This is a genomic window from Hyphobacterium sp. (assembly GCF_965228115.1).
Classification (GTDB): Bacteria; Pseudomonadota; Alphaproteobacteria; order Caulobacterales; family Maricaulaceae; genus Hyphobacterium.
On sequence record NZ_OZ245794.1, the window covers coordinates 1,923,574 to 2,035,106 of the forward strand.

Annotated in this window: 109 protein-coding genes, 3 tRNA genes and 1 pseudogene (2 of these 113 only partly in view); 58 read left to right on the forward strand and 55 right to left on the reverse strand. The window is 59.7% G+C overall.

What is annotated here, in order from left to right:
* On the reverse strand, positions 1–258 hold the 5' end (the start) of the coding sequence (gene rlmN / locus ACO079_RS10015) for a 23S rRNA (adenine(2503)-C(2))-methyltransferase RlmN (RefSeq protein WP_421789661.1). The gene continues 894 nt to the left of window position 1, outside the view; the window shows 258 of its 1,152 coding nt (coding positions 1–258); its start codon is at positions 256–258; the stop codon falls past the left edge of the window.
* Positions 259–362: 104 nt separating this feature from the next.
* Between rlmN and ACO079_RS10020 the strand changes: the two genes are divergently transcribed.
* Complete coding sequence (locus ACO079_RS10020; RefSeq protein WP_421789663.1) at positions 363–1,583, forward strand: hypothetical protein; 1,221 nt, start codon at positions 363–365, stop codon at positions 1,581–1,583.
* A 10-nt stretch (positions 1,584–1,593) separates the two neighbouring features.
* Positions 1,594–1,854, forward strand: a complete 261-nt coding sequence (locus ACO079_RS10025) for a DUF6065 family protein (protein WP_421789665.1) — start codon at positions 1,594–1,596, stop codon at positions 1,852–1,854.
* Between the two features lie 47 nt (positions 1,855–1,901).
* Here ACO079_RS10025 and ACO079_RS10030 read toward each other — a convergent pair whose 3' ends face one another.
* Positions 1,902–2,399, reverse strand: coding sequence for an invasion associated locus B family protein (locus tag ACO079_RS10030; RefSeq protein WP_421789667.1), 498 nt, complete (start codon positions 2,397–2,399; stop codon positions 1,902–1,904).
* A 133-nt stretch (positions 2,400–2,532) separates the two neighbouring features.
* On the opposite strand from ACO079_RS10030, the gene ACO079_RS10035 reads away from it, so the two are divergent.
* Together ACO079_RS10035 and ACO079_RS10040 are read left to right on the forward strand one after the other, a co-directional pair.
* On the forward strand, positions 2,533–3,120 hold the full coding sequence (locus tag ACO079_RS10035; protein WP_421789668.1) for a sigma-70 family RNA polymerase sigma factor: 588 nt from the start codon (positions 2,533–2,535) through the stop codon (positions 3,118–3,120).
* Between the two features lie 74 nt (positions 3,121–3,194).
* Positions 3,195–3,878, forward strand: a complete 684-nt coding sequence (locus tag ACO079_RS10040; RefSeq protein ID WP_421789670.1) for a ChrR family anti-sigma-E factor — start codon at positions 3,195–3,197, stop codon at positions 3,876–3,878.
* Here the strand turns inward: ACO079_RS10040 and ACO079_RS10045 are convergent.
* Positions 3,875–4,393 carry an RNA methyltransferase gene (locus ACO079_RS10045; RefSeq protein ID WP_421792943.1) on the reverse strand — a complete coding sequence of 173 codons (519 nt, stop codon included), beginning with the start codon at positions 4,391–4,393 and terminating at the stop codon, positions 3,875–3,877. The genes ACO079_RS10040 and ACO079_RS10045 overlap by 4 nt on opposite strands.
* 17 nt (positions 4,394–4,410) lie before the next feature.
* Complete coding sequence (locus ACO079_RS10050) at positions 4,411–5,286, reverse strand: isoaspartyl peptidase/L-asparaginase family protein (protein WP_421789672.1); 876 nt, start codon at positions 5,284–5,286, stop codon at positions 4,411–4,413.
* A 139-nt stretch (positions 5,287–5,425) separates the two neighbouring features.
* On the opposite strand from ACO079_RS10050, the gene ACO079_RS10055 reads away from it, so the two are divergent.
* The gene (locus tag ACO079_RS10055) at positions 5,426–6,205 is read left to right on the forward strand and encodes an SDR family NAD(P)-dependent oxidoreductase (RefSeq protein WP_421789674.1); all 780 of its coding nucleotides are present in this window, start codon (positions 5,426–5,428) and stop codon (positions 6,203–6,205) included.
* A gap of 56 nt (positions 6,206–6,261) precedes the next feature.
* Here the strand turns inward: ACO079_RS10055 and egtB are convergent, their stop codons facing one another.
* Positions 6,262–7,545, reverse strand: a complete 1,284-nt coding sequence (egtB, locus tag ACO079_RS10060) for an ergothioneine biosynthesis protein EgtB (RefSeq protein ID WP_421789676.1) — start codon at positions 7,543–7,545, stop codon at positions 6,262–6,264.
* Positions 7,546–7,667: 122 nt separating this feature from the next.
* Between egtB and ACO079_RS10065 the strand changes: the two genes are divergently transcribed.
* Positions 7,668–7,874: a hypothetical protein gene (locus ACO079_RS10065; protein ID WP_421789678.1), complete on the forward strand. Its 207-nt coding sequence runs from the start codon at positions 7,668–7,670 to the stop codon at positions 7,872–7,874.
* 69 nt (positions 7,875–7,943) lie between these two features.
* Here ACO079_RS10065 and ACO079_RS10070 read toward each other — a convergent pair whose 3' ends face one another.
* Positions 7,944–9,839 (reverse strand): cytochrome-c peroxidase, encoded by a 1,896-nt coding sequence (locus ACO079_RS10070; RefSeq protein ID WP_421789680.1) that lies wholly within the window; start codon positions 9,837–9,839, stop codon positions 7,944–7,946.
* 355 nt (positions 9,840–10,194) lie between these two features.
* On the opposite strand from ACO079_RS10070, the gene ACO079_RS10075 reads away from it, so the two are divergent.
* Positions 10,195–10,683, forward strand: a complete 489-nt coding sequence (locus tag ACO079_RS10075; RefSeq protein ID WP_421789682.1) for a DJ-1/PfpI family protein — start codon at positions 10,195–10,197, stop codon at positions 10,681–10,683.
* A 525-nt stretch (positions 10,684–11,208) separates the two neighbouring features.
* Positions 11,209–16,128: an NAD-glutamate dehydrogenase gene (locus ACO079_RS10080; RefSeq protein WP_421789683.1), complete on the forward strand. Its 4,920-nt coding sequence runs from the start codon at positions 11,209–11,211 to the stop codon at positions 16,126–16,128.
* Here ACO079_RS10080 and ACO079_RS10085 read toward each other — a convergent pair.
* The 6 genes from ACO079_RS10085 to ACO079_RS10110 all read right to left on the reverse strand — a co-directional run bounded on the left by ACO079_RS10085 (position 16,110) and on the right by ACO079_RS10110 (position 23,259).
* Positions 16,110–16,985 (reverse strand): dienelactone hydrolase family protein, encoded by an 876-nt coding sequence (locus ACO079_RS10085; RefSeq protein ID WP_421789685.1) that lies wholly within the window; start codon positions 16,983–16,985, stop codon positions 16,110–16,112. The two genes, ACO079_RS10080 and ACO079_RS10085, sit on opposite strands and share 19 nt — an antisense overlap.
* Positions 16,986–17,021: 36 nt before the next feature.
* Positions 17,022–17,879 carry a dienelactone hydrolase family protein gene (locus tag ACO079_RS10090; RefSeq protein ID WP_421789687.1) on the reverse strand — a complete coding sequence of 286 codons (858 nt, stop codon included), beginning with the start codon at positions 17,877–17,879 and terminating at the stop codon, positions 17,022–17,024.
* A gap of 3 nt (positions 17,880–17,882) precedes the next feature.
* Positions 17,883–19,472 carry a bifunctional phosphoribosylaminoimidazolecarboxamide formyltransferase/IMP cyclohydrolase gene (gene purH / locus ACO079_RS10095; protein ID WP_421789689.1) on the reverse strand — a complete coding sequence of 530 codons (1,590 nt, stop codon included), beginning with the start codon at positions 19,470–19,472 and terminating at the stop codon, positions 17,883–17,885.
* 67 nt (positions 19,473–19,539) lie between these two features.
* Positions 19,540–21,216 (reverse strand): heparinase II/III family protein, encoded by a 1,677-nt coding sequence (locus tag ACO079_RS10100; protein ID WP_421789691.1) that lies wholly within the window; start codon positions 21,214–21,216, stop codon positions 19,540–19,542.
* Positions 21,217–21,248: 32 nt separating this feature from the next.
* The gene (gene rpe / locus ACO079_RS10105) at positions 21,249–21,911 is read right to left on the reverse strand and encodes a ribulose-phosphate 3-epimerase (protein ID WP_421789693.1); all 663 of its coding nucleotides are present in this window, start codon (positions 21,909–21,911) and stop codon (positions 21,249–21,251) included.
* A gap of 43 nt (positions 21,912–21,954) precedes the next feature.
* The gene (locus ACO079_RS10110) at positions 21,955–23,259 is read right to left on the reverse strand and encodes an RsmB/NOP family class I SAM-dependent RNA methyltransferase (RefSeq protein WP_421789694.1); all 1,305 of its coding nucleotides are present in this window, start codon (positions 23,257–23,259) and stop codon (positions 21,955–21,957) included.
* 46 nt (positions 23,260–23,305) lie between these two features.
* On the opposite strand from ACO079_RS10110, the gene ACO079_RS10115 reads away from it, so the two are divergent.
* Positions 23,306–23,515 carry a DUF1674 domain-containing protein gene (locus tag ACO079_RS10115; protein ID WP_421789696.1) on the forward strand — a complete coding sequence of 70 codons (210 nt, stop codon included), beginning with the start codon at positions 23,306–23,308 and terminating at the stop codon, positions 23,513–23,515.
* Positions 23,516–23,577: 62 nt separating this feature from the next.
* Complete coding sequence (locus ACO079_RS10120; RefSeq protein WP_421789698.1) at positions 23,578–24,810, forward strand: hypothetical protein; 1,233 nt, start codon at positions 23,578–23,580, stop codon at positions 24,808–24,810.
* Here ACO079_RS10120 and pyrF read toward each other — a convergent pair.
* The 3 genes from pyrF to ACO079_RS10135 form a co-directional block, all read right to left on the reverse strand.
* Positions 24,807–25,514, reverse strand: a complete 708-nt coding sequence (gene pyrF / locus ACO079_RS10125; RefSeq protein ID WP_421789700.1) for an orotidine-5'-phosphate decarboxylase — start codon at positions 25,512–25,514, stop codon at positions 24,807–24,809. The genes ACO079_RS10120 and pyrF overlap by 4 nt on opposite strands.
* Entirely contained in the window at positions 25,511–26,350 is an 840-nt protein-coding gene (locus ACO079_RS10130; protein WP_421789702.1) for an SDR family NAD(P)-dependent oxidoreductase, read from the reverse strand. The genes pyrF and ACO079_RS10130 overlap by 4 nt, the downstream gene beginning before the upstream one ends.
* Positions 26,351–26,549: 199 nt before the next feature.
* Entirely contained in the window at positions 26,550–27,917 is a 1,368-nt protein-coding gene (locus ACO079_RS10135; RefSeq protein ID WP_421789704.1) for a serine aminopeptidase domain-containing protein, read from the reverse strand.
* Positions 27,918–27,988: 71 nt separating this feature from the next.
* On the opposite strand from ACO079_RS10135, the gene ACO079_RS10140 reads away from it, so the two are divergent.
* The 5 genes from ACO079_RS10140 to ACO079_RS10160 all read left to right on the forward strand — a co-directional run bounded on the left by ACO079_RS10140 (position 27,989) and on the right by ACO079_RS10160 (position 32,025).
* Complete coding sequence (locus ACO079_RS10140; RefSeq protein ID WP_421789706.1) at positions 27,989–28,258, forward strand: metalloregulator ArsR/SmtB family transcription factor; 270 nt, start codon at positions 27,989–27,991, stop codon at positions 28,256–28,258.
* The gene (locus tag ACO079_RS10145) at positions 28,259–28,954 is read left to right on the forward strand and encodes an SdpI family protein (protein WP_421789707.1); all 696 of its coding nucleotides are present in this window, start codon (positions 28,259–28,261) and stop codon (positions 28,952–28,954) included.
* A 71-nt stretch (positions 28,955–29,025) separates the two neighbouring features.
* Positions 29,026–30,258, forward strand: a complete 1,233-nt coding sequence (locus ACO079_RS10150) for an argininosuccinate synthase (protein ID WP_421789709.1) — start codon at positions 29,026–29,028, stop codon at positions 30,256–30,258.
* A 74-nt stretch (positions 30,259–30,332) separates the two neighbouring features.
* On the forward strand, positions 30,333–31,625 hold the full coding sequence (locus ACO079_RS10155) for a hypothetical protein (RefSeq protein ID WP_421789711.1): 1,293 nt from the start codon (positions 30,333–30,335) through the stop codon (positions 31,623–31,625).
* A 127-nt stretch (positions 31,626–31,752) separates the two neighbouring features.
* The gene (locus ACO079_RS10160) at positions 31,753–32,025 is read left to right on the forward strand and encodes an usg protein (protein ID WP_421789713.1); all 273 of its coding nucleotides are present in this window, start codon (positions 31,753–31,755) and stop codon (positions 32,023–32,025) included.
* A 12-nt stretch (positions 32,026–32,037) separates the two neighbouring features.
* Here ACO079_RS10160 and ACO079_RS10165 read toward each other — a convergent pair whose 3' ends face one another.
* Positions 32,038–32,382 carry a hypothetical protein gene (locus ACO079_RS10165; RefSeq protein WP_421789715.1) on the reverse strand — a complete coding sequence of 115 codons (345 nt, stop codon included), beginning with the start codon at positions 32,380–32,382 and terminating at the stop codon, positions 32,038–32,040.
* 135 nt (positions 32,383–32,517) lie between these two features.
* Between ACO079_RS10165 and ACO079_RS10170 the strand changes: the two genes are divergently transcribed.
* On the forward strand, positions 32,518–33,051 hold the full coding sequence (locus ACO079_RS10170; protein ID WP_421789717.1) for a CC0125/CC1285 family lipoprotein: 534 nt from the start codon (positions 32,518–32,520) through the stop codon (positions 33,049–33,051).
* Position 33,052: 1 nt separating this feature from the next.
* Here the strand turns inward: ACO079_RS10170 and ACO079_RS10175 are convergent, their stop codons facing one another.
* Complete coding sequence (locus tag ACO079_RS10175) at positions 33,053–33,754, reverse strand: sulfite exporter TauE/SafE family protein (protein ID WP_421789718.1); 702 nt, start codon at positions 33,752–33,754, stop codon at positions 33,053–33,055.
* A 122-nt stretch (positions 33,755–33,876) separates the two neighbouring features.
* On the opposite strand from ACO079_RS10175, the gene ACO079_RS10180 reads away from it, so the two are divergent.
* Entirely contained in the window at positions 33,877–34,650 is a 774-nt protein-coding gene (locus tag ACO079_RS10180) for a DUF2189 domain-containing protein (RefSeq protein ID WP_421789720.1), read from the forward strand.
* A gap of 29 nt (positions 34,651–34,679) precedes the next feature.
* Here ACO079_RS10180 and ccoS read toward each other — a convergent pair.
* The 8 genes and pseudogenes from ccoS to ccoN form a co-directional block, all read right to left on the reverse strand.
* Positions 34,680–34,829, reverse strand: a pseudogene (gene ccoS, locus ACO079_RS10185) (cbb3-type cytochrome oxidase assembly protein CcoS); the annotation flags it as partial.
* Positions 34,829–36,991, reverse strand: coding sequence for a heavy metal translocating P-type ATPase (locus tag ACO079_RS10190; protein ID WP_421789722.1), 2,163 nt, complete (start codon positions 36,989–36,991; stop codon positions 34,829–34,831). The pseudogene ccoS and the gene ACO079_RS10190, both read right to left, overlap by 1 nt.
* Complete coding sequence (locus ACO079_RS10195; protein WP_421789724.1) at positions 36,979–37,437, reverse strand: FixH family protein; 459 nt, start codon at positions 37,435–37,437, stop codon at positions 36,979–36,981. Before ACO079_RS10195 ends, ACO079_RS10190 begins: the two co-directional genes overlap by 13 nt.
* Positions 37,434–38,933 (reverse strand): cytochrome c oxidase accessory protein CcoG, encoded by a 1,500-nt coding sequence (gene ccoG, locus ACO079_RS10200; protein WP_421789726.1) that lies wholly within the window; start codon positions 38,931–38,933, stop codon positions 37,434–37,436. Before ccoG ends, ACO079_RS10195 begins: the two co-directional genes overlap by 4 nt.
* Before the next feature lie 42 nt (positions 38,934–38,975).
* Positions 38,976–39,890 (reverse strand): cytochrome-c oxidase, cbb3-type subunit III, encoded by a 915-nt coding sequence (ccoP, locus tag ACO079_RS10205; RefSeq protein WP_421789728.1) that lies wholly within the window; start codon positions 39,888–39,890, stop codon positions 38,976–38,978.
* A 1-nt stretch (position 39,891) separates the two neighbouring features.
* Positions 39,892–40,071 carry a cbb3-type cytochrome c oxidase subunit 3 gene (locus ACO079_RS10210; RefSeq protein WP_421789730.1) on the reverse strand — a complete coding sequence of 60 codons (180 nt, stop codon included), beginning with the start codon at positions 40,069–40,071 and terminating at the stop codon, positions 39,892–39,894.
* 11 nt (positions 40,072–40,082) lie between these two features.
* Positions 40,083–40,856, reverse strand: coding sequence for a cytochrome-c oxidase, cbb3-type subunit II (ccoO, locus tag ACO079_RS10215; protein WP_421789732.1), 774 nt, complete (start codon positions 40,854–40,856; stop codon positions 40,083–40,085).
* Positions 40,857–40,867: 11 nt separating this feature from the next.
* The gene (gene ccoN / locus ACO079_RS10220) at positions 40,868–42,523 is read right to left on the reverse strand and encodes a cytochrome-c oxidase, cbb3-type subunit I (protein WP_421789734.1); all 1,656 of its coding nucleotides are present in this window, start codon (positions 42,521–42,523) and stop codon (positions 40,868–40,870) included.
* A 229-nt stretch (positions 42,524–42,752) separates the two neighbouring features.
* Between ccoN and ACO079_RS10225 the strand changes: the two genes are divergently transcribed.
* The 4 genes from ACO079_RS10225 (at position 42,753) to ACO079_RS10240 (ending at position 49,398) form a co-directional block, all read left to right on the forward strand.
* Complete coding sequence (locus ACO079_RS10225) at positions 42,753–45,014, forward strand: M3 family metallopeptidase (protein ID WP_421789736.1); 2,262 nt, start codon at positions 42,753–42,755, stop codon at positions 45,012–45,014.
* An 85-nt stretch (positions 45,015–45,099) separates the two neighbouring features.
* On the forward strand, positions 45,100–47,763 hold the full coding sequence (locus ACO079_RS10230) for a M14 metallopeptidase family protein (RefSeq protein WP_421789738.1): 2,664 nt from the start codon (positions 45,100–45,102) through the stop codon (positions 47,761–47,763).
* Positions 47,764–47,910: 147 nt separating this feature from the next.
* The gene (locus ACO079_RS10235; RefSeq protein WP_421789740.1) at positions 47,911–48,246 is read left to right on the forward strand and encodes a UrcA family protein; all 336 of its coding nucleotides are present in this window, start codon (positions 47,911–47,913) and stop codon (positions 48,244–48,246) included.
* A 93-nt stretch (positions 48,247–48,339) separates the two neighbouring features.
* Complete coding sequence (locus ACO079_RS10240) at positions 48,340–49,398, forward strand: helix-turn-helix domain-containing protein (RefSeq protein WP_421789742.1); 1,059 nt, start codon at positions 48,340–48,342, stop codon at positions 49,396–49,398.
* Here the strand turns inward: ACO079_RS10240 and ACO079_RS10245 are convergent.
* From ACO079_RS10245 to ACO079_RS10255, 3 genes are read right to left on the reverse strand one after another with little or no spacing between them, the layout of a single operon-like run.
* On the reverse strand, positions 49,395–49,760 hold the full coding sequence (locus tag ACO079_RS10245; RefSeq protein WP_421789743.1) for a nuclear transport factor 2 family protein: 366 nt from the start codon (positions 49,758–49,760) through the stop codon (positions 49,395–49,397). The two genes, ACO079_RS10240 and ACO079_RS10245, sit on opposite strands and share 4 nt — an antisense overlap.
* A 4-nt stretch (positions 49,761–49,764) precedes the next feature.
* Positions 49,765–50,988, reverse strand: a complete 1,224-nt coding sequence (locus ACO079_RS10250) for a saccharopine dehydrogenase family protein (RefSeq protein WP_421789745.1) — start codon at positions 50,986–50,988, stop codon at positions 49,765–49,767.
* A 56-nt stretch (positions 50,989–51,044) separates the two neighbouring features.
* Positions 51,045–51,845 carry a DUF3108 domain-containing protein gene (locus ACO079_RS10255; RefSeq protein WP_421789747.1) on the reverse strand — a complete coding sequence of 267 codons (801 nt, stop codon included), beginning with the start codon at positions 51,843–51,845 and terminating at the stop codon, positions 51,045–51,047.
* A 125-nt stretch (positions 51,846–51,970) separates the two neighbouring features.
* Here ACO079_RS10255 and ACO079_RS10260 point away from each other — a divergent pair, with 125 nt between their 5' ends.
* The 3 genes from ACO079_RS10260 to ACO079_RS10270 all read left to right on the forward strand — a co-directional run bounded on the left by ACO079_RS10260 (position 51,971) and on the right by ACO079_RS10270 (position 56,915).
* Positions 51,971–53,968, forward strand: coding sequence for a TonB-dependent receptor (locus ACO079_RS10260; RefSeq protein ID WP_421789749.1), 1,998 nt, complete (start codon positions 51,971–51,973; stop codon positions 53,966–53,968).
* Positions 53,969–54,085: 117 nt separating this feature from the next.
* Complete coding sequence (locus tag ACO079_RS10265; RefSeq protein WP_421789750.1) at positions 54,086–56,149, forward strand: M13 family metallopeptidase; 2,064 nt, start codon at positions 54,086–54,088, stop codon at positions 56,147–56,149.
* 103 nt (positions 56,150–56,252) lie between these two features.
* Complete coding sequence (locus ACO079_RS10270) at positions 56,253–56,915, forward strand: peroxiredoxin (RefSeq protein ID WP_421789752.1); 663 nt, start codon at positions 56,253–56,255, stop codon at positions 56,913–56,915.
* On the opposite strand, the gene ACO079_RS10275 is transcribed toward ACO079_RS10270, so the two are convergent.
* The 5 genes from ACO079_RS10275 to ACO079_RS10295 form a co-directional block, all read right to left on the reverse strand.
* Positions 56,912–58,744 (reverse strand): ABC transporter ATP-binding protein, encoded by a 1,833-nt coding sequence (locus ACO079_RS10275; RefSeq protein WP_421789753.1) that lies wholly within the window; start codon positions 58,742–58,744, stop codon positions 56,912–56,914. The two genes, ACO079_RS10270 and ACO079_RS10275, sit on opposite strands and share 4 nt — an antisense overlap.
* Positions 58,745–58,756: 12 nt before the next feature.
* Complete coding sequence (locus ACO079_RS10280; protein WP_421789755.1) at positions 58,757–60,184, reverse strand: sulfotransferase family protein; 1,428 nt, start codon at positions 60,182–60,184, stop codon at positions 58,757–58,759.
* Positions 60,185–60,188: 4 nt separating this feature from the next.
* A complete protein-coding gene (locus ACO079_RS10285; protein ID WP_421789757.1) occupies positions 60,189–61,034 on the reverse strand; it encodes a sulfotransferase in 846 nt (281 codons plus the stop codon).
* 168 nt (positions 61,035–61,202) lie between these two features.
* Complete coding sequence (locus ACO079_RS10290) at positions 61,203–62,117, reverse strand: hypothetical protein (RefSeq protein ID WP_421789758.1); 915 nt, start codon at positions 62,115–62,117, stop codon at positions 61,203–61,205.
* Positions 62,118–62,223: 106 nt separating this feature from the next.
* The gene (locus ACO079_RS10295; protein ID WP_421789760.1) at positions 62,224–63,483 is read right to left on the reverse strand and encodes a S8 family serine peptidase; all 1,260 of its coding nucleotides are present in this window, start codon (positions 63,481–63,483) and stop codon (positions 62,224–62,226) included.
* Positions 63,484–63,574: 91 nt separating this feature from the next.
* Here ACO079_RS10295 and ACO079_RS10300 point away from each other — a divergent pair, with 91 nt between their 5' ends.
* Genes ACO079_RS10300 through ACO079_RS10310 form a run of 3 tightly spaced genes read left to right on the forward strand, consistent with a single transcriptional unit; the run spans position 63,575 to position 65,361 of the window.
* Positions 63,575–64,087, forward strand: coding sequence for an RNA polymerase sigma factor (locus ACO079_RS10300; protein WP_421789762.1), 513 nt, complete (start codon positions 63,575–63,577; stop codon positions 64,085–64,087).
* On the forward strand, positions 64,084–64,785 hold the full coding sequence (locus tag ACO079_RS10305; protein WP_421789764.1) for a hypothetical protein: 702 nt from the start codon (positions 64,084–64,086) through the stop codon (positions 64,783–64,785). The genes ACO079_RS10300 and ACO079_RS10305 overlap by 4 nt, the downstream gene beginning before the upstream one ends.
* Before the next feature lie 57 nt (positions 64,786–64,842).
* On the forward strand, positions 64,843–65,361 hold the full coding sequence (locus tag ACO079_RS10310; RefSeq protein ID WP_421789766.1) for an RT0821/Lpp0805 family surface protein: 519 nt from the start codon (positions 64,843–64,845) through the stop codon (positions 65,359–65,361).
* Positions 65,362–65,450: 89 nt separating this feature from the next.
* Here ACO079_RS10310 and ACO079_RS10315 read toward each other — a convergent pair.
* Positions 65,451–65,525: transfer RNA gene (locus ACO079_RS10315), tRNA-Gly, on the reverse strand.
* Between the two features lie 80 nt (positions 65,526–65,605).
* A complete protein-coding gene (locus ACO079_RS10320; protein ID WP_421789768.1) occupies positions 65,606–66,172 on the reverse strand; it encodes a DsbA family protein in 567 nt (188 codons plus the stop codon).
* A gap of 79 nt (positions 66,173–66,251) precedes the next feature.
* On the opposite strand from ACO079_RS10320, the gene ACO079_RS10325 reads away from it, so the two are divergent.
* From ACO079_RS10325 to ACO079_RS10355, 7 genes are all read left to right on the forward strand, one after another.
* Positions 66,252–66,761, forward strand: coding sequence for a prolyl-tRNA synthetase associated domain-containing protein (locus ACO079_RS10325; protein WP_421789770.1), 510 nt, complete (start codon positions 66,252–66,254; stop codon positions 66,759–66,761).
* A 67-nt stretch (positions 66,762–66,828) separates the two neighbouring features.
* Positions 66,829–67,767: a thioredoxin gene (gene trxA / locus ACO079_RS10330; RefSeq protein ID WP_421789772.1), complete on the forward strand. Its 939-nt coding sequence runs from the start codon at positions 66,829–66,831 to the stop codon at positions 67,765–67,767.
* A gap of 45 nt (positions 67,768–67,812) precedes the next feature.
* Positions 67,813–68,442 (forward strand): LON peptidase substrate-binding domain-containing protein, encoded by a 630-nt coding sequence (locus ACO079_RS10335; protein WP_421789774.1) that lies wholly within the window; start codon positions 67,813–67,815, stop codon positions 68,440–68,442.
* 72 nt (positions 68,443–68,514) lie between these two features.
* Positions 68,515–68,964, forward strand: a complete 450-nt coding sequence (locus ACO079_RS10340; RefSeq protein WP_421789776.1) for a hypothetical protein — start codon at positions 68,515–68,517, stop codon at positions 68,962–68,964.
* Positions 68,964–69,197 carry a helix-turn-helix domain-containing protein gene (locus ACO079_RS10345; RefSeq protein WP_421789778.1) on the forward strand — a complete coding sequence of 78 codons (234 nt, stop codon included), beginning with the start codon at positions 68,964–68,966 and terminating at the stop codon, positions 69,195–69,197. The genes ACO079_RS10340 and ACO079_RS10345 overlap by 1 nt, the downstream gene beginning before the upstream one ends.
* 32 nt (positions 69,198–69,229) lie before the next feature.
* Positions 69,230–69,442 carry a Trm112 family protein gene (locus tag ACO079_RS10350; protein ID WP_421789780.1) on the forward strand — a complete coding sequence of 71 codons (213 nt, stop codon included), beginning with the start codon at positions 69,230–69,232 and terminating at the stop codon, positions 69,440–69,442.
* A complete protein-coding gene (locus ACO079_RS10355) occupies positions 69,439–69,738 on the forward strand; it encodes a gamma-butyrobetaine hydroxylase-like domain-containing protein (RefSeq protein ID WP_421789782.1) in 300 nt (99 codons plus the stop codon). Before ACO079_RS10350 ends, ACO079_RS10355 begins: the two co-directional genes overlap by 4 nt.
* A gap of 4 nt (positions 69,739–69,742) precedes the next feature.
* On the opposite strand, the gene bioB is transcribed toward ACO079_RS10355, so the two are convergent.
* Positions 69,743–70,753: a biotin synthase BioB gene (bioB, locus tag ACO079_RS10360; protein WP_421789784.1), complete on the reverse strand. Its 1,011-nt coding sequence runs from the start codon at positions 70,751–70,753 to the stop codon at positions 69,743–69,745.
* A 13-nt stretch (positions 70,754–70,766) separates the two neighbouring features.
* Between bioB and ACO079_RS10365 the strand changes: the two genes are divergently transcribed.
* Both ACO079_RS10365 and ACO079_RS10370 read left to right on the forward strand, forming a co-directional pair.
* Positions 70,767–71,144 (forward strand): teicoplanin resistance protein VanZ, encoded by a 378-nt coding sequence (locus ACO079_RS10365; protein ID WP_421789786.1) that lies wholly within the window; start codon positions 70,767–70,769, stop codon positions 71,142–71,144.
* Positions 71,141–71,965, forward strand: coding sequence for a heme-dependent oxidative N-demethylase subunit alpha family protein (locus ACO079_RS10370; RefSeq protein ID WP_421789788.1), 825 nt, complete (start codon positions 71,141–71,143; stop codon positions 71,963–71,965). The genes ACO079_RS10365 and ACO079_RS10370 overlap by 4 nt, the downstream gene beginning before the upstream one ends.
* Positions 71,966–72,016: 51 nt before the next feature.
* On the opposite strand, the gene ACO079_RS10375 is transcribed toward ACO079_RS10370, so the two are convergent.
* The 5 genes from ACO079_RS10375 to ACO079_RS10395 all read right to left on the reverse strand — a co-directional run bounded on the left by ACO079_RS10375 (position 72,017) and on the right by ACO079_RS10395 (position 74,907).
* Positions 72,017–73,540 (reverse strand): alanine/glycine:cation symporter family protein, encoded by a 1,524-nt coding sequence (locus ACO079_RS10375; RefSeq protein WP_421789789.1) that lies wholly within the window; start codon positions 73,538–73,540, stop codon positions 72,017–72,019.
* 100 nt (positions 73,541–73,640) lie between these two features.
* Positions 73,641–74,186 (reverse strand): molybdopterin-dependent oxidoreductase, encoded by a 546-nt coding sequence (locus tag ACO079_RS10380; protein ID WP_421789791.1) that lies wholly within the window; start codon positions 74,184–74,186, stop codon positions 73,641–73,643.
* Positions 74,187–74,291: 105 nt separating this feature from the next.
* Entirely contained in the window at positions 74,292–74,489 is a 198-nt protein-coding gene (locus tag ACO079_RS10385; protein WP_421789793.1) for an RHS repeat-associated core domain-containing protein, read from the reverse strand.
* 103 nt (positions 74,490–74,592) lie between these two features.
* Positions 74,593–74,805, reverse strand: a complete 213-nt coding sequence (locus ACO079_RS10390) for a hypothetical protein (protein WP_421789795.1) — start codon at positions 74,803–74,805, stop codon at positions 74,593–74,595.
* 26 nt (positions 74,806–74,831) lie between these two features.
* Positions 74,832–74,907 (reverse strand) — tRNA-Ala (locus ACO079_RS10395).
* A gap of 160 nt (positions 74,908–75,067) precedes the next feature.
* Between ACO079_RS10395 and ACO079_RS10400 the strand changes: the two genes are divergently transcribed.
* The 4 genes from ACO079_RS10400 (at position 75,068) to ACO079_RS10415 (ending at position 77,768) form a co-directional block, all read left to right on the forward strand.
* Positions 75,068–75,367 carry a YggT family protein gene (locus ACO079_RS10400; protein WP_421789796.1) on the forward strand — a complete coding sequence of 100 codons (300 nt, stop codon included), beginning with the start codon at positions 75,068–75,070 and terminating at the stop codon, positions 75,365–75,367.
* Positions 75,368–75,381: 14 nt separating this feature from the next.
* On the forward strand, positions 75,382–76,278 hold the full coding sequence (gene folD, locus ACO079_RS10405; protein WP_421789798.1) for a bifunctional methylenetetrahydrofolate dehydrogenase/methenyltetrahydrofolate cyclohydrolase FolD: 897 nt from the start codon (positions 75,382–75,384) through the stop codon (positions 76,276–76,278).
* 87 nt (positions 76,279–76,365) lie between these two features.
* A complete protein-coding gene (locus ACO079_RS10410) occupies positions 76,366–76,773 on the forward strand; it encodes a response regulator (protein ID WP_421789800.1) in 408 nt (135 codons plus the stop codon).
* A 77-nt stretch (positions 76,774–76,850) separates the two neighbouring features.
* Positions 76,851–77,768, forward strand: a complete 918-nt coding sequence (locus ACO079_RS10415; RefSeq protein ID WP_421789802.1) for a glycosyltransferase family 2 protein — start codon at positions 76,851–76,853, stop codon at positions 77,766–77,768.
* On the opposite strand, the gene ACO079_RS10420 is transcribed toward ACO079_RS10415, so the two are convergent.
* Positions 77,765–79,459: a hypothetical protein gene (locus tag ACO079_RS10420; RefSeq protein ID WP_421789804.1), complete on the reverse strand. Its 1,695-nt coding sequence runs from the start codon at positions 79,457–79,459 to the stop codon at positions 77,765–77,767. The two genes, ACO079_RS10415 and ACO079_RS10420, sit on opposite strands and share 4 nt — an antisense overlap.
* Before the next feature lie 132 nt (positions 79,460–79,591).
* On the opposite strand from ACO079_RS10420, the gene ACO079_RS10425 reads away from it, so the two are divergent.
* The 4 genes from ACO079_RS10425 to ACO079_RS10440 all read left to right on the forward strand — a co-directional run bounded on the left by ACO079_RS10425 (position 79,592) and on the right by ACO079_RS10440 (position 82,637).
* Complete coding sequence (locus ACO079_RS10425) at positions 79,592–80,296, forward strand: response regulator transcription factor (RefSeq protein ID WP_421789806.1); 705 nt, start codon at positions 79,592–79,594, stop codon at positions 80,294–80,296.
* Positions 80,265–81,890 carry a stimulus-sensing domain-containing protein gene (locus ACO079_RS10430; RefSeq protein WP_421789808.1) on the forward strand — a complete coding sequence of 542 codons (1,626 nt, stop codon included), beginning with the start codon at positions 80,265–80,267 and terminating at the stop codon, positions 81,888–81,890. The genes ACO079_RS10425 and ACO079_RS10430 overlap by 32 nt, the downstream gene beginning before the upstream one ends.
* A gap of 70 nt (positions 81,891–81,960) precedes the next feature.
* Positions 81,961–82,365, forward strand: coding sequence for a PTS sugar transporter subunit IIA (locus ACO079_RS10435; RefSeq protein ID WP_421789810.1), 405 nt, complete (start codon positions 81,961–81,963; stop codon positions 82,363–82,365).
* A complete protein-coding gene (locus ACO079_RS10440) occupies positions 82,362–82,637 on the forward strand; it encodes an HPr family phosphocarrier protein (protein ID WP_421792944.1) in 276 nt (91 codons plus the stop codon). The genes ACO079_RS10435 and ACO079_RS10440 overlap by 4 nt, the downstream gene beginning before the upstream one ends.
* On the opposite strand, the gene ACO079_RS10445 is transcribed toward ACO079_RS10440, so the two are convergent.
* Positions 82,634–84,226 carry a hypothetical protein gene (locus ACO079_RS10445; RefSeq protein ID WP_421789812.1) on the reverse strand — a complete coding sequence of 531 codons (1,593 nt, stop codon included), beginning with the start codon at positions 84,224–84,226 and terminating at the stop codon, positions 82,634–82,636. The two genes, ACO079_RS10440 and ACO079_RS10445, sit on opposite strands and share 4 nt — an antisense overlap.
* Before the next feature lie 264 nt (positions 84,227–84,490).
* Here ACO079_RS10445 and ahcY point away from each other — a divergent pair, with 264 nt between their 5' ends.
* The 5 genes from ahcY to xth all read left to right on the forward strand — a co-directional run bounded on the left by ahcY (position 84,491) and on the right by xth (position 88,496).
* On the forward strand, positions 84,491–85,882 hold the full coding sequence (ahcY, locus tag ACO079_RS10450) for an adenosylhomocysteinase (protein ID WP_421789814.1): 1,392 nt from the start codon (positions 84,491–84,493) through the stop codon (positions 85,880–85,882).
* A gap of 83 nt (positions 85,883–85,965) precedes the next feature.
* Entirely contained in the window at positions 85,966–86,418 is a 453-nt protein-coding gene (locus tag ACO079_RS10455) for an energy transducer TonB (protein WP_421789815.1), read from the forward strand.
* A 4-nt stretch (positions 86,419–86,422) separates the two neighbouring features.
* Complete coding sequence (locus tag ACO079_RS10460; protein ID WP_421789817.1) at positions 86,423–87,013, forward strand: hypothetical protein; 591 nt, start codon at positions 86,423–86,425, stop codon at positions 87,011–87,013.
* Between the two features lie 59 nt (positions 87,014–87,072).
* Positions 87,073–87,684, forward strand: a complete 612-nt coding sequence (locus tag ACO079_RS10465; protein ID WP_421789819.1) for a phosphoribosylanthranilate isomerase — start codon at positions 87,073–87,075, stop codon at positions 87,682–87,684.
* The gene (xth, locus tag ACO079_RS10470) at positions 87,681–88,496 is read left to right on the forward strand and encodes an exodeoxyribonuclease III (protein ID WP_421789821.1); all 816 of its coding nucleotides are present in this window, start codon (positions 87,681–87,683) and stop codon (positions 88,494–88,496) included. Before ACO079_RS10465 ends, xth begins: the two co-directional genes overlap by 4 nt.
* Here the strand turns inward: xth and ACO079_RS10475 are convergent.
* The 4 genes from ACO079_RS10475 to ACO079_RS10490 form a co-directional block, all read right to left on the reverse strand.
* A complete protein-coding gene (locus ACO079_RS10475) occupies positions 88,493–89,059 on the reverse strand; it encodes a DUF922 domain-containing protein (RefSeq protein ID WP_421789823.1) in 567 nt (188 codons plus the stop codon). The two genes, xth and ACO079_RS10475, sit on opposite strands and share 4 nt — an antisense overlap.
* Positions 89,060–89,133: 74 nt before the next feature.
* Entirely contained in the window at positions 89,134–89,370 is a 237-nt protein-coding gene (locus ACO079_RS10480; RefSeq protein WP_421792946.1) for a DUF922 domain-containing protein, read from the reverse strand.
* 62 nt (positions 89,371–89,432) lie between these two features.
* On the reverse strand, positions 89,433–89,690 hold the full coding sequence (locus tag ACO079_RS10485) for a hypothetical protein (protein ID WP_421789824.1): 258 nt from the start codon (positions 89,688–89,690) through the stop codon (positions 89,433–89,435).
* Positions 89,690–90,376: a response regulator transcription factor gene (locus ACO079_RS10490; protein WP_421789825.1), complete on the reverse strand. Its 687-nt coding sequence runs from the start codon at positions 90,374–90,376 to the stop codon at positions 89,690–89,692. Before ACO079_RS10490 ends, ACO079_RS10485 begins: the two co-directional genes overlap by 1 nt.
* Positions 90,377–90,681: 305 nt before the next feature.
* On the opposite strand from ACO079_RS10490, the gene ACO079_RS10495 reads away from it, so the two are divergent.
* Positions 90,682–91,188, forward strand: coding sequence for a L,D-transpeptidase family protein (locus ACO079_RS10495; RefSeq protein WP_421789827.1), 507 nt, complete (start codon positions 90,682–90,684; stop codon positions 91,186–91,188).
* On the opposite strand, the gene ACO079_RS10500 is transcribed toward ACO079_RS10495, so the two are convergent.
* On the reverse strand, positions 91,178–91,861 hold the full coding sequence (locus ACO079_RS10500) for a YggS family pyridoxal phosphate-dependent enzyme (RefSeq protein ID WP_421789828.1): 684 nt from the start codon (positions 91,859–91,861) through the stop codon (positions 91,178–91,180). The genes ACO079_RS10495 and ACO079_RS10500 overlap by 11 nt on opposite strands.
* On the opposite strand from ACO079_RS10500, the gene ACO079_RS10505 reads away from it, so the two are divergent.
* A complete protein-coding gene (locus ACO079_RS10505) occupies positions 91,860–92,477 on the forward strand; it encodes a thiamine phosphate synthase (protein ID WP_421789830.1) in 618 nt (205 codons plus the stop codon). The genes ACO079_RS10500 and ACO079_RS10505 overlap by 2 nt on opposite strands.
* Here the strand turns inward: ACO079_RS10505 and ACO079_RS10510 are convergent.
* The 3 genes from ACO079_RS10510 to ACO079_RS10520 all read right to left on the reverse strand — a co-directional run bounded on the left by ACO079_RS10510 (position 92,474) and on the right by ACO079_RS10520 (position 94,368).
* Positions 92,474–92,893: an NtrZ family periplasmic regulatory protein gene (locus tag ACO079_RS10510; protein WP_421789832.1), complete on the reverse strand. Its 420-nt coding sequence runs from the start codon at positions 92,891–92,893 to the stop codon at positions 92,474–92,476. The two genes, ACO079_RS10505 and ACO079_RS10510, sit on opposite strands and share 4 nt — an antisense overlap.
* Positions 92,894–92,996: 103 nt before the next feature.
* On the reverse strand, positions 92,997–94,181 hold the full coding sequence (locus ACO079_RS10515; RefSeq protein ID WP_421789833.1) for a porin: 1,185 nt from the start codon (positions 94,179–94,181) through the stop codon (positions 92,997–92,999).
* A gap of 49 nt (positions 94,182–94,230) precedes the next feature.
* Entirely contained in the window at positions 94,231–94,368 is a 138-nt protein-coding gene (locus ACO079_RS10520; protein WP_421789835.1) for a hypothetical protein, read from the reverse strand.
* Positions 94,369–94,449: 81 nt separating this feature from the next.
* Here ACO079_RS10520 and ACO079_RS10525 point away from each other — a divergent pair, with 81 nt between their 5' ends.
* The 7 genes from ACO079_RS10525 to ACO079_RS10555 all read left to right on the forward strand — a co-directional run bounded on the left by ACO079_RS10525 (position 94,450) and on the right by ACO079_RS10555 (position 108,386).
* A complete protein-coding gene (locus ACO079_RS10525; protein ID WP_421789837.1) occupies positions 94,450–94,929 on the forward strand; it encodes a DUF3576 domain-containing protein in 480 nt (159 codons plus the stop codon).
* A 39-nt stretch (positions 94,930–94,968) separates the two neighbouring features.
* Entirely contained in the window at positions 94,969–97,563 is a 2,595-nt protein-coding gene (gene leuS, locus ACO079_RS10530) for a leucine--tRNA ligase (protein WP_421789838.1), read from the forward strand.
* A 3-nt stretch (positions 97,564–97,566) separates the two neighbouring features.
* On the forward strand, positions 97,567–98,058 hold the full coding sequence (gene lptE, locus ACO079_RS10535) for an LPS assembly lipoprotein LptE (RefSeq protein ID WP_421789840.1): 492 nt from the start codon (positions 97,567–97,569) through the stop codon (positions 98,056–98,058).
* Complete coding sequence (holA, locus tag ACO079_RS10540) at positions 98,000–99,121, forward strand: DNA polymerase III subunit delta (protein ID WP_421789842.1); 1,122 nt, start codon at positions 98,000–98,002, stop codon at positions 99,119–99,121. The genes lptE and holA overlap by 59 nt, the downstream gene beginning before the upstream one ends.
* Before the next feature lie 45 nt (positions 99,122–99,166).
* A tRNA-Arg gene (locus ACO079_RS10545) sits at positions 99,167–99,243 on the forward strand.
* A gap of 305 nt (positions 99,244–99,548) precedes the next feature.
* A complete protein-coding gene (locus tag ACO079_RS10550) occupies positions 99,549–107,390 on the forward strand; it encodes an Ig-like domain-containing protein (RefSeq protein ID WP_421789843.1) in 7,842 nt (2,613 codons plus the stop codon).
* A gap of 60 nt (positions 107,391–107,450) precedes the next feature.
* Positions 107,451–108,386: a DUF5996 family protein gene (locus tag ACO079_RS10555; protein ID WP_421789845.1), complete on the forward strand. Its 936-nt coding sequence runs from the start codon at positions 107,451–107,453 to the stop codon at positions 108,384–108,386.
* Here ACO079_RS10555 and ptsN read toward each other — a convergent pair.
* From ptsN to lptB, 4 genes are all read right to left on the reverse strand, one after another.
* On the reverse strand, positions 108,383–108,847 hold the full coding sequence (gene ptsN, locus ACO079_RS10560; RefSeq protein ID WP_421792948.1) for a PTS IIA-like nitrogen regulatory protein PtsN: 465 nt from the start codon (positions 108,845–108,847) through the stop codon (positions 108,383–108,385). The two genes, ACO079_RS10555 and ptsN, sit on opposite strands and share 4 nt — an antisense overlap.
* Before the next feature lie 72 nt (positions 108,848–108,919).
* Positions 108,920–109,504, reverse strand: a complete 585-nt coding sequence (gene hpf / locus ACO079_RS10565; RefSeq protein WP_421789847.1) for a ribosome hibernation-promoting factor, HPF/YfiA family — start codon at positions 109,502–109,504, stop codon at positions 108,920–108,922.
* Positions 109,505–109,618: 114 nt separating this feature from the next.
* Complete coding sequence (gene rpoN / locus ACO079_RS10570) at positions 109,619–111,112, reverse strand: RNA polymerase factor sigma-54 (protein ID WP_421789849.1); 1,494 nt, start codon at positions 111,110–111,112, stop codon at positions 109,619–109,621.
* 39 nt (positions 111,113–111,151) lie between these two features.
* A protein-coding gene (gene lptB, locus ACO079_RS10575; protein ID WP_421792950.1) for an LPS export ABC transporter ATP-binding protein crosses the window boundary here: on the reverse strand, positions 111,152–111,533 show its 3' portion. Its footprint extends 374 nt past the window's final position; only the last 382 of its 756 coding nucleotides appear in the window; its start codon lies beyond the right edge, outside the window; it ends in the stop codon at positions 111,152–111,154.

The following is a 111,533-nucleotide window of genomic DNA, read 5'->3' on the forward strand; positions in this document are numbered from 1 at the left end:
TTCCGGGCGGTCCAGCGTGAATTGCTCGGCCAGAACGCTGCGTTGGTCCTTGGCGATATTCGTCATCATGTCGAAATCGCGCGCGCCATGATGATAGATCCAGCGCCAGGCCTGTTCGGCGCGCATTTTGGCTTTGCGATCCTCCACGCCAGCCGAGATCATCGCGTCACGCATTTGCGCACGCGTCAGCCCGGCCAGGGATGATGGTCCGGCCTCCGCCTTGGCAGACGGATCATAGATATTCAGCGCAGTGCTCATGGGCGCGCGGACATATAACATCCCGGACCAAAAAGCGAGAGGGGCAACCGGCACAAGGTTTGCGAGGGCCGTTAGGACTTTGCTAACTCGTGGAGCCTTGGCCCATGTCGGGAATTCTCTTGATTGACCATAATCGCTGCAGCCTGGCCGTCGCCCGCGCGTTATCCGGACGCGGCCGCGACGTATTTGCCGGGATCAATGGCCCCTGCGACTACGTCAACCTGTCCCGCTTTGTAACGGAGTCCATCGCCATGGCGGACCTGGTGGACACACCGGTTCAAGCGTTAAACGATCTGGATCGAATCTTCCGCGCCTTTCCGGAGATCACCGGCCTCTTCCCGGTCGATGAAACAGGCGTCCGCTTTTTAACGGAGCACGGCAACAAGCTTCCCGATCACGTCACGCAATATGTGGTCGCGGAAGAAACCGTGCGCCGGGTGACCGATAAATCCCTGGCGGCCAAGCTTGCGGCGGATTGTGATATTCCGGTCGCGCCGCGCATCACAGTCGACAATTATGCCGACCTTAAATCCGCGGCCGCCGAGATCGGCTATCCGCTCGTCGTGCGCGCGGTCGAATGCAATCACGACGTCTATGGTGTAAAAGTCTTGATTTGCCATACACAAGCGGATTTCGACCGTACCTGCATCGATTGGCCGACCGAGGGTCATCAGCAATTGATGGTCCAGCGCTATAATGCCGGAGGTCGCCACAATCTTTATTGGACCGCCGAAAACGGCCGTCTTTATGCGGGTGTGAACGTAAAGGTTGGCCTCACCACGGCCGGCGATGCTTCCGGCTATGGCACGTTTGCCGAAACCATCGAACCCATCCCTGAGCTCGCCGATTATGCCACGCGTCTGGTTGAGGCCCTCGGTTATCACGGCACCGGTTCCGCGCAATTCCTCTTGGATGACCGAACCGGCGAGATCACCTTCCTGGAAATCAATCCGCGTCTGGGTGCAAACTCCAAACTGGTGGAATCCGTTCTGCCCTATGTCAGCTGGTTTGTGGATCTGGTCGAAGGCACGCCGCTGCCGGAGCGCGCCAATCCGTGGGCGTATAAGCGTGGTCAGCGCTTTGTTTGGCTGAAAGGCGAGAACCAGACCTATAAAAAACTAATCCGCGAAAAGCGCTACAGCAATCTGGCCTCCCGCTTTGGTCAATCCATGTGGAATTCTATCGGGGCGGTGCATGGCGTGTTCAGCCCGGATGATCCGCTGCCGGCCCTGGCTTGTCATCTTAATCCGCTGATCAAGCATTTGCCGGATCGCTTCATGCCGCGCCTGCCGCAATCGGTTCCGGAGCCCTCTACGGCGCGTTAGAACGCGCCCTATGAAGCTGACAATCTATCCGCTGACAAAAAGCTGCCTGTCCTTCCGGTCCGCCGCAATCTTTTTTGACCAGGCCGAGCCCGTCTTTGACGACCCTGCCAGCAACCCGCAGACCGAAAACGACTTTTTGGCTTGGCGCGAAAGCCGGGCAGATTTCGTCCAAAGGTTAGCGGCTTTAGAAAAGACAGCGGTCAAAGAAAAGTGGCAGAAAACCTATTATTGTGGGCTTCGACCGGATGGCTCTGACGGCGGGAAAGATTAAAAAAATGAAGCTGCGCGTGAAACCGTTCACCCCGGCCGGAAAATAATTCAGCAAAGATCGCCCACGCGTTGCAGAGCCGCTGTCACGCCTTGCAGCGAAAACAGGTAAGCCGTGGCGGTCCCGCGCTGGCTGGTGGCTTCAATCCGCATTTCAGCGCCACGCCGCATATCGCGCACCAGATCGCCTTCATCTTCCAGATCTTCGACAAACCCGTCTTGCCCGGCGGCAAACATCTGGAATCGGCTGGATCCGACCCGGACCCGCGGCGGTGTTTCCGGACGCAATGAATAGCCGGCGACAAAACGCGGTTGTTCCTCAGCGGCCCCATTGGCCCAGGTGGAAATCACAAAAAACACCTCACCATGATCGACATTGGACGGAGTCATCTCGATCGGCCGGCTGGCCGCGTAGCAGACCTGTCCGTTTTCGGTTTCAACCGTGAAAGCGATCCAGTCGCCATAAGCGCCCCGGTTCTGCGCTTCCTGCGCCAGGCTTGGCGCTGTCAGGGTGAACAAAAGGCCGGCAAGCAGAGGGATAAAACGCATGGTGGAACTCTGGTTTCTTGACGAAGCGTCCAACTGATCCCTGCATTATGGCGCTTTATGGGCCGTTAATGGCGGAAACCCTTTTCATTGTCCGGTTTTATCTGATAGGCCCAACCCTAGATCAGCAGGAATTATGAGCGTGCCGGATTCACAAGGTCAGGACAAAACAGGCCCGACGCGGGAGCAATTGGACGCGTGGGTGGAAGGTTGTGCGCAGAAGAACCGCACCGCCTTCAAGGCCATGTTTGAATACTATGCGCCGCGTGTGAAAGGCTATCTAAAACGCCTGGCGACAGATGATGCTGCGGCCGAAGAGCTCACCCAGGAGGTGATGCTGACGGTCTGGCGCAAGGCGGGCCAATTCGACAGCCGGCAAGCCTCTGCCTCAACCTGGATTTTCCGCATTGCCCGGAACCGCCGGATTGATATGGCCCGCCGCCATGCCAAGCCGGACCTTGATGCTGAAGAGCCGCTATTGCAGCCGAATGAAACAGAAGCGCCGGACGATGCCGCTCATGCCCGCGACCGGGAAGACCGGGTGCGTGCCGCTCTTGCATCGCTGCCAGACGATCAGGTCCAGCTGCTTCGCCTTGCTTTTTTTGATGGCCTGTCCCATTCGGAAATCGCCGAGAAGGAGGGCGTGCCACTGGGCACGGTCAAGTCCCGGATCCGCCTCGCCTTTGGGAAGTTAAGGGGTCAATTAGACCCGGGTGATATTTAATTGCCGGGCAAGGCTTGACGCTTCCGGCATTCGGGTCATATCGAAAAAAACTAGAAGACTTATAGACGTTACCAATGACACGCATTTCCATTAACGAAGAGTTGCTGATCGCGCGGGCTGCAGGCAGCCTGAGCGCGCCTATGCGCATGCTCGTCGACACGCACGCCGCTATGAATATCCAAATAGCCGAAGCGGTTAGAACGGCAGAGGCTTCCGCGGCGGCTCTTCTTAAGGAAGAGCCACCCGCCGAGATGGCAGAAAATGCGTTGGATATTGCCCTGGCGGCGATCGAGGCCATCGAAACAGGTGCCGGAGAGGCAGCCGGATTGAAACCGGTTGCAGCCCGGGCTGCAGTTAAAGCAGTGGATGCGGCTTTCGCAGAGCTGATGGATCTGCCAGAGCCTGTTCGGGAACGCGCGCTTGAAGCCGGGGCGGGTTGGCGTTTCGCAGCACCAGGTGTTCGCAGGATCGAGCTGATCAGCGAAGGCGATGCGAAGGCTGAATTGTTGCGTATCGAACCTGGCCATGGCTCACCGAGCCACACTCATGAAGGCAATGAATTTACCCTCGTGCTCGCCGGGGCGTTTTCGGACGGTATTGGCCGCTACGCCAAAGGTGATCTGTGCGCTGTTGATGGTGATACCACGCACCGTCCAATCGCCGAGCCGGGTGAAACCTGCTTCGCCTTGGCGGTCACCGATGGATCGTTGAAATTCACCGGTCCGCTCGGTGCGGTACAGCGCCTTTTTGGCGGCTAACGCGACCCCGCTCTATCCCACGCTTCAATTTCATCGAGACCGGGCCCGCCTGGCATTAAGGGGCGTTCCGGATACCCGCCCATGGCCAGCGTCCGGTCATACAGTGTAATCGCCGCTGCCACCGAGACATTGACGCAAAACTTGGTCGGTATCTTCACGATGTGATCGCAAAGGTTCTGCATCTCGCCGGAAAGGGATCCCCGCTCGCGTCCCAGCACATAAGCCGCAGCCCGCGGATGACGGAAACTGGGCAGATCGACCGCCTCATCGGTCAATTCGATTCCGACAAGCGAGCACCCCGTTGGCAGCCGCATGTCGGCAAGCGATTCCCAACCATAATAGGGCACATTCTTCTGCGATCTTGACGTGTCGGACTCAAACACATCGCGGGCGCGGTGATGGGCATTCACGGTAAAAGCAAAACTCGCTCCGAAGGCATGGGCGGTGCGCAGGATTGCGCCGAGATTCATTGGTTTGGAAATTTCCTCCGCCCCGATCCCGAAATATCCTTTCAATGGCCGGACGGGTTTGATCATGAGTGATCCTGCACACCCGCCGTAATCCGGCCATCGGGATATAGCACGGCGCATTTCATGCCTTCGGAATTATACGGAAAAGCGATCTGTCCGCCGCGGCCCACAGCAATAATACCGCCATCGCCGCCCAGGCGTTTCACGTCCTTTAACGCCCAACGGCAGGCCTCGTCGGGCGTTTCATGCAGATAGCGGATGCGCGCAGCTGCGGTGCCCGCCGCCAGCGAGCGGATGAAATACTCACCTTGCCCGGTACAGGAGATGGCGACCTCTGTATCGGCCCAGGTTCCCGACCCGATCAGCGGGCAATCGCCGACACGGCCCGGCGTCTTCTTCAATGTGCCGCCCGTCGATGTCGCCGCCGCCAGGCGCCCCTTGTCGTCCAAAGCGACACAGCCCACGGTACCGGTCGCGATAGGGCGGTTATCGGGGACTGCGGCCGGTTTGTAATAGCTTGCCGGGTTGTCCACCTTCTCGAGCCTGTACTTGTCGGCCAGCTTGTTGGCACCCCAGCCCGCCAGCATGACGTGCGGCGTTTCTTCCATTACTTTACGGGCGGCATGGATCGGGGAGACATACCCCTCCATGGCGGCCACTGCCCCGGCTTCCCGGGTTGTGCCGTCCATGATCGCGGCGTCCAGCTCGTAGCGATTATCTGTATTGGGCGACGACCCTTTCCCCGCCACGTAAAGTCCGCTGATTTCCAGTTCGTAGACGATCGATTCTACGACATCGAGCGCCGCTTGACCTTTCTCCAGCATGACTTTGGCTTGCCCGGCCAATTCATGCATGTGCGCGACCTCTGGATCGTATGACCGGTTTGCCAGAACACCGGCGCCGCCATGCAACACCATCGCAATCGGGTTATCGGCCATGCTTGCAATCCTGATCAGTTAAATGGTCTCTCTGCTCTATCACCGCATTGAAGATCAGGAAAACCGTTGAACACCGTTCACTTCGCTTGTCCGGCGCGCTATGTCGGCTGCAGCACAAGTTCGACCAACGGGGAGTTTCATGAAAATCACCAATGATACAGCCGCAATAGTCACGGGTGGCGCGTCAGGTCTCGGCGAAGGCACGGCCCGCCGGCTGGCCGCCGAAGGCGCAAAGGTTGCTCTGTTTGACCTGAATGCCGAGCGTGGAGAGGCGGTTGCTGCCGAGATCGGTGGCGTCTTCTGTCAAGTCAATGTCGCCGATGTGGCCAGCGTTGAGGCTGGCTTCGCCAAGGCGCGAGACGCTCATGGTCAGGAACGCATCCTGATCAATTGCGCCGGCATTGGTTGGGCGGAAAAAACAGCCCGCCGGTCTTCCAAAGGCGACATTGTCCGCCACCAGCTCGACAAGTTCGCTCTTGTGGTGAACATCAACCTCATTGGATCGTTCAACTGTGCGGCGATTGCTGCAGAAGGCATGCTTCACGGTGATCCGGATGATGGCGGCGAACGTGGCATTATCGTCAATACAGCGTCAGTTGCCGCACAGGATGGCCAGATCGGCCAGGTTGCCTATTCCGCCTCGAAGGGCGGTATTTACGGCATGACCCTGCCCATGGCGCGCGATTTGGCACGCGAGGGTGTCCGGGTGAACACTATCCTCCCGGGCTTCTTTGAAACCCCGATCTATCAGCAAATGCCACCGGAAGTGAAAACCAATCTGGCCTCGCATCTTCAATTCCCGCAACGCTTCGGCACGCCGGAAGAATACGCCGATCTGGTCGCCTTCATGGTCATGAACGGTTATATCAATGCCGAGTGTGTTCGGCTGGACGCGGGCGCCCGTATGCCGCCGAAATAATTGGCAAGCTATTTTCATTGGAAAGGCCGTGCCTGTCGGGTGCGGCCTTTTTTCGTTCAGCGCTTTGCGAGCCGGATTCCGGAAAACTGCCATTGCGCGTTTGCCGGGAAGAAGTTCCGGTAGGTCGGACGGATATGGTCGCGGCCTGTCGCGCAGGATCCGCCCCGGAGCACTTGCTGGCCTGACATGAATTTTCCGTTGTATTCGCCAACGGCACCGTCCGGCGCGCGATACCCCGGATAGGCTTCATAGCCGCTGGACGACCATTCCCAGACCCCGCCGATGACGGCTTCCGGCTTTCCGGTTCCGATCAAGCGTCCGGGATGATAGCGCTCATTGGCCCCGAGCAACTGGCCCTCTGCCGGATGGTGGATCGCAAGCTGCTCCAGCTCGGGCTCGGTTGGCAGGCGCCCGCCCGCCCATTCGGCGAAGGCAGCAGCTTCATAGGCGCTGATATGGCAAACCGGATGGCCCGGTTGCAAGGGCGCCAGTCCATGCAATGTATACTCCTGCCAACCGGTTTGCGTTTTCCGCCAGTATAGCGGGTGCTGGACGTCATTCTCTTTCAACCAGGCCCAGCCATCCGACAGCCAGAGCCTGAAATTCTGATAGCCCCCATCGTCCAGAAACTGCAGATACTCGGCGTTGGAAACCGGGCGAGCGGAAATTTCAAACGCGTCCAGCCAACGCCGGTGACGCGGCAATTCATTGTCAAAGACGAACCCGTCCGGGCTCGCCCCCATTTCGATCAGCGATTCGCCGAAAGTCAAATATGCCAATTCACCGCCGGCATCCGGTGCTGATTCGATTTTCCCGAACGGCGCATGGGGATCGGGCGCTTGCGACAGGACGTGCTTGATATCGGTCAGCAGCAATTCCTGATGCTGGCGTTCATGGTGACATCCCAGCTCCACCAGCGGAGCAATGAGCGCCCAGTCTGACCCGCTTGCCGTGTCGATCAGCGTGCCAATCGCATTTTCGACATGGTGCCGGTAATTCAGAATTTCCGCATGCAGAGGGCGCGATAACAGACCTCTGTCCGATCGCGACCATTGCGCACCGACCTGCTCGTAATAAGAATTGAAAAGATAACCGAACCGCGGGTCAAACTCTTGATAATTATCAAGATACGGTTTTGCGATGAAGGTTTCGAAAAACCAGGTCACATGTGCCAGATGCCATTTGGTCGGGCTGACGTCCGGCATGGTCTGGATTTGCATGTCTTCCGGTGCAAGACCGTCGGTAAGCGAAAGCGTTTGGGCGCGAACGCCATTGAATCGTGCCCGGCAGGTTGCACGGTCGTCCATATGGGGGCGGTAGGCCAGTGCCGGATGGGCCATGAAGAGCAAACTCCCGTTTGGATGTAAGTCTATCAGACCCGACTCCGGTGGCCAGCCGCCAGCCCTTGACGAATAAAACTAACATGTTTGTAATGTTTCTGCCGTCTGGGGAGGGGGCAAACATGAAAGCATTTATCGGTGCGGGGTTCGCTGCCCTCGTCATCACTCTGGCGGCTGTGTGCCCGGATCACGTCCGCGAGCAGGCGCAAGCAGCTGCGGATTTGCCAGAAGATGTTCATCATGAGTTTTCGCGGCAGTTCGAGTATGCGACTGCGATCATGTCCGGCGACCATGAAAGACCGGACCTGGACGAGCGTCCAACACCCTGACGGCAAAAGTCAGGTTGGCGCAGCCAGTGCCCGCTCGCCCGAATGGGCAGGCGGGCTTTTTGGCGGACGCTAATCCTCAAACGGGTCCGAAAAACGCGGATCAGTCAGAAAATCATTGTCGGTCAGCGTGTGCAGGAAGGCCTCCAGCGCGGCCGCTTCTTCCGAAGTGAGATTCAATCGTAGCGGTTGGCCGCGGCCAGCGCGAAGACGTGGGTCCAAATTGGGGCTGCCGATGACACCCGAATTGTAATGCTCGATAACCTCAGCCAGCGTTGAGAATCGGCCATCATGCATGAAATGCGTACGCACGCCGATATTGCGCAATGAAGGGGCCTTGAATTCACCCAATCCGTTTCCGGGATCGGCGTCCGGATCATTGCCCGCATTCAACCCGATATTGTGAACATCATCGCTGATATGGGCGAGCGTGCCGTGACACGCGGCGCATCCCAGATCGTTGATCTGCGATCCGGGCACCGGCATGAAAAGCTGAAGCCCCAGATATTGTTCGTCTGTCAGCTCGGCCTGAAACGCCCCTGACCCGACGGGTCCTGCCGCCAGCGCCTGATCAAAGGGGGAATTAAAGCTGACCATGGATCGCATGAATTGCGCCATCGCCCGGGCCATTCTGTCCGTTGTGATCTCCGGGTCTCCGAAGGCGTCCGTGAACAGGTCGCCATAAAAACCTTCCGCAGCTATGCGCGATACGGCCTGTTCGAGCGTCAGGCCCATTTCAACCGGGCTGACGATCGGTGCAAGCGTCTGGTCTTCCAGCGTTTCCGCCCGCTCGTCCCAGAAAAAATGTCCATTGGCATAGTAGCGCGCATTGGTCAGCCCCGGTGAATGGCGGGTTGTAAACTCACCGTCAAATCCGCGCGAAAGCGCTAATGTATCGGAAAACCCTACAGACTGGATGTGACAGGTGGCGCACGACACAGTGTTATTGAGTGACAACCGACGGTCATAGAACAGCACCCGGCCAAGAGCGGCGCCAGGATTCGTGATATGATTATCAATCGGCGTATTGTCGGCACCCGCAACAGGCCCATTCCGGTAATAGTTCGGCAGATCAACATCTGCATCGGCATAGAGAAACGGAATGGCCGGCAAGACAGGCTCGCTCATCAGGGTGCGAACCGCCACCGAGGTCGAGCCCCGCAATTCACCCGATTGTTCGAAAACGACAGAGATCCGGTTATTCGCCGGATCAAACGCGACCGGCAATCCATCGAGAACAAAGATTGCAAAACTCGCCGTGCCATTCGCGTCGATGGAGAAGTCAACGCTGGCCGCCGCCGGGGCAAGGCAGGCCCCCGTCGTTGGGTTGGTCTCGCAAATCCGGGGCGTAACAGATAGCCCAATATCACTGAGCACAGGCCGTGCTGTCAGGGTGGCGCCTGCTCCGACATTGCTGATCGCTACGACAAAGGCGCCATTTTGTTGCCGGTCGGTGGTTTCCACAACACCTGGCAGACTATTGAGGCCGACGTCCGACCCGGTATTGGCAATGGCGATAATATCCGGACCGGCCGTGTTGGAGGCACTGAGCCAGAACGAGTTGACGCCTGCTGTTACCGGTGCCGGGTTCCGATTGTCGCACAGGAAAGAAAGCGGAAGATCACCACCGTTATAGGGAGCGGTGGGCGTAAAGCCGAAGACAAAGCTCTGCGCCGTCCCAGCGGCAATATCGACCGGTGTGTTGGGCGTGCCGGACAGAGAATTGTCTGGGTTCGTTGTCTGGTAGGTGAAAGCACCTGCGGGTGCTTCACCGCCTAGCGCGATGCGGCAATTTTCAGCCTCGCTGCCGATACTATTGATAAGGGTAGCAAACGCCGTTGCCGTGTCGCCAACTTCGATCGCACGGCTTCCGGGCAAGACGGCCGCAACCAGACCCGACTGGGCTTCTGCAACCGGAACGGAAAAAAGGGATGCGGCCGTCAGGGCCGCTGTCGGAAGAAATTTCATACGCGCCTGTCCTCGCTTTTGTTGTCCAAAAGCGCCGTCCCCAACCAATTAACGGACGAAAGTTTATATTCCGTCGCCATCGAGCAGCTACGGGCTGCTTTAAAACCGAGTGTATTCTATAAATCTATGATAAATACATGATAATGATACCACTCATATCAAATAAGCATAATAGTTATAATTGAGTATATTAACAGTCGACATAAATAATAACTAAATATTCATGGCCTTTATTATATGATAAGTTTGTATCGGGTGGGCTTGAAACGTCCGCGCCTGGCCTTATTTATATCCGCTCTACTCTCATTTTTAGCCATGCATCGGTTTTTTTGACCCGAATGCGAAAGGAGTTTTTGTGAATCGATTCAAGCGTCGCCCCAAAACCATTCTTGGCCGTATCGCGGCCGTAACCGCGCCCGAGTTCAGCGCCGAGGGAATGGCCGAGGCCACCCAACCGCTGGAGCACAAAGGCTTCGCCATTGCTGTCGTCTCCAGCAAGGCGGGTATGCTTACCGGGAGGACCGAGAAGGGTCAGGATGTTAATCTGGTGCCCGCATCCACGGTCGGCGATATGGAGTTCGGCGATTATTGCGCGTTAATTCTTCCAGGCAGCTCGCATCGGATTGAAGACAGCGCCAGAGCCGCGCTTGATAAATTCGTTGCGGAAGGCAAGCCGGTCATTGCGGTCGCTGAGGATGTCAACCTGCTTGCTGAATCGCTTGAGACGAATGACATCTCGGGAGCCTCTGCTGTTCTGGTGATCAATGGCCGGGTGTTCGCTGCTACATCCGGCGAGACGGCCGGAGAGGCAATAGAAGTGTTCGCAGAGGCGCTGGCCGCCTGAACGCTCACCAGAAAAGAAAAATAATGATCAGCGCCCGGCATTTTAGCCGGGCGTTTTGTTTCCATCCGGGAAACAGAGATTTTCACGCCGTTGTGAAGATCCACCCGATGACGCAGCACGTATCTATCCCCATATCGCGCTTGAACGAATGAGGGAGTGCCCCCATGTACCGCGCAGCAGCATTGGGATTGGCCGTGACGTTTCTGATAGGCGTCGTGCTGGTTTGGGCCAGCAGCGGAAGATCCGGACTTTACATAGTTTAGGAGCCAAAAAAGCGCTTCTGACGAAAAACAGGCCTCTTTTGTGCGTCCCCCCAGCCTGCCTTGGAGGCCTGCAGGCACCGCCGGGCACTCCCCTGTCCCCGCCCGGCGGTGCCGAATCTTCTGACATTAATCGGCAACGCAACGCCATTACGGCTTGATTAACCCTTCCGATTGCATGACTAACGGTTAAGCGCTGGGTGACCTGGCGGCTCGGCCGCCTGGACGGTTGGCGCATCCTTTTGTGCGCAAGAAGAGCCGTTCCATGACCGCTGTTGTCGCCACCGCGCAAGCCTACACTTCCGGAACCTTCACCAAAGCTGCGAACAAGGTTTGGGAGGCCCGATTCGGGGCCCGGCCAGACGATGCGGCGCAAACCTTCTTGAAAGAGATTCTCGGCGATGCGCTGGCAGAAGATCTGGAAGGAATTTCCGCCGAACGCCTTGCCGAACAGGCGGCAGAATTCTGGGCCTGGGCTTCCGGCATTAAATCCGGCGATGTCAGCGTCAGGACCCGGTCTTCGGAATCAGGTGACGCCAAGTCGATTGACAGGGACATCATAGAAGTCGTCGGCCCCGACCGGCCCTTCCTGGTGGATTCTGTGATGGGGGAGATTGGCGCCCAGGGACTGGACGTGTTGGCCATGTTCCATCCAATTGTCGCGCTGGAACAGCCGGGGGAACCGGTACTGACCGAAATGGGCGGCCGCTGGCCCGTCAGCTTGATCCAGGTACATGTCGAAGCGCTGGATGATTTGACACGGGATGCGCTTGCCAACGCTGTTCGTGGCGCCCTCGATGATGTCAGTGTCGCCACCGACGACTTTAAAAGCATGCGGGCTGCCATGAATATGGCGATTGCCCACGTTGAAGATGCCAACACCACAGCGGGCCCTGAAGAGAAAGCTGAAGCGCTCGAATTCCTGCGTTGGCTGCGCGATGATCACTTCGCCTTTCTCGGTAGCCGCGTCTATCAATTCGACGTCGATCCGGACGGCAAGATGCTCAACCATGAACCCACGGTTCAACCGAACTCCGGCCTCGGCATTTTGAGGGATCCGGATCGGCAGGTTCTTCGGAAAGGAAATGAACCGGCTCTACTGACCCCAGCGATTGAATCTTTCCTCAATGAACCCACGCCGATCATCGTTGCTAAAGCGAATATTCAGTCGCGCGTACATCGCCGCGTTTACATGGATTATATCGGCGTCAAACGCTATCGGGCGGATGGTGCGGTTGTCGGCGAGGCGCGTTTCGTCGGCCTGTTCACCGCTGAGGCCTATCACCGCATGGCGCGGGAGGTGCCGCTCATCCGGCGCAAGGTCCGCAGGGTGATCGAACGCGCCGGGAAGATTCCCGGAACCCACTCAGAAAAAAAGCTCCGCAGCATTGTCGAGACTTTCCCCCGCGATGAGCTATTCCAGACCGAGGAAGATGATCTCCTGCAGATCAGCCTGGGCATCCTGCACCTTCAGGATCGTCCGCGAACCAAGCTTCTGGTCCGGCGTGACCGGTTTGACCGGTTTGTTTCCTGCCTGCTTTTCGTACCGCGCGACCGGTATAATTCCCGTATTCGCGAGCAGGCCGGAGAGATGATCCGTGAGGCCTTCGATGGGCGGATGTCGGCTTTTTATCCGCATTTTGGAGACGGGCCGCTCGCCCGCGTTCACTACATTATCGGGCTTAATCCTAACGACCATCCAGAGCCCGACCTTCAGGAACTGGAGCGCCGGATCATTTTCCTGGCGCGAACCTGGGAAGATGAATTCGTTGCTGAAGGCCGCCGCTCCTTGCCGGTCAATGTCCGCTATCGTCTCAACGCTTACGATGATGCGTTCTCTGCCGGTTATCGCGAGCAATTTCCGCCCTCCGAAGGTATTGCGGACATGCAGCGCATCGAAGCGCTGGATGACGATGTTCTCGCTGGCGCGCGCCTGTATCGCGCAGAAGGCGATGTGGGCCCCGTTCTGCGGCTCAAAATCTATCGCTGTCACGAACCCACGCCATTGTCGGACATCATGCCGATGCTGGAGAATATGGGCCTCGACGTAATTCAGGAGTCCGCATTTGAGGTTCAGCGCAAGTCCGACAACGGGTCTGAAGTCGTTGTCCACATCCATGATTTCGAAATGCACGCGGAATCATTGGCGGACCGGGAGCTGAGCGAGTTTCGCGGCGCTTTTGAAGAAGCGCTGCTCGCGATCATGGACAATCGCGCCGAGAATGACGGCTTCAACAAGCTTATCCTGAAACTGGGCGTCAGCTGGCGTGAAGCGGCCGTGTTGCGGGCGTTGTCCCGCTATCGTCAGCAAACCGGGCTCGACCCGTCCCAGGCCATCCAGGAAGAGGCGCTTGCAGACAACCCGGAAATCACGCGCAACCTGCTCGACCTGTTTGATCTCCGGTTCAATCCGAAAGGCGACCAGGACATGGAAGCCCGGAAAGAAGCGTCGGCCAATCTGGCAAGAGCCACCCGCACCCTTCTGGAGAGCGTTGCGAGTATCGATCATGACCGCGTTCTGCGGCGCTTGCTCCGTCTGCTCGAGGCGATACTTCGCACCAATTACTTTCAAACCGGCGACAATGATCTGCCGAAAGCCCATATTTCGTTCAAGATTGCCAGCGGCAAGCTCGAGCACCTGCCCCTGCCCAAACCGTATCGCGAAATATTTGTCTGGGGCCCGAATGTTGAAGGCATACATCTGCGCTTCGGTCCGGTCGCCCGGGGCGGGCTGCGCTGGTCGGACCGGCGGGATGATTTCCGGACCGAAGTGCTTGGCTTGGTCAAGGCCCAGCAGGTCAAGAATGCGGTGATCGTGCCTGTTGGCTCAAAAGGCGGTTTCTATCCCAAACAACTGCCGCGTTCAGGCTCTCGAGATGAATGGTTGGCCGAAGGTCAAAACGCCTATCGCACCTTCATTCGCGGTCTGCTCGATATTACCGACAATATTGAAGACGACCGCGTCGTCGGCCCGGAAAATGTTGTGAGCTGGGATGATGAAGACCCCTATCTGGTGGTCGCCGCCGATAAGGGTACGGCTACGTTTTCGGATATCGCCAATAGCGTTGCCACCGATGAGTATGATTTCTGGCTTGGCGATGCTTTCGCATCGGGCGGTTCGGCTGGCTATGATCACAAGAAAATGGGAATTACAGCGCGGGGCGCCTGGGAATCGGTCAAGCGTCACTTTCGTGAGCTTGGCAAGGATATCCAGAACGAGCCCTTCACTGTGGCGGGCGTGGGAGACATGTCCGGCGATGTTTTCGGCAATGGCATGTTGCTATCACGCAAGACAAAGCTGGTTGCCGCCTTCGATCATCGGGACATATTCATTGATCCGGATCCAGTGGATTGCGAGGCGGCTTGGGAGGAACGCAAGCGCCTGTTCGACCTGCCTCGGTCCAGCTGGCAGGACTATGATAAGTCCCTCATTTCCAAGGGCGGCGGTGTCTTCTCCCGTTCAGAAAAATCCATCAAGCTTTCTAAAGAAGTACGTAAAGTACTGAACATTGAAGAGGCTGCGCTGTCACCTCAGGAACTGATGACGGCAATCCTGAAAGCGCCGGTCGAGCTGCTTTGGTTTGGTGGTATCGGCACCTATGTGAAGGCCGCCAGTGAGCAGCAATGGCAAGTCGGCGACAAAGCCAATGATGCTATCCGGATCAACGCGGCAGACGTAGGTGCTAAAGTCATCGGTGAGGGTGCCAATCTTGGCTTTACACAATCGGCACGGATCGAGTTCGATCGTGCTGGTGGCAGAGTGAATGCGGACTTTGTCGACAATTCAGCTGGCGTCGACACGTCGGACCATGAGGTCAATATCAAGATCCTCCTGAGCCCGATGCTGCGCGCTGAAGAAATGACACGTGCAGATCGCGACAAACTACTGGGTGGCATGACCGATGACGTCGCTGATCACGTCCTGAAGCACAATTATGACCAAACGCTGGCGCTCACCCTGGCCGAGCACGATGCGTCTGCCGATGTAGATGCGCATGAACGGTTTATGGTTGCGTTAGAACGCAAAGGCCGGCTGGACCGTGCTGTTGAAAATTTGCCTTCGGGCGACGCCATGCGCGCCATCAAGGAGCAGGGCCTTGCTCTGACGCGTCCGGAACTCGCTGTCCTCATTTCCTATGCGAAAATCACAACCTTCGACAGCCTGGTTGCCTCGAACGTACCGGATGACCCGCATTTTGAAGCGACGCTGAAGAGCTATTTCCCGGATGATCTTGCCAAATTCGAAGACCGGATGGCTGGCCACCGGCTACGCCGCGAGATTATTGCGACCATTCTCGCAAATGACATGATCAATCTTGGGGGTCCGACTTTTGTACACCGGGCGATTGAATCGACCGGCGCTGAAGCCCAACAGATTGCCCGCGCGTTTGAGGCAGGGCGGCGTATCTTCCGATTTTCCGAGCTGACTGATCGCATCAACAAGCTCGATAACCGGGCCCCGGCTGGCGTCCAGATCACCCTGCACCGGGAGATCATCCGGCTCTTGAGGCGCCAGACCTATTGGCTGGCGCGGCGTGCCCGGGCGCAGGAGGCAGGAACGGCGACGCCGATCCGCGAATTGATCGATGCCTACCGCCCCGGAGTGGACCGGCTTAGGGAAAACGCAATCGACTTCATCTCTACGCATGAGCGGGAACATGTGGAGCGCCGTACGGCCGCCTATGTTGAGGCCGGTGCTCCAAAGGATTTGGCCGCCGAAATCGCCGTTCTGCGCCCGCTGACATCCTCTTCGGATGTTGTTGATCTTGCGCTGCGGGAAGATTGGCCGCTGGAATCTGCGGGCTATGCATACCACGCTGCTGGCGCGCGCTTCTCGGTTGACAAGCTGCGCGGTCTGGGCTCGGAGGTCTCGTCGGATTTGCACTGGGATCGCCTGGCCGTCCGGCGCTTGATCGAAGACCTCTACGCCAGCCAGCAGACCATAGCCGCGTCCATGATGCGGTTCGCCAAATCAGCCGGTGGAACCCTTCAGGCGGGTGTGGAATCACCCGGCCGGGAGTGGGCGGACGATTTGCTGGGTGCGTGGTGTGTACAGAATGATGTCGAAGCCGGCCGGTTTGACGGCGCGCTGGAGGAGTTATCCTCGTCTGGTGGCTGGACCTTGTCCAAGCTGGCCATCGCGTCCACACAGCTACGCGAACTGGCTCAATCTGCAGAGCCTTGATTTTCAAGCAGGTGCCGCGTCAGAAAATCACGGAATGCGGCATAGGCCAACTCGGCCCGCTCGGGATCGAACATCAGCGTTGAGGTGGGGTGGTGATCCGGCTCATCAAAGGCGTGTGTTGCATTCTCGATGAAGCGCCATTTCACATCCGCGCCCCATTCAATCTGCCTGTTGAAGACGTCCACGGAATCGGTTTCGCTACAAATCGTATCGCCATGCACAAGCAGACTTTCCACCGGCACATCGTTACCCCAGGGCATACGGCGCGATCGGGCCGGAAACCCGTTATAGGGATACATGGCGAATATCGCTTTCACGCCTTCAAGACCGTGCTTGGGCAAGGCGGTGAGTGAAGCCGGGGGACGGCCGGCCTTTTCCAGCGCAAGCGCTTCAAGCGCGGTCCATGCTCCATGGCTCCAGCCCGCAAGTGCGATGCGGCTCGCGTCCGCTCGGGGGTCCTGCCGTATCATTTCCAGCAGTGCATGCAGGTCGCCCGTCCGCTCATGTGCCCGTAGCTTGGCCCCGGTGCAAACCGTTTCCAGCGCCTCTTCATAACCAATGTCCCGCATTGCGTTGGAATCCGGCACCAACGCGAGAACGCCCAAGTCTGCAGCAATCCGCCCATAGGTCGCCATATTCGGCCTGACACCGCCGCACCCATGCAACAGAACTACTACAGGGAAAGGCCCGGTGCCTTTCGGTTCGTAGGCTGTCGTGAAGGGTCTGATCGCGTCCATCATCTCCGCCAACGGCTTATGCGGAACCGGGGTCAGCAATCCACGCCGATAAAGACGAAACAGCACGAAACCGCCAGTGGCGATCGCAATCAAAAGCGCGAATAAGGAAAACCAGCCCATCCTGCCTTGATGGGCGAGGAATGAGCTGCGGTAAAGTCAGCCTTGCGTCTCTTGCAGAATTTCGATCAATCGGGACTGTAATCGCCCTGCGGCATCGGCATCATAGGACATGCGCGGATCAAGGACGGGAGTGTCGGGATCGTCAAAAGCATGCGTCAGGCCCTCCCAAACTTCATCGTGGAAGACCGCACCGGCGTTTCTTGCATTCGCCGCGAGGCGTTGACAAGCGCCGACAGGGGCGACCCGGTCCCGCCCGGACAGGATCATGACAACGGCCGGCAAGCCCGGCCCGATCCGCCCCGAAGCTCGAGACGGGAAGCTGCAATAGGGATAGATCGGTACGATGGTCTGAACCCCGTCAAAAGACAGAGCTCCGTCGGTCAGGGCCACCGGTCGCGTCTCTTCGCTGACGAATCGCATCGCTTCCAGCAGCGTCCAACCACCATGACTCCATCCCGCCAAAACCAATCGGTCCGGGTCGATGCCATCTGTCTGGCGGGCAATCTCCAGGGCTGCAAAGACATCCGCAGACCGTTCCTGCCCGAGCAATCGCAGCGCAGCGCAAACTTGCGTCATTGCGGCAAACCGGCCAATGCCACGAGGTTCAAAAGAATCGACGATAATAACCGCATAGCCGGCACTGGTGATCAACTCGGCATAGGAGGTGTGCATGGGGCGCTCTCCGCCGCACCCATGAAACAAGAGTATTGCCGGAACGGGACCATCCGCGTCAGAGGGCAAATGGATCGCTATTCCCGGCTGGATCAGCGCGATCTGCTCTTCAAGGGAGCGCTGTGGCACAAAAGCGTGGGTCAGATTCTGCGCCGCCGCCGCGCCATAAAGCAGCAACCCCGTTACCAGGGCGATCCCCAGGCGAAAGAGCCAGCGCCGCATAGCTTAATGCCTGAAATGCCGCATGCCAGTGAAAACCATGGCGATGCCAGCTTCATTTGCCGCTGCAATAACATCCTCATCCCGCACGGACCCACCCGGCTGGATGACACTGGTCGCTCCGGCTTCGATGGCCGCCAACAAACCGTCAGCGAAGGGAAAGAAGGCGTCTGATGCGCAAGCGGCCCCGTGCGTAGCCGGTTCGTCCCATCCGTTTTCCTGTGCGGTTTCCCGGGCTTTGCGAGCGGCCAAACGAGCCGCCTCTACGCGGCTTGTCTGACCCATGCCAATTCCTGCTGTCATGCCATTCTTGGCATAGACAATCGCATTGGATTTTACATGCTTGCAGACCGTCCAGGCAAACAGGAGGTCACGTATCTGGTCTTCGCTTGCAGAATTTTCCGTTACGGCCTTCAAGTCTTCTGCGCGGGTTCTTCCCTTGTCCCGTTCCTGAACGAGTAGCCCGCCCGAAACGGTTTTGGCGGTCCAGTTATTCTGCGACGGATCGGGCATGGCGCCGGTCAGCATCACGCGAAGATTTTGCTTCTGGGAAAGAATATCGAGCGCCGCTTCATCTGCGTCCGGCGCAATAATGACCTCAAGAAATAGATTGGTGAGCTGGTCAGCCGTTTCAGCGTCGATCGGCCGGTTAAATGCGACTATCCCGCCAAAGGCGGAAACCGGATCGGCCATGAGAGCCCGGTCCCAGGCATCAGCAATCGATTTCCCGAGAGCGACGCCGCAGGGATTGGCGTGTTTGACGATGACGCAGACCGGCTCGTCGGCAAACTCTGCTGCCAGCTCAAAGGCCGCATCAGCATCCGCCAGATTGTTGTAGGACAGCGCCTTGCCCTGAACGACCCTCGCGGTGGCAACGCCCGGTCGCGCTTCGCTCGTTGAATAAAAAGCTGCCGATTGATGCGGGTTCTCGCCATAGCGCAAGGTGGACAGCCTGTGTCCGCCAAAGGCTCTGAATCCCGGCGCGGAGTCGCCGATTTCGTTCGCAAACCAGCTGGACACGGCGGCGTCATAGGCCGCGGTACGTGCATAGGCCTTGGCCGCCAAAGTCTTGCGCAGGTCTAGCGGCGTAGAGCCGCCGTTTTCATCCATCACGTCCAGAACGGCGTCTGCATCAACATTATCAACGCAAACCGCCACAAAAGGGTGATTCTTGGCCGCCGCGCGCAACATGGCCGGCCCGCCAATGTCGATATTTTCGATGCAGGTATCAAAATCTTCGCCAGCCGAGACCGTGGATTCGAACGGGTAGAGATTGACGAAAAGCAAGTCGATTTCAGGAATGTCATGCGTGCGCATGGAGGCCCGGTCATTGTCGAGATTGCGCCGGCCCAGCAATCCGCCATGAACGCGTGGATGCAGCGTTTTCAGCCGTCCATCCATCATTTCCGGAAACCCGGTCATTTCGGCCACATCCTGCGCCGGAATACCAGCGGCTTTCAACGCCCTCAGCGTGCCGCCTGTTGAAAGGATTTCCACGCCATGCGCAATCAGCCGGCGCGCTCGTTCCTCAAGACCGGATTTGTCAGAAAGCGAAATCAGTGCTCTGCGGATCAGCATCAGATCGGTTTGGCTCATTATGTCAGCTCATTGCTCGTCCGGCGTCGCTTATCATGAGGATTTGCATAGGCAAAGACGTGAACGCTCACGTCCCGCCTACGCGCCCCAGCCGCTGAAAAGCCCAGCGGATCCGGTTAGGCGGGCGCTCCCCCGCCCCGAACGGCTCCGCATCGCCCTGGATGACGATTTGCGAAGTGCGCTTCGGGCTCTCTCCGACTGCCAGATAGACGGATGGTTCGATCCGCACCGGGCCACCATCCGACCGGAAACGCCACCCGTCTCCATTGGCCAGGACGAGCAGAGCGCTCATTCCATCTCGCGCCAGCGAGGCCCGGATCGAGGGGTGTAGATGGAACCGGATCGCAAATCGCCAGCGCCGGTCAACATCATCCGGTGGACCATAATCTACAGGACGGAACAGGCCATCTTCGCCACGCAGATCTCCTCCATCTGCGGCCAGAAAGAGGCGCCGGCGATGGTGAAGACCGAACTGGCCGGCATAACCATCATGGCCAGCCTCGACCCATGTGCCGATATCTTCTTCATTCCGCCGGGCAAAAACGTGTTCCGCAATTTCCTCGAAACGGGAACCAAGGAGACGCCGCTTCCAGCCTTCCGCCAGAAGTCGCGCCGAAGAGGTTTCTTCAATCGTCAGGGTCGAATGTGCGGCGGTCGCCCGCACAGCTTCGCGCCAGTTATCGGGCTGTTTGTCGGTCCAGCCGCAATTGACGACAAGCCTTTGACCGCCTGCCGACATCTCCATCGCCAGAGCGCTGGCGTGGGCGCTGGAACTGGCCGCGGGTTTGCCGACATCCATGACGATAACAGCTCCGCCAGCTTCGATGCGCTGATAGCCGCTGTTTGGCGCAAAGCCGAAGGACTTCGTTCCGGTATCGCGTGCGCCCAGCAGGTGATCGATGGCACGTATGTCGCCCTCGCCCCCGCCATGGAACTCAACCAGGCCCCCATCGCCAAGACGGAAAAATCGCAAAATCGGTGTGATCCGGTCGATGGCACGGGAGATGACATCCGGTGTGTCTCGATTGTGATGCGCCTCGGCAATGTCGATCAGGATCAACAAGCCCAGAATTTCTGATGCGGCAGAGGGCGTCCGGCTGTAATGTCCGCCATCGGTCCAAACCTGGCGGGGAAGCGTCCGTTGTAGAATGGCAAGTCCGGCGTCGCGCAATTTCGAGTCATCAAAGAGCGCGCCGCTGAGCATCAAAGCCGTGCCGCAACGGATTTCATCCAGTCCAGGTCGGGCATGCCGGGCGGAAGACTTCAGGTGGCGCGCCTGTTGCAGAAAGGCAGATTGGCGGTTCAGATCGGCTCGGAAAAGGCCGGGGGCCAACGCCCAGTTTATCAGGCGCTTTGCCGCAAGCTCGGGGGCCCAGGCAAAACTGCTCCATTTGCTAAAGCTTGCCCACCATGAATCCACCAGCTGTCCGGCTCGCGCCTCGGCCGATTCATCGCGGCAAGCCAGAAGATCACGTAGCCAGTCAAAACCATGAAGGGTTTCTGCGAAGCGAAGCGAAGGCGCAGGTTCTGGAAACGGGTTTTCGGATTCCAGCAACTGCCCGGCGAAAAGATAGCGGCCATCCAGTATGCTGGCACCTTTTGCGGCATCGGCCGACCGGAAGTCTTTCAGCGGGTGTTCGAATCCGGTTTCGGGGACAGTCCCGGCCGACAGGAGCCGGGCTCGGCCTAGCGAGTTGAGCGTATCGAAAACCTCACGCCGCGCAATCCGGCCGGCAGCGGTCATATAATCTGCAAGGCGAACCGCCTTTGGCATGTTCAGAGCCCGCGCAGGGCGCGGATATTTCCGGCATAGGATTCGGGTCCGCCCCTAAATACCGCGGTTCCGGCGACCAGCGCTGAGGCTCCGGCGGAGATACATTGCTTGGCGGTCTTCTCACTCACGCCGCCATCAACCTCAAGGATTACATCCAGGCCACGCTGGAGGATTGTCTCTGCCAGCCTTTCTATTTTGCGAAGCTGGGAAGAAATAAAGCTCTGTCCGCCAAATCCCGGATTTACACTCATAACCAGAACCAGATCGAGTTCCTCAAGAACATAGTCGATCGCGCTTTCCGGCGTGTATGGATTGAGCGCCGCCCCGGCTTTGCAGCCTGTGGCTTTAATCGCCTGAACTGTGCGGTGAAAATGTGGTCCTGCTTCGGGGTGGGCCGTTATGATATCCGCCCCCGCTTGGGCAAAGCCTTCGATATAGGCGTCCACTGGTGTCACCATTAAATGGCAATCAAATGTTTTTTCGGAGTGCGGACGGAGATTCTTCACCACGCCCGGACCAATCGTCAGATTTGGGACGAAATGACCATCCATGACATCGACATGAATCCAGTCGGCGCCGGCAGCATCAATCGCCCGGACTTCTTCTCCCAAACGGGAAAAATCCGCAGAAAGAATCGAAGGCGCGATGATCACCGGTTTAGCCATGAAACCCGCTTAACAGCGCCTTCCGCAGCGTGCAAGCGCAGGGTTAACCGTGGCTGGATTTCCGCAGTCGAGCAATAAAAAATCCGTCAATTCCGCCGCGATCGGCCCACAGGGCGGGTGTCAGTCGAACAGTCCCATCCGGGCGCAACGCCGCTTCAAGGGCGGGCAGCTCTTCCGGCAGCACTGGATCAAGGGTCAGGTCTTCGTGTTGCGGCAGGTTTCGCGCCAGCCAGCCTTCGCCCTCTTCTGGCTGAAGCGAACATGTGCAGATTACCAGCCTGCCGCCCGGATTTAACAGTCGAACCGCATTGGCGAACAACGCGTCCTGAATCGGCATCAGGGATTGTACATCCTCTGTAGCCTTCATCCAGGCGGCATCCGGCCGCCGCCGCAGCGTGCCCGTCGCCGAACAGGGCGCATCCAGCAAGATGGCATCAAAGCTGGCGTCTTCTCCCCATTCGCGTCCATCAGCGGCGGCAAGCTTGGCAGCGAGTCCGGTGCGTGCCAAATTCGCCTCAACCCGGCGAAGGCGCTTGGGCGAAGCGTCAAGCGCTGTTACTCGCGCGCCGCTTGCTGCCAGCTGCATGGTCTTTCCTCCGGGAGCAGCGCAGAGGTCCAACACTTCCATTCCCGTTGCCGCGCTCAGCAGTTTTGCAGGCAAGGCTGCACCGGCATCCTGTGCCCACCAGCCTCCATCCGCGAAGCCTGGCAAAGCTGTGATGTCCCCGATGCTGTCTTTGCGAAGCGTCCCCGTAGGCAAAACTTTTGCGCCAAGGGTTGCGGCCCAGCTTTCCTTTTCATCTGCTGACTGCACGCTCAAATCCAGGGGCGGGCTTGCAGCAAAGGCCGTCGCGATTTGCTCGGTTATGGCGGTGCCGTAAGCCTCGATCCAGCTTTCCCGAAGCCAGAGCGGAAGATTGAGCGACAGCGGCGTGTTCGCGGCGATATCTGTCCCTTCGCGGGTGACACGCCGCAAGATCGCATTGATCATGGCCGCATAACGGACGGTTGCGGTATCTGCCTTAGCAAGGTCGACGGCAGCCGACACCGCTGCATGCGGTTTCACCTCGAGAAACAGGAGCTGGGCCACACCGGTTTCGAGGATCAGACGGGCATCCAGCGCACTATCCGGGAGATCATGCTTCAGGAAGGTTGACAGGACGGCATCAATCTGGCCCCTGCGGCGCAGCGTTGTGGCGGCGAGGAGTCTCGAAAAGGCACGATCGCGCGGCTCCATACCGGCAAAGCCCGGAGACTGTGCCAGGGCGGTATCCAGAGCGGTGCGGCTTTTCAGGACAAAATTCAGCGCGCGAATGGCTGCGCGACGGGCAGGAAGACCAGATGACATGCGCGCGCCCTAGCATAGCAGTCACGTCCGCGCTATCTCCCTTTCCATGAGCAAAAAGAACAGATCTCCAAAGGGCGCTGCGCCCGGAAAACCTTTATCCGATGCGGCTCGGCGTGCGCTTGAAGAAGCAGCGGCCCGGCGCGAGGCTGCCGCGAAAACCCAGGCTGATGCCGCCAAAGAAATAAACGGGCCGAAGGGTCCGGAGCCCACACGCTATGGGGATTGGGAGCGTAAAGGCGTGATCTCGGACTTTTAGGCGTTCGCCCGCCAAGTGAATCTGCTATCAACTGGCACGGCTTTGGCATTAGCGTTTCGTTAATGAACAAGCTCTTTGCCATATCGCTCACAGTTTTGTTGGCCAGCCCTGCGCTGGGGCAAGGCTATGACCAGTTGCTTGGCGGCCGGAATCTTCCAACTGACGCGCAGATTCGGTTTGCCGAATGCCCACCCGGTACAAGCCGCCAGACACCCGAACCAGGAGCCGACCCGATTTGTGTCGTCGACGGTTCAGAGGCATTTCATGGCTCCGGCAGCAGCCAGTATTCTGGCAGCTATTCAGGCGGGTCTGTGATTCAGCGGCGCAGCGCCAGCGGTGTGGAATTCACCGTAGGTAATCGCTATTCAAACGTCCCGGACGCCCATTTCGTCAATACGGGTGGGTCATACCGAGGATCATATTCTGGCGGATCGGTGTCGCATCCAACCACCTATTCAACAGGCGGCGGCGGTGAAATTACGCATGGTGAGACGGGCCGCAGAGTGCCTGGACACCCTTGCGTCATCCTTGACCCGGTGCCGACCGAGGCTGAATGGAACGCTAGAGGCGGGCCGTGCCGATTGGTCGATATTCCACACCGGCCACCGCACTATGAGCCTCCGCGATACCAACCGCCTCATTATCAACCGCCCCGGCATGATCCGCCACCGCGTTATGTTGAATATGAGGATCGCTCCTATCGCCGGGAGACTGAATACACGCGCACGCGCTATGCGCGCGAATGGTACGGTCAGGATGGCCGCTATTGGCGGGAAGGTGGCAGCTATTCCGGTGGCGGTTATCATGATGGCTGCAGTTGCGGGCACGGGCATTACCATCATCAGGGATGTGGACACGACCGGCGCTATGCCAGTTATGACGGCGTGATCTTTCCCGGTGTTGGCGGGCGTTCGCCCATCATTTTCTCTGGCGGCGGCGGAGGGGGCACCATCATCGTTGGCGGCGGACGCGGCGGCGGATTTGGGGGCGGCTTCGGCGGTGGCGGCGGGGGCGGCAATGCCAACTCGTCTTCATCAGCAACTGCAACAGCGACCAGCAACGTCAACTTCAACAGCAATGTAAACGTCAATACCGGCGTCAACTTCAACTTCCGCGGGGGCGGTGGTGGAGGCCGTGGCGGGGGTGGTCACGGTGGCGGAGGTCATGGCGGAGGCGGTCATTACGGTGGCGGTGGCCACGGTTATGGAGGCGGCGGCTATGGCGGAGGCGGCTATGGCGGCAATCGTGGAGGTGCCGGTTACGGTGGCGGAGGCTATCGCGGCGGGGGGTACTAGGCCGAGGCCATTTCTTCCAGAATAGCCACAGCGGCTTTCTCAGGGTCTTCAGCGGCGTTGACCGGCCGGCCCACGACCAGATGCGTGGCCCCATCCCGCAAAGCATCTGCCGGTGTGGCAACCCGTTTTTGATCCCCGGCATCAGACCCGGCCGGGCGGATGCCGGGCGTGACGATCAGAAAGCCTTGCCCAAACCGCTCGCGGATTTCCCGCGCTTCCAGCGCGCTGGCCACGATGCCATCCATGCCGCATTCCAGCGCCTGATCGACGCGGCGCAGAACCAGGTCGCGCGCACCATAGGCATAGCCCATTTCCGCCAGCATTTCATCATCATAGGATGTCAAAACTGTCACGCCGAGCAGCTTCAGGTCCGGATCATCGCCGCGCCCGGCAACCGCGGCTTTCATGACCGGCGGTTCGGCGTGAACGGTCAGCATGTCGCCGCCTTGGCTGACGATGGAACGGGTCGCTTTTTCAACCGTGGCTGGAATGTCGTGCAGTTTGAAATCCAGGAAGACTTTTCGCCCCTGTTGACGCAAGGCCCCGCTCAGCGTCATGCCACTAACCGGCAAAAGTTGAAGGCCGATTTTATAAAAAGACACCGCATCACCGCAGTTGGAGGTGACCGTCTCGGCCAGCTCGATATTCGGATAATCCAGCGCGACAATCAGCTGATCCCGCACGCGATCGATCTCAGCGTTCATTCTGCAGCAGCTTTATTGGCCTGGGCCTGCTTCATGGCGCGTTTGGACTGGCGGGAGATCAGCCAGTCTCCCGCCGGATCGGGCAAAACCCGCATCAAGCCGACCAGGAATTTATACCAGGCCCCGGGCACGCAAACCGCCTTGTTGCGCTCCACGGCGTCATAGGCCGAGAGGGCGACGTCTTCGGCGGTCAGCATCCAGTAGTCCGGCAATTGCGAGATGGATTGACGAGCGCCGTTCACATCGTGGAATTCCGACCAGGTATAGCCGGGGCAAACGGCGGTGGCGTGCACATTCTTGCCGGTCATTTCCGCTTTTAAGGATTGCGAAACCTTGATCAAAAGGCCTTTCGCGCCGGGATAAATCGTCCCGGAAAACCGTGTGTGGCCGGTCGCAATTGGCAGAAGCGCGGAGACAGATGATACATTGATAATGCGGCCAAAACGGCGTTCTTCCATGCCCGGCAAAACAAGGTGGATCAGCTTGAGATAGCTGGTGACCATGAGTTCCAGGAAACGCGCCTGATCGTCCCATTCCGTTTCAGTGAAATAGCCAGGCTGGCCGGCCCCAGCATTATTGACCAAGCCGTCGATTTGCCGTCCGGCTTTTTCGATTTCAGAGACAATGCGCTCGGGCTCGCCGGGTTTGGAAAGGTCGGCGGGGATAATCAGACTGTCGACGCCGTTTTGCGCCTTCATTTCTTCGGCCAAGGCTATCAGCCGGTCTTCGCGGCGGGCGGCCAGCGCCAGATCCCAGCCCTTTTGGGCGAGCTGGCGGGCCATGGCCTCGCCAATGCCGGAGGAGGCGCCAGTTATAAGAACAAGTTTGCGGGCCATTTTGGCTCCTTTGGTGGGGAGAGTGTGGATAAACTCTCCTACGATTTTTAATTTCGTCTCCTACTACTACGACTACGATTGGACATTCAATCGCGCCCGCAGAGGGCCAGTATAGGCGCAACCCCGTCAGCGCGGACAAGCAATCAGCAATGAAGCGGACTCAAGCTTGAAGGTTCCTCGCCGGATGTCCCCGCCCGCCCTACTCACACGCCTGAGCGATCAGGGCCTCTGCCGCATCGGCAATGGCGTCCAGCGCTTGCGGGGCCATGGCGTGAGGCGCAGTGGCATATTCCTGTATCAGGCCGGTTTCCGCTTCCTGGAAGAGGTGGTTGAGCCCGTCCAGCACGGTGATTTCGGTGGGTTGACCGCCGCGCGCCTCTAACAGGCGTTCTGATTGCGGTCCGGCCAGAACCTGTAGGTCTAGCCCGCCGAAAAAGGCATGCACCGGCCCGTCATAGGCGGCCATTTGCTGTCGCGAATCCAGATCCAGGGAGGCAATCGAATAAGGCTGACCCCAGATCGCGGCCTGTTGTTCGGCGGCCTGACGTGGGAAGCCGCGCGCGGTCAGCGCTTCGATCAGGGCGGCGGCGTAATCTTCGACGCTCTCGTCGCGCATCACCTCAAACATGGCGGTTTGCAGGGCGCGGTTCTGATCGACGGCGGCCTGCCCGGCCCCGGAGGCCATAAACAACGCTTCTGATTGATCATAGAGTGTTTCGGCCATGGTCATATGCATGCCGGCCAGTGGGATGAGGAACGACGGGTTGGCTTCCTCGGCGGCGAGGAAGGCGATCAACCCGCCCTCCGAATGACCCAGAATCCCGGTGCAGCTGGCCAGAACCCCGCCTGCTTCCCGCAAGGCGGCGAGGGCCGCGGTGGCATCCGAGGCCAGATCGAAAGGAGAGGCGGGCGCGACGGTATCCGAGCCGCCCACACCGCGATCATCAAGGCGCAGCGTGGCAATCCCGCGCGCCGCCAGGGCATCTGCCAGCACCGCAAAAACCGGCTGGCCCATCACCGTGGCATCCCGGTCTTGCGGTCCGGATCCGTTGAGCATCAGGATGGCCGGGGCCGGCCCTTCCGTATCCGGCAATTGCAGCGTGCCGGCCAGCTGGACATCTCCTGACAATACCAGAAAATCATCATTCGGCGGCAATTCCGCGCTTCCCTCGCGCGTGCCCCGCGTCAAGGTAAGCGGCAACGTGCCGCCGCCTTGCGAAAACGTGCCTGCCAGTGTGTCAGGGGTTGTCAAATCCAGTCCTAGTGCGGCTCCCACGGCGGCAATCGTGCCGGCAAACCCGGCCTCATCGCGCTGGGTCACCTCAATCGGCAGGCGCGCCCCGCCCTGATCCACACTGATCAACACCGCGTCTTCTCCCCGCACTTCCAGCGTCAGGGTCAGTTGCGGTCCGCCCGTATCCAGCACGCCCGTCCAATCGCCTTCATAGCGATCCAAAACGGCCTCTTGCGATACCTCTGTCATCTCAACAGATGTAGTTTCGCCGGCCCCGCCACAGGCAGACGCAAGCAAACAAAACGGAGCCAGAAACAGGGCGGCATGGCGCATGGAGCTCTCCATAATTAGCAATTTTGCTAATTAGCCTTGACGCTAAATAAGGTCCGTGTCAATCAGTTTCCATGAGCGATGTGTTCAAGGCGCTGGCCCATCCGGTGCGGCGTCAGGTGCTGAAGAAATTGCGGGACGGTCCGATGACGGCCGGCGACCTGGCGGATGCCTTTCCGGTGTCCAAACCCACCATGTCCGGTCATTTCACCGCGCTGAAAGAGGCCGGGCTGATCCTGGCGGAACGTCATGGCACCACAATCCGCTACCGGCTGAATGCCGGCGCCGCCGAAGAAGCTATCGCCTTGTTAATGAGCCTGATGGGCAAGAAGGAGTTAGAGTAAATGATCCGCCTTGGTCTTGCGATCTCATTCGTCTGTTTCCTGATCACCGTCACCTTCTCGGCGATCGGGTGGTATTCCGTTCCAGAGGGACAACTGGTTGTTACGCAGGTTGGACCAAACGGCCAGCCGACAAACTATGGCTCGAAAGCCGAAGCCTTTCTCTTCCTCCCCGCCATTCTTGCGGGCATCACTTTCTTACTATCCATTGCGCCAGCCATAGACCCTCGCGGGCAGAATATTCGCCGCTCACGCTCGCTTTACATGGCCGCCTGGGTCATTGGTATGGTGGCCATCATGGCCGGACAAGGCATGGTGACCTGGTTGGCCCTGGGCAATGACATTCCCGAAGCTGCTTTCTCACGTGGGCTTTCGTTGTTTCTGCCCGTTCTGATGATAGTGCTGGGCCTGTTTATCGCCAAGGCGCGCCCGAATTTCTTTGCAGGCTTCCGTACGCCCTGGACCCTGTCCTCTGATCTCAGCTGGGATAAAACCCATCGCTGGGCCAGCCGGTTGTTTCTGATCGTGGGCTTGTCAGGTCTGATCGCGGCTTTTCTGGTACCCGGCCAGATAATGATGATTGCCATGTTCGCTGCGCTGATGACGGTCACGCTGGGCCTCGTGATCTATTCTTGGTGGGTCTGGAAAAATGATCCGGCGCGCGAAACGCTGACTCCTGAGGATGCCGACACGGACTGAACTGACAGCGCGCTTGCGCCTTTAGGCGCAACGGCTAACGTCCGCCGCAACTGAAGTGCGGGAGGCGCATCATGGCGCGCGAGATCAATCGGGTCGTGCTGGCCTATTCTGGCGGACTGGACACATCCATTGCGGTCAAATGGCTGCAGGAAGCCTATGACGCCGAAGTGGTCACCTTCACCGCCGATCTCGGCCAGGGTGAGGAGATCGAACCGGCGCGGGAAAAAGCGCTCGCGGCGGGTGTGAAACCCGAACACGTCTTCATCGAAGATCTGCGCGAGGAATTTGCCCGCGACTACATCTATCCCATGGTCCGGGCCAATGCGATCTATGAAGGGCTGTACCTGCTCGGAACGTCTATTGCCCGGCCTTTGATTTCTAAACGCCTGGTCGAGATCGCCCACGAAACCGGTGCCGATGCCGTGGCCCATGGAGCGACCGGCAAGGGCAATGATCAGGTCCGGTTCGAGCTGGCCTTCGCCGCGCTCGATCCGTCCCTCCATGTCATCGCGCCCTGGCGGGAATGGGACCTAACCTCCCGGACCAAGCTGATCGCCTATGCCGAAAGCCGGGGTCTGGACATTCCCAAGGACAAGCGGGGCGAAGCGCCGTTTTCGGTGGATGCCAATCTCTGGCACACCTCGTCCGAGGGCAAAAACCTGGAAGACCCGTCCGCGGAAGCCTTCGAGGACACGTTCCAGCGCACGCTGGCGCCGCAACTGGCCCCGGACGAGGCCGAATACCTCGTCATTACATTCGAAAAAGGCGATGCGGTCGCGATCAATGGCGAGGCGATGTCGCCCGCCGCCCTGATCGAGAAGCTGAACCAGATCGGTCATGGTCATGGCATTGGCCGGTTGGATCTGGTCGAGAACCGCTTTGTCGGCATGAAATCGCGCGGCATTTATGAAACGCCGGGCGGGGCGATCCTGATGGCGGCCCATCGCGGCATTGAACAGGTCACGCTGGATCGCGGGGCGATGCATCTGAAAGATGAGCTGATGCCGAAATACGCCAAAATCCTCTATGAAGGATTCTGGTTCTCGCCTGAGCGCGAAATGCTTCAGGCGGCGATTGATCTTTCCCAGAAATATGTCTCCGGCGATGTGCGCCTGCGCCTCTTTAAAGGTTCGGTCAATGTGGTGGGCCGCCATTCACCCGCGTCACTTTACAGCCTTGAGCACGTCACATTTGAAGAAGACGATGTCTATGATCAAAAAGACGCGCAGGGCTTTATCCGGTTAAATGCACTGCGTTTACAGCTGATGGCGGCGCGCAAGAAACGCTTGGGCGAAAACGATTAGACCTCACGGCAATGTCAATCGTCTTAGTAGGGCAGCCCGCTAGGCTGGGCCCGGCGGTATAAGGGGAGAGTTTCATGTTCAAAGCTTTGGCCATCACAGCCTGCATCATGGCGTTTGTAGGAACCAGCTTCGCACAGGATGAAGCTGCGGCCCTTGCGCCGTTCGACACAGTCCGCGAGTTGCGGCTGGAAGCTCAACGCGCCGCTGAGGCCGAGGATTATGAAACCGCGCGCCGGGCGCTGGAAGCGGCCAGTGGATTGCAACCCGGCAGTCCCACCGCGCTGCTGGGTCTGGCACAACTGGGCCTTCAGGCTGGTGATGCCGAGCTGGTTTTCTCCGCGCTGGAGCGCGCCGCCGCCGCCGGCATTGCGTTTGATCTGGCCCGCCTGGGCGTCGCCGATGCCCAATTGCGGGAGAGCTATCCCGACCGCTATGCCGCGCTGGATGCTGAGCTGACCCGCAACAGCGGCTCTCATGGTCAGGCCGAGCGTCTGGCCCGCGTTTCCATCCCGGACAGCCTGATCGAAGGCGTCGCCAAGGAAATCGAGACCGACCGGATCTTCCTCTCGGACGTTGTTGGGCGGCAGGTCTTGGTGGTTGAAGCGTTTGACCGTTCCAGCTTCGAGGTTTTCGCCGATGCCGAAGACGGGCTGCAATCGCCCTTCGGGATTGTGTCCGATGATGTGAACCGGGTTATCTGGGTGGCCTCGGGCGCCGTTCCGCAAACGCCTTTGGAAGAGGGCGAGGAAGCCTCCACGGCCCTGATCGCGCTGGATCTGGTGACGGGAGATCTCTATCGCCGCTATGAGGCCGAGGGCGCGGAACGCTTTGCCGATCTCGTCACCCGCGATGGCATGGTCTACGCCATCGATAGCGGGGCTAACCGCATCTACCAACTCACCTCGCTGTCAGGCTCGCTGCGGCTCCTGTCCGATGACAATCGTTTTGCCAGCCTGCAAGGCGCAGCCTTGGCCGATGGCGCGCTCTATGTCGCCGATTATGCGCTGGGCCTGTGGCGGGTTGATCTCGCCGATGGTGAAGCCCAGCTGGTCCGCCCCGGCGAGGAAAGCCTGCTCGGCATTGATGGCCTGTCCGCCACGCGCGAAGGCCGGCTGATTGCGGTACGCAATGGCGTGATGCCCCATGCGGTGATCGCGATTGATCTGGCGCGCGATGGGCTCAGCGTTGAGAGCACGGAAATCCTGTTGCGCGGCCATGCCGACTTTGGCGAACCGACCCTGGTGGATGTGCAGGATGACCGGGTGTTTTTTATTGCCAATGCGCCCTGGGCGTTGTGGCCGGAAGAGGGCGGCGGCCCGACTTCACCCGTCCCGCCGGTGACAGTTTTGGAGATCGATCTCGACTAGGCTGGCCCGCTCTGGCAGCGCCCGTCTCCGAGTGCTGACAGCCTATCTTTCAGAAATCATTCAGACTTTATCACGCACAGTTTGACCTTCGCAGCAAACGGAGAGCCGTTTCGACAAGGAGGCCAACATGAAAAGCGATGACGGGTTTATCCAGCAACTGGCCGGCGCGCGGCTGACCACGGCGGAGATTTACTATCACATGCCGGATCATCCCGGCCTGCTTCAAAGCTTTCTATGGCAGACGCTGGATGTCGCGCCGGACTATCCGCGCCTCATCAAATTCCTGGACTTCTGGAAGCGCGAGATCGAAGCCGTCATCCACTCCGTGCGAGTGGCCCATGCGGGCCTGATCACCCCGGCCGACTGGCGCGGCGTCGATCTCGATCTGCGGCTTCAATAGGCGAAAAACCGCCTACTGATCGGCTTCAATTCCGCAGGTTTCGCGCATTTCCGGCTCGGCAGCGGCCATTTTCTGACCAATCTCGACCATGCCGGCCATGTCCAGCCCGTGCTCGGCGGCCAGCGTCATCATCGCATTCGGATCCTGCTGGGCACTGTCACTGTCCATCACGGCCATCATGAAGCTGACTTCATTGTCTTCCAGCGTTTCGACCATGAAATCGGCCGCACATTCGCATTGCGCGCGCTCATTGCCCTGCTCCACACAGCGATCGGCGATCTCTTCGGCCGGTGTCAGCGCCAGGCTCGCGCCCGCCATTACAACGGCCACAGCGCCGCCGGTCACAAATTTCAACATGGAATACCCCTGATTTTCGAATTGGGCGGCCACCCTGACACGTTTGGGATGAACCTCAAATGAGCCGCACTGGAATTCTGCAGGTGATCGGCCCATACTCTGAAGCGCGAGGACGCCCAATACGGGAGCAACATCATGCGGACCACCGCAATTCTGCTGGCTTCGGCCTTTGTGCTGGGGGCTTGCGCGACCGCGACCCCCTATCAGGCCTCGGGAACGGGCGCCGGTAATTATGGCTATTCGGAACAGGCGATCGAGCGCGACCGCTATCGCATCACCTTTTCCGGCAATTCGCTGACCGATCGCGAAACCGTCGAGACCTATCTGCTCTACCGCGCCGCCGAGCTCACCCAACAGCGCGGCTATCAGCATTTCACTGTTGTACAGCGCGCCACGGATGAAGACACCCGCACCTTTGGCAGCTATGTGGGCGATCCCTTCTATTCCAGCTTTTACGTGAACTACCGCTATTACCATCCGCGCTGGGGCTGGTATGGCTGGCGGGACCCGTTCTGGGATGATGTGCGCTATCGCGAGACCACACGCTATGAAGCCAGCGCCGAGATCGTCATGGGCCGCCGGGGCTCAGGCAATGGCGCAGACGACTTCACCGCGTCAGAAGTCCTGCGCAATCTGGGCCCGAATATCGTCCGGCCAACGGAGAGCTAGGCTAAACCGGCACCCTGCAGAGCGCGGCGATCACCTCGACCGGAACCAGCAGCATGGCCAGTCCCAGCAAGGCGATGACACCTCCTGCAATGAGGCGGAGAGGGGCTTTTCGCCCCGCATGTTCCAGTGCGCCAATGCCCATCGCGGTTCCGGTCACGGTCGGCAAAGTGCCAAGGCCGAAGCCCAGCATCACCAACGCGCCTTGCAGGGCGCTGCCCGCCAGCATGGCATATAGGAGGGCGGCATAAACCATCGCACAGGGCAGAGCGCCCCAGGCGACGCCCGCCAGCCAGGGCGAGGCGGACCCAGCCGCCATGACCGGGCGCATCACAAAGCGGGTGACTGGCGCCAGAACGCGATCCAGCACCAAAGGCGCCGGCAATTGCCCGGTCAATGATAGCCCGATCCAGACCAGCATCATCGCTGCGCCCCAGCGGAAGAACGCATGGGCGGCTGAGAGGTCGATCATGGAATAAAGCCCGGTCCCGGCGACGCCGACGGCGGCACCTGCCACGACATAGGACAACATCCGCCCGGTCTGCGCCGTCATCAACGTGCCCAGCCGGGCGGTCCCGCTTTGATCGGGGGACAGGGAAAACATCAGCCCGGAGGCAATGCCGCCGCACATGCCTGCGCAATGCAGGCTGCTGGCAAGGCCCGCAATCAGACCCCCCAGAAAGCTGACTTGGGCCAAGGCTTCCATGCCCTGCAGAATGCCCGCAATTTTGTTGGGGTTGAACCGGCCAGGGGCGCGGCGTAACGCCGCTAGGCAAGGCAAATAAAAAGGCCATATAGTCAGTGTGGTTTTGCGGGGAGGGCGAGCTCATGCCATCAGTAAAAATCAACACCATCCGGCCCGGCGCGCCGATGCGCTGGCTGAAAGCCGGCGCGAATGATTTGCGCCGCGCGCCCATGGTCTCTATTGGATATGGCTTGATTTTTGTGGCGATCGGCGTCGCGCTGACAGGCGGGCTCTGGAAGATCGGGGCGGCTGCCTGGATCCCGGTCGCGCTGTCCAGCTTTGCGCTGGTGGCGCCCCTGTTCGCGGTCGGTTTTTATCAGGTGTCCAAGCACCTGGATGAGGGCAAATCGGTGACGTTCGGGGATGTCTGGCTGATCTCCGGCGAGAAAATCAGCCAGGTGGCCTTCCTTGGCCTGCTTTTGATCATTCTGCTGCTTGGCTGGGCCCGCATCGCGCAATTCCTCTACGCCTATTTTGCGACGCAGAATTATGCCTCGATCGCCGAGTTCACCTCCTGGGTGCTGGGTGATCCGGCCGGTCTGATGATGGCGGTCGTGGGCACAATCATTGGCGCGGGCCTCGCGCTCGCCGCCTTTGCGATTTCGGCGATTTCCTTCCCCATGCTGATTGACCGTGAGATCGATGCCGCAACGGCGATGATCGCCTCGGTCAAGGCGGTGCGCCGCAACCCGTTTGCCATGCTGACCTGGGCCTGGCTGATCGCCTTCTGGACGATACTCGGGACTGGCTTGCTGATTGTCGGGCTTGCTGTGGTCTTCCCCTGGCTGGGCCATGCCAGCTGGCGCGCCTACCGGGAATTGGCGGGAGAGTCCGAACCGTCAGCCGTCCCGGCCTGATCTGTCCGATTTTTCTCCGGGTTATCCATTAGCGGTGCATCCTCGTCATCAATGAGGATGCGCTGGGCGGCCCCGTCCAGATCTTCATACTGGCCGGATTTGAGCGACCAGAGAAACGCCCCCAGCCCTGCCAGACCCAGGCCGAGCGCGATCGGGATGAGGAAGACCAGCATCTCCATCAGCGGGCCAGTCGAAGCGCGTTGAGCATCACCACGACAGAGCTGATCGACATGCAAAGCGCCGCCACCAGCGGCGTGACAAAGCCGAACACCGCCAGCGGTACGGCCACGACGTTGTAAATGTTCGCCAGCGCGAAATTCTCCATCACGCGGGATTTCGCTTGCCGGGCGACCGAATAGGCGCGCGGCAGGGCGGAGAGTTTATCACCCTGAATCACCAGATCAGCCGCCGAGCGGGAGATTTCTGCCGCTGACCCCATCGAGACCGAGACATGCGCTGCGGCCAAGGCAGGCGCGTCATTAATCCCGTCCCCGACCATCAGCGGATATGCGCCATCGGCTTTAAGCGCTTCAATCCGGGCGATCTTGTCCTGCGGTTTCAGGGCCGCGCGCCAGCGATCCAGTCCGAGGGCTTGGGCAGCCGCTTTTACCGGCCCTTTCCGGTCGCCGGACAAAAGCTCGGCCTCAAAGCCGAGGGCTTTGAGATCCGAGACGGCGTCAGCCGCATCATTGCGCAGCGTATCGGCGAAGATAAAGCGCACCGGCGTTTCACCTTCGACAACCAGCCAGGCTTCCTGTGCCGCATCGCCTGCGCTGGGCGGCAGGCCCAACCAGTCCGCAGACCCATAGCGAACCGGCTTGCCTTTCACAACACCGGAGAGCCCGCCTCCGGCATGATCTTCGAAATCCTCACACACCGGGCCATCGCCAGCGGCCTCTGCCACCGCGCGCGACAGCGGGTGACGCGAAAGCCGGGCCAGCTGGGCGGCGGTTTCCAGCGAGGCTTCGGATATGTCATCGGCGTTGAGCAACTTTGCCCGGCGTTTGGTCAGCGTCCCGGTCTTATCGAAAACAGCCGTCCGGGCGGTGGCGAGACGTTCCAGCGCATCGCCGGACTTCACCAGCACGCCATCTTTAAAGAGACGCCCGGTTGCGACGACCTGAACCGCCGGAACCACCAGCGCCATCGCGCAGGGGCAGGTGATAATCAACACGGCAATCGCATTCATCATGGAATCATGAAAGGTCGCGCCCACGGCCAGCCATCCGGCCAGCGTCACCGCCGTCATGGCAAACACCGCCGGGACATAGGCACGCGCTGCGCGGTCCGCATAGCGCACATAGCGCGAGCGCGATTGCTCGCCGGCTTCCACCAGACGCGCAATTTCGGCCAGCAGGGAATCCTGGCTGGCGGCGGTAGCGGTCATCGTCAACGGCCGGTCCAGATTGACCATGCCGGACCAGGCCTCATCCCCGGCTTTCAGGGCTTGCGGCACAGTTTCCCCGGTCACCAGAGAGGCATCCACCTCGCCCTCTCCGTCAATGATCTGACCATCCACCGGCACGCGCTCGCCCGGCGGGATGATGATCGTATCGCCCGGCGCAATATCCGCTGCCGGGGCGGCTTTCATCGTGCCGTCTGGCAACAGGCGGTGGGCAATCGTCGCCTGCAGCGCCGCCAGATCGCGTGCGGCTTGCCCCGCTCGCGCCCGCAAGCGGCTATCAAGGAACCGGCCGATCAAGAGAAAGAAGAGCAGCATGATGGCGGCATCAAAATAGGCCGCGCCATGACCCAGCACGGTCTCATAGATGGAGAGCCCGCACGCCAGCAGCACGGCCAGCGAAATCGGCACATCCATATTGACGTTGCGCGCTTTCAGACTCTTCCAGCCACTGATGAAAAACGGCCGCCCGGAATACGCCACGGCTGGCAAAGCGATCAGTGCCGAGAGCCAGTGAAAGAAGGCGACATTTTCCGCGCTCATATCCGTGCCAGCCCAGACCGAAACGGAGAACAACATCACATTGGCGGTCGCAAATCCGGCCACGGCCAGCGCCCGCAGGAGTTGTTTTTCTTCCTGATCAACCGCCTGCGCGCCGCTTTCCGGCCGATAGGGCGTGGCAGGAAAGCCAATTTCCTCCAGCCGGTCCACCATGTCGCGCGATTGCCCTGTGGGGCCGTCCCAGGCGAGGGCCAGACGTCCTGTCGACAGGTTCAGCCGGGCAAGGGAAACGCCGGGAAAGTCGCGCATGGCGGTCTCGATTTTCTGGATGCAGATGGCGCAATGCGCGCCCTGAACCAGAAGATCTATTTCCTGATGGCCTTTGCGTTCACGAACAAAAGCTTCCGGGTCGATAATGTTGGCGTCTATTGCAGCCATACATCCTGCTCCAGTTCGAAGGGCGGACCCTCCGCAGTGCCCACGGCCAGCGTCCAGCGGCCTTGCGGGATAGCAGTCACCGCGCGGTAAATCCCCGCATCGGTTTCGGTCAGCGACAATTCGATATCCAGATTGGAGTCCGCCGGGTGACGCAAGCGCGCCTCCATGACAAGGCCGGAAACCGGCTGGCCGCCGGCCTGATCAATATCCAGCGTGACCCCGTCAGAACGCACCTCGCTGGTGGCGGTCCAGCCCAGCTCGGCCTGCGCCGCCCGCCGGTCCAGCACGGCGTTATAATTATTGCCCTGCATGTAGGAGCGGCGCTCATCTTCCCCGCGGAAAGTGGTCAAGGCCTGGGTCAGGAAGACGGCATTCACGGCAATGATCACGCCGAAAAAGATCAAAAGGCCGATCAGCACGTGATAGCCCTTGATTTCCTTGATCATTGCGAGCCTCCCGTCAGGAACACCGAATGGGCCGAGCGCGTCTCATCGGACCCCTCCGGCGATATCGTAAAGCGTACCGGAAGGTTGGCTTGCGCCAAAGCCTCAGGCGGCAAGGTCAGATAGATGCGGAAATCCTGCGTCCGGCTGGCCGGGACATTCACGACCAGCCCCTGCGCTTCGCTTTGCCCCAGAATGCGCCATTGCAGCGCCTCGGGCCCGTCAATCTCGATCGTGTAATCACTGTCGGTATGCGTGCGGTTGATGACTTTGAGCGTATAGCCATTGCGCACCGACCCATCGGACAGGGCCACAAAATTTGGATTGCGGTCACGCGTGACATTTACATCCAGCGTGGCGCGCGTCGTCTGTGCAAACAGCATGATTGCCGCGACAATCGCAAAGGACACCGCATAGACCAGAACGCGCGGGCGCAAGAAGCGGTAGACCGGCTGCAGCCCCTCCTGCCGCCGGTCGATATTCACATCCGTATCATAGGCAATCAGCCCGGTGGGCCGGTCGACCTTCTTCATGATGTCATCGCAAGCATCAATGCACAGCGCACAATGGATACATTCCAGTTGCGAGCCTTCGCGGATATCAATTCCCATCGGGCAGGCCGCGATACAGGCCTTGCAATCAATGCAATCGCCGCGCCCGTCCCAGCTTTCATTCTTCTTGTGCGCGCCGCGCGGTTCGCCCCGATCGACCCGGTAGGCCACATTCAGGGCATCGCGATCCGTCATCGCCGCCTGAATGCGCGGCCAGGGGCACATATAGGTGCAGACCTGCTCGCGCATCGTGCCGGCCAATGAATAGGTGGTGAAGGTGAGAATCCCGAAGAAAATATAGGAGGAAATGGCGGCCTGACCGGTGAAGAAATTCCCGATCGTCTCATACGCATCATGGAAATAAAGGATCCACGCCCCGCCCGTGGCCGCCGCGATGATCAGCCAGACGGCGTGCTTGCCGGTTTTCCGCCAGGCCTTGTTGAACGACCAGGGGGCTTTATCCAGCCGGATGCGCTTGTTCCGATCGCCCTCAAACAGGCGCTCAACCGCAATGAACAGGTCGGTCCACACGGTTTGCGGGCAGGCATAGCCACACCAGACCCGGCCAAACAGGGCCGACACCAGAAACAGTGCCAGCGCCGCGAGGATTAAAAGCCCGGAGACGTAATAAATCTCCTGCGGCCAGATCTCGATAAAGAAGAAATAGAACCGCCGGCCTTCAAAATCGACCAGAACGGCCTGATCCGGCGCAGAGGGGCCCCGGTCCCAGCGTAAAAACGGGATGAAGTAATAAATCCCCAGCGCGACGGCCATGAACACCCATTTGGCCAGGCGGAACTTGCCTTGTACCAGCTTGGGATAGATCTGCTCGCGCTTTTTATAGAGCTTTCTTTGCTGGGCATCATTGACCGCCGTCACATCATGCCGATGGGCGCCGGGCGCAGATTGCCCCGGACTGGTTGGCGTGGATGTATTGGCCGCACTCATAATGCCGACAATGCCTTCTCTGACCGGCGTCCGCGATGCGGCTTATTCGCCAGCAGCCCCATCCGTCTGCACCGGGGGCTGTCCGCCGCCCAGTGAATAGACATAGGTCGCCAGCGCGGTGATCGTGGGATCATCCAGACGCCCTTCCCAGGCCGGCATCACCCCGTAAGGCCCGCGCCAGATCGTCGCGGCAATCTGTTCGGCAGAACCGCCATAGAGCCAGATATTGTCCGTCAGGTTCGGAGCTCCCTGTGAGGGATCGCCGCGCCCATCCAGCATATGGCAGGAGGCGCATTGCTGACCAAACAGCTCCGCGCCGCGCGATGCCGCCGCACTGTCAAATCCTTCACCGCCCGAGATCCGCAACAGGAAGTCTGTAACGTCCTCGATCTGCTCGTTCGAGAGCAATCCGTCGCGGCCATAGGCCGGCATGATGGAAAGGCGGGTGTCCGGATGGTCCGCGCGGATCCCGACCACCAGCGTATGCCGAATGTCGTCAAACGAACCACCCCAGAGCCAGTCATCATCATTGAGATTGGGATAGCCGACAAAGCCTTGCGCGCCTGCGCCATGGCAGGTGGAACAGAAATTTCCGAAGGCGGAATCGCCCGCAGCGAGCGCAAACCGGAACAGCGCCGGATCCGCTTCAATCGCTTCATAGCTTCCCGCACTTTCCAGACGCGCATAGAAGTCCGAGCGCGAGGCCTGCAGGGTTTCCATGTCACGCGCCACATTCACCCGTTCGGAATTATTGGTGAGGCCGGTCGTATAGCCTTCAACCCCGGGCGGCGCCGGCCAGGCCGGCATCAACACCATGTAGACAATCGACCAGACGATCGTGGCGTAGAAAATCCACAGCCACCAGCGCGGCAACGGATTATCCAACTCCTTGATTCCGTCCCATTCATGACCCGTGGTCTCAATGCCGGAAAGTTCGTCAATATCTTTGTCCGCCATATCAGTCGTCCCTCTTGCCGCCTTTAATGACGGCGTCTTCATCATTCAGCGGCATGCGGGAGGCCGCATCGAACTTGGCGCGGTTCTTCGGCCAGAGCGCATAGATGAGGACGCCGATAAAGACGGCGAAAAAGAACAAGAGCCCCCAGGTCTGCGCGAAACTGGCCAATGCCTCATACATGCTACGCCCTCCTAACGCTGGTTTCCGTCGGCTTCGGGTTCATAGGTGGAAAAATCCACCATGGTCCCGAGCACCTGTAAGTAAGCGATCAGGGCATCCATCTCGGTGATGACATCCGGATTGCCGTCGAAATTGCGCACCTGCGCGCCCGGATAGCGGGCGATCAGATCGCCATAGCCGGAGGAAAACTCATCGACCTGTGCTTCCAGATCCGCGGCCGCGTTTTCTACCGCTTCGTCCGAATAGGGCACGCCGAGGAATTGATTGACCCGCAAATGCGCCTGGATGTTGGAATAATCCAGCACGGCATCCTGCAGGAAAGCATAGGGCGGCATGATCGATTCCGGCACAACCGATTGCGGATTGATCAGATGGTCGCGGTGCCATTCATCTGAATAGCGTCCACCCACCCGCGCCAGATCCGGACCTGTGCGTTTCGACCCCCACTGAAAGGGCCGGTCATACATGCTTTCGGCGGCCAGCGAATAATGCCCGTAGCGTTCCACCTCATCGCGCAGCGGGCGGATCATCTGCGAGTGGCAATTATAGCAGCCCTCGCGCAGATAGATTTGCCGGCCGGCCAGCTCGAGCGGGGAGTAAGGCCGCACCCCGTCCACCTCTTCAATGGTGGAGTTGAGGTAGAAAAGCGGCGCGATTTCAATCAGTCCGCCAATCGAGATCGTCAGGATAATCCCCACGGTCAGAAGCAGGGAGTTTTTCTCCATGAATTTCTTGTGGAAGCCCTCTTTCGGCTCTTCCTGCGGGCGTTGCGTGATATCAGCCATCGTCCGCGCTCCTATTCTGCCGGGATCGCGCGCGGCTGCGGCGTGACCACATCTTCGGTCTCTGCCACATCGCCCGTGATCGTCTTGTACATGTTGAAGGCCATCAGGATCGCGCCGAGCAGGTAAAGCAATCCGCCTGCGGCCCGGATGACATAGTAGGGGTGCATCGCCTCGACGGTTTCAATGAAGGAATACTCCAGGAAACCCAGATCATTATAGGCGCGCCACATCAGGCCTTGCGTAATGCCCGACGGCCACATCGCTGCGATGTAAAGAAGGATACCCAGCGTCGCGAGCCAGAAATGCCACTCGATCAGCGCCCGGCTCCACATGCCTTTGCGCTTCCACAGCCAGGGAATGAGGCAATAGACGGCCCCGAAGGAGATCATGCCCACCCAGCCCAGCGCACCGGAATGCACATGGCCAATCGTCCAGTCGGTATAGTGCGACAGCGCGTTGACCGCCCGCACACTCATCAGCGGGCCTTCAAAGGTCGACATGCCGTAAAACGCGACCGAGACAACCATCATCCTGACCACCGGGTCAGTGCGCAGCTTGTCCCAGGCACCGGACAGGGTCATCAGACCATTGATCATCCCGCCCCAGGACGGCATCCACAGCATCACCGAGAACGTCATGCCCAGCGTCTGCGCCCATTCCGGCAGCGCGGTATAATGCAGGTGGTGTGGACCCGCCCAGATATAGATGAAGATCAGCGTCCAGAAGTGCACGATGGACAAGCGGTAGGAATAGACCGGCCGCTCCACCCTTTTCGGGATGAAATAATACATGATCCCGAGGAAGCCGGCTGTCAGGAAGAAGCCCACCGCATTATGGCCATACCACCATTGCGTCAGCGCGTTTTGCACCCCGGCAAAAACCGAATAACTGAACGAGCCGAACGGATCGACCGGGATGGCAAGATTATTGACGAGATGAAGGACCGCGATGGTCACAATCATCGCCAGGAAGAACCAGTTGGCCACATAGATGTGCGGCTCCTTGCGCTTCCACAGCGTGCCCATAAAGACCAGAAGATAGGCCACCCAGACGATGGTCAGCCAGATATCAGCATACCATTCCGGCTCGGCATATTCCTGACCTTGTGTGACGCCCATCAGATAGCCGGTCGCGGCGATCACGATGAAGAATTGATAGCCCCAGAACACGAACCAGGGCCACAAGCCGCCTGCCAGACGCGCCCGGCAGGTGCGCTGTACCACATAGAAAGACGTACAGATCAGTGCATTCCCGCCAAAGGCAAAAACGACGGCGGATGTATGCAAGGGACGCAAGCGGCCGAAATTGAGAAAACCGAAGGCCTCGAAATTGAAAATTGTTGGCCAGGCCAGTTGCAGGGCCAGGATCAGCCCGACCAGTAGCCCGGCGATCGACCAGAAAACGGTCGCAATCGCGCCAGCCTTGATGACATTGTCATGATAAAGGCCCGTTTCCTCGATCCGGCCATTGCCGGCATAGGCATTGATCAGCACGAACAGGCCAATGACAAAGCCGGCCAACATGAGCCAGCCATGAGCCACCATTTGCGGGTCTACGCCCTTGGCCGCAGCGAGCAGGCTCCAGAGGGCTCCGCAAATCAGAATCGCGCCAATGATGAGGCCATCAAGGCCTTTTGATCTAACTGGCAGCGCATTGGCGTCAGACATGGATTGCCCCCCGACTTTCGAACGATCTGTCCCCGCGCACGAAGACCGCACGCAAATTGAGGTTATCCATGTGATACCCACAAAAAGAATGTGGCGTTCTGCCACACGGCAGAGAGTCGCAGCCAACCAAAAATTAACTCTCTGCAATTTCTGCCCCTCTGCCATTTGCGGCTCTGCCCGGTAGGGCTAGGGTCCCCGCCAGTTTGTAATCAAATGGGGGAGATGCCCGATGAAACGTGTTCTGATCACGACGACCAGCCTCATCGCACTTGCACTGGGTGGGTGCGCCGAGCCCGGTGGCGATGACGACATGTCTGACACCACAGAAACCGAAGCCGCCGCCTCAGAAATGGACGGCATGGAGACAACATCGGATACCGCGGCCGACCAGGCGGAAGAAGAGATGGCGGAGGCTTCGCCTGATTGGCAGGCCGAGCTGGAAACCAATCCGCTATTGGCCGAACTGTCCGGGCCTTATGGAGGGGTTCCGCAGTTTGATGATGTCAGCCTTGATCAGCTGGCCTCAGCGGCGCGTGCAGGCATGGCAGCGCACCTTGTCGAGATCGACGCGATTGCCAGCAATCCCGAGCCTCCGACCTTCGAGAATACCATCGTTGAAATGGAACGGTCAGGCGATGCGCTCGGGCGCGTGTTCAACTATTGGGGTATCTGGGCCTCCAATATGTCGAGCCCGGAGTTCCGGGCACTGCAGCGTGAATTATCGCCCGAATTGTCCCAATACAGCTCTCAGATCACGCAGAACCGCGCCCTCTTCGACCGCATCCGGACGGTTCATGACGAACAGATGGATACATTGCGCCCGGATCAGCAGCGCCTGGTCACGATCGTCTATGAAGGCTTTTCACTGAATGGCGCCGAACTCGAGGGCGAGGAGGCCACCCGCTATGCCGAGATCAATGCGCGCCTGGCTGAATTGCATACCCAGTTCGCCAATAATGTGCTGCATGACGAGGAAAACTATCCGACCTTCTTCACCGAAGAACAGCTCTCCGGCCTGCCGGAAAGCTATGTCGCCTCGGCGGCAGCCGCCGCGGAAGCTCTGGACCGTCCCGGTGAATACGCTGTTACCAATACGCGTTCGTCCATGGATCCATTCCTGACCTTCGCTGACGAGCGCGATCTGCGTGAGACGGTTTGGCGGACCTACTATAATCGCGGCAATAATGGCGATGAGTACGATAACAACGCCATTATCGCGGAAATTCTGGAGTTGCGGGATGAGCGGGTCGGCCTGCTGGGCTACGACAATTACGCTCAATGGCGGCTGCAGAACCGTATGGCGGGCACGCCGGAACGGGCGCTGGAGCTGATGGAAGCTGTCTGGCCCGCCGCCGTTGCACGGGTCGAGGAAGAAGTCGCGGACATGCAGGCCCTGGCGGATCAGCGCGGCGATGGCATTACGATCGAACCCTGGGATTACCGTTATTATATGGAGAAGATCCGTCAGGACCGCTACCAGCTGGATTCAACGGAGGTCCGCCAGTATCTGCAACTGGATAACCTCCTGGACGCCATGTTCTATGTGGCGGGTGAGCTTTTCCATTACGAGTTCACGCAGATTACCGATGGCTCGGTTCCGGTCTGGCAGGAAGATGTCACCGTGTATGAGGTCACCGACCGCGAGAGCGGCGGGCATGTCGGCCTCTGGTATCTTGACCCCTTCGCACGTCAGGGCAAACGCTCGGGCGCCTGGGCGTCGTCCTTCCGCGGGCACACCACGTTTGACGGGCAGGAACGGCCGCTGTCGACAAACAATTCGAATTTTGTCGAGCCCGGGCCGGGCGAACCGGTGCTGATTTCCTGGGATGATGCCAACACCTTCTTCCATGAGTTCGGCCACGCCTTGCACACCCTGTCGTCCAATGTCGTTTACCCGACGCTCAATGGCGGTGTCCGCGATTACACCGAATTCCAGTCGCAATTGCTGGAGCGCTGGCTGTTCACCGAACCGGTCGTGGAAAACTATTTCGTCCATGTCGAAACCGGCGAGCCGATGCCGGACGCACTGGTCGAACGCATCCAGGCCGCCGCGACCTTCAACCAGGGCTTCGCGACGACCGAATATCTCGCCTCGGGACTGGTCGACATGTACTTCCACACCCAGTACGAGGCCGGGACACCGGTACAACAGTTCGAGGCCGAAACACTTGAACGGCTGGGCATGCCGGACGAGCTGCCGATGCGGCACCGGTCCACGCATTTCGGTCATATCTTTTCAGGCGAAGGGTATTCCGCCCAATACTATGGCTATATGTGGGCAGATGTCCTGACGTCCGATGCGGCGGAAGCCTTCGCGGAAGCGCCGGGCGGTTTCTATGATCAGGACCTTGCGGCCCGCATGGTCGAACATCTGTTTGCGCCCCGCAATTCGGTCGACCCGGCTCAGGCCTATCGCGATTTCCGGGGCCGCGATGCCGATATCGCCCCCTTGATGCGCGACCGGGGCTTTCCGGTGCCCGGCGAGGACTGAGTTTTCGCTATCAATCCTGCGGCCCGGAGCGTAAATCTCCGGGCCGTTTATTTTTCAAGGCTGTTTTTGTGTCTGGAGCCTCATCATGCTGATACGTCTCTTTTCCGCCTTTTGTGTCTCCGCCGGCCTTTCCTTTGCGGCCGTCGCGCAAACCGCGCAAACGCCGCTTGAGGCCCGCTACGATCCCGCGATTCCGGATCTGACAACCGCGCTGGGTCATGATTTCGGCGAAGAAGTCACCCCGCCGGAAGACGCGGTTTCCTATATCCGGCTGTTGGCGGAAACGGCACCGCAGCGCATGCGGGTCTATGACTACGCTACCAGCTGGCAGGGGCGGGAGCTGGTCTATGCCGTGATCGGCAATGAAGAAGTAATGAGCCGTCTGGAAGACGTCCAGGCCGACCTTCAGGCACTGGCCGATCCCCGAAATCTCAGCACGGCAGACCGGAACGTGCTGATTGACCGGGTGCCGGTTGTCGTCTGGCTGGCGCATGGCGTTCATGGCGACGAAATTTCCCCGGTCGATGCCGCCTTGAGAACCGCCTATCACCTTCTGGCGGCGCAGAATGACCCGGTTGCCGATACCATTCTGGAAAACGCACTGGTCATTATTGATCCCACGCAGAACCCGGATGGCCGCAACCGCTTTGTAAACTCGTTCGAGAACACCCGCGGCATCGAGCCCGATGGTTATCGCTGGTCAGCTGAGCATGACCAGCCCTGGCCCGGAGGGCGCGTCAATCATTACCTGTTCGACTTGAATCGCGACTGGTTCATTCAGGCCCATCCCGAAACGCGGGGCCGCACGGCGGCGATGCGCCAATGGAGCCCAATGGTTGCGGTCGATTTGCACGAAATGGGCGGCGATCTGCCCTTCTTCTTCCCGCCGGTCGCCGACCCGGTCAATCCGGTTCTGACCGAGCGCCAGCTGGAAGGTCAGGATGTTATTGGCCTGAATAATGCGCGCTGGTTCGACATTATCGGCGAGGATTATTTCACCCGGGAAATCTTCGATGCCTTTTATCCCGGCTATGGCGATATGTGGCCCATGCTGCAGGGCGGAGTCGCCTTCACCTATGAGCAAGGCTCGGCGCGGGGTCTGGCCTGGACCCGCCGCGATGGGTCCGACCTGACCTATGCCGATGGCGTGCGGAATAACTTCATCGCCAGCCTGTCGACCGCGGAAGCTGCCGCGCTAAATCGCGAACGCTTCGTCCGGGCTTTTGTCGAGAACCGCGCGGATGCCTCTGGCAATAATGACGGTCCGGCCGCCATTGTTCTGTCGCGCGGAAATAATCGCTGGGGCGCGGAATATCTCGCCCGCGTCATCGCCCGCAACGGAATTGAAATTTCCCGTCTGGATGCCGGGGTGTCCCTTTGCGGGACGACGCTCGATGACGGTGGCTTCCTGGTCCAGCTGAACCAGCCGGCAGGCTTGCTGGCCCGCACGCTGTTAGAAACCGAAACGCCCCTGCCGGAAGACTTCCTGGCCGAACAGGAAGCGCGGCGCGATCGCGGCCTCGGTCATGAGCTTTACGATGTCACGGCCTGGTCCCTGCCCATCATGTTCAACGTCTACGCCACGGAATGTAATTCCCGCCCCAATGTCACAGGTGAGTCGGTCGGCGCGGATGATCCCATTCCGTCGCAAGTCGGCAATTCGGCGGCCTTTGGTTATGTCATTCCCTGGACGGATGCCGGGCAGGCACAATTTGTGGCGCGTCTCGCGGAAGAAGGCGTGCCCCTGCGCACGGCGGGATCGGCCTTCACGATTGAGGGTACGACCTATCCGGCCGGTTCGGTGGTCATTCCGCGCCGCCGCGCTCCGGCCAATCTGGACAGCCTGATGCGGCTTCACGCGCGCACGATTGGGGCGGTCTATGCCGGGCTGGAAACCAGCTGGACAGACAGCGGGCCTAACTGGGGCTCGTCCCAGTTTGCCACTATCGTCGCGCCGCGCATTGCCATGGCCTGGGGCGAGGGCACAGACGCGAATTCAGCTGGCGGGGTCCGCTATGTGCTGGAACAGCGCTATGGTCTGCCGGTTTCGGTGATCCGGGCCTCCCGCCTGTCTTTTGCCGATCTCTCCCAGTTTGACGTTCTGATCCTGCCTGAACAACGCGGCAGGGGTTATTCCCGCGAAATCGGCGAAAGCGGCGCGCAGAACCTGTCCCGCTTCGCCCAAGGCGGCGGTACGCTGATCGCGCTGGGCGATGCCACGCGCTTTGTCGCGGACAGCGATATCAACCTTCTGCCGGTCCGCCGGGAAATGGCGGCGGGGACGCCGACAGGCGGTTCGGGCGAAGGCGACAGCGTTGCCGGCTCGGTGATCGGGGATGAAGACGCGCTGGCGCAAGCACTGGAACCGCGCAATGCCCGCCCGGATTCCTCGCCGGGGGCCCTGTTGAATGTCACAGCGAATGCCGACAGCTTTCTGTCAGCGGGCTATACAGATGGCGCGGCCGCCATGGTGACGGGCTCGGACATCTATACCGCTGTTCCGCTGGATGAAGCCGACACGGTGTTGCGCTTTGCCGGACCGGACGAGCTGGTCGCTTCGGGTCATCTCTGGGAGGAAAATCAGGCGCAAATCGCCTTTAAACCCTTCCTCGTTTCGCGCCGCAGCGGGGCGGGCTTTGTCATCGCCTTTACGCAAGATCCCACCGCCCGCGCCTATCAGGCGGGTCTGGATCTGGCGCTCTTGAATGCGGTGATTCTGGCACCGGCGCGGTCAACACGGCTGCGCTAGAGGCAAATCCTGATCGTTTTTGAAAAACGCCGCTTATTTCTGAAAATGATCGCGCGTTTTTCAAAATCGCAAAGCAGGGAGACGGGCGCCTCGCCATAGTCAATCTCGTCAGCCGCACATCGCGGCCAAAAACTAACGAGGTTGATCATGTTGAACGCTCTTCTCCCCGCTCTTGTCCTTGGCGCTCAGGCCCTTTCCGGTGCTCCCGCCAGCGCAGAGCTTACCTTCTCCCCGGCCGAACTGACCACACAGGACGGCGCACAATCGGTCTATAACCGCGTGGTCGATACCGCCCAGCGCGTCTGCGAAGCGGAAAACCGCCACAGCGCCATGTCGGCGACTGCCACCCGCCTGTGTGTTCAGGATACGGTCGCCCGCACGGTCGAGCAGATCGCCGCGCCGCAACTCACCGAAATCCACGCCTCCCGGAGCATCTCCCCAGATGGCGGGTCCCGCGTGGTGCTGGCTGCCAATGGCAGCTAGCCGCCCCTGCCAGCCGGCCTGCCGCGATGTCCGCACCCAAACGTGATCGCGCGCAGGCTGGCGGCTTTTTCAACTTGAGGGCATACTGATGATATGAGTGACGTCGCCCTGATCGAGATTATCGCCCGTATGTCGGCGGCCGTGCTGTGTCTTTTGACCTGCACGATCTTGCTTGTGAATGCGCGGCAATCCCTGGCCGCGCGGCTGGGCGCGTTGTTCGGATTTGGCGCCTTTGCCTACATGATCTGCACCTCGCCTGCCCTGGTGGAGCTGTTCGGCGTCTGGCAAATCCCGCTGGTCCCGTTTTCCTGGCTCGACGGCGTGTTTTTCTGGTGGTTCTGCCTGGCGCTTTTCTGCGACCGGTATCAATTCCGCGTTTTCCATATCTGGCCAGCGATTCCGATCATCATACTCACACCATTGCGCTTTATGGTCGGAGAGGGCGTGACGCTTGATGTGATAACCGCGATCAAACAACTCATTTCGATCCTTCTCTTCATGCATGCCACCTACTTCGCCCTGCTCAGCCTGAAAGACGATCTGGTCAATAGCCGCCGCTATTTCCGGGTTGGTATCGCCGTCTCGGTGGGCGCCTCGGCGATCATCCTGATGGGGTTGGACATGATGGATTTCGGCCCGCGCGGCGAAGAGATCTACCAGGTCTCCTCGGCGATCTGGCTGCTGGTTCTGTCTTTTGCCTTTGCCATGTGGGCGCTTCGCGCCAGCCCAAACATGTTCATCGAGCGGCCGGCGCGGGAATATCGCCACGACCCGGTTGCCACAGAACAGCGCATCGAACCGGCAGACAAGCCGCTCTTGGCGCGTTTGAACACGGCGATGGAGGAGGGCCTCTATCGCGAAACGGGTCTGACGGTCGGCAAGCTGGCCGATCAGTTGGGCGCGCCGGAACACCGCTTGCGCAAGTTGATCAATCAGGGTCTCGGCTATCGGAATTTCTCGAGCTATATCAATGCACACCGGGTCGAGGACGCCAAGGAAATCCTCGCCGACCCGGAACAGGCGCGCTTGCAGATCCTGCAGGTCGCGCTTGATCTCGGCTATGGCTCGATTGCCAGCTTCAACCGTGCCTTCCGCGAGGCCACGGGCGAGGCTCCGACCAGCTTCCGCCGCAAGGCGCTGATGGCGGATTAATCCAGAGCCGGGATCGGACCAAAAAATCCGTCGACCCGCACGACTTTTCCGTCCGCATTCAATTCCGTCACATCCATGCCGGGCATTAAGGGCGTGTCGCCCGAGGACACCAGCCATTCATAGCGGTAGCGGCGATTCTGCTCATTGAACCCGGTGGTACGTTTCGCTCTGGCATCGGGAATCCGCTTGCGGAAGGCATGAACCATCGCCTCGAACTCATCGATCCCGACGATGTAATTATCTGGATCCGCAAACACGACTTCGGGTGCCAGCGCCTTGTCCAGATGACCACGCACCTTGTCTGGATCCGTTTCATTCCAGGCGGCCATCATGTGATCAAGCGCTGCAGGGATATCGGTCATGCGATCACTCTTCTATTTTAAACGTCAGCCCGGCTTTTGCTTGCAGGCGCTCGATCAACCGGTCGCCCATCGCGGCCCCTGGCGTCCACACGCCGCCGCCGGTGGTTTGGCGGTCGATATCCTGAACCAAAGCTGCGGCGCATTCTGAAATCAGTTTCGAGGTTGAGCCATAGCCGGGGTCTTTGTCGCCCTGCACAGAGGCGCGCATCTCATTACCGGCATCATCCGAACCGATAAAAAGTACATCATAGAAGCCGGTCTCGCGCGCTTCCTTGTCCGGGCCTTCGCCGGGCTTGGGCAGGACAAATTGCTTTAAAAGCCAGCGCGTTGGCGCGATGGCCAGCATTACATTCTGCATCTTCTCGCGGCTGGCCGCCGACTTGGCGCGCTTTTCACCCTTGGGGCCATCGCCTGTCATCATGCGCTCATCATAAAGGAAGGCTTCGCCATAAGGATGGCCAGCCAGCGCATTGGTGCGGTGGACGTTCTTGGTGTTGATCGGGGCCATCACGAAAGGCGCGGTCCAGGATTGGGCCTTCTCATCATATTCAGCTTTAACCGAATGGGGCTGTTTGGGCCCCCGAGAACCCGGCACCAGCGAGAACGGGTTGGTCAGCAATTTGATAACGGACTTGTCCTTGCCCGCCGCTTCCAATGTCGCGGTCAGGCTGGCAGCGGTCCCGCCGGAAAATTCGCCCTTCATGCGCCTTACCCGGCCGCGTACGCGGGGCAGGGAATGACCCAGCCGGGCATTCGCTTCGCGTTGCAAATACCAGACGCCCAGATCAAAGGGCACGGAATCAAACCCGCAGGAAAACACCAGGCGCGCGCCGGATTTTTCAGCCTGATCCTGATATTTGACGATCATCTGCGCCATCCAGGCGGGCTCTCCGCACAGATCGACATAATCGGTGCCGGCTTCGGCACAGGCCGCCAGCAAGGGCTCGCCATAAAGCTGGTAGGGCCCCACCGTGGTCAGAATGACTTTGGCGCTTTCCGCCATCGCTTTCAGCGTTTCCGGCTTGCCGGCATCGGCGACCACAAATGGCACCTCGGCAGGAATGCCCATTTCATCGCGCACAGATGCCAGCTTGCTTTCCGAGCGCCCGGCCATGGCCCAGCTCAACTCCCCGCCCACGCCATAGGTCGTGTTCAGATATTCCGCGACCAGACGACCGGTGAATCCGGTCGCGCCATAAACCACGATGTCATAGGTGCGATCACTCATGAAAACCCCCTCGCTTTGATCTCATAGATCGCGCGGGCGTCGGCAGGGTCAAGCGATCAATTCAGGGAAAGTGATCTTAACTCCACCGTCACGCCGCCAAATCCGGCACGCGTATAAAGCCGCACAGGCAGGAAGGCCGTGCCCTCGGCGATCGGTGCAATCCACATCCGCAAGGGATGACGGGTCTCGCCCGGTTCCGGCCAGTCTTCCGGATCATAGCCGGAGATGGGTTCATAATAGGCGTCACAGACCTGCGCGTCGCCGCGCCAGCCGCGCGTGCGGATCGTCTCTGTGCCCCGGGAGGTGAGGTTGAGGTTATAGCGCTGCTTGCCATCAAAGACGGGAATTGAGCCCTCACAAGGCGCGCCCCCGGTCGCCGAGATCATTTCCGACAACAGCAAGGTTGCCGTCATCGGATCGACAACGCCCGTGCGGTCAAGCTCACTGGCCGGCGGATCACCCCAGGTGGAAAACTCCGGCGTGGCCGTTGAATGCGCGATCCCGCTTTCGAATGCGACATCAATGATCCGCGTTTTGTCTCCCGTGCGCTCGACATGGCCGTAAGTGGCCGGCGCGGGACCTGTCTCGGTGAACCGGCCGGCAACTTCAGACTCAATGGTGAAATCTGTAAAGAGCGCCGCCAGCCCGGCCGCCCTCACATGGGCGTCTGCGCGATAGTCCAACTCACCAATCTCGGCATTCAGCGCCACCCGGCCGACCCGGAAGACCAGAACCGAGGCGGAATAATCGGCTTCTATCGTGAGGCGTTCCGGCGGGTCCACGCGCGTATCTTGCGCTATGGCTGGCGCAAAGCTGCCTGACATCAGACTCAACGCGAACCAAAATATCCGGAACATAAGTTTTCGATCCTGATCAGCGAGGTGCAAATCTATCACCGGCTGATCGTCCGTCGAGTCATCGCGCTGGCGGTTTCAGCAGCCCGCCGATTGTCTGGGGCGAGCTGGCACCTAACTTGGCGCTCATGCGCACCATTCTTTTGTTTCTTCTTATTTGCCTTTCCGCCCCCGCCTTCGCCGAAGACGTGATCACCGTCACCGGCGACCGGAGCGGAGAGACGCTGAACGAAACCGCCCTACCGGTGACCGTGTTCGATGCGACCGAGCTGGTGGAAACCGGCGCCCAGCACCCGGCTGAACTGATCAATCAGGCGCCGGGCGCTTTTCTGCATCGCGGCAATGGCGCCGAACATCTGACCGCGATCCGCTCCCCGGTTCTAACGGGCGGGGCAGGCGCGGGCTCGTTTCTCTATCTCGAAGATGGCATTGCCCTGCGCGCGGCCGGATTTTCCAATGTCAACGGCCTGTTTGAGGCCCTTTCGGGGCTGGCAGGCGGGGTGGAAGTGGTGCGCGGGCCGGGACCGGCGCTTTACGGCTCCAACGCCCTGCATGGCCTCATCCATTTCCGCACGCCGGATCCGGGAAGTGCACCGGACTATCTGGAACTGGAAGCCGGCTTCTTTGGCCGGGTGCGCAGCAGCGCGATGGGCGTTATTCGCGGCCAACAGGCCGACACGCTGATCGGCCTCGCCGGTCAGCATGAAGACGGCTGGCGCGCTGACGCCGGGCTGGACCGGCTGGAAGGTCTGATCCGCGCCGATGGCCGTGCGGGAGAGATCGACTGGCGATTCACCCTGGCCGCCATCTCGCTCAATCAGGAAACCGCCAGCTTTATTCGCGGGGCCAATGCGTTCGAAGATCTGGCGGTCGCCCGCAGCAATCCCGATCCGGAAGCTTTCCGCGATGCCTATGCCGTGCGCGGGTCTCTGCGCCTGGAAGGCGCGCTGGACGCCCCGTGGCGCTGGACGCTGACGCCCTATGCGCGGGCCAATGCGATGGATTTCCGGATGCATTTCGTCCCGTCCGAAGCGCTGGAAGAAAGCGGTCATGCCAGCATTGGCGTGCAATCAGCTTTGGTTCGCGAAACGGCTGCGGGCCGGATCACGCTGGGCGCGGATATCGAGCGGACGCAAGGCTATCTTATCGAGACCCAGGAACGCCCGACCATTTTCTCCTTCGTGCAGGGCGATCACTATGATTATGAGGTCACCGCCACGGTCGCGGCGCTTTATGCCCAGACCCGCCAGACCCTGTCAGACCGGCTGACGCTGCAAGCAGGGGCGCGGCTGGAAACCACACGGTTTGAGTATGACAATTTCCTGCCCGCCAACACGGTGGGGCGGTTTTTGCGCCTGCCCGACCGCAGCGATGACTTCACCGTGCTGACGCCGCATATCGGTCTGGTTTGGCAGGTCGATGAAAACGCCGTTCTCTTCGGCCGTCTCGCCCGCGGCAGCCGTGCGCCGCAAACCGCCGAGCTTTACCGCCTGCAGGCCGGGCAGATCATTGATGAGATCGAGCCGGAAGTCCTCGACAGTGCCGAGCTGGGCTATCGGCGTCAGTTTGCCGGCGGCGGACGGATCGAGCTGGTCGGTTTTGTGATGCGCAAAACCAACGTCTTCTTCCGTGATGCGGATGGGATCAATGTCACTAATGGCGCGACCCGGCATCACGGGATTGAGTTCGACCTCGCCTGGCCGCTGACCGACCGGCTGGATGTGCAGCTGACCGGCACCTGGGCGGAGCATGAATATGATTTCACCCGCAATGTCGGCAATGCCAGCGAGGTGATCACCGAAGGCAACCGCATCGATACCGCACCGGAATGGCTCTGGAATGCGCGGCTGCGCTGGCAGGCCACCGATACCCTCTCGGGCGCGCTGGAATGGGTGCATGTCGGAGACTACTTCACCAATGCTGCCAATACGCGAAACTATGGCGGACATGATCTGTTGAATCTGCGTGCGCGCTGGGCCGTCACGCATCAGGTCGAGTTCTTTGGCACGATCCGCAATGTCACCGATGAACGCTATGCGGAACGGGCTGATTTTGCCTTTGGCAGCGACCGCTACTTCCCCGGTGAAGAACGCGCGGTCAGCGTCGGTGTGCGGGTGGTGCGCTAGGCAACCTTGCCAGAATTTAAGTCGAAAAGCGCTGTTATCTGATCAAAGCTTGCTCTGGGCGATCCGGAATTGTGGCTCTGACCGCATCCGGTGAAGGGGCAGGAACGGGGATCAGGAATGACATCCGCAACATCAACACTCCGCCTGTGCATTCTGGGCGGCCTCTTGACAGTCACGAATCCGGCAGCCTGGACCGCACAGTCCGGGGACGCCGGCCCGGAACACGGCGATTGGGGGGTGGAAATCCGCCATATCAGCGACACCATCGATCCCGGTGATGATTTCTACGCCTATGTGAATGACGGCTGGATCAACACGACCGAATTGCCGCCCGGCTTTTCATCTTTCAGCGAACCCTGGGTCAATCAGCTCGATATTCTCGATCGGGTGAACACGCTGATCCGCGATCTTGCCGACAATCCCGGAGACGATGCAGCGGGCCATCGGGTTTCCGACGTTTATCGCAGCTATCTCGACCGGGAGCGCATCGAAAACCTCGGCCTCGAACCTATTCAGGCGGATCTGGTGGACATCGAAGCGATCGAGACATATGAGGACATTGCCCGCTGGATGGCCGATCCACGCTCCAGCTCGATCTTTCATCTCCTGATCCAGCCACCCGTGGATATGCAGGGCGGATATGTTCTGGCGCTGGCGCAATACCGCGTCACCGGGCTGGGTTTGCCGGGTCAGGTGTATTTTGAAAGTGATGAGGACCGCTATCCGCAAATCCGGTCGAACTACCGGGATTATATCGCCGCGACGCTGACCCGCGCCGGGCTGGCAGATGCCGAAGGCCGGGCCGATGCGGTGCTGGCAATGGAGACGGAGCTAGCCCATCTGATGTGGGATTTTGCCCAGCTCCGCGATGCCGGGGCGGCCTTTAATCTGATCCCGATGGAGACGCTCGCCGACTATGCGCCCGGCTTTCCCTGGGAAACCTATATGCAGGCCCGCGGCCTTGACGGGGTGGAGACGCTGAATATCAGCGTGGGCGCGATTATCGAAACCGCAGCTGCGTTTGAGCGCTTCCCCGTCGACACCTGGCGGGCCTGGCTGGCCTTTCACTGGATTGACAACCACGCCGCCTTGCTGCCCGAGGCGTTTGATGCGGCAGAATTCGCTTTTTATCGCGGCAATCTCTATGGCGTGACAGAGCGGCCCTCGCTGGAAGAGCGCGCGATTGAATTCGTTCAATACCGCCTCGATGACGATGTAGGCGCGCTTTATGTGGACCGGCACTTTCCGCCGTCAAACCGGGCCTCGATCCAGCAAATCGAACACTATGTCCGTCTCGCCTTTCAAGAGAGGCTGCTGGCTACCGAGTGGATGGATGATGCCACAAGGGCCGAGGCCATGGAGAAGCTGGATGCCATCATCTTCGAGGTCGGCGAACCGGAAACCGGTATCAACTGGTCCGGCCTGGAGACGGATCCCGGCGATCTGATCGGCAATGTGCGGCGCATTGCCGAATACGAATGGGCGGCCCAACGCGCCCGCATCGGTCAGCCCATCTCCCGATATGGGGACTGGAATATGGGGCCACACCGGGTCGGGTTGGGATACCACCAGCAATACAACAAGATTTTCATCACGGCAGGCGGGCTGGAGCCGCCCTTCTTCGACCCCCATGCCGACGCAGCCGTCAATTTCGGGTCTATCGGAGCCACCATTGGACACGAATTCGGCCACGCGCTGGACGATCAGGGATCGCGGTTTGATTCCGATGGCGCCTTGCGCAACTGGTGGTCGGACTGGTCCCGCGAAGCCTATGAGGCGCGCACCAGCCGTTTGATCGAACAGTTCGGCGCTTTCGAGGTCCTGCCGGGGGCCAGCCTCGCTTCCCGCCAGATGATCGGCGAAATTGTCGGCGACCTGGTTGGCGCCTCAATCGGGTATCGGGCCTATGAATTATATGCCGAAGACCATTATGGCGGCGAACCGCCCGTACTGGATGGTTTCACCGGCGCGCAACGCTTTTTCCTGTCCGCCGCGCAGATTTCGCGAACCATTTCCAACGAACAGGCGTTGAGAAGCGAAGCCTTGCACGCGTCTCACCCGCCTGCGCGTTTCCGCATTAACGGCATCATGCAGAATCTCGATGAGTGGTATCAGGCTTTCGAGGTCACCGAAGACGATGCGCTTTACCTGCCTCCGGAAGACCGCGTCCGGCTCTGGTAAGCGAGCGCGCCAGGAGATCACGAAAATTCCAAGAGCGGATACCTTCTATATCGGCACTTGGCCTCCATATGGGAGAGGAAAGACAAATCCTGAGGAGTCCCCCATGACGCTGCGCATCAATGATCTTGCCCCCGATTTTCAAGCCGAAACCACGCACGGCCCGATCTCTTTCCATGACTGGATTGGAGAGGGCTGGGCGGTATTGTTCTCTCATCCCAAGGATTTTACCCCGGTCTGCACCACCGAACTGGGCTATGTCGCGGGTCTCTTAAGCGAGTTCGCCAAGCGCAATACGAAGGTCATCGGCATTTCGGTGGATACCGTCGAGGATCACAATCGCTGGAAGTCCGACATTCAGGATGTGACCGGCCATCCGGTGGATTATCCGCTGATTGGGGATCCGGATCTGGCCGTCGCCAAGCTTTACGACATGCTGCCAGCGGATATTTCCGGCGGTGCTTCTGGCCGGACGGCCGTTGACAATGCCACGGTACGCTCGGTCTTCGTGATCGGGCCGGACAAGCGCATCAAGCTGTCACTGACCTATCCGATGACGACGGGCCGGAATTTCGATGAAATCCTCCGCGTCATTGATTCCATGCAGCTGACCGCTGAGCACAAAGTTGCCACGCCCGCCCAATGGGCGCCGGGCGAGAAAGTCATCGTGGTGCCGGCGGTTTCCGACGAGGATGCGCAAGCAGCGTTTGGTCAGTTTGACCGCGTGAAACCCTATCTGCGCTATGTCGATCAACCCAAAAAGGGCTAATCGCGCGTCCGATAGAAATCGGATTGTTCTTTAAAGAGTGAACGGTAGACTCCCTCCGCGCCGGCCAGCGCGGACGGGCTGCCCTGCTGAACGATCTCGCCTTTTTCCAGCACCACAATCTCATCGCACAGGCGCAGCGTGGACAGCCGGTGGCTGATCACGATCAGCGTCACATCCTTGTCGGCCAGGGATTGCACGAATTCCGCTTCGGCAGCGGGATCGAGTGCGGCAGTGGGTTCATCCAGGATAAGAATGTCCGCCCCGGTGCGTAGCATGGCACGCGCCAGAGCCAGCCTTTGCCATTGCCCGCCAGACAGCTCGCGTCCATCAACGAAGAGCTTTGAAAGCTTGGTGTCCAGCCCGTCGGGCAGATCCTCCAGCACGGGCTCGGCGAGACCAGCCCTTGCAGCCGCCAGCCATTTAGCGCGATCCGTTTCGCGCAGACCCTCGCCCATGGCGATGTTTTCGCCAGCGGTCAGGCTATAACGCTGCGAGGGCTGGAAAACGGCAGAGGTTCGCGCGAGCCAAGCTTCGGGCGACCACTCTGAGGCGTCCAGGCCGTCCAGCGCCACCCGCCCGACCTGCGGCGCATAAAGCCCGGTCAAAAGCTTCACCAAAGTCGTCTTTCCGGACCCGTTCGCCCCGACAATCCCGAGCCGCGCGCCTGCCGGAATATTCAGCGAGACATTCTGCAAGGCCGCCCGTTTTGAACCCGGATAAGTGTAGGTGACGGCTTCCAGCTCGAAGCCCTTGCCCGGTTCTGGTCCGGCCTTGGCGATGCCCCTTCTGTGAGCGTCTTCGGTTTCCAGCAGGGCGTAGAGATTGGAGACGTAGAGCAAATCCTCGAACCCGCCGCTGAGCGTGGCGAGCAGATTGGTGACCGAGTTCTGGCCCTGCTTCAGAGCCGCGGCATACATGGTCATCTGGCCCAGCGTGATCGTGCCCAACACCGTCACCCAGGCCACCCAGGCCTTGCCGCCCAGGAAGAAGGTCGAGGAAATTACCAGCAACGCCACACCAATGCCGGTCTGGCGCGCTTGCAGTTTACGATCCTCGCCAAATAGCCAGTCATACAGCGCAGAATGCCGCTCGCGGATGGCCGGTTCCGCATCGGCGTGCAGGCGCTCTACCGCGGGTTTTTCCGCAGTCACCAACGATTCCCAATAATTGCGCTGGCGCATTTCCGGCGTGCGCCCGGTGTAAAAGCGGAAGGCCGATTCTGAAAAGCGCAGCTCGGCAACGAACAGCGGCAAACCGCCCGCCAGAATGATCAGGACCGCGAGTGGCGAGAAGGTGAAGAGGATCACGGCGAGCGACAGCAAGGTGACGAGATGCTGGCCGCTTTCGATCAGCCGATTGGCCAGATTATAGGGCCGTGCGCTGGCATGCTGGCGCGCCAGCAGAACCTGTTGCTGGATATCCGCGCGCTCAATGGTTTCCAGATCAAATCCGGCAGCCTTGTCCAGAATTTGCGTCGTTACGGCAAAACCCAACCGCGCATGCAGCATGCGTTTGAGAAAAACCAGCACGCGACGGATGGCCATTCCTGCGCCCAGCACGCCGGCTTCGGCCGCCACCCAGATCAAGGCTTGCTGACGGTCGGCGGCGGATTGCGTTTCGATGGCCAACACCACCGCATCGACCAACAGCTTAGCAATATAGGCCGCTGCCGCCGGCACCAATGCGAGCGCTATGGTCAAAGCCGCGATCAGCGCGGTCAAGCCGGGCGTGGTTCTCCAGACCATCGCCAATGTCCGCGCGGCATAGCCCAGCGCTTCGCGAAAGCCGGGGGCTTCCACATGCGCAAGGGACGGGTCGGCCTGGGTCATGAGTTTGGGCGCTTACTCCGCTACCTGCTTGGCGGCGCGGGCCGCTTCCACGCGCTGGGACATGATATTGCCCTTGTGCGGGAAAGGTTCGGCGGGCGCAGGCACGCCCATGAAAGGCGCCAGCTTTTCAAAGCCTTCGCCATTACAGACATTCAGGATCAACAGATCGTCCGGCCGGTCCTTGAAGTATTCTTTCACCTCAGCGACGTGTTTTTCATAAACCCAGACAAAGCGCTCCGGCTGGAAATTGTAACAGCCATAGACGGCTGATCTGAGCAGCTGCCGCATCAACAAATGGGTCTCCTCATCTGGATCATCGGTCTGTTTGAAGGCCGGCCGGTTAAACCAGTGATTCTGACAGGAGCGAAGCCAGCCGTCCCGATCGCGCACCGTCAGTATGAATTTCGAGCCCGGATATTGCTTGTCGAACTGCTGATAATAGGGCGCGGTCGTGATATCGGTCAGCCCGTCATAATATTTCAGCAGCGTCAGATCATACTGGCCATAGGCCAGCTCGGTGTAGGTGTCCTCGTCGATGGGATAGTGCGAAGTATCCCAGCCCAGCATCTGCAAACCAGCGGTTAGTGAACGCGTGCCGGTGCGCGACAGGCCCAGACCAAACACCATCGGCTTGTCCTGGGTCGCGCCATAGACATGGCGTTGATCATTCTCGGCCAGCCACTGGTCGAGATCCGCCATTGTGAAATCCGACTTTTCGTCCACGCCCAGCCGCGCCAGCTCGCGCTCGGCGATCTCCGGCAGGGCTTCAATGAAGGCGTGGGTTTCAGCCGGTGAGGCGTCCTTGGACACATGCTCACGCGCATATTGCACCGCGTGCTGGGCAATGACGAAATCATCGACCGGGCCTGACCTATCCGGCCAGTGCTTCATCGCGGACGACAGGCGTTTGAGCTGAACATGCGTGCGGCTGCGCAATTCACGCAGCGCATACTTCATGAAGACGTGGCGGTAGTATTGGAAATAATCGTGCAGGATGTCGAAATTGCGGAATTGCTTGCTCATCCGCAAAGGCTTCATCGCCAGATTGCGCAGGCGCGACTCCGGACGCAGCACATATTTCATATCATCCAGTGGCGGCTCTATGGCCGCCATGGCCCGCACCAGATCAATCCGCGTGATGTGCACCCCGCAATGCAACCGGCCCCGAAACCGGTCTGAGACATAAGAGTCGATATAGGCGGCATCGGTCTGCTCGATGAAGCCGCGCATATCTTCCAGGATCAGACAGTCCGCATCCAGATAAACCACATAGTCGCACTCATGCTCGATGCGCAGCATCTGGTTCACGCACTCGGTAAAGGGCCGCACATCATCAATGATGTGGATATTGTCGGGCCGGATATGCCGCTTGGCGAGCTCCAGAGAAACGTCGCGCGTGCGCTCGTCAATCTGCCGGAAAACAAGATCAATCTTGGTCATCGGCCTAATCCCCCCAGGCCATGCCGGCGTTAAATTCGCCAGCCAGTTCATTGAACAGCGCCAGATTGGGCGCGGACATTTCGGTTTTCCAGCGCATATCCAGACGGATATCGCCGGAATGCTTGGCGTAATAATTTTCCGTGCGCGGTGTCAGCTTCAAAATCGGGTCCGGATTGGCTTTGATCTGATCCCGCGCAGCAACAAATTGCGTGCCGGTATTGCCGCCCAGCGGATGCACCTCGTCTTCGGTGAAGTTCAGCATATCGTCTGAGTAGGGCAGGCCCGCCACCTCGCAGACACCTGAAATCACACCCGCCGGATCTGTGGCCAGTTGCTCATATTGAATGGCGATCTTGGGTCCGGGAAAGTCCTCGAACACGTCCCGGCTTGCCCTGATCTGCGCCTTCCAGGCGTCAATCTGTTCCGCTGCATCGCGTTCCGGATATTTCCGGAAGCGGGAGTTCAGCACCGCCCGGCCATCGCGCTGTAAGAAGATCAGTACGGCGGTATCGCCGCCCTCGATCAGCTCGGCAGAACGGGCTTTGATCCAGGCCAGATTCTTGGTGGAATCGACGATCACGCTGGCATCGACATGATCCGCGACTTGCCAGTAAAGCGGCTTTCCGTCCGGGTCCCAGTTGAATGTTGACCAGATCGGGCAGGCCTCTCCGCACACCTTGCAGGCGCGCTTGCGCAAGGGCTTTTTATCATCATGCAGGTAGCGGGCTTTGGCCCCTTCCCCCATGTAAAATCCGCCCTTGGTGCGGCCCATAATCATGCCGAGCAAGGTCGAACCGGAATGCCCGGCGCCACATATCATCACGCCTGTCAGACGTTGATCCCTGGTCATACGCGTCTGCCTGCCCAATCCCCGGATGCAAAGATCCAGAGAAAACTCCCCTCGCAACCGCCATGTTGGCGGCAACCGGCGCGCATGCGCAAGCGGCAATGGCGGTGGCCCGAATGAAAAAGGGGGTGGCAAGCCGCCACCCCCTCTCACACCGCAGGCAGACTTTGGCTACGCAGCCCGGCGGCGTGATTGCAGAGCCCAGGCTGCCATCAGCAACGCCAGGATCAGCAGCAGCGCACAGCTCAGCGGAAAGGCATTTTCCACGACCTGATCCCGGTCGATCCAGGTGATGCGCGACGGCGCAATATTCGGAGCCGGTTGTGCCCGGCTTGTGGAGGCCATCGGCTGATCGGCAGCAGGGGTCAGCGCCGATGGCTCATACCGGGTCGTCCGGTCGCGGACGATGACGGTTTCGCGCGGGCCGGTATAGACGGTCCGGGACGATCCGCCGGTGACCACTGTGGAAGACGGTGCCACCACCGTGGCGGACGGAGCCGGAACAGACACATCCACCGCCGCAGGCGTCTCTACCGCAGCGTCGATACGCGCCGTCGTCGTTTCGGCACGGGTCAGAATGCGGCTCACAGCCCCGGCGGGTTCGGCGGTGGCGGATATGTCCGCCGACGCATTGCGCTCGATGCGGTTTGCGGCCGCTGCGCTGGCTTCTGCCGAACCTTGTCCAGAAATCCGGCCTTCAGAAACACGGCTTTCAGAAACACGGGCGGCTGTTTGCGAAACGCTGCGCGCCTCACCGATGCGTTCAGCCTGGACAGTCGCCTCACTGGCGGCTTCGGCCGCGCCTTGCGCTTCAATCGGCGGCAGGCCCGGTGATTCAATCTCGCGGGCGTCAGCCGCCGTGCGGCGGGCTTCACGCAATGCGCGGCGCTCGCGCATCTGGTCGATCCGTGAGACCGGTGCGCCGGGGCGCAAGGTTGATCCGATCTGCGTCGTGCTGTTCAGATCTAGACGTTCAGACTGGATGCGGGTGGTGTCGTCCACCGTACCGGTGACCGATCCCACCTGAGCCGATGTATTTGCGGCAACCATCAGAGCGAAGGCCGCGGAAGAAAAAAGCATACGCATGGGAACCTCCCTTTGCTGTTTGTCCGGTCCGCCGTTTTGACAGGCCGTTCAATCAGACAACGAAGGCGGGTGCGTGTTTATTCCATTCCGCGCGGAGAAAAATCAGCTAGTCCCGTGCGCTCACGGTTCTCAGCCAGCTTTCTCCAATTAATCCATGACCATAGACTCGGTCTTTTCCGCGCCGCCCGAGATCCTGTGCGAGGCCGGTCAACGCATCCAACGCGGCGTCCGGGTTTGGCTGTTGGGTCAGGAGTTGCGACAGATAACCGGTCACAATCGGTGCGGCGAAGGAGGTCCCGCGCACCGGAAGGGCTGTTCCGGACACGGACGGCCAGATCATATCCATGCCACGCGCGGCAAAATCGACATGATGGCCCTGGATGGCCTCCGGCAGAACACGTTGGCGGCCATCCACGCCGGTCACCGCGATGACCGGATCATAGGCGGCCGGAAAAAGCGGTCGCGCATTGGCCCCGTCATTGCCGACAGCGGCAACAATCAAGCGGCCACCGGCAATAAAGCGCCGCACCGCAGCCTCCAGGGCGATGTTTTCCGGTCCGACAATGCTGATATTGACGAGCCGGACCTCGTTCTCGGCCATCCAGCCCAGGGCCCGGATCAGACTGTCGGTCGCACCGCCGGTCGACTGGCCGGCATAAAGGTCGGCGGCAAAAAGCCGGTTGCCGGGAATGACGCCATTGCCGGACACCATGATCGCGGCGACTTGCAGGCCATGATCATGTGGCACGACCACATCGCCGCGAAACGCGCGCGTCACGACCTGGCCCGGCAGGAACACTTCGGAATCCGCGGGCACGCCGGCATCTATCATCCCGACCGGCGCATGGCCGGTTAGCTGTGCAGGTGGAGAAAATGCCTGTGTGATCGCCCGGCCAGATGGGGAGTAGATATGATTGAGATCAAAAAACCCATCCGGATCAATCTGCCGCAATATCCTCAACGCCCGCTGCGCATTCATCCGGCCCGGCGCGCGTAAGCGCAGATAGCGCAAGCCCAGCGCGCCTTCGGTGCGATCCTCGATAATTGTAAAGCCGCGCGCCAATATCGCAGCCAGAACAGTCTCGTCCGGATCAATCGCAATGACCTCACCGCGTAACACGACAGAGCGTTGCGGTCCGCGTTCCAGAACGTCGCGATTGGCGCGCAGCAAGTCGTCCAGTGTTTCCTGACGCAGGTTTTCAATCTCCTCGAGTGCGCGCAAGTCTGCCCGCTCAAGAAGCGAATCCGGGCGTGTGAGCGGAGTGTCCGGCAAATCCGGCAGATCAACAGGCAGATCCACCTGCGCCATCGAGGGCGAGGATAGGGTGAGGATCATAATCGAGATCAATGTCGCAAGCCGGCGCATCGGCCACCTCCGCTCAATCCTGTCAATTTCCGGTCTTTCTTTATAACGTGTGGAAGAAATCATTTCTTCCATCCGTTGTCAGAGCACACGCATGTCCCGAAAAGATGCCGATTTCCGGGCCGAGTTAATGCATTATCTGCCGCGATTGCGGCGGTTCGCGCATTCCCTGACCCGGCATCCTGCGGACGGCGATGATGTTTTGCAAAGCGCACTTGAACGCGCGCTGAAGCGCTCGGACCAGTATGAGCCGGGCACGCGATTGGATAGCTGGATGTACCGGATCATCAAAAATGTCTGGATCGATGAAGTCCGGGCCCGCGATCGCCGGGGGGACACCTTCGCTCCGGAAGAAGCCGGCCTGGGTGTCGGGGCGGAAGATCCACAATTCGAGAAACGCACCCGGACCATGTCCCTCGAGCAGGCGATGACCACCCTGCCGGACGAGCAGCGCGTCGCGGTCTCGCTCGTTCTGGTCGAAGGCCTGTCCTACAAGGAAGCCGCCAGCGTGCTGGATGTACCGATAGGAACCTTGACCAGTCGGCTGGCGAGAGGACGTTCGGCGCTGGAAGCGCAGCTATCAGACGTATCAGAGGCTGGATCATGACCTATAGCGATGAAGACATTCTGGCTTATGTCGATGGCGAAATGCCGGCCGATGAAATCGCGGCTCTGGAGGCGGCGGCTGCGAACGATCCGGATCTGGCCGCCCGGATTGACCGGCAACATAAACTGGCCCGGAAAATCCATGCCCGCTATGCACCGATTGCAAACGAGCCTGTTCCCGAGCGGTTTGCAGATTTGCTCGGCGTCGAAGAGGCGCCGCAGAAACAATCCGCCTCGCAGCAGCTAAAGGCCGTCTTCGCCCGGCCTCTGGTGGCTCCGGCGGCCTCGGCGTTTGCCAGCCTCGCGCTGGGACTTTTCTTTGGTGCACAAGTCCTGGGACCAGAGCCCGGCATCACAGGAGAGAATAATCTCGCGGGCGCACAGCTGGCGCGGGCGCTCAGTTCCGAAACGGGCAATGCGGATTGGACCCTGCCGATCACTTTCCGCGACGAGGCGGGCCGCTATTGCCGGGTCTTCCAGGGCGCCGAAACCCGGACAAGCGGGCTCGCCTGCCGGACCGGTGAAGGCTGGGCTGTGGAGTTGCTCACCCGGTCACCCGACAGCGCGGCGGGCGGGTTTCAGCTGGCCGGATCGGCCCTGCCAGAAGAGCTGACCGCGGCGATTGATGCGCGGATCGAGGGCGATCCCCTGTCCCCGGATGATATTGTTTCTGCCCTTTCTGCAGACTGGATGGAATAAAACCGCCGGCCCGGCCGTTGTCCTCCCTGCAAGACGTCATTTGCAAAGGAGGATGTCATGCCGAAACCTTGTTTTCTTATCGCCCTTGTTGCGCCCCTGGGCGTGATGGCCATGGCTCCGGCGGAGGCGCAATCGCGCCATTCCACCAGCTTTAGCTATCATTCCAGCTATTATGAGGGCGGTTATGACCGGTACAGCTATCGCTATCACCGGACGGCCTGTGAAACGCGCCGCTCGGGCGGTCTCGGCCTCGGCGCAGTGATTGGATCCACCCCGATCCTCAGCGTCGATGTGCAACTCGGCGGCCGCTTCAATGACTGCGACCATCGCCAATATGCCTATGCCAGTGGTTGGTCCGCAGAATATCGCGAGACGGCCTATTGGGAAAATCCCAATACGGGGGCTCGCGGCGCGGTCCATCCCCGCGACTACTACCGAAGCAGCGGGCGCGCCTGCGCCAGCTTTGAATCGGAAAGCTGGTCAGGCTATGGCGATTATGACCGGGGCACGTTCGATATGTGCCGCAATGCCAATGGCGAATGGGAATTTGCCGGGTCGTATGAGCGTCGCCGCTAGGCACGCAGCCTTCCCCTAACCCAATTCTCCCCGACCAAACTGAGCCGGAGCATCGCCTCCGGCTCTTTTCTTTTGGAGAAACAGGAGAATGGAGCGGGCGATGAGATTCGAACTCACGACATTCACCTTGGCAAGGTGACGCTCTACCCCTGAGCTACGCCCGCTCAACATGGGGTACCGGCTGTTCGCCGGGAGGCGGGGTATATCGCGCAAACTGGCGTGGAAGGCAAGCGGTGAGTTTCAGCTAGCTCGAGAGGGTTTCCAGATAAAGATCGAACCGGTCCTGACCCCAGTATTTCTGGCCGTCCGCAATCAGGAAAGGCACCCCGAACACGCCATGTGCCGCGACCGCCTCCCGGGCTTTCAGCATCTCCGCATCAAGGGTTTTGTCACAAGCGAGCGCTTTTTCGTCGGGCAGGTCCAGATCCAACCCGTTGGCGATCTCCGCCAGAACGCCGTGATCGGCCAGATCCTTGCCCAATCCCCATCGCGCTTCAGACGCTTCCTGCGCGAACGCAAAGCCCTGCTCCTGCCGGTCTGCCCAATGAAAAGCGCGTTGCGGCAGATCGCCTTTGATCTCGAACGGATCCGGAAAGGCCAGGTCCAGACCGGCGCGCGCGGTCATGCGGGGAATGTCTTCCAGATAGTAGTCCAGCTTCGGCTTGGAGTCGGTGGGGTTGAAAAACGGCACCCCGTCCGGCGGTCCGGTGAAGGGAATGGCGGCGGGTTCAACGCTGGCCGCCTTCAGCTTGGCAAGGCCGATCCGCGAATACGGGCTGCGGAAGGCGAAAAAACAAACCGGCTGATCCATGACACCACTCCACTGATCTGCGCCAAGCTAGCGCAATTTCGCGCTTGATCCACCGCGCTGATCGCGCATAACGCCGCTCATGCCTGCTACCAAAACCGACCTCTTCGCTTATCTCGATGAATTGGGGATTGCCCATTCCACGCTGGATCACGCTCCGGTGTTTACGGTGGAAGAAGGTCAGGACATCAAGGCCAACCTGCCCGGCGGGCATACCAAGAACCTGTTCTTAAAGGACAAGAAAGGGCGGCTGGTCCTGGTCTCTGCACTGGGTGAGACGGCGGTGCGGGTTAATCGCCTGCACAATTTGATCGGCTGCCAGCGCCTCTCATTCGCCAAGGAAGAGATTTTGTATGACGCGCTGGGGGTCCGGCCCGGCTCGGTGACGGCGTTTGCGCTGATCAATGACAAAGCCGGGGATGTGACTTTTGTGCTGGATGCGGCCCTGTTGGCGACCAATCCGGTCAATTTTCATCCCTTGATCAATGATGCCACGACAGCCATTTCGCGCGACAATCTGTTAAAATTCGCCAAGGCGACCGGCCATGATCCGTTGATTGTGGATTTTTCGGCGCTCGCTAAAGACCCATAGGCTTGTAAAGGCGGGCCCGCCGCGCCAAGTAAAGCGCCAATACGAAATCTGCAGGAAAGACGCCGCCATGAGCGATCAATACAACATCACCCTGAACACCGGCCCCGCCCCGGCCAGCGAGCCTCAGCCCGAGGCCGGACTGGTCAAGGACGGCACCGATCAGGGCTTCATGGCCGATGTGATCGAACCGTCGAAACAGGTTCCGGTGATCGTCGATTTCTGGGCACCCTGGTGTGGCCCCTGCCGCCAGCTCGGCCCGGCGATTGAAAACGCGGTGCGCAGCGCAGGCGGGAAGGTGCGCCTGGTCAAGATCAATATCGACGAAAACCCCGGCATTGCCGGTCAGCTGCGGGTGCAGTCCATCCCGGCCGTGTTTGCGTTCAAGGATGGCCAGCCGGTTGACGGTTTCATGGGAGCCCTGCCGGAAAGCCAGATCAAGGATTTCATCAAGCGGATTTCCGGCGATGGCCCCGATCCAGAAGAGATCGCGGCGATCCTCGCGCGCGCTGAAGAAAGCCTGAACAATGGCGATCTGGGCGGTGCAGCGCAGGATTTCTCACTGGCCGCACAGTCGGACCCTGAAAATCCGGCGCCGATTGCGGGCATGGCGCGTGTTTTCCTGGCCGGTGGCGAGGACGACAAGGCGCGTGAAGTGTTACAGCACGTGCCAGAAGACAAGATGTCGGATCCGTCTGTCCAGGCGGTTTTAACGGCGCTCAAGCTTAAAGACGAAGCCGGCGATGCCGGTGAAGCCTCCGAGCTGGAACAGCGCGTGGCAGAAAATCCGGACGATTTCGACGCCCGTTTCGAGCTGGCCAATGCGTTGGCAGGCTCAGGCGATCTGCAAGGCGCGAGTGATCAGCTTTTTGCCATCCTCCAAGCCGATCAGGACTGGGAAGAAGGCAAGGCAAAAGCCCGGCTGCTGGAGATTTTCGAAGCGGCCGGCTTTGCCTCCGACGTTGCCAAGTCCGGCCGCCGCCGCCTCTCGGCCATGCTGTTTGCGTAAGCGCCACCCTTGGATTGGCGGGTCTGCAGCCCTAGTTGATAGGGTATGAGCCGTTTGCCCGATCACCTGCCACTCTTCCCGCTTGGAGGCGCAATCCTTCTTCCGGGAGAGATTTTGCCCTTGAACGTGTTTGAGCCGCGCTATCTCAACATGACCGACGACGCGATGGCGGCAGACAAGCTGATCGGCATCATCCAGACGCGCGCGGGCGGACCACAGGACAAGCCCTATCTCGAAGCGGTCGGTGGTGCGGGAAAGATTGTTCAGCATGAAGAAACCGAGGACGGCCGCTATCTGATCGTCCTGCAGGGCCTGTCCCGTTTTGTAATCAAGGACGAGCTGGACGAAAAAACACCCTATCGGCGCGCATCGGTCGACTGGTCGGTCTTCGAAGCCGATCGCCGCGCGCCCGAAGCCCTCATTGAAGCTGATCGTGACCGTTTCACCCGCCTCTTGCGGGATTGGTTTACCCAGGAACAGGTCCAGTGCGACTGGCCGACCGTCGAGGCCGCGCCCCTGGTGCGGGTGATCGACCAGATCGCCATGGCCGCACCCTTTGCGGCCAAGGAAAAACAGGCACTGCTGGAATCCGCCGACATCAAGGCACGCCACGACCTGATGCTGGCGATGCTCGAAAAGAAGCTGGCCGAAGGCGCGGGCGGCGCGTTGAACTGAAGCATTGACTTTATGTTTTAGTTAAAATAATAGTGCTTTCAGATAAATATTTATATCTGAAAGATAAGCTCCATGACCCCTTCTTCTCCTGCGATGCCAACACTCGTCCTCCGCGGTATTATTCTGTTGGCCTTTGCCCTGACCTTGCTTCATCAGCTGGGCGTTCTGCCGACAGAGGCGGAACGTGCGGGCTGGATTGGCCTGATCGCGCCAGTTTTCTATCTCTGGGCCTTCTGGGCCGGATCGGCTGTGTTCACCCGAACCACCCGGAAAACCGAATTCGGCCCGGCGCTCGTGGATGGCTTGAACCAAATGGGCGCGGGCCTGATGCTGGGGGCGTGGTTTGCGATTCTGGGTGAACCGGCCTTCCGGCACCTGACTGAAAACGGTTTCACCAGCCTGACAGGGCTGCAGACCGAACTGTCATTGTCCAACCTGGTGCTGGCCTTTACCGGTCTCATCCTGGTTTTGCTGGCCCAGCGAGGCCGGCAGCTTCGCGCTCAGCTGGATGCCATCGTCTGATGCCGGTTGTCGTCACACTGGATGTCATGCTGGCCAGACGAAAAATCCGCGCGCGGGGATTGGCAGAAGAGATCGGCATTTCCGAAACCCAGCTCAGCCTGCTCCGCAATGGCAAAGTCAAAGGCGTGCGGTTTGATACGCTTTCCAAGCTTTGCTTGATGCTGGAGTGCCGCCCCGGTGATATTCTCGACTATGATCCGGATCCGTCCGATCTCGATGTGGAAGATGACTAGCCTGAGCGCGTTGCCGCGCCTATGTGAGACCTATGACAGAGCCAAGCCAAACCCCGCCCAAAGATGTCGATCCGAAACTGCTGGAAGTTCTGGTCTGCCCGGTTTCGCGTGGACCGCTGGATTATAACCGCGAAAAAAACGAGCTGATTTCAAAACAGGCGGGTCTGGCCTACCCCATCCGCGAAGGGGTACCGATCATGCTGGCGGACGAGGCGCGCGAATTAAGCGACGCGGAGACAAGATGACCCGGCCCTGGCCCACAAAGCTGGATTTTTCGAAATCCCGCAAAGTGCTGACCATCGAGTTCGACGATGGCCAGACAGGCGAGATTGCATTTGAAACGCTACGCGTGGAATCCCCCAGTGCAGAGGTGCAGGGTCACTCTCCCGCCCAGAAGAAAATCGTTCTGGGCAAGGAGAATGTCGGCATCACAGCCGCCAACCCGGTCGGACGCTATGCTGTCCAGATCGTGTTTGATGATGGCCACGATACCGGGCTTTTCACCTGGGATTATTTGCGCGATCTGGCGGGGTTGGATTAGGGCGCTACTCCGCCGCCCGGTCCGCCGGAGAGGATGGCGCCGCCATCGGTTCCAGACCCAGATCACGCATTAAAGCGCCATCTTTTTCGAGATCCGGATTGGGCGTGGTGAGCAATTCTTCTCCAACAAAGATCGAGTTCGCGCCGGCCAGGAAACACAAGGCCTGAAGCTCGCGGCTCATACCTTCCCGTCCCGCAGACAGACGCACGACCGACAGCGGCATCATCAGGCGCGCGGTGGCAATCGCGCGGACAAAATCAAAACCGTCCAGCGGTTCCGATCCGCCCAGCGGTGTGCCGCCCACGGCGACGAGATGATTGATCGGCACGCTTTCCGGATGCGGATCCAGCGAGGCCAGCTCTACCAGAAGACCGATCCGGTCGTCCTCGCCCTCGCCCATGCCGATAATACCGCCACAGCAAATGTTGATCCCCGCCTCGCGGACTTTGCCCAGCGTATCCAACCGGTCCTCATAGGTGCGCGTTGTGATGACCGAGCCATAATATTCGCGGCTGGTATCAAGATTATGGTTGTAATAATCGAGCCCGGCAGATTTCAGGCGTTCCGCCTGACCGTCTTCCAGCATGCCCAGCGTGACGCAGGTTTCCAACCCTTCCGCCTTTACGCCCTCAATCATGGTGCAAACAGCGTCCACATCGCGATCCTTCAACGAACGCCAGGCCGCGCCCATGCAAAACCGGGTCGCCCCGCCCGCCTTGGCCTGACGGGCTTTCGCCAGCACATCCTCGACCGGCATCAGCTTGGAGGCTTTCAACCCGGTTTCGTGGAAGGCCGATTGGCTGCAATAGCCGCAGTCTTCCGCACAACCCCCGGTCTTGATCGACAAGAGTTGGGATTTTTGCACCTGATTGGCGGCATGGTGTTGGCGATGCACGCTTTGTGCGGCAAACACGAGATCATTAAAGGGCGCGCGGTAAATCTCTGCGGCGTCCTGATGGGTCCAGTCGAAACGTGGCGTCGACAGGGTTGCAATATCGAGGGGGTGTGCCGGCATGGTGCCTCATCCAATGTCGTCTGACGCAGAGCCTAGGAAGAGCCTGATCCTGCGGCAAGCCGCAAAAGGCCTGTTCTGGCTGCTCTTTGCAGCCATCACGGTGATTGCGCTTCTGCCGGGGCCTGCCGCGCCGCCGCGCCTGCTGGGCACGGACAAGATCGAACATGCCGCCGCATTTGGCGTGTTGAGCTTTCTTGCCGCCTTTGGCTGGCGGGGATTGCCGCTCTGGTTTGTCGCCCTCGCCCTGTTCACCCACGGGGCCGTGATCGAGCTGGTCCAGGGCTCCCCCATCCTGCAGCGCACGACCTCTTTTGCGGATCTCGCCGCGAATGCGGTGGGCATTGCGCTGGCGCTGATGCTGATCTGGTTTCTGGGGCTGCGCCGCCGATGACGCGCCCGCCCTACACCCCCTTTTATCACGGTCCGCCGCGCTTTGAGGTTGGCCTGCGCCGGATCGCGCCGGAGCTCTGGTTATCCCCCGACCCGGAAGAACACTGGCTGGCGTTGAAATCAGAGCGGCTGGATGCCGACCCGTCTCTTTATTACCGCGCGCGGGAAGACGCGGCCGAGGCTGAATTGGAAACACTGGAACGCATTGAATCTGCTATGGGGAACACGCGGTCTGACCGGGTTGAGCCTGCCCTGATCGCCGCCGGCCGTCTGGTGTCCGATGATCTGGTGGTGATGGAAAATCATGGGGCGGGTTGGGTTGCGACCAGCCTTTTGCTGACCCAGCCCACTTTCTTTTCGCTGGGCGACAGTTTTGATCGCGAGCTGCATCAGCTTCATGCGCCCGTACCGGGCGGATCTCCTGATCTGGCGGGCAAGATCACCCGCGTTTTTGACCGGATGCCGGCAGGAGAAGTGTTCGAGCGCTTTAACTGGACGGTCCAGCTGGGCGAAGAACGCTGGTGGCCCCATGGCAGCGCGATGCGGGATCAACTTTCCAACCTGCCGCTGGATCAGGCGATCAATGTTCTGACCCTTCGCGTGGAACGCCAAACCCTCATTCGCCTTGAAAAAACCAATGCGATCCTGTTCTGCATCCGGGTTTGCCTTGATCCGCTGCGCGAGGCTTTGGCCGCGCCGGAAGACAGAGACGCGTTCGCCAAAAACTGGCGCGCCGCGTCCGACGATGCGCTGGCCTATAAGCGCTGGGGGCAATTCAACGCTCATGTCGAAGCGGCCCTGGCGGCCCTGCAAACCGCATAGAAAAAGGCCCCGCCGGAAGACGGGGCCTTGATCCAATCGCTGCGGACCAGACTAGCCCTTATAGCTGGGATCGTTCGGGTCCGACGGGTCGGGTTCACCCGGCCCCGGCGGCTCTGATCCCCAGACATCGCCATTCCAGTTTGGCGGCAATTCGCCGGTTTTGTCGAAGCGCTTGGTATAGGCCACCACAACACCCGACAATAGCAGAAGGGCCACAACATTGGGCAGCAACATGGTTGCATTGGCGATGTCCCCGAAGCGCCAGAGCCCGGCCACATTGGTGATCAGCGTGCCGCCAAAGGCCACACCCACCCAAAGAAAGCGGAAGGGGCGCGCGGCCCAGTCGCCGACCACATAGGTCGCGCATTGTTCCGCATAATAGGACCAGCCGATAATTGTCGTGAAGGCGAACAGGCCTTGCGCCGCCAGGATGACCCAGGCCCCGCCCGGCATGCCCTCCGCATAGGCCGCGGTGGTAATCGCCGAGGCTTCCAGATCCGCCGATTGCCAGGCATAGGACACCACACCGCCCGCAGACGGGTAGGCGCCTTCCACCACAAGGATGACCAGCGCCGTCATGGTGCAGATGATCATCGTATCGATGAACACGCCCAACATGGCGATCTCGCCCTGCTTGACCGGGTTTTTGGTCTGCGCCGCCGCGTGGGCAATCGGGGCCGAGCCCTGACCGGCCTCGTTCGAGAACAGGCCACGCGCCACACCGGCGCGGATGGCCGCCAGAACGCCATAACCGGCCAGACCGCCGCCCGCTTGTTCCCAGCCAAACGCCCCGCCAATGATCTGCATGAAGGCCATTGGAATGTGCCCGGCATGAGTGACCAGCACATAAAGCGCGGCGAGGATGTAGGCCGCTGCCATGAAGGGAATGATCTTGCCCGCGACATTCCCGATCGACTTGATACCACCGATGATGACGATGAAGACGAGAGCTGCGAGCACCAGGCCGACCGCCCAATTGGGAATATCAAGACCCAGGGTCGATCCGGCTTCAACGGCAGACTGGGTGACGGAGTTGGCCTGAATGGCACCGCCCGTGGCAACCGCCGATAGGATACAGCCGAGGCAGAACAGGATGGCCAGCCAGGACCAGCCCTTACCCAGGCCATTCTTGATGTAATACATGGGTCCGCCATGGAAGTGGCCGTCCGGGTGTTTCTCCCGGAACCGCACAGCCAGGCTGGATTCGGCATAGGCGGCGGCCATGCCGAACAGGGCCGTCACCCACATCCAGAAGATCGCGCCGGGTCCGCCCAGCGTGATGGCGGTTGCTACGCCAGCGAGATTACCCGTGCCGACCTGTCCGGACAACGCTGTAGACAAGGCATTCCAGGGTGAAATCTCACCCTCGCCCGTGCCTTTGCGGCCGCTCCAGAGTTCGCCAACCGCCGGGACCAGCCGGCGCAAGGGCCGTCCGCGCAAGAGGACCATGAAAATCAGGCCGGTGCCCAACAGGGCGATGGTGATAATCCCGACGGGCAGGATGCGCGTATCGCCCCAATTGCCGCCCCAGAGAAAATCACTGAAGGTTGTTGCTGCGTTGAAAAAGGCGTCCATACCACTCCCCAAGACTTACCCTGCGGGGAAGCTAGAAGCCTCGCGGGGAAATGGAAATGTTTTTCTGGCAGGAAATGACAGTCTTGTGACCGGGCCGGGCCTAGCGCACCTCGATCGAGAACACCCCCCACACCCAGTCGCTATCATCTGTTTCAGCCAGTGCTGAATCGGTATCGCGCGGCCAGACAAGCATGGCCGGGCCAAACCCGCCGAGATTGAGCGCATCGCCGTCCATGCGGATGGCGAGGATCACATCATGATCATTGATGGCGCTCAGCGGAATATCGCGCTGATACCCGTCAAGCGCGGTGACCGTGATCGATGTGCCTTGCGGGTTTGCCACGGCGAGCACATCGCGCAGAAGCGGTCCTGAAAACGTCCGGGTCTCCCCGCCTTGCGGATACGCCACGCGCACCGTGTGCTGATCCATATCCGCCAGGCTGGCAAAGGGCATCACGCAGGCCGTTTCGAACTGAATGCCATAGGCCCGGAAGAGCGGCTCGGTTTCCGGGTCGACAGCGCCCCGGTCAACCGTTCCGATCGCGCCATGAATGGTGACCAGATCGCCCCCTTCGGCAAAGTCCGGATCCGCCGAACAGGCAGCCAGACTGATTGCCGCTGCCAGAACCATTAGTAACCGCAACACGCCTTGTCCTTTCCCGCTGCTCAACCTGTAAGATAGCTGAGTCGCACCGCTGCGGGAATGCAGATCGGGATGACAAGGCGTGTTTTTCCGGATCAATCGCCGGGATCAGCTGTGGGGCCTCCATCCAGATCGAAGGCATAAACCAGCGTTGCCGGTATAATTATAGATATTCAAACCCCCGGCCTGACCAATCGGGTCGCGCTGTAAAAAGCGCCCAAAGCCGGGATGATAGGCCCGGTTGCGGTTGCCTGTCCCCGCGATACCCGCTTTCGCGGGCACAAGAAGCGGGGATCTGACGCGCACTCCATCAGGTCCCGGATCAAGTCCGGGACAGGCAGCCAGGGCCGCCCGGCATAGCGGAACAGGCCGTGATTGTTTGCGCCCTGTTCGCCATATTCACCTGCCCTCAACTTGATTGGGGGTCAAAGGTGTTGATGTCGCCCTGGCGCGCGCCGGTGTCGTCATAATACGCCACCACAGAGCCGCGCTCATCGGTCCGGGCTTTCGCCCGCCCCGCCGGAGCCGTGAGCGCAGCGAGCTGGCGCGAGGCAAAAAGTGAAGCATTCAAGCTGACGGAAGCAGGCTGCCCGCCTTCGCCCTTCGGGCTTCGGCGCGGCATTCTTCGCTGACGGCGTCAGCGAAGAATGGTGGAGCTAGGCGGAATCGAACCGCCGACCTCGTCATTGCGAACGACGCGCTCTCCCAACTGAGCTATAGCCCCGACCGATTGGGAGGCGGTTCAATAGAACCGGGCGGAAAAACCGTCAAGCCATTGCATCCCGTCGCCAGCCTGCGCATATCAGCCTGACGGCTTGCCGCCCGGCCCCGACAGGGGCTAGAGCAGAGCAGGCATTATCCAAGCGAGGTTGGCGGCCAATTTCATGTCTTTTTTTGATGCCCTGATTGTCTACTTCATCGATCCGATCCTGTTGCTTTTCCTGATCTTGTTGATCGTTTCGATCATATTGAGCTGGCTGATCAGTTTTCAGATCGTCAATCCCTATAATCCGGTAGTCGGATCGCTCTACCGGATGACGTCCACATTGACCGAGCCCATCCTGCGCCCGATCCGGTCGATCCTGCCTAATCTGGGCGGGCTCGACTTCTCGCCCTTGATCGCCATCCTGGTGGTTCAGTTCATCCGCGGCTGGCTCTTGCCCCAGCTGACAGCGGTTCTCTAGCCGCGGGACCGGACATGACCGCAAGCCTCATCGACGGAAAAGCCATCGCCCAGGCGATTGACGAAAAAGTCGGCCAGGCGGCCGCCCAGATTGCCAAGGTGATCGACCGCAAGCCCGGCCTGGCGGTCGTGCTGATCGGCGAGGATCCGGCCAGCCAGGTCTATGTGCGCAACAAGGTCCGGCGGGCAACAGCCGCGGGAATGGCGTCTACGGAAATCCGTAAACCTGCGGATATCACACAAGAAGACGCCATCTCGCTGGTCCGGCGATTGAATGAGGACCCGACCGTGGACGGCATATTGGTGCAGATGCCGCTTCCCGGCCACATCGACGCGGGCGCGGTCATCAACACGATTGATCCGGACAAGGATGTCGACGGGTTAACGGCCATTAGCGCCGGACGCTTGCTGGGCGGAGAGCCGGGCTTGCGGCCGTGCACGCCTGCCGGGTGTGTCTTGCTGGCCGAGCAGGCCATGGGAGATCTGACGGGCAAGAACGTGCTGGTCATTGGCCGCTCTATTCTGGTGGGAAAGCCGGCGGCGCTCTTGTTTCTTGAGAAAAACTGCACGGTGACGATTGCGCATTCGCGAACAAAAGACCTGCCCGGTCTTTGCCGGCAGGCAGACATCCTGGTGGCGGCAGTGGGCCGGCCGGAAATGATCCCCGGCGACTGGATCAAGCCAGGCGCCTGCGTGCTCGATGTTGGCATCAACCGGGTGGAGGCTCCGGAAAAGGGCGAAGACAAGACCCGGCTGGTTGGTGATGTGGCGTTTGACAGCGCCGCCGCGAAAGCCGGGTGGATTACCCCGGTTCCCGGAGGAATCGGGCCGATGACGATCGCCATGTTGCTGCGCAATACGATTTCAGCCGCAGCCGCCCGAAATGGCCTGACACAGACGGCTTTACCCTGACAGCTTCAGCGTGATTTTGCGCTACGTGTAAACGCTCGTTTAACGAAATCGGCAGCACATTGTCATTGCTGGGAAGAAGGGCTGAGTATGTCTGCTTTGAATGTGTTGCACGTCGAAGATGATTTTGCCGATGCGTTGCTGGTGCAGAACACGGTCTTTGAAGCTGGCGACTATGAAATTGGTTTCGAAGTGGCTCGCAATCTGGGCGACGCCAGGCGCAAGCTGAAACAAAAATGCTATGATCTGGTGCTTCTCGATTTGCGATTGCCGGACTCGCTCGACCCGCGGGATACATTCGACAGCGTGAAAAACATGTGCCCCGTGACTCCCATCGTTGTGTTGTCCGGGTCCGTGCGGGTGGATAGCGGCATGTTGCCGGAGGAAATTACGCAGTTGGATAAAAACCGGCATCTATGCGGACGTGTGGCGGGCCCGAATTCTCTCGCCCAGATCTTGCGGGATTCGGCGTGTGGCGATGAGTTCGAAGCGGTCTAACCCGGCATTTAACTGAATTTTGGCGCTTTTATGCCAGCCTGACCCTTCCTGAGATCAGTCGAAGGGGCCAACGGGCCATGGACGTTTCTGTAATTATTCCGACCTTCCGGCGGCCGGACGGTTTGCGACTCGCGGCTGAGAGCGTGTTGGCGCAGGCCAATCCTTGCGGCCTCAAAGTCGAGCTGGTGATTGTCGATAATGATCCCGCCGGTTCCGGACTGACCACCGCCCAGGCGGTGGCGAAATCAGCGGCGTTTCCAGTCAAGATCGTCCCCATGCCCGAACCCGGCGTGGCCAATGCGCGCAATGCCGGGCTGGAGGCCGCCTCAGGCGAACTGATCGCTTTCCTCGATGATGATGAGGAAGCGCCGGCAACCTGGCTGTGCGAACTGGTCGGCACGCTCCGCTTTTACGAAGCCGATGCGGTTTTCGGACCTGTCCGGACCCGCTTACCGGACTCCTTGACCCATCATCGTGACTATTACCGCGAATTCTTCGCCCGCTCGGGGCCGGAAGAAAGCGGTCACATTGATCACTATTTCGGATGTGGAAACTCGCTGATCCGGCGGGCGGCCTTACCGTCGGCGCAGCCTTTTGATACCTCCCGGAATACAATTGGCGGCGAAGACGACCTTTTGTTTGCTCAAATGCAGTCTGCCGGGGCTGTCTTTGCCTGGTCGGCAGAAGCCTGGGTCTGGGAAGACCCGCTGGAACAGCGCACCACGCTGGATTACACGCTGAAGCGCGCCTTCGCCTATGGCCAGGGGCCGAGTGCGGCTTGTGCCTCCAACCGGCCGGTCAATCTGCCGGGCATTGTTTTCTGGATGGTGATCGGAGCGGGGCAGGCGGTGGTCTATGGCGCGCTGGCCGGTGTGTTGTGGCTGGTTCGTGCCCCGAACCGCGCCCATATGCTGGACAAGGCGGCGCGCGGCCTGGGTAAGGTGTTCTGGGGTGGTCCGTTCAAGCTGGGCTTCTATGGGACCGCGGCCAGCTAGGCGGCTTTTTCTTCGCTCAGCGTTTTCAGCAAGCCTTCAATCGCCGCCAATTTAGTCCGGTCCGTATCGGCCTTGGCTTCTGCCAAACCGCCTTCCGAGCGGATCAGCCGAATGGCTTTTTGTTGCGCCTCGGCCGAACATTTGCCGGCTGGAATGGCATGGCAGGTGACCAGTTTCAGCAGGGAGGCCGCACGGTCGAGCGCGGGTTGATCGCTGGCGGCTATCGAATCGAGAATCCTGGAGCGTTCCAGCAGTTTTTGACCGATCTGATCAAAAGCAGACGACAGGCTCTGGCGGTCATCGCCGGGATAACTCCCTTTCAGCGCTTTCGACTGCAGCGCGGTCAGCCGGTGCAGACGGTCAATCGGCCGGCCCTCACCGGTGACAAACCAGCTTTCAGCTTTATGCGCGCCCAATGCCGCGCGAATATAGCCTGCCAGCTTTCGCTTGTTCTGAGCCCCGACAATATTTTCTTCCAGCGCCAGAAGCTGATCGATCTCCTGGTCCGGATCGCTGCAGGTTTGAAGGAATTCGCCAATCGTTTCCGGTGTCAAAAGCCGGGCAGACCGTTTGGCGAACGCATCCTGCAAGGCATCGGCCGACAGGTCCGGGCCCTGCGCCATGACCAGTTTTTGCGCCAGGCGCCGGGAGAGCTTCACCTCTTCCATCACATTGTCCGGAATCAGGCGGCGCGGCCGGCGCAGGCGCTCCAGCAGCGAAATCGCGATCATCGTCTTGCAAGACGGCAAATCGCCAGCCGATATCAGGCCGGTCAGCGTACGCGCGGAACACGGGGCGCCCGCGAGCGCCTCGGTCTCTCCGGAGCCATCAAACATGTCGGCCAGGATTTGAACCTCATCACCCAGCTCAGTTACCGGGCCGAGAACGGTCATCAAGCCCGTCTCGAAACCCAGGATCTCCGCGATGAAGAGGTCCAGTTGCTCCAGGGCAATGGCCCGCGCATCATCGGCCTCAGGCAGGTCATTTGTGAAGCCGATCAGCACTGCCAGCTTGTCGCCATAGCTGCGCTCATCGGCTAGACGGTCGGCGATCCCGGCGCGGATTTTGTAAAGCGCATTTTTCTGAGCAAAGGCGCTGACCAGTGCCGCATAGCTTCTATACTTGGAAAAGCGTGGCAGCTTTTTCGCCTTGTTATCGCGATATATCCGGTCAAACGCCTTCTGGGTCAGCTCGTTGAGCTGTTTGACATAGGCATGAACGGTGGAATCCCCGTCCTTGGCGCTGGCGACGGCCACTTTCTGTATGGCGTGCTGTAACTCCGTGCCGCCGCTTTCCAGATCCTCGGCATGATCAGGCGAATGCAGAAGCTCCATGGGCGAGACCTGCTTGCGCACGAACCATTCCTGCATCACCCGGCTCATCGTATCGCGGGCGGAGGCATTGGCGAGATCTTCCGGCGAGACACAAGGCAGCGACCCGTCGCCATCCTTGTCATCGTCCAGCGCAAAGCGCTCGGCGCCTTCCTCCAGAATGGTCGTTGACCGGAAAGTCCGGCTATCCTCGTCAAAACGCTCCTTGGAAACACGAACCGATCCGGACGGCAGGGTTGTCAGCAATGTCCGGGCGAATTCAATCGCATCTTCCTTGTCCGAGCGCGCCTCGGCGAGGCTCCAGCCGGCTTTGCGATGCTTCTTGACGAAGACTTCGTAATGGATATTCGCTGACGCCATATGGCGCACTCCGGTCGAAATCAGGCCGCAAAAATGCCACTGAAACATTTAAGGCGTGGTGAACCCTAACGCTTTGCCTTCACTGGGAGTGTGGTTAAGGTCAGTCGGGGACAAGCTTGGAGGAACGGCAGAATGGCCACAATCGCACTGGTCGATGACGACGAGAACATCATCACCTCGGTGTCGATATTCCTGGAGGGTGAGGGCTATAATGTGCGCACCTTCAATGAAGGCGCAACGGCGCTGGAAGAGCTGACAGCCAATCCGGCAGATCTTGGCGTTTTTGACATCAAGATGCCGCGCATGGACGGGCTCGAATTGCTGCGGCGTCTGCGTCAGACCTCCAACATGCCCGTGATTTTCCTGACCTCGAAAGATGACGAATTCGACGAGGCGCTGGGGCTCAATCTTGGCGCGGATGATTATATTACCAAGCCGTTTTCCCAAAGGCTGTTGGGTGAGCGGGTCAAGGCTGTGCTTCGCCGCGCCCGTCCGGATCCGGCCGGCGAGCCGGGCGGATCTTCCGGCGATTCCAAACCGATACTGCGCGGACGTCTGTCTCTGGATCCGAACCGGCATTCCTGTTCCTGGGAAGGTGAACCAGTCCGCCTGACCGTGACCGAGTTCCTGATCCTGCAATCGCTCGCTCAGCGCCCCGGCTATGTGAAGAGCCGCGATGCGCTGATGGATGCGGCCTATGACGATCAGATTTATGTCGATGACCGGACAATCGACAGCCACATCAAACGCATTCGAAAGAAATTCAGAGAAGTCGACAAGACGTTCGACGCCATCGAGACCCTTTATGGTGTTGGATACCGTTACAAGGAAAGCTAACCGCGCGCTGGCTCCGGTTCGCCGGGTTCCTTTTTCGCCGCGTCTGGCGTGGATTATTCTTGGCGCGAATGGTCTGGCCCTGCTGATTCTGGTAGTCGGCATGCTCGCGGTTTCCGAAACGCGGCGCGGCCTGGTGAATGCCAAAATCGAAGCTTTGCGGGTTGAAAGCGAGCTGATCGCCAATGTGATGGCGGAAGGGGCCGCCATTACCGAAGAAAGCCCCCGCCTGATCGAGGGCGATGCGCGCCTGTTACTGCGCGATCTTTATATGCCGCGAGAGGTGCGGGCCCGCATCTTCAACAAGGCCGGGCAATTGGTGGCAGATAGCCATCTTCTGGCAGATCGGGTCGATGTTATTGAGCTGCCCCCACCTGGCGAAAGCCTTCCGACAGATTTGGCAGAAGATGCCCGCAGCCTGCTGACCCGCGTCCTGGACGGGTTTGGCAACTGGTTCCGGACCGAGGAAGAACGCGCTGCATTGGAGCGCACCCTGGAAGATGAGGTGCAAACCGCCATCGGAGGAGAGCCCGTCGCCGGTGTGCGCCGTCAGCCGGATGGCTCACGGGTGGTGTCGGTGACGGTCCCGATCCAGCCGGTCCGCGCCGTGGTTGGCGTGGTCACGCTCGAATCCTATGATCTCGACGCGGTCATTGCCGAGGAGCGTCAGGCGCTTTTCCCCTTCATTCTGATGGCGGTGATTGTGAGCATTCTCAGCTCCTTGACCCTGACCACCTTTATTGCCCGGCCCATTCGCCGGCTTGCCAAGGCCGCCCGCCGCGTCCGTCATGCCAAGGGGCAACGCGTGGAAATGCCTTCGCTTGCCGGCCGGCGGGACGAAATTGGCGAGTTGGGAGAAGCGCTGCGGGAGATGACAGCGGGCCTCTATGATCGCATGGATGCCATCGAACAATTCGCTGCCGATGTTGCGCATGAGCTTAAAAATCCACTGACCTCGATCCGGTCGGCTGCCGAAATTCTGCCAAAAGCGAAAAATGAGGAGCAGCGCGAAAGGCTTCTGGCCGTGATCGCTTCGGATGTCCGGCGAATGGATCGGCTCATCACCGATATCTCACGCGCCTCGCGGCTGGATGCAGAGCTGGCCAGGGAAGGAGTCGGACAGGTCGATCTGGTCGCCCTGATCCGCGATTCTGTTGCCGCTTACCGGACGGCCCGCGACGAAGGCCCCGGAATTACGTTTGAAACCCCGCTGGAACAGGCGCTTGTGGAGGGCCGGGCGGCTCCGCTGGGTCAGGTGTTGCGAAATCTGATCGATAATGCGCTCACCTTCTCTCCCGCCGACGGCCATATCCGGATATACCTCGAAACTGGGCCGAAAGACCGGTTCACGCTGCGGGTTGAGGATGACGGTCCGGGCATCCCGCCGGACAATCTCGAAACGATCTTCAAGCGGTTCTATACCGAACGCCCGGAAGGCACGGCCTTTGGAGCCCATTCCGGCCTGGGCCTGGCGATTGCCCGCCAGATTGTGGGCGTTCACGGCGGCACGCTGCGCGCGGAAAACCGGACCGCCGAAGACGGGCGGGTGATGGGTGCCCGCTTTGTCGCGACACTTTCCCAGGCTGCGCTTTTGTGACGCGTGCGTGAAGAAAGAGCTTTTCGATACCTCCTCTCCGAGATTTAATAATGGCACCTTGGGGTGAAAGATGATCGGCTTTTTGATCGTGACACACGGAGATCTCGCACGCGAATTCATCGCGGCGACGGAACATGTCGTGGGACCGCTCGAAAACTGCGAGGCCATTTGCATTGGCCCGGACGATGATCTGGCTCAACGCCGCAATGATATCCGTGACAGGATCGCCGCACTGGATAGTGGTTCCGGCGTTTTGATTTTGACGGATATGTTTGGCGGCACGCCGTCCAACCTTGCCATCTCCCAGATGGTCCGCGGAAAAATCGAAGTGCTGGCGGGGATCAATCTGCCAATGATGATCAAGCTGGCAGAGTCACGCGAATTGATGGACGTCGGTTCGTTGGCCGAGGCCGGCGAGGCGGCTGGACAACGCTATGTGGCGCGCGCTGTTAAAGTGCTGGAAAACGCAAGCTGATGCCGCTGTCAAAAGCGGTCACTATTATTAATGAAAGAGGGCTTCATGCCCGCGCTTCGGCCAAATTTGTCGAGCTGGCAGCGAATTTTGACGCCTGCATAGAAGTGCAGCGTGGCGAGGAGCGCGTCGAGGCGTCCTCCATCATGGACCTGCTGATGTTGGCCGCGGGCCCGGGTACAGACGTCATCCTGCACGCAGAAGGGTCTCAGGCTGAAGAAGCGCTCGAGGCGCTGTCTGAACTTATCGCCAACAAGTTTGACGAGGCCGCCTAGCGGCCCTCTCCATCCGGACGTGGCGTTTCCTGGCCCGAAGACAGGAAGGGGTCAGCTTCATCATCGCTGGCCGAGGGTTCCTGCGGGGTTTCGGGATCTTCACTTTCGGCCGCTTGCGTGTCGCCGCTTGCCGTATCCGAATCCTCTGCCGGGATGACCGCGTCTGGCGAAATCTCCGGCGCAGCGCCGATCTCCCCGGCCTCGGCCGCTTCCGGGGCGTCGGGCGCGGGTGTGGCATCGCCTGCGTCCACCGGTTCGCTTTGCGCGGTCTCTATTTGTTGGGGCTCCGCTACGGCGTCGTCGTCAGCTGTCACCAGCTCTGGACGCGAGGCACGGACTTCGCCCGAGCCACCGCCTTCGCTCATAGACCGGTTTGCCATGGGCGGCGGAGGCGGCAAGATCATGTCGCGATCTGCCGGCGGTTCTTCCGACACCGCGTTAAAGGACGGGTCAGTGTTCTGACGGGTCTCCACGGGTAGGATATCTTCGTCGCCAGCAGTCCCGTCACCCGAATCATCGGCCTGCGCTGCGGCCAGGGCTTCATCGCTGGGCAGATCATCATCCGCCTCCACATCGGCCTCGGAAAGCTCAACGTCTTCAAATTCAGCGTCGGTAATTTCAGTGTCATCCGCCGCCTCCGGACCAGATGGCGCGTCTGCGTCATCCGGTGCATCAAGCTCGGTCGCTACGGCGGCAGCGGATGTGGCCGCGAGAACGGTTGCAGCAGGCGCAGACACGGATTCCGCCGGCGGATGGCGAAGAATGTTTTCCGACAACCGCGCCACGCGCCCTTCAAAGCGCGCGGAATCCCGGGTGCGATTGATAAAGCCTGCAATCGCAAACAAGGCAGCAATCCCCGCCAAGGCAAAAGTCGCGGGGGCGACAGGGGCGGTTGCATTCAACGCCAGGCCAGTGACCAGCGCGCCGAAAACATAGACCGGCACAAGCACGATCCGCCAGGATCTGTTGGCATAGGTCAGGATGGCCAGCGGCGTGAGCAGAACAACAAAAGCCAGCGCCTGCGCCGACAGGAAGCCCGTCAGTCCCGATTGTTCTGCCAGACCTGCAAATCCGGGAATGGCCGCCGCAAGGTCAAACCCTGCCAGCGATGGCATCTGAGCCAGCAGCAGCGAAAACACATTGAAATCAGGCAGTGAGGCAAACAGGGCCGGGTCGACTTCCAGCATGAAGAGGCGAAGATCCGGCCAGGCAAAAACCAGCGCAGCCAGAAGAAAAACCATCATGGCCAACCACCAGTTCAGCGCCCGGATGACGCCACTCCGCGACAAAACCGTCGTGGCTTCCGGGACTGTCCGCGTCCAGGCATTGCGGTCATGGTTGATCACGGCCACCGGCCGGGAGCCGTGTTCGGGCCCGCTTTGAGCCCGAAGCACGGTGACTGTCTCACCGGAATCGAGCGGTGTATCTGGCCGCGACAGGCGGAAGGACTGAATCTGGCCATCGGCATCGCGGATCTCGTGCTCGCCGCGGCGTGACCCCTCGCCGGCGGTGACGCCCGGCGCGGCGTAGAATTCGATCTGTTTTCGGCCAAAGCCTAGGCTGGCGTGCGCCCCTGGAATACTCGACATAATCCACCCCTCGATTGCCGCTCGCAACGGATACTGCTCCGCGCGTGCGCTCCGCCCGTTCTGGCGTTTCCAGACATTTATACAAGAATTGGGCCGGACCTGTCAGTGCTGTTACGGAATCTTTGCCATATAGGCGTCAGCGCCCCACATTGTGTCCCGGCCTCGCCCATGTTAACCGGCGCGCCATTCAACCGCTTTCCGGCCGGGAGTCCCCGCCCCGGAGGGTCGTTTTTCCAGTAATTCCAACAAGGAAGGACCCTCAAAATGTCAGATTATGCCGTAAAAGACCTCTCGCTGGCCCAATGGGGCCGCACCGAGATCGAAATGGCCGAAATTGAAATGCCGGGGCTGATGGCGCTGCGTGAGGAATATGGCGCAGAAAAGCCGTTGAAAGGCGCGCGCATCGCCGGTTCATTGCATATGACGATCCAGACTGCTGTTCTGATTGAAACACTGGTCGAGCTGGGCGCGGAAGTCCGCTGGGCCTCCTGCAACATCTTCTCCACACAGGATCATGCCGCTGCAGCGATCGCCGATCAGGGCATTCCGGTGTTTGCCCACAAGGGTGAGACACTGGAAGAATACTGGGACTTTGCCGACCGAATCTTCCATTGGCCGGACGGTGAAGTGGCCAACATGATCCTCGACGATGGGGGCGATGCGACGCTCTATCTGATCCTCGGCGAAAAGGCTGAAAACGATCCGTCCATTCTGGGCGAGCCAAAGTCTGAAGAAGAACAATTCCTGTTTGCCCAGATCCGCAAACGGATCGAGCAAGCACCGGGCTGGTTCGCCAAGGCAAAAGCCGCCATTCAGGGCGTCTCGGAAGAAACCACGACCGGCGTAATGCGTCTGTACCAGATGCAAAAGCGCGGCGAGCTGCCCTTCCCGGCCATCAATGTGAATGACTCGGTGACCAAGTCGAAATTCGACAACCGTTATGGCTGCCGCGAGAGCCTGGTGGATGCCATCCGCCGCGGCACCGATGTGATGATGGCGGGCAAGACCGCCCTGGTCTGTGGCTATGGCGATGTCGGCAAAGGCTCGGCGGAATCGCTGGCGCAAGCCGGTGCCCGCGTGGCTGTGACTGAGGTGGATCCGATTTGCGCGCTGCAGGCCTCAATGGACGGATTTGCCGTTGTGACGGTCGAGGATGTTGTCAATGATTGCGATATCTTCGTGACCGCAACCGGCAATAAGGACGTGCTGACGGTCGATCATATGCGCGCCATGAAAGACATGGCGATCGTCTGCAATATCGGCCATTTCGACAATGAAATTCAGGTCGAGGCGCTGCGCAATTTCAACTGGACCAATGTGAAGCCGCAGGTCGATCTGGTTCAATTCCCCGATGGTAACCGCATCATCCTTCTTTCGGAAGGGCGGCTGGTCAATCTGGGCAATGCCAATGGTCACCCCTCCTTCGTGATGTCCGCCTCCTTCACCAATCAGGTGCTCGCTCAGATCGAGCTCTGGCTGCGGGGGGACAATTACAAGAATGAGGTCTACATTCTGCCGAAACATCTCGATGAAAAAGTCGCGGCCCTGCACCTGCCCAAGCTCGGCGCGAAACTGACCGAGCTGTCATCTGAGCAGGCCGAATATATCGGTGTCGGGCAAGACGGCCCGTTCAAGGCCGAGCACTACCGCTACTAGGTCCGTCTTTCCGTGCATTCAACGCGCCCCGGATCGCTGATCCGGGGCGTTTTCTTTTCAGGCAAAGCCGTTAGCTTGCAGGAATGATTTTCCGCGCCATTCCTTTGCTTCTGGCCTTCGCCGTATCGGCGTGCGCCGCCGTCACCGCCGTGCCGGGCGGTGGACGCCTGGATCCGCGCGACGAGCCTTTCTTCCCGACCCAGCCCTTTCCTACCCCTGCCAATGTCGAGCGGTTAATCGGTCCTGAGGATTGTCAGGGCGCACAGCTGGCCGCGCGTGAGTTCTCCCTTCCGGATTATCCGGCCCGGGCCTGGGTGCGCGGGATTCAGGGCTGGGCGATTGTGCGGTTTCATGTCTACGACACGGGCCGTACGCATCGCGTGCGGGTGGAAGAAAGCGTCCCGGCCGGCTTCTTTGAAAGCGCCGCAGAAAACTCGGTTGAAGACTGGCGGTTCGAGCAATTGCCCGGCGGGCAAGCGCTTTCCAATTGCGCGGTTCTGTTCGAGTTCCGCAATGGAAATGTGAGAGTAAGATAGTTAGATGGCCGAAGACGATATCGTCCGCCTGCTGGATGAAATCCCGCTCTTGTACAAGGTCCGCGCCTTCGCCGATGGCATTGCCGATGGCCGCCTGTTTATGCGGCTGGGCGATCCGCTGGATGATCGAGAACGCGATTTGTCACGCACCTATCTGGATGCGCTGGGATTTCCTTATGCCGAGCCCGGCCTGATGACCAGTTGGGACGAGGCCGCTGAAGCGGCTGAAGCGCTGGATTTCAACCCGGAAGGCTGGGAGGCGGAAGAAATGCTGCGCGCCGGACTGGTCGCCCAGGCCGCAGAAAGACTGGATGAAACCGCGATTCAGACGGCGCTGGAATATGTCGGCCTGAAAGCCGGTGAGGCCGCACAGGATGCCGTCGCATATTCCGCTTCGCTCGGCGATATGCGCGATGAGGCCGTGTTGAATGCCGCCGCCGGTTCGCTCGTTCAAGCGGCCAATGGGGCGGCCCTGGTGATCATGGCCGAGGCCGAGGATGAAGATCCGCCGCATGCCTTTCTGGCGCGTTGGCGCTTGTTTGTGCGCGGGCGCTGGCCGGTCGGACTGGCAGGTTCGACCTATAATATTCTCTGACCGGGATGGTCCGGACCCGCGTTAAAATCTGCTGTATCTCCAGCCCCCAGGAAGCCCGTTTGGCCATTCAGGCGGGTGCGGATGCTTTGGGTCTGGTCGGGCCCATGCCGACGGGGCCGGGCGTGATCAGCGTCGAGGAGTCGGCACAAATTGCCAAAGACGTTGGTCCATGCGTGGCCCGGTTTTTCCTGTCATCGCAGGAAACCGCAGAAGGCTTGCGCGATGAGGCCCGACGCGCCGGAGCCGAAACGGTTCAGATTGTCCGCCATGTTGACCCGGACGAATTGGCGCGGCTGGCCGAAATTGATCCGGCCTTGCGACGGGTTCAGGTGATCCATGTGGAAGATGAAACCGCTGTGGACCTGATAGAGGCCTATACCCCCCACGCGCAGGCCTTCCTGCTGGATTCCGGGCGGCCCTCTGCAGCCGAACTCGGCGGAACCGGACGGGCCCATGACTGGTCGATCAGCGCGGAATTTGTTCGCCGCTCACCGGTTCCGGTCTTTCTGGCCGGGGGCCTGAATCCCGACAATGTCGCCCGTGCAATGAGCTCTGTGCGGCCCTTCGGCCTTGATCTCTGCTCTGGAATCCGCACTTCTGGCCGCCTTGATCCTGAATTGCTGCACGCTTTCATGCGCGCCGTCCGCGACACCGATAAGGAGCTTTCATGAGCCAGATTTCCATCGCCAGCTGGAATATCAATTCGGTGCGCTTGCGTGCGGAACCGCTGATCGCGCCGTTTGTCTCGGCGCATCAACCGGATGTGCTTTGCCTGCAGGAAATCAAATGCCTGGAAGAACAGTTTCCGTTCAAGGCTTTTGAAAAAATGGGCTATGAGCACTTCCATATTCGCGGCCAGAAAGGCATGCACGGGGTGGCCATTGCCTCGAAATTGCCGCTGGATGATCTGGGCGATGAAGGCATTTGCCCGCGCGAGGAAGCCCGCCATCAGCGCGTGGGCGTCGCGGGGCTGGAGCTGCATAATTTCTATGTCCCGGCGGGCGGAGATGAACCCGACCCGGAGGCCAATCCGCGCTTTGCGCACAAGCTGGAATTCGTGGATCGCATGACTGATTATTTCGGGGCGCGTGACACGCAAAAAGACAAAATCCTGATCCTGGGCGATTTTAACATTGCCCCGACGGAAAACGATGTCTGGTCCCACAAGCAACTTCAGAAAGTCGTGTCACACACGCCGGTTGAGGTGGAAAAGCTGAATGCGGTTCAGGCCGCCGGCGATTTTCTCGACATTGCCCGCGAGGTCATCCCGGAGCCGGAAAAAATCTACACCTGGTGGAGCTATCGTGCGCGCGACTATAAAGCCTCCAACCGCGGCCGGCGTCTCGATCATATCTGGGTAACACCCCCCTTGAAGGAGGCCGCTCTGGCCAGGGGCCGGGACGGCTTCCGGATCTACGAACCGGAACGCGGCCGCGAAAAACCGTCCGACCATGTGCCGGTCGTTGTGGATCTGGTGCTTTAACGGAAACGCAGCCGCGCGCCCTGTGTGCGGCCAAATCCGGTCTGGCGTTCATAAGCGGCCTGGACGACCGACACCTCATGATCAAACCGCTCTTCTTCCTCTGCGACGCGGCGGCGAATGGTCTGGCAGCTCGCAGCCGGGGGGATGGCAGATAAGCGCTCCGAAAGCCGGTCTGCAGCATCACGGAACCGGTCAACATGACCCTGCTCGTGAATTTCCACCGCTTGGATAAAGCGGGTCCATTCCGAGCGCATGACTTCCGAACCCCGGCCTTCCTCGCGCCAGCGCGGATAGGTGATGTCGATATCCAGCATCAGCTCTACCTGCATGAGCCGGCACTCGCCATTTCCGAAAGCAAAGTCATAGCGGGTCGAAACACCCGCGCGCGTGGTGGCCATGACCGCCGGGTTGGGCCGGCTGCGAAAGGACAGGATCAGGTGTTCCGGTGACAACCCTGTCACCTCATAATGGTTCACATCCAGCGTTTCTGTCCGCGTGACCGGAACCGGCACCGTGGCGCTGTTGTTCAACGCCAAAGTCAAAACAATTGCTGCAACGAACATGTCCCGCCCCTCATCGAGCCCGAACCCTAGGCAAGGGATCAGAGTCTGTCATGCCTGGAATCGTGACAGTTGAACTAGTTGCGCGCGCGCAATGGGGCAGAGATGTGGGGCATGCCACCTGATTGACGTTCATAGTTGCGATGGGAGACCTGCAGCGCGTCCATCAGATCAGTCAACAAGGCGTCAACCTCGGCCTGCAAGCGGGCACAATTGTCCTGAGCGGGAAAGGCTTCAAGGTGCTGGGCAATAATTGCGACGCCCTGCCGGGAAATTTCGAGATACCCTTCGCCATACAGACGTACGCCTTCGATATAGCGATCCTAACGGCGTTGAAGGCCGCGGCGTGCGCGCTCATAGTCTATCCAGACGGGCATCAGGACCGTCGTATGCACATCCAGCAGCCCTCCCCGACGCGTTGATCATAAAAGGGATAGGCCTGCATCTCGAAAGAATAGAATGACCGCATCACGAAATTGGAATTCATATAATCGATCAATTCGTCTTCGGTCCGGCCTTCTATCTCCCAATTATTTTCTGCCGAGGTGACATTGAGGGTCAGCACGTTCTGGGCTTGCGCCAATGGGGAGAAAAGGGTGCACAGCGACGCCAGTATGACAAAAGCGCGAAACATCAATTCTGCAAACGATAGCCGCCGCTTTCGGTAACCAGAAGACGCGATCGGGCAGGATCCGGCTCTACCTTTTGCCGCAAGCGGTAGATATGGGTTTCCAGCGTGTGCGTGGTGACGTTGGGATTATAGCCCCAGACCTCATGTAACAGCTCGTCCCGCGACACCGGCTTGCCGCCGGCGCGGTAGAGATATTTGAGAATGTTGGTTTCTTTCTCCGTCAGGCGGATTTTCTTGTCGTCCGCCGTCACCAGCAGCTTCATGGACGGCTTGAATTCATACGGCCCGATCTGGAAGACCGCGTCCTCGCTTTGCTCATGGCTGCGCAGATGCGCGCGGACGCGCGCCAGCAGAACCGAGAACTTGAAGGGCTTGGTGACATAGTCATTCGCGCCCGATTCCAGACCGAGGATCTGGTCGGCATCGGTATCCTGACCCGTCAGCATGACGATTGGCGCCGTGACACCATTCTTGCGCATCAGACGGCACGCTTCGCGGCCATCCATGTCCGGCAGTTCAACATCCAGGAGGACGATATCTATCCGTTCGTCTCGGGCTGTCTTGATGCCTTGTGTGGCAGTCGATGCGTCGCGCACATCAAACTCGTCATGGAACCCGAATTGCTCGATGAGGGTTTCACGCAGATCGTCGTCATCATCGACGCAGAGAATCGTCTTTTTCGCGCTCATAGTGTGATCATGCCATTTTTTGTACGAGAGGCAATTCCTGCCGACCGGCAGAAATTTCGCGGCAGAAATGACCGGGTCCGGGATCACGGTCAAGGCCACAAAGGCGTGAGCGGAGCGTCATCATCCCGTGAAAAATGGCAAAAAAATTGCATGGTTAATGTCCGGCACGTCCGGGCCGGGGCCTGAAGGCGTGAAACCTCCGTGGTGGGGGAGGCGATCGGGGCGCCGCGCCGGGCTTGGCCTGAAGTCTGGCGTCCCGCGCCGACCACTTGTCATTTACACCGCCTTGCAGGCAAATCACCGCCATGACTGTTTTCACTGTTCACGCCGACGGGCGCTTCATTGCACCAGAAGCAACATACCGGGCGGCGCTGGGAAAAGGCGGCGTGGTTGCTGAAGCTGACAAGCGCGAAGGCGATGGGGCGACGCCGCTCGGAACCTACACGCTGCGCCGGGTCCTATTTCGGGCGGATCGTCTCGACAAGGTAGAAACGGACCTGCCGGTCAGAGCGCTTCGATCAGACGATGGCTGGTGTGATGCTCCGGACGATGCGGCCTATAACCGGCCTGTGCGGCTACCCTATCCGGCCTCTTGCGAGGAATTGACGCGCGAAGACGAGCTCTACGACATCATCGTCATTCTCTCGCACAATGATGCGCCACCCGTGCCGGGTTTAGGCTCAGCGATTTTCTTTCATTGTGCCAAGCCGGGTTATCCGCCGACTTTAGGCTGTGTGGCCTTGAAACGATCTGACCTGGAAGCGGTGTTGAAGATCGTCCAACCCGGCGATACGCTGGAGATCAGGCGCTAGGGCGTTCACCAAAAAGCGCGGAGCCCACACGCACAGATGTGGCACCAAATTTCACCGCCGTCTCATAATCGCCGCTCATGCCCATGGAGAGTTTTTCAACGCCATTCGCCGCGGCAAGATCCGCCAGTAGGGCAAAGTGAGGACCCGCGGGTTCCTCAGCGGGGGGGATGCACATAAGCCCTTCGATCTGAAAGCCGAACGCTTCTCGAACTTGTTTGAGAAAGGCAGCGGCATCCCGCGGCGCGACGCCCGCTTTCTGGTCTTCCTCGCCGGTGTTCACCTGCACATAAAGACGCGGAGAGCGGCCCAGCTTGTCCATGGCTTTTTTAAGGGCTCTGGCGAGCTTGATCCGGTCAACAGTTTCGATGACGTCGAACAGCGCCACGGCCTGGTCGGCCTTATTGGTTTGCAACGGACCCACGAGCCGTAATTCAAGGTCCGGATACATTGCGCGTCTTTCAATCCAGCGCTGTTCGGCCTCCTGAACCCGGTTTTCACCGAAGATGCGGTGGCCGGCGGAGAGGGCGGCCTCGATGCGCGCTTCGGGTTGTTTTTTTGATATGCCGACCAGTTGAATGGCGCCTGCTGGACGTCCCGCGTCCTGTGCCGACTTGGCGATGCTGGAAAGGATTTCATTCCGGCGGGTAGAAAACTCGTCTAAAAGGTCAGTCATGACCACAAGCCCCTATTCCGGCACTGCCGCTCTGGCAAGTGCTTCGCGTAGCTTCCCTGGAGTGCCCGGCCGCCTTCCCGGTTTGATCGCGTTGACCGATCCGGCACGCACGCCGGATGTCATGGACTTTGCGCAGATTCTTCCGAAAGGCTGCGCTCTGATCTATCGGCATTTCGGCCGGCCCGAGCGGTTTGACGACGGGGCCAAGCTCGCCGCAATAGCGAAAGACAGAGGATTTTTGCTGCTGGTTTCGGCGGACCCGGAATTGGCGGATGATGTCGGCGCTGCAGGCATACACTGGCCGGTGCGGATGCTGCATCTCGCGCGGCAATGGCGCAAGGAAAACCCGGACCAGGTTATGACCCTGTCAGCCCACAATCGCGAAGAATTGGCGCTGGCGAAAAATATCAAGGCCGATGCCGCGCTATTATCGCCTATTTTTCCGACGAAAAGTCCGAATAGCGGGCCTGCCATCGGCACTTTGCGGGCGCGCACGCTTGTGCCGCATGCCGGCGTTCCGGTTTATGCGTTGGGTGGCATCACAGCAGAAACCGCAGGGCATCTGGCCGGAATCGGGTTTTCAGGAATTGCGTCGATCGACGGTTTTAAAGGCTAGAAGCGCCAACCGGTTTCGAATTTGACTTCCGGCGTCCGCTCTTCAAATTCCGGACCGGTGACCAGATTGTCCGGGTTGGAAAACCGGATCGAACCGCCAAACCGGAAACGGCGATTCAGGTCGACATCGACACCAAACTCGATAGAATCAAATTCGCGGCGCTGATCGTCATTGCGATCAAAGCCCAGAGTGAACCCCCAGCCATCGCCAGAGCTGAATTCAACTTCGTTTTCCGGAAAATCCAGATTGACGCCAGGCGCCATGTCGGCGCTGAGCGTGTAGGTTTCGTACCACGCATTGGCATCCGCATTGCTGGCCGCGCTAACGGCATCCTGAGCCGCAACCGACGGCGCTGCGGCAGTCATGCCGACAGCGACCGCACTTGCGATCAGACCGGATTTAAACGCGTGGCTCATGCCAATACGCCCCTCAACTGATCCCCAATATAGTCACAGATAGGGGTTAAGCGAAGCTTTGAATCTCACTCTAACGTCAATTTAACATCAAATTCCGGATGCGTCAGTTCCGGAAAGCCAATTCAAGGAAAGCGCCGGTGCCATTTCTTGCTGAATTATCAGTTACTAACATTCCAAGGTCGAAAAATTCGGTCGCGATATTCTGTAATCCAAAAGTCACACTGAATTGATCGCCGAGGAAACGCGAAGCGGTCAATTGCGCTGCGGTCTGGCGCTCCAGAACAAGATCATCGTCGCTTCGCGCCCATTCAGCCCCGAAACTCCAGGGGCCTTCATCATAACGAATGGCCATCATGATCGCGGTGTAGGCACCATTGGAAACGGCATTATCCGCCCACAGGGTTGAGACGCCGGCCGAAAGTTGATCACCGGACCAGCGCGCCTGCAGGCCAATCGCTGTATAGTCCCTCGTAAAGCGAGTGGCAGCGGGGTCAGCCCGCAGAGCGTTTACGCCCAGCTGGATCTGTCCCCATTCGCGAAGCGTCCGGTCAAAGCTGATTCCGGCTTCGAACACACTGTTTAATTCGCCGGACGGGACGCCGGCCCCGCCTTCCTGGGTGCGGCAAAGATCAATGCCGCAATAGCTGGTTTCAGCTGTAAAGGACGCTGATGCGCGAAGGCCAATGATCCGGGGTGTGGAGTACACAAGCGTTGGCCCCAGCCCGGATCCCGCATTCAAGGTCCGGATGGCAGCGCCGTAATTGGGCGTCAAAGGTCCACCATCAAGCCGCATATAGGCGGAGGCGGTTGGCATGATCCGGGTCTCGAAAGCGGCGGCGCCCGGTGTCAGGCCAAGACGCCAGTCTCCCCATCCGGTTTTCAGAAACAGGTTGGCGGCACTGGCCGCAAAAGCCCGGTCATGGCTTTCCGGGTTTCCACCCGTATAGCGCCCGGTCGCCAGCGAGCGGTCAGCCACAAGACCGCGCCCCACCCGGTTCGCAAAACCTTCTCTTGCGCTGTCTTTTTGAGCGTGCAGGCCCAGTTCTACGCCCCATCGCCAACCATTGCCGGAAATGCCTTCCCATTCAAACCGTGTCTGCAGGTCTGCGAGCAGAGCCCCGCCGAACTCGGCAGCCGACACAACAAGAGCCGCATCGGTCTCGAATTGGAGTGTAATGGCCTCCAGAGGCGGAAATTGTTGATCAGATGTCTGGAAAGTATGCGCCGGCGCGGCCGCGAGGGCGGCAGATAGAGCGCCGAATAGGATCGCGCTTTTTATCTGCGTCATTGCGCCTCTCGCGGCCTCGCCGGTCGGCCCCGTCCCCCCGGACGAGGCGCTAATCCACACCGCGTGGGCCGGTCCGGTCAAGCGCGCCAAGCGGCAATTGTGGCAAGAAAAAGGCTGCTGTGGCCGGAATGCCACGTTCCGTGTTCGGAAAAAGCGGCTGAATCAGGTGCCCGTAATGGCTGGCCATGTCGAAATCGCATGGTATAGATCAGCACGCATCAAGGCGTCCTGCCGGATGCACCAGCCTTCTTCTCATGGAGACCGAGAGATGATGTCCAGCCGCCTTTTTGCTTTGCCGGTAATCCTTGTTTCCGCGCTAGCACTCGCGGCTTGCGCGTCATCGCGTCCATCAGACCCCGGCCAGGAGCGGGGCGGCCTGCGTCTGCCAAGCCTGCCAGGGAGCTCGAGCGACGATCGTCCGGCCGGCATTGGCGTCAATAGCTTCTTGTGGCGTGCAAGCCTGGATACGATCAGCTTCATGCCGCTGGACGAGGTGGATCCGTTCGGAGGCGTTATTGTGACGGACTGGTATGCCAATCCGGAACTGCCGGATGAGCGGTTTCAGGTCACCGTCTACATTCTTGATACACGGCTTCGCGGTGATGCTTTGTCCGTGCGCGTCTTCCGTCAGGAGCGCAGCGCACCCGGTGAGTGGAATGACGCCACCGTCAATCCGCAAACCGCGATAGATATCGAGAACGCTATTTTGACCCGGGCGCGCCAATTGCGCATTGCGGCCGGGGACTAACCCCACGCCCCGCATATCACGCGGGATCAGGACAATTTCATGAGCCGATATAATCCCCAGGAAGCCGAGCCGAAATGGCAAAGCCTCTGGGCGGAGAAAGCCGTGGATCGTGCCCCGCGCGAACCATCGGGCCGCCCGAAATACTATGTCTTGGAAATGTTTCCCTACCCGTCAGGGAAAATCCATGTCGGTCATTCGCGCAACTACGCGATGGGCGATGTCGTCGCGCGCTATAAACGCGCCAAGGGCTTTGACGTGCTCCACCCGATGGGATGGGACGCGTTCGGCCTTCCAGCGGAAAATGCCGCACGCGAACGCAAGGTGCACCCGCGCGACTGGACGCTGAAGAATATCGAGGTGATGCGCGGGCAATTGCAGCGCCTTGGCCTGGCGCTGGACTGGGATCGCGAGATCGCGACTTGTGAGCCGGATTATTATCGCCATCAACAGGCGATCTTCCTCAAACTCTATGAAAAGGGTCTGGTGGAACGCCGCAAGGCCAAGGTCAATTGGGACCCGGTCGACCACACCGTGCTGGCCAATGAGCAGGTCATTGATGGCAAGGGCTGGCGCTCTGGCGCGCCGGTCGAACAGCGCGAGCTGGACCAGTACTTCCTGAAAATCACGGATTATTCCGATGCCTTGCTGGACGGTTTGGAAACGCTCGACCGCTGGCCGGAAAAAGTCCGCCTGATGCAGGCCAACTGGATTGGCCGGTCCCGCGGGGCGCATGTCACCTTTCCGTTTGCGGACCAGGCCGACAAGGACCGATATGGCTGTGAAGGCCTGACGGTGTTTACCACCCGTCCGGACACGCTGTTCGGGGCCAGCTTTCTGGCGCTTGCGCCTGATCATGAGATCACAAACTCGCTCCGGGCCGGAAATTCGAAGCTGGACGCTTTCGCGCGCGAGTGCGAAGCCGCAGGAACAAGCGAAGAAGAGATCGAAAAAGCGCCCAAGAAGGGCGTCGACCTGGGCATCAAGGTCTTGCATCCCTTCGATGAGAGCTGGGAAATTCCGGTCTGGAGCGCGAATTTCGTGCTGTCGACCTATGGCACCGGCGCGATCTTTGGCTCACCCGCGGGTGACCAGCGCGATCTGGACTTTGCCCGCAAATATGATCTGCCGGTCACGCCTGTTGTTCTGCCGCCGGATGCCGATGCCGGAACGCATGTCATCGGCACCGAGGCTTACACCGACAAGGGCACGATTTATAATTCGCGCTTCCTCGACGGCCTGGATACTGAAACGGCGATTGAGCGCGCGATTGAAGAGTTGGAAAGCCGCAAGCTGGGCGAGGGCGCCACGACCTATCGCCTTCGCGACTGGCTGGTCTCCCGCCAGCGCTATTGGGGATGTCCGATTCCCGTCGTTCACTGCGAAGATTGCGGAACCGTGCCGGTACCGGAAGATCAGCTGCCGATCGAGCTGCCCAGCGACGTCACCTTCGACAAGCCGGGCAATCCGCTCGATCGCCATGAGGCCTGGCGGAATACGCCCTGTCCGAAATGCGGCAAACAGGCCAAGCGAGAGACCGACACGCTGGATACCTTCGTGTGCTCCTCCTGGTATTTTCTGCGTTTCGCCTCACCCTGGCCGGAGGACAAGCCGTTTGACGCCGAAGAAGCCCAGCGCTGGATGCCGGTCGATCAATATGTTGGCGGCATTGAGCATGCCATTCTGCACCTTTTGTATGCGCGCTTCTTCACGCGGGCCCTGCACGATTGCGGGTTGATTGATCTGCCATCAGGCGAGCCCTTTGCCGGCCTGTTCACGCAAGGCATGGTCACGCATGAGACCTATAAGTCCGAGGACGGGCGCTGGCTTTTCCCGAAAGATGTGGACGAACGCGAAGGTCAGACCATCGAGATCGAGAGCGGCAAACCGGTGACGGTCGGTGCGATCGAGAAAATGTCCAAGTCGAAGAAAAATGTCGTCGATCTGGATGATTTCATTGAGACTTATGGCGCCGATGCCGCGCGCTGGTTCGTCCTGTCTGACAGCCCGCCGGAACGCGATGTCGAATACACCGATGGCGGCGTGGATGGCGTTTGGCGCTTCATCCAGCGGCTTTGGGCGGTTGTCGATGAACGCGCGGATCCGGCGCTGGGCCCGGCAACGGTCCCCACGCCGGCGGACGGAGCCGCTCTGGAGCTGCGAAAGACCGCACACCGCGCCATCCGGGATGTGACGGACGCGATCGAGAGTTTCCGTTTCAATTCCGCCGTCGCCAAAGTCCATGACTTCGTCAATGCGGTAAGGAAATTCGATGCCCACAGCGAGCAGGACCACGCGGCAGAGGCCGAAGCGCTGGGCCTTCTGGCGCAATTGATATCGCCCTTCATGCCGCACCTGGCGGAAGCCTGCTGGGAGCGTCTGGGGGGCCAAGGCTGCCTGGCGGAAGCAAGCTGGCCTGAAGCCGATCCGGCCCTTCTGGTCGATAACACCGTGACGATTGCGGTTCAGGTCAACGGCAAGCGCCGGGGCGAGATCGAACTGGCGAAAGGGGCCGGCAAGGACACGGCCGAAGCCGCGGCTCTGGCAGATGCAGGGGTGGCGCGTTCGCTGGAAGGGCTTAATGTACGCAAAGTGATCGTGGTGCCGGACCGGATCGTCAACATAGTCGCGGGCTGACAAATGAAACGCACAGCGCTGATTTCGCTTCTGGGTGCCGCCTCGCTGGCGCTGTCGGCCTGTGCTTTCCAGCCGCTGTATGGGGACGCAGGACAGGTCAGCGCGATTCGCTCGGTCACCATCGCCGTGGATGGCCAGGAGCGCGTTGATCAGATGCTGGCCGAAGCGCTGAATGATCGTTTCGGCACGCCGGCCGGTGGCCGCTTTCGCCTGGTGACCGAAACAGACACCAACACGTCGGGGCTCGGCGTGGGGGCGGATGATATCGCTTCGCGGGCTGTCTTGCGCCTGTCCGTTGACTTTTCCCTGGTCGATACGCGGTCGGGAACACCGGAATTGACCGAAACGGTTAACACCGAGGCAACCTTCGATATTCCTGCCGAACCGTTCGCCGCGATCAGCGCGCGCCGCGATGCGGAAGAGCGCGCGGCACGGGATGCCGCGGACCGGATCGCCGTGCGGGTCGCCCGCCATATTCATCGCACAGGCCGGTAAGGCCGCCGCCGTGAAGGCAACTGCCCGTGACGTCGCCAACCGGCTGGCTCAACCCGACAAGAACCTCACCGCCTGGTTGATTTATGGCCCTGACCGGGGCCTGGTCCGCGAGCGCGCCAATGCGCTGGTAAAGGCGCTGGTGGCCGATCCGGATGATCCCTTCAACGTCACCAAGCTGACCGATGAGGACATGAAGGCCGATCCGGCGGCCCTGGCCGATGCCATGTCGGCGCTGTCCATGATGGGCGGGGACCGGCTGGTGCGGGTCCAGATCTCGACAGAAGCCGGCGGGGCGCCGATTGCCGCCTGGCTCAAGGATTTCGAAGCCGGAACCGCCCCCGCCGAAGCCTGGCTGGTGGTTGAGGCCGGCGATCTCAAACCGGCCGGCAAGCTACGCAAGGGGTTTGAACCGGCCAAACAGGCGCTTGCTGCCCCCTGCTATGCTGAAACGGGTCGCGATCTGGCCAGCTTTGTGGATGAGGCCCTGGCGGCTGAAGGCTTGACGATCACGCCGGACGCGCGCGCGCGGCTTTTGCCGCAAATCGAAGGGGATCGCGGCATTGCCCGCTCCGAGATCGACAAGCTGATCCTCTATAAAGGGCCGAAAGACACTCGCGCATCTGGTGAGGAGGAAATCACGCTGGCGGATGTGGAAGTCTGTGCGGCGTCCGGTGGAGATACAGCTCTGGACCGGGTGGTGGAAACCGCCCTGTCGGGTGATGTCAAACTGGCCGATGGCAGCTGGTCGCGGGCTTCTGCCGCCGGGGCTAGCGGGGTCGGCCTGATCCGGGCCATTCAGCGCCGGATCGATCAACTTCTGGAAGCCAAGGCCGGTGGGCCCGATGCCGCCATGCGGCTGGGCGCTCCGCGTTTTGGCCCGCCGGCGAACGCGTTCAAGCATCAATCCTCGCTCTGGCCGGAGCGGGCGCTGGTTCAGGCCCGGCAGGCGGCGTTTGACGCCGAACGGGCGATGAAGCGAAGCGGGGCCGTGCCGGACCTTCTGGCGGGTGATCTCCTTTTGAAGCTGGCCCTGCGTGCGCAAGCCCTGTCGGCACGGCGTTAGGGGCATTGCGAAGCCGGGCTGGCTCGGTTAGATACCTCGCCCAACGCACCCGTAGCTCAGCTGGATAGAGCGCTGCCCTCCGAAGGCAGAGGTCAGAGGTTCGAATCCTCTCGGGTGCGCCATTTTTTCCCGATGCTCAGGCCCCTCCGGGCCTTCGCTCCTCGCTGCGACCGGGCAAGCCGGTCTCGCTGCGGGCGCGCAGTCGCGCTTTTGGGAATTTCCCCTTTCCAATGCCGCACCTCGGGCTGCGCTCACATGAATCGCGCTCCCCCGCCTTCGCGGAGGTAGGCAAGGCCGGGGCGTGGGAGCCTGTCACATCTTCGCTCACGCCTCCGATAGGGCGGTCTGCGGGCGTTTAAGGATTCGAGTCGAACGCCCGAAAAGGTTGTGTTAGGCTTTCCGCAAATATCGGTCCGGGGCTCAAAATATGATCAAGTACACGCGGTTAGGATGGCTGGCAGGCTTGGCAGCCACTAGCTTGTTTGCGGCGGCTCCGGTAAGTGCTGTTAATCCACCCAATGCGGTGGATGATGCTTTTTCAACGAATGCAGCCAGCGGACTGGTGCCCGGAGTAACGATTGAAATCAATGATCTCAATGCAAGTTGTTCGCGCCAAACTCCCGCAATAGATATCTTCGAAAACGGGGATTACGTTGTCGCTCATTATGATGAGACGTGTGATGTACTGATTGCGTTCTTTTCTGCTGACGGTTCGCCGATCTTACCGGCATTCTCAACTGGCCAGCCTGCGCGCGATTTGCTCGATATTGATGTCGCTGCCTTGCCGAATGGCAATGCCGCATTGACATGGGGATGGTATCTCCAAAACGGAAATGGGCCATTTGTCAGCGCGCAGGTTTTTGACAGGAGTGGCGCTGCGGTTGCGCCCAGCGTTTTTGCCGAGGATGGCTCACGCACCGCAGAAGGCGAAGAAATACGAAATCGCCGCGTCGTGCCAACTCATGACGGTGGATTTATTGTGTCCTGGCATCATCGTCCGTTTGGGCAAGGGGCTTTGTGGACGCAGTACTATGCAATCTTCAATGCTGGCGGCGCGCTCATCGGTAATGGCCAATTCGATACAAGCGACTATCCGCTTGCGCTGGAGGTTTACGGCCCGGCACTTCATGAAGCCGATAATCGGGTGGCCAGCGCCGCAATAACCGGGACCACGGCAGAATCTCGTGCGCCCTCCTTTGCATTACGCGACCTCGCTGGTGCAACAATAGCAAATCTCAACTTAGCTGCAGGTGGATCGTTCACTTCAGATATTGATCTCGCGAGCAGCCCTGATCGCCAGTACGCAGTTGCCTGGGTTGCACAAAACCAGACAGTAAACCCGCGGCAATTCGAATTGCGGGCTGTCGTGCTGACCGAGGCCGGTGCAATCGTTTCCGGACCGTTCCTTGTGCACTCTGCAGATACGCTAGTGTCTGCCGTAAACCTCGATTCTGCGGGATCAGGGCAGTTTGTTGTTTCCGCGCGCCAGGAAAACAGCCCTGATGATGTTCTAGCGTTGGTCATGGCTTTTAATTCGGCTGGCGAAATCATATCAGCGGCATTCGACGCCAAAGGAGACCGATCTCCGACCGCCACGGATAATCCGATCGTCCGCGCCAATGCTGCAGGAGACACGATCGCGCTCTGGATGGAGTATTTTAATAGTGGTTCGGGCAATGACCGGAGTTCACTTGTCAGACCCTTCAACACGGGACCGTGGCGCGCCAATCAGTTGAATACACTCCCCCTCCTCGCCAATGATAGCGATGCGGATGACGACGCGCTGACCATCACGGAGATCAACGGGCAAGCCATAACGCCTGCGGGCCTGCCGGGGCCGGATGCACCGGCAAACGCCTCAATCACCCTGCCGTCCGGCGCGGTGGTGACTTTGGCCGCAGGCGGGGTGAATTATGACCCAACAGCCGCGGCGTTTGCGCTGGCGCTGACCGAGGGCGCGACGGGTAATGACAACTTCACTTACACGGTAAGCGACGGCGCTTCTACGGATACTGCTACGGTGACGGTGACGTTGACCGGGGTGAACGACGCGCCAACGGTCACGGTGCCAGCGCCCATCACGATTGACGAAGACGCCACCGACAGTGCGATTGCCGGCGTCTCGATCGCTGATCCGGATGGCGATGCGCAAACCGTCACGATCACGGCAGGCTCAACCGTTTCGCTGGGCACGACCGCCGGCCTCACCTTCACGCAGGGCAATGGCACGGACGATGCCGTTATGGCGTTTTCCGGCGCGCTGGCCGATGTGAATGCGGCGCTGGCGACGCTGACGTATACGCCCACGCTGAACGCCAATGGGCAAAGTTCGATTTCCATCGCTACGAATGATGGCAATGGCGGTGAAGACGATGCCAGCGTGACGATCAACATCACACCGGTGGATGATGTGCCGATAGCCTTTAACGATACCTTCGGCGCCACGGCCGGCGATGGCGGCAGGACATTTGCGATCAATCAGAACGCTGCGGGTCAACAACGGAATGCGCGTGTCGAAGCGCTTCTGGATGGCGGTTTCATCGCGATCTGGTCGGAAGAGGATGACGTGAATTTTGCGCCCTTGCGATATTTTGCGACGCGAGCCCAACGATTTGATGCCGATGGCAATCCTGTCGGTGACGAGCTGATCCTGTCTCAGGCCGAAGGCATTGCCGACACCCATGTTGACGTCGTTCAGCTCGCAGGGGGGCGGATCGTCTTTCTCTGGGATACGTTTATCCGTCCCGATCTGGAACCGGATCGGATGATCATTCGTGTACAGGTGAGATCTTCTGACCTCACCACCGTCATTGCGGACCTCACAGTCGGCGATGACGGCGTTAGATCACCGCAAGAACCGGCGCTGGCAGCGCAGGAGGGCGGGGCCTTCGCAGTGGTCTGGCGGGGATTCCGCGATGGCGTTGGCTCAAACGTATTTTTCCAGGCCTTTGGCGATGATGGCGGTCAGGTCAGCCCGATCATTGCGGTCGCCGGGAATGACACCAATCCGCCCAGCGCGCCTGATATCACCGGGTTGCAGAATGGCGACTATGTTGTGGCCTGGCGCAATGGCGACAACGTGCCCGAAGATCCATTTGGATCCATTAGAGCCCGGATTCTGACGTCAACGGGATTGTTCGAAACCGATGAGTTCATCGTTCCGACCTTGCGCGTTGGCGAACAATTAAAGCCTACCGTCGAAGGACTGACCAATGGCTTCTTTGTCGTGGCGTGGGAAGATTCCAGCAATACGCTCGTTCCGCCATCAATTGATGTCCGGGCCCGCATCTTTAACCGGGACGGCGTGCCGCAAGGCGATGATTTTCTTGTGAATGAGAGCATTCCGGGCGATCAGCGGGATGTACGGATTGCACCGACGATAGGCGGCGGGTTCGCCGCGACCTGGACCGATTCGGCAAATTCAGGCGGTCAGGGCGTTTTCATGCGCCGGTTCTCACTGCTCGGTGCGCCGACCTCTCCTGAAGTCGTTGTGAATATCGAATCAAGCCAGCAACAGCGTCAGCCCGACATTGCTCAGCTGACCAATGAAGACCTGGTCGTGATCTGGCGCGATGGCACTCTACAACCAACGCTTCCGGTTGGAGACGAGATTGTCGGGCGTGTCTTTGGCGATCCGGTTTCGCTTCCCCCAAACACCGCGCACACCCTCGACGTCCTGGCCAATGATATCGAACCCGATGGTCAGGGCCTGATCGTGGCGACGGTCGATGGTCAGATTATTTTCGAACAGTTCAACGGTGCGGGCGACGCGCCACAAGCCAATCAGATCACGCTGGCCTCCGGCGCCATTATCGAGCAGATCGACAACAAGCTGATCTATGAGGCCTCGACTGCGGCCTTTGCGATCGCCCTGCCGGCCGGCGTCACCGGCAATGACGCCTTCACCTATCGCGCCAGCGACCGCATGCTGGAAGACCAGGCCACAGCCACCGTCACGCTGACGGGGGTGAATGATGCGCCCACCGCCGTCGATGACGGGCTGGCCACCGGCGAGGACGATGCGGCTAGCGATGTTACGGCCGGTCTTCTGTCGGGCGATAGTGACCCCGATACCGGAGAAACCGCTCAGCTGGCCGTCGTGTCGCTGAATACGGCGGGCACGCTGGGCGAAGCCTTGCTGAATGCCGGGGCTGTCACCTATGGGCCCAATGGCGCGTTTGAGGCGCTGGCCGCGGGCGAGATCACGACTGATTCTTTTGCATACTCTATCGAAGACCCGCAAGGTGCGCGTGCCAGCGCCATAGTAACGGTATCAATATCTGGTGAGAATGATGACCCGGAAGCTCGCAACGACACCTTCGATATTATCGCTGGAAGACCATTAAGCGGCTCACTTTTCGGAGATAATGGAGCTGGCGCAGACCGCGATCCGGACAATGGCGACAGCTTTTCAGTGACTGCAGTGAACGGCCAATCAGGTGCGGTAGGCAGTGAAATCACTCTTCCATCTGGAGCGGTGCTCACGGTCAATGCGAGCGGTAGTTTCAACTATATCTCGCCAGCGCTTGATCCAGGAGCAGTCGACACGGATAGTTTTACGTACTCGATTGCGGATTCTCTGGGTGCGTCAAACACGGCGACAGTCACGATCAATCAAACGGGTAACAATCCACCCGACGCTCGCGATGATCAATTTGTCGCCAATTATCCGGCCGAATATACGCTGAACAGCGAAAGTATATTTAACGCGGGTGGGCAATCCCAAGGATCAAGCGATGTTGCCGAACTGGAAAACGGTCGGCACGTAATCGTTTGGAAAAACGGTTCGGATGTACAAGCGAGAATACGAGAGAGGAATGGTCAATATAGTGAAGTTTTGTCTTTAGGATCAGTCGGTTCCAGCACTGATGATCTTAATGTAATTGCATTGCCGGGCGGCGGGTTCGCGGTTGCCCCTTATTTTGATGGCATCGCTATCTTTGATGCCAACGGCAATCGGCTTCGTTTTTTGTCTCTCGATTTCGACAAAATCTTCGACATTGTTCTACTCAGCACCGGTGAGCTCGCTATTGCGGGCCAAGATGCCAATGACCTGATTTTGAGTTCCTACAGCCGAGATCGATTGCAACTGGTTGCCAGCAATTCATTTCGAGAATTTCCTATTGATACGAACTATGATGCGAAATTGGCCGCGCTGCCGGATGGTAGAATTGCAATAATCTATCGGGCAGACACGGTGCACGACGATCATCTTATGGTGCGAGAAGCTGACGCAGGCTTTTCATCTTTTGGTTCGTCGGAGACATTGGTGCAGAACCAAGTTCTAGACGGCGAATATTTTATCTCCGAGGTGGATGGCGGATACGCTCTGGCTTGGCGGTCATTGCGCGATGAAAATTTGGTCGAATGCCGAAGTGATTCTTGCGATATCCAGGGGCCTGTTGATTTTGTCGAGGATGGTATTCCCAGAAATATTTCTGAGTTTCTAGTTATCGGAAACCATTTTTTCTTTACTTACTCATCTGGTCCTCGCGACTTCTTGATTATTACCGATTCCAGATATGATGTTCTGGGACCTGACATTCTGGTGACATCCTCACCGATTGTCGCAATGGCGAGTGATGCAGCCGGTGCGGCATTTGTTACGGACCAATCATCGGTGGAACTTACCCGAATATCTTATTCGCTCGCAGCGAACCAAGCGCATTCGATTGATGTTCTTATCAACGATTCCGACCCCGAAAACGATGCACTGACCATCACCCAGGTCAATGGTGAAGCGATCAGTTCTGCTGCATCGCGATATGAGCCCATGCTGGGGTCAACCCTGTCGGGGCCAGTGACCTTGCCTTCTGGCGCCGTCGTCTCGCTGAATGGCGAGGATTTGAGCTATGATGGCCGGCCCGCCGGGTTTGCAATCGCCTTGCCGGCGGGCGTGACGGGAAATGATACTTTCCCTTACACTATCAGCGATGGAGATCTGACGGACACAGCGGAAGTGACCATAAATCTGGTTGGCGTGAATGACGCCCCGATTGCCGACGATGATGCGGCAACCATTGGCGAAGACGATACGGACGTAAATCTGACCGCAACCCTGCTTGATGGCGATTCCGATCCGGATACCGGCGAAAGCGCATTGCTGTCGATTTCGCAGATCAATGTCGGGTCGACCACGGGCACAGCCGCCCTCAATGGCGGGCAAGTCACCTATACGCCCGGCAGCGGCTTTGACAGTCTCGCGACCGGTCAGACCGGAAATGACAGCTTCGGATATTCAGTTTCCGACCCGGGCGGTCTGCAAGCGAGCGGCACGATGACTATCACGATAACCGGGGCGAATGATGCGCCGGATGCCGCCGATGATGCGATCAATATCAACGAAGAAAGCGCTGCAACGGATGTCACTTCCGCCCTGCTGGCCAATGACAATGATCCGGATTCCGGGGAAACGGCACAACTTGTCATCACCGCCATTGATTCCGCCGGCGCACAGGGTGAGGTCACGCTCACGAACGGCGTTGTCACCTATGACCCCAATGGCGCCTTTAATAATCTGATCGCCGGTCAGACCGCCCAAGACAGCTTCAGCTATACCGTAACGGACCCGCAAGGCGTTTCCGATACGGCCACAGTCACCGTCACCATTCAGGGGTTCAGCGGATATGCCTTGACGGTCACCACGACGGGTCTGGGGTCGGGCGCCGTGACCAGCCTGCCGCTGGGTATCAATTGCGGTGGCGGCGGTGGATGCGCCGCCCTGTTCACTCAGAACACCGAGGTGGCTCTGACCGCAAATGTCGCGCCGGGGACAGCTTTCGAGGGCTGGAGCGGTGATTGCCTCGACAATTCTGCGGCACTTTGTGTGGTGTCGATGACCGCTGCGCGAAACGTCTCGGCCCGCTTTGCGATTGATAATCCGCCGGATGGCCGGATTGTGGCGGCAACGCTGCCCGGTGCGCGTTCAGGATTTGTGGGCGGGCCGCCAATCACGGTGTTTATGTCAGTACTCAGCCGGCAGACGACCCCGGCGCAGGCGTGCCAGATCTCAGCGCCCGGCACGCCGCCCTTCACACTGTCCTACCAACAACTGGACGGTGCCGGACAGCCGATCGGCGTGCTGAATCCAACCTTCGATCTTGGAAATGGCGGGGCAATAAGCTTCGTGATTGCCCTTCAACCCAACACAACAACGCCGCAGGAAGGCTATACCTTCTTGCCGCAAATCGTCTGCGAAAACGCCACTTTGACCCCCCTTGAAGGGATCAATTCGGTTCTGGTGTCCATCGGGGCCGCGCCGGTTCCCGATATTCTTTCCATCGGCACCACGCCATCGGCGGACGGCGTTGTCCGCATTCCTGATAGCGGCAACCGGATCAGCTTCCTGTCTGCGGCGGCCCTGAATATCGGGACGGGAGATGGGTCCGCAGGCGCAAATCAGGCCACCGTGACGGCTTCGGTCGATACCGGCGGGACCGTATTGCCGGTGACGCTCGAAGTGTGTGAGACCGCCTCGACAGGGGGCTGTATCACGCCGCGCGGGGAAACGAGCACCACCAGCGTGTTTGACCAGGGCGTCAATAAATTCTTTGCCGTCTTTGTCCGCGCCAATGCGGGTGAATTTATACCCTTTGATCCGGCCAATTCCCGCGTGTTCCTCAGATTTGAGGACGCCACGGGTGCGGTCCGGTCGGTCACCAGTGCTGCAATTTCAGCGCCTCAACCGGCGGGAACAGGCACACCTGCTCTCCTGACCGGACGGTGGAGCGTCCTCGTCCGCCAGGAGGCGTCAGATTGGCCGCCCCTGCGCCGTGGGGCGTTGCACATCCTGTCCGATGGGCGCGCCCTTCTGGATACCGGCAGCGGCGTTCACCGGGTCACACTGACCGCACTACCGGGCGGGTCCGGCGATATGCAGTTCTCGCTCTCGGGTGCGCCAGGGCTGGCGACATCGGCGGGATCGATCTGGCTGGGCGATGCGCTTTCAGAAGAGCCCGGAAGCTTCTGGGGTGTACGCGATAGCCGCGCCGCGCCCGCACGTGCCCTCGACCTGACAGACCACCGCTTCGGGGAAACGATTTCGCTTTCATCCTCCGGTCGGTTCAGCGGGCAGATCGGAAATTGTCAGATTTACGGGCAGGCAGACGCGATGGGGACACCGTTCGAAATCAGCCTGACAGGCTGTATCGACGCGGGCCTCTATACCGGACTGATTGATCCGCCTGCCAATGACAGGCAGGTGCCGGTTCTGCTGATCGCCAATGATGTCAATGGATACCGCCTGCCGGGCGCATTATTGCCGGACTAGAAAGAGACTTCTCCGGTCCGAACGCTTCCGGGGCCGGCCCGCGCGGCATAGGGTGTCTGCATGACCTTGTGGCCTGATATTCCCTATGCGCGTTTCGCCCCGACGGGTGCGACGCTTCACATGTGGTTCCAGATTGTGGGCAAGTTTCGCCTTGCGCAGACGCCCTGGCAGAACCACTCCTGGCAAGCGACTTACTATGTGAACGCGCGCGGGCTCACGACGTCCATCGTGCATGCCCCCGAGGGCAGTTTTGAAGTGGTGTTTGATTTCGTCGACCATCAATTGATTGTGCAATCGGCCGATGGGCGCTCCGCCAGCATGAAGCTGGAAGCCATGCCGGTGGCGGACTTTCATGCCCGTTTCATTGGCCTGCTAGAGGCCCTCGATGCGCCAACGGATTTTCACGGTGCGCCGAATGAGGTGCCCGATCCGGTACCCTTCGACCAACAAAAGGAAATCTCGCCCTACAACGCCGAGGCAGCGGCTGATTTCTGGCGGGCCATGGTGTCGATTGATGCCGTGTTCAAACACTTCCGGACCGGGTTTCTGGGCAAAGCCAGCCCGGTGCACTTTTTCTGGGGCGCGAGCGATCTCGCGGTCACACGATTTTCTGGCCGAGATGCGCCCTTGCATCCCGGAGGATTTCCGGCCCTGCCCGACGCTGTTACGCGCGAAGCGTATTCTCATGAGGTGTCTTCAGCGGGCTTCTGGCCGGGTGGAAATGGGATCGAGGAAGCGGCTTTCTATTCCTACGCCTATCCGTCGCCAGACGGCTTTTCTGACACGCCCATGAGTGTGGACGGCGCATATTTTCACGAGGCGCTTGGCGAATTCATTCTGCCATACGAAGCCGTTCGGACAACGGACGACCCAGAAGGAACACTGCTCACCTTCCTTCATGAGACATACGAAGGGGCCGCCAATCTGGGTAATTGGGACCGGAAAAATCTGGAGTGTGAGCTCGGCCTGCCGCGTATTCCGCGAGCGCTCGGCTAGGCCGCGTTAGAATCCATTTCACGTGTGAGCAGGGCCGCCATGCCGTCACGGGTTTCCGTTGTACGCAGGCCTTCGCGGATATCTTCCCGCCGAAAAACCCGCGAAACGCGAGCCAGCGCTTTTAGATGCTCTGCGCTGGAATCCTGCGGGGCCAGGAGCAGGAAAACCAGATCGATCGGACGGCCATCAATCGAATCGAAATCAACCGGGCTTTTTAGCCGGGCGAACAATCCAAAGACGTGCGGTAAGCCTTCAAGCCGCGCATGCGGAATGGCCACGCCATCACCCACGCCAGTGGACCCAAGGCGCTCCCGGTCCATCACCGCATCAAAAATGATCCGGGAATCCATTCCAAGTTTGGCGGCCGCTGCTTCGCTCAACATTTGCAGCGCCTGCTTCCGGTTGGAGGCGTTCAGCATCCCGAGAACGGACTCGGGCGGAATTAAATCGGAAAGGGCCATATCAAAAAGGTCCAGATCATCTCGGCTCAAAGCGCGGCGCGCCTTAACCTGAAAAGCAGTTGTCTGCCAGCTTTATTTGTCGCGGTCGGGGTCAATCCAGCCGACATGCCCATCCGGGCGCCGGTACACAATATTTACCCCGTTGTGCGCGATATTACGGAAAATGAGGAATGGAGCGCCAGCGGCTTCCAGTTCCAGAACCGCCATCCCTGCCGTCATCGCCCGCATTTCGCCCGGCGTTTCCGCCACAATAACGGGTTCATCGCCAGCGCCTTCGGTTTCATCATCGAGATCAGCCTCGGGCCGACCCTGAAATACCGTGATCGGTGTTGTTTCTGCCGGCAATTCCGATTTGTTCTCATTGTGATGATTTTTCAGCTTCCGCTTGTATCGGCGCAACCGCTTCTCAAGGTGCTCGGAGGCCTTGTCGGCGGCTTTGTAGGCATCGCCATCATCGCCCTGCGCCTGAAGCATCACACCCGACGGCAGGTGCAGGGAGAGCATGACCCGAAAGCCAACCCCCTCGCGTGAGACAGCCACATAGGCTTCGCACGGACGGCTGAAATACTTGGCGACGGCATCTTCGACCCGGCCCGTCATCTCCTCGCGGAGTGCGTCCGAAACATCTATACCTTTGGAAACAAACTGTATTTGCATCTCTTGCTCTAGTTTAGCACATGGATTTGGATTGCGCGACTGGCGACCTCGAAAAACAGCGGGCGGAAACTATTGACGTGAAGGGAAATGTCAATCTCGGCGCAATTGTGGGTATCAGCTGGCGCGCTTCAGCATCCGCCGGCGCTGAATTGAAGACGGAATATTCATGGCCTCACGATATTTCGCGACCGTTCGGCGGGCGATATCGATGCCTTCCGCCCGCAACCGCTCGACCAACGCATCGTCGGACATAATGTCGTCGAGCGTTTCACAATCGATCAGCGCCTTGACCCGGAACCGCACAGCTTCAGCGGAATGTGCCTCTCCTCCGCCAGCTGACGGAATAGCTGACGTAAAGAAGTACTTCAGTTCGAACAAGCCGCGCGGTGTCGCGACATATTTGTTCGAGGTCACCCGGCTGACGGTGGATTCGTGCATTTCGATCGCATCGGCCACCGTTTTCAGATTCAATGGCCTAAGGAAGGCTACACCCTTCGCCATGAACAAATCCTGCTGACGCACGATCTCCGAGGCGACTTTCAGAATAGTCCGCGCCCGTTGGTCCAATGATTTCACCAACCAACTCGCATTCTGGGCGCATTCGGTCACAAAGGTCTTGTCCGCCTCACTGCGGGCCACCGCGCTGATTTCCGCAGCATAGGACTGGTTGACCAGCACGCGAGGCAGCGTGTCTGTATTCAGTTCAATCCGCCAGCTGCCATCGGGATTCTCGCGAACGAAAACATCCGGTTCGATGGCGCGGCTGTTATCCACTCCATACGCCAGGCCCGGCTTGGGTGTCAGTGCGCGTAGCTCGGCAATCATATCGTCGAGATCGTCCGCATCGACACCGCAGATAGATTGCAAAGCGGCATAATCATGCTTGGCCAACCGATCGAGATGGTCGAGCAATTTTGCCATGGCCGGATCCAGCCGGTCGCGGTCTTTTAGTTGGAGCGCCAGGCACTCCGGCAGATCCCGCGCGAGAATGCCTGCGGGCTCAAAGCCATGCAGTGTGGCCAGCGCGGACTCAACCGCGCCGCGTTCAACGCCCAAGCGTGCCGCGACCTCATCAAGATCGGCGCGCATATAGCCATCGTCATCGGCCAGATCGATCAGATGCGCCGCGATCATCCGCGCGACAGGCTCCAGACCGGCCAGGGTTAGCTGGTCGTGCAAGTGTTCCGGCAGGGATTTTTCCCGGCTCGCATTGGCGGCAGCGTCATAATCGCCGTCGTCAAACGACCCGCCCCGGCTTGCGCTGGTCCAGTTGGCGCTCATGCCCGGATCGGTTCCGGCCATATCGGCTTTGGAATCCGACGTATTCAGCACATCGGCGTCTGCATCCACGGCATCAGCCGCTTCTGCATGCGCGGATCCATCCAGCTCCAATTCTTTGCGGGAGCCTTCTTCTTTCAGCTGGACGGTTTCCGGTTCTTCTGCACGTTCATCGCGTTCAAGTAACGGATTTTTCTCGAGCTCTTCCTCAACGAATGCGGTCAGCTCGATATTGGAGAGCTGCAGCAGCTTGATAGCCTGCTGCAATTGCGGGGTCATGACCAGTGACTGGCCCTGCCGCATTTCCAGTTTTTGATGAAGTCCCGCCAAAGGGGCGCCTCCACTCTGATATCTTCAGAGCGGAGTTAATCAGCCAAAGCTTTCACCGAGATAAACGCGGCGGACATCGGGATCAGCGCGGATTTCCGCCGGCGAGCCTTCGAACAGAACCTCGCCCTCGTGAATGATGGTGGCGCGGTCGGTGATCTCCAGCGTTTCCCGAACATTATGATCGGTGATCAGAATGCCGATGCCCCTGTTTTTCAGGAACCAGATGAGATCGCGAATGTCGGTGATGGCCAGCGGGTCAATCCCGGCAAAGGGTTCGTCCAGCAACATGAAGGACGGCCGGGTGGCCAGGGCCCGGGCAATTTCCACCCGGCGCCGCTCTCCGCCTGACAAGGACAGGGCGCTGGCATCGGCCAGGTGCGAGATCCGGAGCTCTTCAAGAAGCTGGCCGACGGTTTCCTTG

Excerpts from the sequence above, each read along its gene's own strand:
- ACO079_RS10175 (WP_421789718.1), bottom strand. The coding sequence starts at position 33,754 with ATGGAAGCCTTGGCCCAAGTCAGCTTTCTGGGGGGTCTGATTGCGGGC.
- trxA (WP_421789772.1), top strand. The coding sequence starts at position 66,829 with ATGAGCGATCAATACAACATCACCCTGAACACCGGCCCCGCCCCGGCC.
- egtB (WP_421789676.1), bottom strand. The coding sequence starts at position 7,545 with ATGGCCCATCCGGCACTGGCCTACCGCCCCCATATGGACGACCGTGCA.
- ACO079_RS10190 (WP_421789722.1), bottom strand. The coding sequence starts at position 36,991 with ATGGCTGCAATAGACGCCAACATTATCGACCCGGAAGCTTTTGTTCGT.
- ACO079_RS10305 (WP_421789764.1), top strand. The coding sequence starts at position 64,084 with ATGACCTATAGCGATGAAGACATTCTGGCTTATGTCGATGGCGAAATG.
- ACO079_RS10225 (WP_421789736.1), top strand. The coding sequence starts at position 42,753 with ATGAAACGTGTTCTGATCACGACGACCAGCCTCATCGCACTTGCACTG.
- ACO079_RS10505 (WP_421789830.1), top strand. The coding sequence starts at position 91,860 with ATGACCACAAGCCCCTATTCCGGCACTGCCGCTCTGGCAAGTGCTTCG.
- ACO079_RS10025 (WP_421789665.1), top strand. The coding sequence starts at position 1,594 with ATGAAGCTGACAATCTATCCGCTGACAAAAAGCTGCCTGTCCTTCCGG.
- ACO079_RS10365 (WP_421789786.1), top strand. The coding sequence starts at position 70,767 with ATGTCGTCTGACGCAGAGCCTAGGAAGAGCCTGATCCTGCGGCAAGCC.
- ahcY (WP_421789814.1), top strand. The coding sequence starts at position 84,491 with ATGTCAGATTATGCCGTAAAAGACCTCTCGCTGGCCCAATGGGGCCGC.
- ACO079_RS10460 (WP_421789817.1), top strand. The coding sequence starts at position 86,423 with ATGGCCGAAGACGATATCGTCCGCCTGCTGGATGAAATCCCGCTCTTG.
- ACO079_RS10270 (WP_421789752.1), top strand. The coding sequence starts at position 56,253 with ATGACGCTGCGCATCAATGATCTTGCCCCCGATTTTCAAGCCGAAACC.
- ccoP (WP_421789728.1), bottom strand. The coding sequence starts at position 39,890 with ATGGCGGACAAAGATATTGACGAACTTTCCGGCATTGAGACCACGGGT.
- ACO079_RS10445 (WP_421789812.1), bottom strand. The coding sequence starts at position 84,226 with ATGTCGAGTATTCCAGGGGCGCACGCCAGCCTAGGCTTTGGCCGAAAA.
- ACO079_RS10500 (WP_421789828.1), bottom strand. The coding sequence starts at position 91,861 with ATGACTGACCTTTTAGACGAGTTTTCTACCCGCCGGAATGAAATCCTT.
- ACO079_RS10375 (WP_421789789.1), bottom strand. The coding sequence starts at position 73,540 with ATGGACGCCTTTTTCAACGCAGCAACAACCTTCAGTGATTTTCTCTGG.
- ACO079_RS10155 (WP_421789711.1), top strand. The coding sequence starts at position 30,333 with ATGTTCAAAGCTTTGGCCATCACAGCCTGCATCATGGCGTTTGTAGGA.
- ACO079_RS10495 (WP_421789827.1), top strand. The coding sequence starts at position 90,682 with ATGACTGTTTTCACTGTTCACGCCGACGGGCGCTTCATTGCACCAGAA.
- ACO079_RS10080 (WP_421789683.1), top strand. The coding sequence starts at position 11,209 with ATGACCGCTGTTGTCGCCACCGCGCAAGCCTACACTTCCGGAACCTTC.
- ACO079_RS10300 (WP_421789762.1), top strand. The coding sequence starts at position 63,575 with ATGTCCCGAAAAGATGCCGATTTCCGGGCCGAGTTAATGCATTATCTG.
- holA (WP_421789842.1), top strand. The coding sequence starts at position 98,000 with ATGCCGCGGACCGGATCGCCGTGCGGGTCGCCCGCCATATTCATCGCA.
- ACO079_RS10165 (WP_421789715.1), bottom strand. The coding sequence starts at position 32,382 with ATGTTGAAATTTGTGACCGGCGGCGCTGTGGCCGTTGTAATGGCGGGC.
- ccoG (WP_421789726.1), bottom strand. The coding sequence starts at position 38,933 with ATGAGTGCGGCCAATACATCCACGCCAACCAGTCCGGGGCAATCTGCG.
- ACO079_RS10050 (WP_421789672.1), bottom strand. The coding sequence starts at position 5,286 with ATGGCCGATAACCCGATTGCGATGGTGTTGCATGGCGGCGCCGGTGTT.
- ACO079_RS10265 (WP_421789750.1), top strand. The coding sequence starts at position 54,086 with ATGACATCCGCAACATCAACACTCCGCCTGTGCATTCTGGGCGGCCTC.
- ACO079_RS10345 (WP_421789778.1), top strand. The coding sequence starts at position 68,964 with ATGCCGGTTGTCGTCACACTGGATGTCATGCTGGCCAGACGAAAAATC.
- pyrF (WP_421789700.1), bottom strand. The coding sequence starts at position 25,514 with ATGAACGCTGAGATCGATCGCGTGCGGGATCAGCTGATTGTCGCGCTG.
- rpe (WP_421789693.1), bottom strand. The coding sequence starts at position 21,911 with ATGGCTAAACCGGTGATCATCGCGCCTTCGATTCTTTCTGCGGATTTT.
- ACO079_RS10150 (WP_421789709.1), top strand. The coding sequence starts at position 29,026 with ATGGCGCGCGAGATCAATCGGGTCGTGCTGGCCTATTCTGGCGGACTG.
- ACO079_RS10090 (WP_421789687.1), bottom strand. The coding sequence starts at position 17,879 with ATGCGGCGCTGGCTCTTTCGCCTGGGGATCGCCCTGGTAACGGGGTTG.
- ACO079_RS10525 (WP_421789837.1), top strand. The coding sequence starts at position 94,450 with ATGATGTCCAGCCGCCTTTTTGCTTTGCCGGTAATCCTTGTTTCCGCG.
- folD (WP_421789798.1), top strand. The coding sequence starts at position 75,382 with ATGACCGCAAGCCTCATCGACGGAAAAGCCATCGCCCAGGCGATTGAC.
- ACO079_RS10130 (WP_421789702.1), bottom strand. The coding sequence starts at position 26,350 with ATGGCCCGCAAACTTGTTCTTATAACTGGCGCCTCCTCCGGCATTGGC.
- ACO079_RS10390 (WP_421789795.1), bottom strand. The coding sequence starts at position 74,805 with ATGCCGCGCCGAAGCCCGAAGGGCGAAGGCGGGCAGCCTGCTTCCGTC.
- ACO079_RS10325 (WP_421789770.1), top strand. The coding sequence starts at position 66,252 with ATGCCTGCTACCAAAACCGACCTCTTCGCTTATCTCGATGAATTGGGG.
- ACO079_RS10235 (WP_421789740.1), top strand. The coding sequence starts at position 47,911 with ATGTTGAACGCTCTTCTCCCCGCTCTTGTCCTTGGCGCTCAGGCCCTT.
- ACO079_RS10400 (WP_421789796.1), top strand. The coding sequence starts at position 75,068 with ATGTCTTTTTTTGATGCCCTGATTGTCTACTTCATCGATCCGATCCTG.
- ACO079_RS10410 (WP_421789800.1), top strand. The coding sequence starts at position 76,366 with ATGTCTGCTTTGAATGTGTTGCACGTCGAAGATGATTTTGCCGATGCG.
- ACO079_RS10295 (WP_421789760.1), bottom strand. The coding sequence starts at position 63,483 with ATGCGCCGGCTTGCGACATTGATCTCGATTATGATCCTCACCCTATCC.
- ACO079_RS10230 (WP_421789738.1), top strand. The coding sequence starts at position 45,100 with ATGCTGATACGTCTCTTTTCCGCCTTTTGTGTCTCCGCCGGCCTTTCC.
- ACO079_RS10430 (WP_421789808.1), top strand. The coding sequence starts at position 80,265 with ATGGTGTTGGATACCGTTACAAGGAAAGCTAACCGCGCGCTGGCTCCG.
- hpf (WP_421789847.1), bottom strand. The coding sequence starts at position 109,504 with ATGCAAATACAGTTTGTTTCCAAAGGTATAGATGTTTCGGACGCACTC.
- ACO079_RS10285 (WP_421789757.1), bottom strand. The coding sequence starts at position 61,034 with ATGACCAGGGATCAACGTCTGACAGGCGTGATGATATGTGGCGCCGGG.
- ccoO (WP_421789732.1), bottom strand. The coding sequence starts at position 40,856 with ATGGCTGATATCACGCAACGCCCGCAGGAAGAGCCGAAAGAGGGCTTC.
- ACO079_RS10255 (WP_421789747.1), bottom strand. The coding sequence starts at position 51,845 with ATGTTCCGGATATTTTGGTTCGCGTTGAGTCTGATGTCAGGCAGCTTT.
- ACO079_RS10100 (WP_421789691.1), bottom strand. The coding sequence starts at position 21,216 with ATGACCGCTGCCGGCCGGATTGCGCGGCGTGAGGTTTTCGATACGCTC.
- ACO079_RS10320 (WP_421789768.1), bottom strand. The coding sequence starts at position 66,172 with ATGGATCAGCCGGTTTGTTTTTTCGCCTTCCGCAGCCCGTATTCGCGG.
- ACO079_RS10120 (WP_421789698.1), top strand. The coding sequence starts at position 23,578 with ATGAACAAGCTCTTTGCCATATCGCTCACAGTTTTGTTGGCCAGCCCT.
- ccoN (WP_421789734.1), bottom strand. The coding sequence starts at position 42,523 with ATGTCTGACGCCAATGCGCTGCCAGTTAGATCAAAAGGCCTTGATGGC.
- ACO079_RS10425 (WP_421789806.1), top strand. The coding sequence starts at position 79,592 with ATGGCCACAATCGCACTGGTCGATGACGACGAGAACATCATCACCTCG.
- ptsN (WP_421792948.1), bottom strand. The coding sequence starts at position 108,847 with ATGGCCCTTTCCGATTTAATTCCGCCCGAGTCCGTTCTCGGGATGCTG.
- ACO079_RS10350 (WP_421789780.1), top strand. The coding sequence starts at position 69,230 with ATGACAGAGCCAAGCCAAACCCCGCCCAAAGATGTCGATCCGAAACTG.
- ACO079_RS10310 (WP_421789766.1), top strand. The coding sequence starts at position 64,843 with ATGCCGAAACCTTGTTTTCTTATCGCCCTTGTTGCGCCCCTGGGCGTG.
- ACO079_RS10065 (WP_421789678.1), top strand. The coding sequence starts at position 7,668 with ATGAAAGCATTTATCGGTGCGGGGTTCGCTGCCCTCGTCATCACTCTG.
- ACO079_RS10020 (WP_421789663.1), top strand. The coding sequence starts at position 363 with ATGTCGGGAATTCTCTTGATTGACCATAATCGCTGCAGCCTGGCCGTC.
- ACO079_RS10240 (WP_421789742.1), top strand. The coding sequence starts at position 48,340 with ATGAGTGACGTCGCCCTGATCGAGATTATCGCCCGTATGTCGGCGGCC.
- ACO079_RS10275 (WP_421789753.1), bottom strand. The coding sequence starts at position 58,744 with ATGACCCAGGCCGACCCGTCCCTTGCGCATGTGGAAGCCCCCGGCTTT.
- ACO079_RS10490 (WP_421789825.1), bottom strand. The coding sequence starts at position 90,376 with ATGAGCGCGAAAAAGACGATTCTCTGCGTCGATGATGACGACGATCTG.
- ACO079_RS10115 (WP_421789696.1), top strand. The coding sequence starts at position 23,306 with ATGAGCAAAAAGAACAGATCTCCAAAGGGCGCTGCGCCCGGAAAACCT.
- ACO079_RS10340 (WP_421789776.1), top strand. The coding sequence starts at position 68,515 with ATGACCCCTTCTTCTCCTGCGATGCCAACACTCGTCCTCCGCGGTATT.
- purH (WP_421789689.1), bottom strand. The coding sequence starts at position 19,472 with ATGAGCCAAACCGATCTGATGCTGATCCGCAGAGCACTGATTTCGCTT.
- bioB (WP_421789784.1), bottom strand. The coding sequence starts at position 70,753 with ATGCCGGCACACCCCCTCGATATTGCAACCCTGTCGACGCCACGTTTC.
- ACO079_RS10415 (WP_421789802.1), top strand. The coding sequence starts at position 76,851 with ATGGACGTTTCTGTAATTATTCCGACCTTCCGGCGGCCGGACGGTTTG.
- ACO079_RS10520 (WP_421789835.1), bottom strand. The coding sequence starts at position 94,368 with ATGGCCAGCCATTACGGGCACCTGATTCAGCCGCTTTTTCCGAACACG.
- ACO079_RS10055 (WP_421789674.1), top strand. The coding sequence starts at position 5,426 with ATGAAAATCACCAATGATACAGCCGCAATAGTCACGGGTGGCGCGTCA.
- ACO079_RS10210 (WP_421789730.1), bottom strand. The coding sequence starts at position 40,071 with ATGTATGAGGCATTGGCCAGTTTCGCGCAGACCTGGGGGCTCTTGTTC.
- ACO079_RS10290 (WP_421789758.1), bottom strand. The coding sequence starts at position 62,117 with ATGCGTATGCTTTTTTCTTCCGCGGCCTTCGCTCTGATGGTTGCCGCA.
- ACO079_RS10110 (WP_421789694.1), bottom strand. The coding sequence starts at position 23,259 with ATGTCATCTGGTCTTCCTGCCCGTCGCGCAGCCATTCGCGCGCTGAAT.
- ACO079_RS10260 (WP_421789749.1), top strand. The coding sequence starts at position 51,971 with ATGCGCACCATTCTTTTGTTTCTTCTTATTTGCCTTTCCGCCCCCGCC.
- ACO079_RS10040 (WP_421789670.1), top strand. The coding sequence starts at position 3,195 with ATGACACGCATTTCCATTAACGAAGAGTTGCTGATCGCGCGGGCTGCA.
- ACO079_RS10245 (WP_421789743.1), bottom strand. The coding sequence starts at position 49,760 with ATGACCGATATCCCTGCAGCGCTTGATCACATGATGGCCGCCTGGAAT.
- ACO079_RS10140 (WP_421789706.1), top strand. The coding sequence starts at position 27,989 with ATGAGCGATGTGTTCAAGGCGCTGGCCCATCCGGTGCGGCGTCAGGTG.
- ACO079_RS10250 (WP_421789745.1), bottom strand. The coding sequence starts at position 50,988 with ATGAGTGATCGCACCTATGACATCGTGGTTTATGGCGCGACCGGATTC.
- ACO079_RS10030 (WP_421789667.1), bottom strand. The coding sequence starts at position 2,399 with ATGCGTTTTATCCCTCTGCTTGCCGGCCTTTTGTTCACCCTGACAGCG.
- ACO079_RS10135 (WP_421789704.1), bottom strand. The coding sequence starts at position 27,917 with ATGCGCCATGCCGCCCTGTTTCTGGCTCCGTTTTGTTTGCTTGCGTCT.
- ACO079_RS10085 (WP_421789685.1), bottom strand. The coding sequence starts at position 16,985 with ATGGGCTGGTTTTCCTTATTCGCGCTTTTGATTGCGATCGCCACTGGC.
- ACO079_RS10035 (WP_421789668.1), top strand. The coding sequence starts at position 2,533 with ATGAGCGTGCCGGATTCACAAGGTCAGGACAAAACAGGCCCGACGCGG.
- ACO079_RS10195 (WP_421789724.1), bottom strand. The coding sequence starts at position 37,437 with ATGATCAAGGAAATCAAGGGCTATCACGTGCTGATCGGCCTTTTGATC.
- lptE (WP_421789840.1), top strand. The coding sequence starts at position 97,567 with ATGAAACGCACAGCGCTGATTTCGCTTCTGGGTGCCGCCTCGCTGGCG.
- ACO079_RS10335 (WP_421789774.1), top strand. The coding sequence starts at position 67,813 with ATGAGCCGTTTGCCCGATCACCTGCCACTCTTCCCGCTTGGAGGCGCA.
- ACO079_RS10370 (WP_421789788.1), top strand. The coding sequence starts at position 71,141 with ATGACGCGCCCGCCCTACACCCCCTTTTATCACGGTCCGCCGCGCTTT.
- ACO079_RS10475 (WP_421789823.1), bottom strand. The coding sequence starts at position 89,059 with ATGTTCGTTGCAGCAATTGTTTTGACTTTGGCGTTGAACAACAGCGCC.
- ACO079_RS10455 (WP_421789815.1), top strand. The coding sequence starts at position 85,966 with ATGATTTTCCGCGCCATTCCTTTGCTTCTGGCCTTCGCCGTATCGGCG.
- ACO079_RS10435 (WP_421789810.1), top strand. The coding sequence starts at position 81,961 with ATGATCGGCTTTTTGATCGTGACACACGGAGATCTCGCACGCGAATTC.
- ACO079_RS10160 (WP_421789713.1), top strand. The coding sequence starts at position 31,753 with ATGAAAAGCGATGACGGGTTTATCCAGCAACTGGCCGGCGCGCGGCTG.
- ACO079_RS10355 (WP_421789782.1), top strand. The coding sequence starts at position 69,439 with ATGACCCGGCCCTGGCCCACAAAGCTGGATTTTTCGAAATCCCGCAAA.
- ACO079_RS10180 (WP_421789720.1), top strand. The coding sequence starts at position 33,877 with ATGCCATCAGTAAAAATCAACACCATCCGGCCCGGCGCGCCGATGCGC.
- ACO079_RS10420 (WP_421789804.1), bottom strand. The coding sequence starts at position 79,459 with ATGGCGTCAGCGAATATCCATTACGAAGTCTTCGTCAAGAAGCATCGC.
- ACO079_RS10510 (WP_421789832.1), bottom strand. The coding sequence starts at position 92,893 with ATGAGCCACGCGTTTAAATCCGGTCTGATCGCAAGTGCGGTCGCTGTC.
- ACO079_RS10170 (WP_421789717.1), top strand. The coding sequence starts at position 32,518 with ATGCGGACCACCGCAATTCTGCTGGCTTCGGCCTTTGTGCTGGGGGCT.
- ACO079_RS10550 (WP_421789843.1), top strand. The coding sequence starts at position 99,549 with ATGATCAAGTACACGCGGTTAGGATGGCTGGCAGGCTTGGCAGCCACT.
- ACO079_RS10145 (WP_421789707.1), top strand. The coding sequence starts at position 28,259 with ATGATCCGCCTTGGTCTTGCGATCTCATTCGTCTGTTTCCTGATCACC.
- ACO079_RS10555 (WP_421789845.1), top strand. The coding sequence starts at position 107,451 with ATGACCTTGTGGCCTGATATTCCCTATGCGCGTTTCGCCCCGACGGGT.
- ACO079_RS10515 (WP_421789833.1), bottom strand. The coding sequence starts at position 94,181 with ATGACGCAGATAAAAAGCGCGATCCTATTCGGCGCTCTATCTGCCGCC.
- leuS (WP_421789838.1), top strand. The coding sequence starts at position 94,969 with ATGAGCCGATATAATCCCCAGGAAGCCGAGCCGAAATGGCAAAGCCTC.
- xth (WP_421789821.1), top strand. The coding sequence starts at position 87,681 with ATGAGCCAGATTTCCATCGCCAGCTGGAATATCAATTCGGTGCGCTTG.
- ACO079_RS10070 (WP_421789680.1), bottom strand. The coding sequence starts at position 9,839 with ATGAAATTTCTTCCGACAGCGGCCCTGACGGCCGCATCCCTTTTTTCC.
- ACO079_RS10485 (WP_421789824.1), bottom strand. The coding sequence starts at position 89,690 with ATGTTTCGCGCTTTTGTCATACTGGCGTCGCTGTGCACCCTTTTCTCC.
- ACO079_RS10280 (WP_421789755.1), bottom strand. The coding sequence starts at position 60,184 with ATGACCAAGATTGATCTTGTTTTCCGGCAGATTGACGAGCGCACGCGC.